Genomic DNA, 115,343 nt, shown 5'->3' on the forward strand with positions numbered 1-115,343 from the left:
TGGGGGTTATCCTAAAAGTGGCCACCTCTTTTTATCCAAAGTGGCCACATATTACGCTCCAAAGTGGTCATCTCATTTCGGTCAAAAGTGACCACTTGGCTTATTTTAAGGGGTTTTAAGCGTTATAAAGAGTGTTTTGAACTCCATGTATCGAGTTGAGGTCTAAAGTTGAAATCAAGTGCGTTAAATTGACTTAATTGGGCAAGCTTTATTCTTCTTGGATGTGTTGAATCTGGGACTTAGGTTCTGCAACCTTGGAGGTGATCTTATGCCCTTTTGCGAAGCAAAAGCATAGCGAGAGTATTGGATGTGGTATATGTTTTGGAAATCTATGGAAGATTTTTTGGTATGTGAGCATCAATCTGGATGCATCTAACGCAACTGCTCAAAGGGTATTCAAAAAGCTATGGTTTCTTTTGGGGTGGCCAGTTTGGAACGGAATATGGTGGCCACTTTTACCGAAATACACATTGCACCATCCAATGGATTTTTTTTCTGTACCCGAATTCTTGTTTCATGAATTAAATCAGAGATATAGGTGCTCTCTAAGGCTTTAAAAAACTCAACATTACTGCCATATTCATTAGCTAATTCCTTGAGTTTTTCTTTGCTTTCTAGGAACAAATACCAACACTCTTTTTTCTTTGAATGCCTGAAGTCAGTTCTAACCTCAACTTCGTCTTTTATGGGCATTAGAGACTTTGCAAAAAGTTTATCGAGAAATTCTGCAACAATGCCCTTAGCATTCCAAAATCTAATATCACCATCTTTACTATTCCAGTCGGGTTTAGGTACTACGAAAAGCGAGGAATGGAACCCAGTTATTTGAAGATATTCTTCCAAAAAATTTCGAATCTTTTCATCCTCAAAAGCATAGAAAGCTAGTAATACGAAATTGCTATGTATGGGTCTCGCATAGAATAATGGCCTAAACGCCCTGTTAACGCCCTTTTTTAAGTCATTATAAAACTTCTTTTGAGAACTATCAAAGTGCTCTTCAAGTCTATTGCTTATTCCTGAGTAGTAAGCGAAAACATATTCTGGTAGATGAACAAACACATCATCCTCTTTTCTCCAAAAGGAATCTTTTTTCTTCAACATAATTCCGCCAACAGAAAATAGATATTTAGCTTTTGCATCCGGATTAGCTACAATTTCAACGTCTTTGCCATGGCAGTTGTAATGAAGCTTATACGAAAAAGGTGGATTGTTTTCTCGCATAATTAGATCGCGAAAAATTAATACAAGGGCCTCTAGTAAGTTTGATTTTCCTGTTCCATTCTTTCCAATAGTAACTAAAATATCATTTGTATTCTCTTTAAGGTCAAGTTGAAAATCTTTTAAGTTTTTAAACTTTCCAATTTGCAAGTAATTAATTTTCATGATTTACTTTTTAGAGAAATTATACTTTCTGGAACTTCTTCATCTAGTTTTGTAAGATCCCAAGTTATTGTCTTTGCAACTTTGTGCTTAATTGCTTCATAAAAAGAGTCAATGTCTTTACTGTATTTAGATGTTTTCCACACTTCCCTTGCAGGTATTTGTGCGGAAGCTTGAGTTAAAACATCCTCTATATCCAGCTTTGACGTCTCTGTAACAGCTTTTTTCATAATAGTTTTTGCTTTTGATCGATCTTTATTCTCCAAAGTTCGATTGAATTCTAATTGGCTTTTTTCATCATAGATATTTTCCATAATCTTTTCCAACATCAAATTATTTTGATATTTAGTTAAATTGTCAGCTTCAAAAACATTTTGTAGTATTGATTTTTCAAGTTCCTCAAATGTTTCAATTGCCTCATTATATTGGTTTTGTATCTTGGTCACTGTACTTAGCAAGACGTGCGCTTGTTTTATAATCTCCTTCTGTTCAGCTAAATCCGGAACTTTCAAAACGATGCTTCTCAATTCTGCTTGAGTAATATTTTTCATTGATTCTTGCGATCCTGTTGCATAATTCTCAATTTGTTCTCTTCCCTGAGTACTCTGGAGGAATAGTAAAACAAACTGATCTAATACTTTAGTTCTGTCAAACGAAATACGAAGAATCTTGTCGCTTAGCATTATTTTTTTTGAAACCTTGCCAACTATAGCGCAGGCACCCACCAACTCTTTTGTGTTAGCGCGGGTTATTAAAAAGTCGCCGGAGTTAATAAATAATTCAGCATTGACCTTCTCTTTATCTATACAAGTCTTACTTTCATTTTCTTTATAGCCGTCAAAAGAAACTGAGCTAATTTTTGAAACACCAATTTCATCCTCGACTGGTGGTCTTTCCAAACAACGAAAACTTTTCCCTGATTTAATCTCTGTTATAACCGTTCCTAACGATACGGAATCTTCAGGATAAGTGACATTGTGAGCCATTCTCCAATTTGAAGTAAGCTCACCAGAAACTGCGCTTTCAAATATGGCCTTTTTAAAATCCTTGATAATTTCAGCAATAGGCTTATCATTAGAACCTTTCACTTTATTGCCAATCAATGCTGATTGAATGGCATTTTTCTGACTGTTCAAGATTGACGCATTTTCATCTATTTTGATTTTAAGATCTTCGACAATATTTCGCTGATTTGAAAGGGACACATAGGGAATTTCCAATCCAAAAAACAATTCAGAATTTACATGAGGTATTCCACCACCAGTTACATTACCATTTATAAATTCATATCTTGATTTAATAAAGTAGTATAAATATTCTGTATCGATCCCCACAGGAGTCAATTTCATTAAGGTTGATCCGATTATCCCATATCTGCTCTGCAATGCTAAACCACTTCTTGATCCGTCCCATACTACAAGTACATCGTTTTCTGTAGCAAGATTTCCTAATTCCTTGAATGTAAATTCATTATTATTTCCTGTTGTCAAGCTGTTTATGTCCAAATAGGGTACACTTTCGTCAAATGGTTTGCTTTTAAGCACAGCGGGCTTGACTCCTTTTTGACTGAGAGTCACGTGGCGAAGTGGTATTGTAAGAAATGTCTTGCTCATAGCGATTTCTTATTAGAATTAATGATTTTCTTTAATTTTTGTAAATCAGCCAATTGTTGCTTAAAATTCTCTATCAAATTTTCTACATAAACAGCAGGCTCTTCTAATTTTTTAGGCTGGTATAGTTTATTAAAAGACAAATCAAAATTTCTTTTTTTAATATCCTCTAATGAGTAACGCTCAAATTTTGCATTCGCATTTCTTTTGCTATATCCGTTAGGATCTTTTCCGTAACATTTAACAAAATCTTCGAAATGCTTTTCATATGTTAACGGCCTTGAAGATTTAGTCACATCTGGAAAGTCAGTTCTTGCATCATAAATCCAAGTTTGATTGGTAGCTTGTCCTTTTTGTAAAAAAACAACGCTAGCTTTTACTCCTGCAGCATAGGGAGCAAAAGTTCCTTTGGGTAGTCTTAAAATTGTATGTATGTTACAATTACCTTCTTCGATTAAAAACTGCCAGACCTCCCTAGCTTTAGTATCTACTAATGCACCATCTGGAAGAACAATAGCAGCCCTACCATTAGGTCTTAAGAGGTCGTAAATATGTTGTATAAAGTTTAATTGAATGTTAGTGGTCTCTACTGGAAAATTTCGTTGTTTTGGTGGCCCTGAGATTCCTCGTGTACCAAAAGGTGGGTTTGTTAAAATGCAATTAATCGTTTCTTTTTTGATTTCGGTATTATAAATAGAATCACCTAATGTCAGATTTGCTTGAACCCCATGCAAAAAAAGGTTCATCAGGGCTAACCTATAAGGTCTTACAACAAGTTCTTGCCCATAATATGATGTATTACGTACTTTATTCCAATTAGCTGGGGATAAGTTATTCTTTGCCCAATCAACGGCTACTGTAAGAAATCCGCCCGTACCACATGCGGTATCCCCGATGCGAAAATCTTCTTCATCGGAAGGATTTGGTTTCATTACATTAACAATAGCTTGGATTAACGGTCGGGGCGTAAAAAATTGACCCGCTCCTTTTTTACCTTCATTAGCAGTCTTTTCAAGTAAGCCTTCAAAAGCTTCACCTTGGACATCCTTATTTAGCTTTGTCCAACCCACGCTCTCAATACCGTCAATTATTTTTTTAAGACTATCAGGATTTTTTATTTTAGAAATTGGTTCTTGAAATATTTCTCCCAGGATTCCTTTTTCTTTTTTTAGTCGTTGTAATACAAATTCATAGTGATCCTTCAATTCGCTACCACTTTTCGGCAATAAAGTCTGCCATTGGCATGTTTTAGGTACGGTAATGCCATTTTCATCAGCCATTTTTAAAAATAGAAGGTATGTAAGTTGTTCGATATAGTCCACGTAATCAACACCATCATGTCTCAATATGTGACAATACGACCAAAGCTTAGCTGTAATATCCATGTAGTTATTTTATTGTGTTTAAATCTTTTCTAGTAGTTCCTTTTTTACGAATTTGTAAGCATCAGTGATCTTATAAGATAACCCAGGCCTTAAAAGACCAACCATATCTCCTAAGAAATCCTGATCTAATATTTTCTTTTCCATGTTTTCCAGAAATTCTTTCTGTGTTACGCTATTGTCCTCTTCGTTCATATAAAAGTTCCATGCTCCAATAATTGCATTTGGATCAACATTGCCTTGTTTCATTGCAAACCACATATCAAATAAATCTCTTCCTTTTCTTCTCTGATAGAGGGCACGCATCTTCGTGCCTAATAACTCTGCTAACTGATAAGATGGTATTAGAACCTCTCCAGTGTACCATTCGGATTCCATTACGTACTTTACTTCCTGGATGCCGTAAAAGGTATGATGTTCCCTGCAATTCACTTCAACTTTCAATCTTAGTGGTATCCCTCCTTCAGAGTCAAAGCGATATACCATTGTGTTATTATGTTGTTTCTGTTTTCGTATTGGTTTATCACCCAAAAAAGATAATACGTCGCGAAGCTTATCCATAACTGGTCCGAATGGTTCTGCTGTAATTTGTACTAAATCTATATCTTCAGAATACCTTGCAGCTGGTGATAGATACAGTTTGTGTAAAGCAGTCCCTCCCCGAAAAGCCAACCTTTCTTTTAAATACTGATCACCGTAGATTGCCATTAATGCCCGCTCAATCACTAGATCTTGTTCCACCTGAAAATCTTCCTGCCAGGGAGCTTTTTTACGCCACGCAGTTATATATGCTTGAGGAATCATAAATCAGTTTCTATATCTACATTTTGAACAACTTTCCAATCATTACCGGTAATCATCTCAGGCTTTTCTTTTTGTGGTCTTAATAGTACAGGAAAATAGTTCACCGTTTTTAAATAATCTTTTATAGGTTCGCTTAAATCTGGCATATTTAAGATCTCTTCAAGCAGAAAACCCAAACGTTGAACCGCAGTTATAGGAGAATACCGTTTCGCTAGGTCAAGCATTTTATTGGGATCAATGCTTTCACAAAGCTCTTCCAGCACTGTAGCCACCCTGTTGAGACCACCCGCCTGATCAAAATAATATACTAAGTCCAATGCAGTTAATTCCGGCGATGATACGTTCATATATCCAGTATCAACTTTTTTTTGAACTATATCAGCTCTGTCCCATTCCTTCTTTATATAGAAGTTTAATTTCAGGTTGTCGTTATTAATATTGCGCAAACTTGGCTTCATTGTGATCACTGAAAAAGTTTGTGGTTGCTGGTGTGCAGCTCCATAATAGGTGGCTGCATTTAACAATCCTACGTAATAATCTCTCTCTAAAAACTTCATCAAATCTGCGACAAAAAGCGATGGTGGGAGTATGCCTTTACTCCGATACTCGGGAGTAATAATGACATAGAATTCATTTCTTATTAAGGCAATTTCTTTCTTTTTCTTAAGTCGTTGTAATGCTTTTTTAATTGCCTCATCGGATTGTTCAAAGCGGCTTCGTACTTCAGGTAATGAAAAAGAATACTTTCCATTGGAACGTAGTTCACTTATAAAATCCTCTAAATAACCGTATTGGCCTATCATTTAAGTTTCTGTTTGATTAAAGGGACGATGTTTGTCCCCCTTTGCAGATATAAACTTAAAAAATATTCTGGTAATTACTAATTATTTAATCAATTTCTTATCTTTGCCTTGACATGGAAATGCAAAAGTTCTTAGACAAGATGTGAAAATTTTGAGCAGGCTAAAAGCTCAGATAATGCATAATGGTTCTTATTCGGCTTAATTTTAACCAATCGCGTCATTCGTGGCGCCAAGGTTTAAGCTAGAAATAAAGTAGTTGATATACAGTAGGTTACGAGCTATGTTCGATTCCCCTACGGGCTACGATAAGGGAAAGAGGTTCAAAAAGAACATCTTTCCCTTTTTTATTTTCATCTAACTTGCTGTTAATCAACAGTATTAAGTCCACTACTGTATTAGATTTAGGAGTTCGATAAATTTCTCCGTCGAACTGAAGTTTGTTAGGATACAGACAGCAGATAATTCTACGCTTATCAGCTACATTGGCATTAATATACAACTCGTCAAGCTTAGAAAGTTCTTTTAAAACTTTGTTTACCAGTTTTTCGATTCCCATCCTGACAAGTGGCTGAGCGGAAACACGGGCCATTTTAGCCTCTAAGCGGCGTATTTTATCTTCACAGTCAGCTTTTATGGCTCTATAGTCAGATGGATCAATATCACTACTTAAAAGTAATTCCCTCGCTTTGCTTACTTTAGCGTTTAAACTTTCAATATCAACTAGAATCGCTTTTTTATCGGTTAGGTCATTTTGAGTTCGAGATTTATAAACTTTGGTTATAACCAATTTTAACAATTCAGTAGCCGCAGGTTTAACTGTAACTTCCTTTAATTGCCTCAAAAAAAGATCGTTCGCATCCAAGGCATTAAAACGTGTACCGCATTCACTTATACAGTGGTAGTAGTAGTAATGTTTGTATTTGCCTTTCGATTTGCTGCCAGTTAACATGCGGTGGCATTGTGGGCAATGGATCAAGCCTCTAAGCGGCAGATGATCTAAAGAAACTTCCTTTAAAGCCTTCTTTCTTTTTCTCCCTTCCAGAACATCTTGAACATCGTAGAATAATGTTTCGGTAATTAACGCCTCATGCTGACCATCTACAATAGCAAGGTCTTCGTCTTTATGTTGGGGGATAGTTATTTTCCCACAGTAGACAGGATTTCTAATTAACCGCCAGAAATTCATACGAGGACATCTCAGCCCCTTTTGATTTGCCATTTTACGAATTTGATCAGCACCGTAATTATTTTTGACAATTTCTTTAAACACCCATTTCATTAGTCCAGCTTGCGGTTCGTGTGGTGCGATGTACTTTTTGCCGTCAGCAGTAATGAAATTTCTGTAACCGAGCGGAGCGGTAGACATCCAACGACCTTCTTTTTTCGCCCTGCGCATTCCGTTAAATGTATTTAATGCCCTACGGTCATTCTCTACTTCAGGAGCAGCGAGGTAAAATGCCAGCATCATCTTGTTTTCTGGTACAGATAAATCAAGCGGTTGTTCTACGGCCTGCGGTTCCACACCATATTTCCTTAGTATGGCAATCATGCCATAGGCATCTCCAGTATTCCTGCTAAACCGATCCCATTTTGTAAAAAGGATCAAACTACGTTTGCCTTTATATCTCTTAATATCGGCTAATAATTTGATCCACTCGGGGCGATTGAAAGTCTTAGCCGAATGATCTTCAAAAATTACTTTGTTGATTGCAATACAATTAATATCGCAATACTTCCTTAATCGTTCTTCCTGGTCACGCTGGGAATAGCCTTTGTCGGCCTGCTCATCCGTACTTACACGGATATACAAATCTGCTGTTTTCATATTTTACTATTTTCGGTATCAACTATCTGATTTACAGATAATTTAACTAAAAAATACAGCAATTCCAAGACTTTTTTTGCTTCTTCTCGATCCATCTTGATGCCGTTTTTAGCAAGCATTTCAATAGCAGTTTCAGGCTTAATCATTTCGAGGTTATAATGTTCTATTTCCATAGGCAGTCGTTCAATTGGTCTAAATGCCAAATCTCGTAGGACTATTTTAGAAGAAATCCCATTATAGGTCTATATTGGGAAAAGTTGGACAGGATTCTCATACTTTGATTAAAATGATGTAATTTGATATATGGATGAAATTATTATCAAGAAAGATCGGGATGAAGAAATTTGGAACAGAGATCTAATCCTTTTGATTCGGGATTCGTTAAAAGATGAATTTCCAAATATCTCAGTATTTAAAGGGAAAGTACTTAAAGATATTTTCCTGTACAATGACGATAAATTTGGCTACTCTCTACAATTGGGTTTTGTGGATCAGGACATCGTTATCTATGATCAGACAATGGATATATCAGATTTTAAGGCGGTAAAGAATATTTTTTTGCATAACATAAAAGATAACAGAGATACCTTAGTGATACCTAAAATTATTATAGAGCTTAAATATGATGGTATTACCTCACATGGGTTAATCACTTACTCAAATTATGCCGCCGATATAAAATCGATATTTCCACAATGCAAGTATTTTCTTGCCCTGAAATATCAAAAAGGTAGCTCTATTAACAAGCTATTTAGGCACGGAAGATTCTTTGATAAGATTATTTTTTTCAATGACCTAAAATCACCAGGCAAGTATTTTGAGGGGACTTTCGAGAGTGATTTAATTGCAAACGAGGATTTAAAAGCAAGATATGATGAGTTTATTGAAGAAATTAAAAAGGAGCTCAGAACAAAGAAGACCCACTTTGTGAAATAGGTAAGTGTTATTTAAACTACTATATTAGCAATATTAAGACTACTATATGACTGATTTTAAGGGAGAAAAACTCATAAAGGATTTAAAAACCAAAAAGGTTTATGATTATATCGACACCGAAAACAATATAAATCAAATATCTAGGGAACTATTTTTAGATAAGGATATTGAGGTACACTACCCCAGAGCTTTTGACGGTGGCGCGAAGTATAAAAAAATAAAAACCTTTAAATATGTAGGATTTAAAGGAAAGTTGCCAGTTGGTGTTTATAAGTCGGATAGTTATGGCTGGGGGTTCACTAAAAACCTTTATCCATTTGCGGACTATCTTGATAATTCTATTGACATCGAAGAAATTATAATTGAAAAAGGTGGGAAAGCCGAAATTGATTTGGTGAACAAAAAATTATATCTGAATGAGAAAACACTGGAAGTACTGTTAAACTCATTCAAAAGCATCTTTAAGAAAAATAAGGCAGAAGTGGATTTTGTTTTACATGTAAATCTACACCAAATTTTCCCGGCGACTAATCCTAAACCTAATCAAACATACTTACCTGATGCATTGGCAAATTCCTTAGCAGCTTGGGGTAATAGTATTGACGAGTTTTCAGATGCAGATAAAAATGCAATCACAGAATTGTTTGACAAATTATCTCTAGGCACGGACTTCTTAACGAAGGAGGCATTGGCAAAAACCAAAGAAATAGTTGACAATAAATACATCCAGGAAACGCTTAAAAAGTATAAAGAGTTGATGTCATTAAAAACTGACGGTGAATCTTTAGAGAAACAGTGGCAAGAATTTTTAAAAGAAAACAGTTGGATATTTTCGTCGATATTTGCTCAACCTGTTATTCTTTTTCAAAGAGAGGCTTATGTCGGAGGCAAAACAGTAGATAATCAAAATGGAAAATTTAACGATTTTTTAATTAAAAACAGCTTAAGTGACAACGTATCATTTCTTGAATTAAAAACGCACAAGACTAAACTTTTGGAAAAAACAGCATACAGAGGTACAGATGTTTTTAGCGTTACAAAAGAATTGTCTGGTTGCATTGCTCAAGTATTAAATCAACGAGATAATTTTCAAAAAGAATTTTATGCGACTAAAGCAAAAAGCAAGTCAAAGGGCAATTTTGAGACATTTAATTCAAAATGTGTAGTGTTAATTGGCTCCGTAAAAGACCTTTCTGAAGAACAGAAATATTCTTTTGAATTGTTTAGAAGCAATAGCAGAGATGTTGAAATTATAACCTTCGATGAATTACAGACCAAAATCGAGAGTTTGGAGGGTGTAAAATAAACTGTGTCAGAATAGTTAATTATTAACTTAGAGACACAGTTTATAAAATGAGAAAAGATGAGCAGCTCGATTATGAGCAAATGAAGCAAAAGGCCCTTGAGCAATTGCGTTCGGGCAAATCCTTGTACGGTAAGGACGGAGCTTTTGCTCCCTTACTAAAAAGTTTTTTAGACTCTGCATTAGAAGCGGAGCTTGAAAGCCATTTAGATTCTGAGGAACGCCTTTCAGGCAACCGTAAAAATGGGAAGACCAGTAAAGAAGTACGTACTTCCTCTGGTACCATTACCATAGACACTCCAAGAGATCGGAGCGCTACCTTTGAACCTGAGCTGATCCGCAAACGAGAGACGATTCTTGCAGAAAGCCTGGAAACTAAGATCATTGGCATGTATGGTCTTGGAATGAGCCTTAGGGATATTTCCAAGCACATCAAGGATATGTACGATACAGATATCAGTCACACGACTTTATCGGCCATTACAGACAAGATTATTCCAGAAGTAAAAGAATGGCAATCCCGACCATTGGAGGATCTCTACACCATCGTATGGCTGGATGCAATGCATTACAAAGTCAAGGAGGATCATCGAATGATCTCACATGCAGTTTACAATATTATTGGCATAGATCGCCACGGCTATAAGACGTTTTTAGGGATGTATGTTTCTCAAAATGAAGGCGCCAATTTTTGGCTATCTGTGCTCACTGATTTACAGAACAGGGGTGTAAAAGATATTCTGATTGCCTGCATTGACAACCTGAATGGCTTTCCAGCTGCTATAAATACGGTATTCCCTCAAACAGAGATTCAGACCTGTGTGGTACATCAAATCCGCAACAGTTTGAAATACGTAGCCTCTAAAGACCAGAAAGCATTTATGGCTGACCTGAAGCCTGTTTATAAAGCGGATACACTTGAACAGGCAGAACTTAGAATGGATGATCTGGAGGCTAAATGGGGTAAGAAATATGAAAAGGTGATTGAGTCCTGGAGGAATAATTGGCCAAAATTGACCAGCTACTTTCGATATGATGCTCCTATTCGAAGGTTGATTTATACCACCAATACCATTGAAGGATTTCACCGACAGGTTCGAAAGGTTACTAAAACCAAGGGAGCATTTACTTCTGATATGGCACTACTAAAATTAATCTATCTGGCTCATAATAACATCAGCCAAAAGTGGACAATGCCATTAAGTAATTGGGGTGTTACGGCACAAAAACTTGCCATTTGGTTTCCTGATCGGATGGTATTAGATTTGAACTAAAATGAACAAGGCAGTAACTCTAACGAATCACCGCCCTGACACAGTTTATTTTACATACCCAGAGTTTGCAAAAGGTTATGAGTAAAAAATAGAATTTCTCAGCTATTCTTATCAGGATCATCATAATCAATATCTCTATCTTCATCATCCCATTTATCATGGAGCTTATCCAGCGCATCCAGCATTTTTTCCGGCAGATCACTATTGCCACTGATCAGTTTCAAGGTATTAAAATCGATCCCGTCCGGCAGGTTGGTTTCCAATCCGCCTTTAAGCTTTTCAAATAATTCTTCTTCGGTATAGGCCTTACCCGTTTCAGGATTAGGTGGCATTCCAATTTGCTTTACCATTTTTACTACCTCTATAAAATCGGCATTGCTTCCGGTAAAGGTGAGTTTAGTTTTAGGTACTTCATCACCTGCAAGCAAGGAGGCTTCAAACTCATTTTCCAGATGATCTTTTAAAAGTTCCATAGCCCTGATTTTAGCAAAAGCATAATCAAAGCCAGTAGAAAAAGAACGGTCACTGTAAAAGAAAACCGGATCAATATCTATTGCCATATCTCGCTTCGTAAACCGATCGTCCACATTACGGACGAAATACTTGGTATCTAGGGAGTCCAAATCTTCTTTGTAATAATCGAACAGATGTTCGTTGCGGCGAAAGTAATCTTCAATCTCATCTACCTCATCAATCAGGTACTCTTTATCTTCCGCCGTATGGTGAGCGGGACGGAAAACCTCTGTATTGTAAACCTCGCACATAAAAATCATCCTGCCCATTACAACAGGTTTCACATACTTGAAAAAGTATATCTCTTCTGATCTCTTTTTGAATGGATGATCTGAAATATAGGCTTTGAGTTCCTCCAGATATACATCTATGATTTCGATCGAAATTTTTGCCCACTCGTCCGATTTTGGATAATCCAGCCGAATGTTTAGCAACTCCTCATCCATTCGGTTAATGAGTATCTGGCAATATGATTTCATTTCTTCTATAACTATATACAAACACTAAAATACCGAAAATAAATCAGTCATAACAAAATAGTGTTTTTACCACTAATAACATCCTGGGAGCATCTAGTAGCTGGTTTGACCTCTAAATTTGCTATATCAAAAAACTGCATTTTCAATAAGTACAATAACAGAAACAAAATATTAAGCTTATCCGAGTGGCTATATTTGTTGTTCAATCAGTTGAAATTCCTGATCAGAAAGAGACATTTTATAAATGCCTGTTTCTGGAAAGTTGGTTTTGCAGAGCTGAACTATTTTTTCTTCATGTTCCTTAGATATTTGAGCGCCTAAATAAAGGCTTGAAATAATATTGGGAGGGATTGAAAGCAGATTCTCTTCCCATTTTAAAAACACCAGCCTGATTTCACTTTCATATTCCCATTGGATTGATTTCGTTTTTAGCCACATAAGTAATGGCGAAGAATCATCCGATGATTCGAAAATGTAATTTTTACGCTTACTATCGTAGACTGCCTTAAGGAATAGGTATTTGGAAATATTGTTCGCTTTTGTTTGGCCTCCCAAATAGATGATCATCGCTTTTGTATCAAACTCAAAACAAACGCCAGAATGATCCTTAGCGTAATGCGACCACATCAGCATGTTATTTTTATGCTCACTGAAGCAGGTAATTTTCACATTGGGAAGTATTTTGGTTTGAACTTCCCGAACCTGAGTTTTCGAGAAATCTTTTACAAAGTTCAGGTAGATCTGCGATTTGGTAAAGCCTTTTGTATTGAGTAGGTATTTGTACTCACTATTGTTCAACACATTATAAATATACTCATCGGTAATCTTTACCAGCAATGGGTGGCAATCAAAAGGGTCATTAAATTTTAGTGGTGAATTAAAGTGAAGTTGGCTGTTCTCGAGTAAAAGGATGCCGTTTTCTGCCGAAGTATACTTGTACAGATAGTCAATCTCTGCTACGTGGTTAAGATCGTCGAATATAATCTGACTCGATGGTTTCATATACTTATTTTTTATAAAGGTAAAGGATCAGAAGCAGATAAACCGCTTACAGTTCGGCAAGACTTTTCATCCCCTTTCAATCCCAAGTTGGGATTGCCCGAAAATTTTACGCTCAATCTTTGGCATAAACAATAATTGCCATGAGAAAAAGATCAAAACCCATCAAGGAAAAAGCGCCAGATAAGCCCACCTATAAACTGCAACTTCCAAAGAAAAAAGTCCAACCAGAACGGCAGAAAATCCGGCAGCTTTTACGTTCCATGCTTCCGATGGAAGAAGAGCAAAGGCAACTCAAAGAAGAACAAAGTCTGTTCAGATAAATCCCCCACCCGATGATGAAATATTTAGTAGAAAATCGATTCCCTGAAGGAATTTTGGGCGCCGTTCTGTCTGCGTTTGAACGGAGCAAAGATGTATTTCCGTCTACGGAAACCTCTTTGCCTGCTCCCGCAGGAAATGAAGGCGCTGCGGAACTTGCCCCTTCTGGAAACAAAAAAAGATCAACGTAATGCCCAGGAGAAAATCTGCCGACCCTGAAAAAATACTGAGCCGTGTACTGAGGATCAGGTTAACCGATGCCGCATTTAAAAGGCTGGAAAAGATCAGTAAAAGCAGCGATTGTCATACTGTTGGTGAAGCCGCAAGAAAGATCCTGAGCAAAGAAAAGATAACCCTTTTCTACAAAGACATTAGCCTCAATTCCACAATGGAAGAGCTGGCATTGATCCGTAAAGAACTGCGGGCAATCGGCATCAACATCAACCAGATCACCAAAGCATTTCACAGCGACAAACGGGAAACCCCGCAAATGTTCCAGGTCACCAAAGTGACCATGCTTTATGAAAAGGTGGAAGCAAAAACGGACACTTTATTGATCCTGATCAACAAACTTGCAGAGAAATGGTTGCCAAGATCATAACCGGAAAAAGTTTTAGGGGCGCACTGCATTACAATGAAAACAAGGTGCTGGAAGGAAAGGCAGAGCTGATCCTTGCCAGTGGCTTTGCCGGAGACATTGAACGCATGAACTTTAATCAGAAGCTGCACCGCTTTGAAAACCTGCTCATGCTCAACCCCAAGGTAAAGACCAATACCCTGCACATCTCCTTAAATTTTGATGCCGCTGAAAAACTGACCGATGAAACCCTGCAAAAAATAGCGTTGACCTATATGGAAAAGATCGGTTTTGGTGACCAACCGTTTATCGCCTATCGGCATCATGACGCAGGTCATGATCACATCCATTTGGTGACTACCAACATCAAAGCCGATGGTGAGCGCATAGACCTGCATAATATTGGTGCCAACCAATCCGAGAAAGCCAGAAAGGAAATAGAGGCAGAATATAAACTCGTCAAGGCACAGGGCAAGGAGTACAAACCAGAGCCCGGGATTAAGGCAGTGGATATAGAAAAGGTATTATATGGAAAGCTGCCAACCAAACGGGCAGTCAGCAACACGGTTAACGCAGTCACCAAATCCTATAAATTTACCTCACTTGCTGAGCTGAATGCCGTGCTGAAACAGTTTAACGTAGTTGCCGACCGTGGAACCGAAGACAGCCAAATGTTCCAGAAGAAAGGATTAATCTATAGCTTTTTGGATGAAAAGGGCAACAAGATCGGAATACCCATCAAATCCAGTTCTCTTTATACCAAACCAACATTGCCTTGGCTGGAGAAGCAATTTCGAAAGCATGAACAAAACCGATTACAGTTCAAACCACAGTTGAAACGAACAATAGACACAGTACTATTGGCCAAGCCAGCAGATCAGTCGACCTTCATTGCATCATTAAAAGCCCAGGGGATTGCTGCAATTTTCAGGATCGGCGTAAATGGTCAGGCCTACGGAATTACCTTTGTGGACCATAAAAACAAGACCGTTTTCAACGGCAGCGACCTGGGTAAAGCCTACAGCGCCAAGGCGATTATAAGCAGCTTTAGTAAGCAGGATACTTTACAAAAGTCAAGAAGTTATTTACATAAGTCAATGGAAAAGACCCAAAAGTCAACGAAAATAATTGATACTGAAGAGTTAAAACGGAACGCCATAGAATTCTCATCAAGCAAACACACGTTACTGGATGCGCTGATGAAAGACCAATACGACCAGTCCGGCCAAGTCCCAAAGAAAAAGAAAAGAAAAAAACTCAGAATCTAAACCCTTTACTATGCAAACAGGAGAAAACATACAGGCATTGCGCAAGATCGCCGACTTTACAGGGCTGCTTAGCCTTGTCATACTTGCCATACATTTTTATATTTTTTGTTATGCTGCCTTTCAAAAATGGGCTTTAACGGCAGAACTCACAGATCACATACTGGAAAAGATCAGCCCGTTGGCCGTATTTAAAACGGAACTATTTTCTAAATCAGCAGCACTATTGTTATTGGTTATCTCTCTTATTGCAGCCAAAGGCAAAAAGGATGAGAGGATCAGGAGGCAAACCATAGCCACATACTTGATCACTGGGCTGATCCTATACAGCATCAGCCATTTCTTTTTAAACCTGCAAACTACACCAGAAACGATTGCCCTGCTATATATTGGCACCACAGGTTTTGGTTACCTGCTAATTTTAGCCGGAGGTAATTTACTGTCCCGTTTATTGCAGGTCAATTTAAGTGGCGACACGTTCAATAAAGACAATGAAACCTTTCCGCAGGAAGAACGGCTATTGGAAAACGAATACAGCATTAATTTACCTACAAAGTACTGGCTAAAGGGGAAGCTGAGAAATGGCTGGATTAATGTAATCAACCCCTTCAGAAGTACTTTGCTGTCCGGTTCTGCCGGAGCCGGGAAGACCTACTTTTATATCCGGCATGTGATCGATCAGCACCTAAAGAAGGGATTTTCCATGCTTTTATATGATTTCAAGTATAGCGATTTAACCACACTAGCCTACAATAAATTGTTAAAATATGCGAAGAACTTTAAGGTGAAACCTTCCTTTTGGGTCATCAATTTTGATGATATTATGCACCGCTGTAACCCCTTAGAACCACAGGGTATGACAGACATTACCGATGCCACTGAATCGGCCCGAACAATTATGCTTGGGCTAAATCGTGAGTGGTTGAAAAAACAAGGCGATTTTTTCGTGGAATCGGCAATCAGTTTTGTAACAGCACTCATCTGGTATTTAAAGAAGTATCAGGATGGCAAATATTGCACCTTACCACATACTATTGAATTGATGATGGTAGATTATAAGCGGCTTTTCACAGTATTAATTGATGAACCGGAAATACAGGCGCTGTTAAATCCATTTATTTCAGCCTGGGAAAAAGAAGAGTGGGGACAACTCGAGGGACAGATTGGTAGCGCAAAGATCAGTATGGCAAGACTGGTTTCACCAAAACTGTATTATGTGCTGAGCGGGAACGATTTTACGCTCGACATCAATAATCCTGATGATCCGAAAATTGTATGCTTGGGCAATAATCCGCAGAAATTGCAGACCTATGGTGCGGTGCTGTCGCTTTACGTAAGCCGTATTTTAAAACTGGTCAATCAAAAGGATAAGCTCAAATGCAGCCTGGTTTTTGACGAATACCCTACGCTGGTAGCGGATTTAGTGCCAACGATCACCACGGCCAGAAGCAATCTGGTCAGCTGTACCATTGGTATTCAGTCCATAGAACAGGTAAAAAAGGAATATGGTGCGGAACAGGCCAATATTATTGCCGGCATTTCCGGTAATATCATCAGCGGCCAGGTAAGCGGGGATAGCGCAAAGAAGTTATCGGAGACTTTTGGCAAGATCGTACAGGACAGGCAGAGCCTGAGCATCAACAGTAGTGATACCTCTTTAAGCAAATCAACACAACTGGATTCTGCAATTCCCGCCAGTAAAATTGCTTCACTTTCTTCTGGGCAATTTGTGGGAATGGTGGCTGATAACCCTGATCAGAAGATTGAACTCAAAATGTTTCATGCGGAAATTATCAATGATCATCAGGCGATTGCTCTCGAAGAGAAGACGTATGTAGATCTTCCCCAGATCAGAAAGGTGACAGAGGAAGATTTGCAGGAAAATTATATTCGGATTAAAGATGATATCCAGGATTTGCTTACAAGAGAGTTGGGCGTGCCGGACGCAGAGCCAGAGGTACTTGATGTTAAAGAACAGAAGAAGCTGGGAGGCAGGAAAATGTCGGTTAAGAACACGGTTTCAAGTGGGAAGGCTAAGGTGAATAAGGGAGAAAAACGGGCAATGTCTTTGTAATCTTATTTAGATCTTTTGGTTTTAGGGTTTTAATTTTTACCTTAGATTACGAGAGCGTTAATTTAGCGGAGCTAGTCACATGACCAGTTCCGCTTTTTTGTTTAACATATTTCTGGCAAGTATAGTTGTGGTAATATAGTTACCACTGACCACCATGTCTTATTGGCGGGTCACCTGCAAGATTGATAGATTTGAGATTAAAATTGTTAGTGCTGTCACTAATCTTCTGCATGGTTTTCTTTGAAGTCTTCCTGATCTCTGTTTTTGTCTCAATCAGCTGGTCTTCAAACTGATCTTTGCACGATTGCAATGAGGCGATACCTGCAATTACTAAAATTGATAAAATGATTTTTTTCATGGATTCATTAGTTTAAATATTATTCAGGTCGGTTGTTTAGGGATTATAATCAGGGAGACATTGCCCAATTTCGTTATCGGTTTCCTGTAATCCCAAGAGACACTAATTATGTTTCCCGAGTACAACCTACAGCGAAAATAAATTAAACTTTTCATTTCCAAAAGAACGGAATATCGTAAAAAGACAATATCAGAAACAGCCTTTACTAAGGACAAATGATTCTGCATGCTCTTTTTGCTAAAAATTTAATAGTGGGGAATTAAGGAAATATCTTTAATATTGACCTTTATTTTTCGTAAATTTAAAGGGATAGCAACAAGGAAAATGGGAACTGAAACCCTTCATGATGAGACCGATTTGCTGGGTAGAATTGCCCGGGGGGATCAGCGTGCCTTCAGTACTATCTATCAATCCTATTACGATAAGATCTATAAATTTTCATTCCGTTTGCTGCTCTCCGAAGAGTTATCCGAAGAAATAGTGCAGGAAACTATGTTGCTCATCTGGCAGGGTGGTGATAAGCTAAAAGAAATCAGAAACCTGGATGCTTATCTAAAGACTGTTGCCAAAAGGAAAGTAATTGCACTTTTTCGCCGTAAGGCCATTGAAGATCGTGCGGTCAAAGAATTAAAAGCGGCCTATTCTGATATGCACAATGAAACTGAAGAAGGTATCTTGCATAGGGAATCCCGTAAAATCCTCGATAAAGGCATCATGCTTTTGCCAAGTCAGCAACGGCTGGTATACCAGTTATGTTATCAGGATGGTCTGAAGTATGAGGAAGCCGCCGAAAAGCTCCATATTTCCCATGGCACTGTTCAAAGCCACATGAAACAAGCTTTGAAATTCTTACGGAACCATCTTTCCAATCATTCGGACATTGCAGCTCTTGTGATCGTATTCCGCTTGCTTTAATTTTTTTTTCAGTTCGACTACCTCGAAAGTCACAGGAGTTCTACTTACTATTAAGAGGATGTTAAATTCATGTGAAAAGCAACCTCCAATCCCATATAGAAATGAAAAACGAAAGAGCAGTTTTCCTCTACGAAAAATATATTAAGGATGACCTTAGCGCTGAAGAGCAGCTGGAATGGGATAACCTTGGTCTGGATTTGGATAATGATCAAGTGTTTCAGGAATGGATCGACAGTTTCTGGGACTGTAAAAATGAAGATGTGCCAGGAATGAATGCTGCTCATGTTTCCAATGTGGAAGAGTACATTCTTGCGCAACCTCAGCCTGAACTGAACTATGAAAAACCGTTTGTCAAAAAACTATGGCCTAGGATTGCAGTTGCCGCTTCGTTTTTGGCTGTTATTGGAACGGGGCTGTATTTCTATACTTCAAAGCCTGCAAATAAAATTGATCGCACTCTTGTACAGGCTAACGATATTGATCCTGCCAGCAATAAGGCTTATCTAACGCTTGCCAATGGAAAACGTATTGCGCTCACCGATGCAAGCAATGGCAACATTGCAAGTCAGTCCAATGTCCAGATTACCAAGACCGCTGATGGGCAACTGGTTTATACCATAGCCGAAAACAGATCAAACGTTAATGCTCCTCTGGAGTACAATACCATAGAAACGCCTAACGGCGGCAAGTATGACATCACGCTACCGGACGGAACTGCTGTTTCAATAAATGCGGCATCAACTTTAAAATTCCCGGTTTCTTTTGCTTCCCTAAAAGAGCGAAGGGTTCAACTTCAGGGCGAAGCTTATTTTCAGGTAGCGCATAACAAACAGGTACCATTCAGGGTGTCTTCACCTGGACAGACTGTAGAAGTGTTAGGTACACATTTTAATATCAATGCCTATGCAAATGAAGTGGTGGTCAAGACCACGCTATTAGAAGGCTCGGTAAAAATATTGCCTGATCATGCCAAAAATTTCAAAATACTGAAGCCTGGCGAGCAGGGAACCCTTCAGGATGATGTGGTAGAAGTCGTTAAAGCTGATACAGAACAGGCACTCGGCTGGAAGAATGGAGACTTTATTTTCAACGGGGAAGACTTAAAAGCGGTTATGCGTCAGGTGGCCAGATGGTATGATGTAGAGGTTGAGTATAAGGGAGAGGTAAATATTTCTGGTATTGTGAGTGCTTTCCCTAGAAATAAAAAGCTTTCACAGTTGCTTAAGGCACTGGAAGCCAGTCAGGGTGTACATTTCAAGATTGAAGGAAGGAGGGTTTTGGTTATGCCTTAAATAAAAAATAAGGTTGGCTGAAAGTAAACCGGAGGCGTTGGAAGCGCCCCCGATTAAATATTCAGCTAATCGGATAATGATGCGACTAAACACAATTTTCAACAACTAAACTGAACTAAACAAATGTATAAATTTTACTATACAATTGGATATGGTATAACTAGCCATGTCCGAAAGTCCATAACCAGTTTATGGCAAATTGCATGGAATCCAAATATTAGAAAATGGTTTATGAGGATAAATTTAACATGCTTAATATTATTGATGGCATTTTTGCAGATTACTTTGGCTGCAAATGCCCAGAAAATCTCTTTGTCTAAAAAGAATGCACCACTTACCGAGGTTTTTAAGGAGCTGAAGAAGCAGAGCGGTTACGGGTTTATGATCAACAAGGAGCGGATCAAAATAGCGAAACCTGTTACCATTACCGTGAATGGAGAGGAGCTGATAGATGTACTCGATAAATGTTTCAAAGATCAGCCTTTTACCTACAGGGTTGAAGATAAGATGATTATCGTGGTGGATAAAAGATCTGAACAAACTCAAATAGGTCTGCTTGATATCGATGTTAAAGGTCGAATACTGGATGAAAATGGAAAGCCTATGATGGGTGCTTCTGTAAGTATAAAAGGCACTAGCAGAAGAATTGCATCTGATGTCAATGGTGAATTTGCATTCAGCAAGGTAGATGAGAAGGCCGTTCTGGTTATTTCTTATGTCGGGTATGAAGTAAAAGAAGTTCTTGTGAAAATGGATTTAGGAAATATTAAGATGACAGTAACTACTGGTAAATTAGAAGAAGTAAATGTAGTTTCAACAGGTTATCAAACTTTGCCGAAAGAAAGAGCTACAGGCTCATTTTCATCTGTTGATAGTAAATTACTTCAACAACAAGTTACCACTAATATTATGGAACGACTGCCTGCGATTGCTAATGGGGTGATGATAGATAATGGTACATCTTCTGCAGGTCAATTTATGGTTCGAGGAATCAGTACACTGAAAGGTCCAAAAAACCCATTGATTATTCTGGATGATTTTCCTTACGAAGGAAATCTCAGCAATATCAATCCAGAAATGGTAGCATCCATCACTGTTCTAAAAGACGCTGCGGCTTCTAGCATTTGGGGCGCACGAGCTGCTAACGGTGTGGTTGTGATAACGACTAAAACAGGAAAGTTTAATCAACCCTTAAATGTAGAACTTACCGTCAATACGACCTTGACTGATAAGCCCGACCTCAGTTATCTTCGACAGATGACAAGTACAGATTTTATTGATGTCGAACAAGAACTTTTTACCCGTGGTTTCTACAACAGTGAAATTAATTCTCCTTCACACCCTGTTTTATCCCCTGTGGTAGATCTCCTTAACCAAGCGGCAAATGGAATTATTTCCAATCAAGAAGCACAAAGACTAATTGGAATACTTAGGCAGGTGGATGTAAGAGACCAGTACAAAAGATATATGTACACACCAGCTGTGAAGCAGCAATATGGTCTAAATCTCTCCGGTGGAAGTTCGCAACTATCCTGGATTTCCGGGTTTGGCTACGATAAAAATAGTGGAAATCTCTCAGAAGACTACGAAAGAACAAACTTTCGTCTTCAGAATACATGGAAGCCATCTGATAAAATTAGTTTTTCTGCAGGAGCATTCTATACAAAAATACAGAATCGCTCTGGACGTACTGGATATGGAGGAGTGAAAATGAACGGTAAATGGCAAATTCCTTATATTCAATTCGCTGATGAATCGGGTCAGTTGCTGAGTGTTTTTTCAACGTATAATCAGCGGTATAAAGAAAGTTTGAAGGGGAGCGGTTTGTTAGATTGGAATTACTATCCACTGACAGATTGGCAAAATTCGACCACCCAATCGAACAATACAGAACTGATTATGAACGCGTCTGTTCAGTACAAGATTGCGAAAGGACTTCAATCAGAATTCCGATATCAACACCAAAAAAGTAATCTTGAAAGCAATGCACTATTTGACAAAGAGAGCTACTATGCACGCAATTACATCAATAGTTTTGCTTATTATGATGCCTCAAACAATTTAAAATGGAGAATTCCAAAAGGAGGTATTTTAGATAAATCCACAACGGTGAATCAAGTGAATAATTTACGTGCGCAAATCAATTATACGTATTCTTCAACAAAGCACGAAATTTCAGCAATCGCTGGCGCTGAAACACGTGATACTCAAAATTCAAGCGATCAGAACCGTTTGTATGGGTACGATCCAGTTAGGCAGTCAGCCCTTAGTGTAGACTATGTTAACAAATATCCTAATTACGTTAGCGGAGCTATGGATTTTATCTCTAACCGCCAAAGCATGCAGGAAATCAATACAAAATTTGTTTCACTCTATTCAAATGCTGCATATACCTTTAATAAAAAATATACAGTATCTGGAAGTATCCGAAGAGACGCAAGCAATCTATTCGGATTGAAAACAAATGATCAATGGAATCCTTTCTGGTCAGGAGGCGTTTCATGGAAGCTCTCAGATGAAAATTTTTATTCATTGAGTTGGTTGCCAAACCTTAGATTACGAGCATCCTTTGGTTTTAATGGAAATATTGATCCGGCAATGGTTGCGGTGACGACAATTCTTTACGATCCGTCTCCTTCAACCTATACAGGGTCGGGAATGGCAAGAATTGATCAATATTACAATCCTAACCTTAGGTGGGAAACATCTCGCATGATCAATTTAGCACTGGATTTCTCTACAAAGAACAACAGAATTTCCGGTTCTTTAGACTTCTTTACGAAAAAAGGAAGTAATTTATTCGGTGCCGCACCGCTAGATTATACTACTGGAATTACGACGATGCTTTGGAATGTGGCTGGCATGAAAGGAAAGGGATTTGATTTTGAATTAAAAACAAGAAATATGATTGTAAATAGTTTTAGATGGGAAACAGTTTTAAATTTAAGCACTTACCGCGATGAGATAACGGATTATTATCTTTCTAATACTTTTGCATCAAATTTTATCAACGCCTCCGGCGCAATGGTTCCAATATCAGGAACACAAGGACTACCAGTATACTCTATATTTGCTTATCAATGGGCAGGTTTGGATCCGGTCGCAGGCAGTCCTCAGGGTTATCTTAATGGGGAGGTCAGTAATGATTATGCAGCAATTACTGGTTCTGAAAAAGGGATGGAAGACTTGCAGTATTTTGGGTCTGCACTGCCCACTACTTATGGTTCTATTATCAACACTTTCTCCTTAGGGCGGTTCTCTTTGAATTTTGCAATCAACTATAAGCTTGGCTATTGGTTCAGAAGAAATTCAATCAATTACACCGATCTTCTGTCCAGCCGCTTAGGGCACAGCGATTTTACTGACCGTTGGCAAAAACCAGGTGATGAAGTTTTTACTAACACACCTTCTTTGATTTACACCACCAATTCTTCCAGGGATGCTTTTTACAATGGATCTAGTGTTTTGGTGGAGAAGGGGGATCATGTGCGACTTCAATATCTTAACCTGGGATATGAACTGGCTAAAAATCAATGGATAAATCTACCTTTTCGGTCAATGAGGATTTACGGTGCGGTCAGTAATCTGGGGATACTGTGGATGGCCAACAAACAGAATTTAGATCCGGACTATAGCTGGGGCGCAAATTCACTGAAACCAGTTACCACTTATTCCTTAGGCTTTCATCTTAAATTTTAAAAAAGACAATATGAAAAATACTTACATCATCCTCATTATTGCAACGGTTCTTTTATGCAGTTGCAAAAAATTTCTCGACGAGAAATCAAATTCTAAATTAGCCACTCCGGAAACACTGGAAGATAACCAAGCATTACTTGACAGAAATTTCGTACTTGGCTTAAACACCGTAAGCGGACAAATATCAGCAGAAGATGTATATGTGTCCGAGGCTGACTTTAATAACATGTCTCAGGAGGCTGAGAAGCGCATTTACACTTGGCAACCTGATCATGTTTCGCTGACTGAAGGAAATGATTGGGAAAATACTTTTAGAAGAATAAATATCTTTAATACCGTACTTTTTAATCTTGAGAATTACCAGATACCGAATTCAGATAATGTAAAAGGGCAGGCATTGGTATTCCGAGCATCTGCCTATCTTGAAGCTGCGCAACTCTGGTGTTTGGCATATAATAAAAGATCAGCTTCGTCTGCATTAGGTCTTCCCTTAAGATTAGATCCAGATATGAATGTACCATCTGTACGATCAACACTGAAACAAACTTACGAACAAATCATTAGTGATTTGCAGGCTGCTTCAAATCTTTTGCCTGCAACTCAGATTTCCGTTATTAGACCTTCTAAGGTTACTGCACTAGGATTTCTATCTAGAGTATATCTGTACATGGGAGAATATGAAAAAGCTTTACAATATGGAAATGAGGCTCTTTCCATTTATTCACAGTTATTAGATTATAATGTATTGAATGGTAGTGCTACTTACCCCATAATAGCGATGAACAAAGAGATTCTACTTCCCACCTCTATGGCGTATTCTGCATTCCTTGGTTCCAATCAGGCTAAAATTGCTCCTGACTTTTATAATAGTTATGAAAATAATGATTTGCGGAAGGAGCTTTACTTTAGAAAAAATGCACAAGGGGAAATTCTGTTCAGAGGAAATTACACGGGTAGTTCAACCAGAAGTACAGCTCTTGCAACGGACGAGGTATATCTTTCGGTTGCTGAATCGTATGCAGAAACGAATGATCTTACCATGGCGATGCAAACACTTAATCAGTTACTTATCAAAAGATGGAGATCAGGTTTTTTTGTACCTTTTACTGCAACTACAAAAGAAGAAACTCTGCAAATAATTAAACGCGAACGCAGAAAAGAACTGCTCTTCCGTGGCATTCGCTGGGCAGATCTCAAAAGATATAACCGAGATGGTGCCAATCTGCACCTTACCCGAGTATTAAACGGAATCACCTATCAATTGCCACCAAATGACCTTAGATATGCAATAGCGATCCCTGAGGATATAATCAAAATGACAGGAATGCCTCAAAACAGAAGATGACCGAGAGAGCGCTTTCAGCTTTTTATTAAGATTAATAACATTTAAAATAAAAATCATGCACATGAAATTTTATAAGGCATACTTGTATCTTATTTTTTGCCTAATGGCAACAGTTATACACGCACAGGAGGCACCTTTAAAAACAGGTGATCCTATTCCTGAGAGTATTTGGACAGCACAAATCTCAGTGGTCAACCATCTGCAAAAGACATTAAATCTGTCTAGTTATAGGGATAAATTGATATTGTTGGATTTTTGGGCCACTTGGTGTAGTGGTTGCATTAAGAAGTTTCCGCATATGGAGGAGTTACAGAAAAAATTCGGGGACAAAATTAAGATATTAGCTATAACCGATCAGGATAGAACAACTATTGAAAATTTTTTTGCATCTACCAATGGACAGCGTTACAAAGGTGTTTTATCGGTTGTAGATGACAAGAGACTCCATGAAATGTTTCCTCATACCGCAATTCCTTTTATTGTTTGGATAAAAGACGGAAAAGTTCTTAATACCACAGACGGTGAACAGGTAACAGAACAAACCATTTCAGAGGTATTGGCTAATGAAAAATCTTCTTTGCAGACCGTAATTCAAATAAACAGAAAGCGTCCGCTGATGCTTTCTGAGAATTTTGAACTGGAAAAATCAAGTAGTATTGTGGCTTATACTCTCTTTGCCAAAGGAAGAATACGAGCCATTCCATTCGGTTCTGGATTTCATAGAGAGGGAGAAATCGTTTATGGACGACAGTTTACCAATTTTTCTCTAATGAATATTTACAGAGGTATTTCTTATGAATTATTTCGGCAATTAGGAGTTAAATTCTCGGATAAGCGCTTGTTAAACCTAACAAAAAATCCAGAAGCCATTGATTTCGATACCAAAACTGGTGGGAATTTTGAAAAGCTATATAGTATAGAATACATTCTCCCAAAAGAAGAAGCGAATAATCTGTACGCCAGAATGCTGAATTATGTAAATGAAAATTCTAACTACGTTGCTAATATCGAAGAGAAACTTGTTAAATGCCTTGTTTTAAGAAAAACTTCTAGTTTAGACAAGATTGCATCTAAAGGGGGCGAACCTATAGGGAATGTATTAAAAGCTCCTTTTACACTTCGAAATGTCAGTCTTGATTTTTTACTTTCTGCTTTAGAAGCTACTAACGATGTCACTGCATTACCATCAATAGATGAAACAGGATACATCGGAAAAGTGGATTTACAATTCTCGAACTTTCAAGATTTAAAAAGCATCCAAAAGGAACTTTTGGTATATGGCCTTGAATTAATTGAAGTTGAGAGGGAATTGCCGATGCTAGTCGTAAAGGAAAAATGATTTTGTAATAATCGGCACATGAAAAAAAGATGTTCCATAGGAACTACATCTTTGTTCTTAAATGCATTTAGCCAGAGGAGTTGCATTTGCAAGATAATTCTGTAATTCCTCGCAGAAAATGATTTTTAAAATGGAGTATCCGTGATGCTATCGACTGGATTAGCGAAAGACATACGCAGCAAGTAAGTAAATATAAATAAGTTAATAATAGTTAATGGTTAAAGGGGAAACTGCTGGATAGTAAGCCCCCTTTTTTAATCACACATTTCCTAATAAATTAATCTTAGGCTGACTTAAAAAGGTATGCTCTCGAAAAATTCTTAGTAATAAATTTTCATAAATAAACCCTTAATTCCCCACTCAGAGAATAAACCGTAACGAACTTGCTTTAAAATATGAAAGCATGAAAAATATTGATTTTGAAAAAGCAAGTTTTAAGGACTTCGAAAACATTGAGGGGATGGATCCCTATGGATGGGCAAAACTATGGGGTGAGTATGTAACTGACCGGAGCAAGAATGGACAGTTTAATTATCGGCAGGAAAATCTTTCCGGCTGTGGCCCTGAGATCGAGCTTAACCTGCCCAGTAATCCGCACCGCAATTTTGTGAGTTTGGTCTCTAATGACTATTTAGGCTTTACGCAACATCCCAAAGTAAAGGCTGCGGCAATCGCTGCAATTGAAAAATACGGTTCTGGCGCTGGAGCCTCTCCAGCAATTGGTGGACATTACCTCTTCCATCAGGAGATTGAGAACAAAATTGCCAAGTTCTTTAAAAGGGAAAGTGCGATTGTGTTCAGTACTGGGTACACGGCAAACAGCTCATCTTTGCAAGCATTGTTAAAAAAGGAAGACCTTGCGATACTGGATATGGCAGTGCATGCAAGCGTATACGAAGGCTGCTTGAACACGAATGTGAAGACTTTCCTCCACAATGATCTGGAAGCTTTGGAACGTATATTAAAGACTTCGAAAGATAATTACCGCACAAGAATGGTAATTATAGATGGTGTATATTCTCAGGATGGGGATTTGGCGCCATTAGATAAGATTATTCAACTGACCAAACACTACGGAGCATATATCGTAGTCGATGATGCCCATGGTACGGGTGTTGTTGGAGAAACTGGAAGAGGTGTTATCGAGTTGCATAACTTATACAAAGAGGTGGATATAATTACGGGAACATTCAGCAAGACATTTGCGCATGTTGGCGGTTATTTGGTTGCAAGTCCAGAACTCGTACGCTTTCTGAAGTTTCAGGCAAGGCAGCACATTTTTTCTGCAACACTATCTCCTGCATCTGCCTGTATATCCAAAGCTATTGATCTGGTGGATGAGGAACCGATATGGATGCACCGACTTTGGGACAATATAGAATATCTGAAAACGGGACTTGAATCTTTGGGGCTGGATACGGGAATAACACAGTCAGCGATAATTCCAGTAAAGATTGGAGACATTAGCCTAAATGCAAAGATATGTGGAATGTTGCTCGAAGCAGGTATTTATGCCAATCAAATTAACTATCCCGCAGTTTCGCGAAAAGATGCAAGGGTAAGAATGAGCGTAATGGCAACTCATACGCATACACAGCTTGACAAGGTATTGAATGCATGGGAATGGGTAATCAAGAAAACACATCTGGAAAAATAACGGTTTGACGAAAAGACGGCTAAATAAGATCAGGGATGCTGATGCGACAAAGAGGAAATTTTTGGACGCAATCAGTATGATTTTGATCGAACAGGGATTTAGCGCAATCAGGACAAACAACATTGCCAGGTTACTTGGAAAAGATAAGAATTTGATCCGCTACCACTTTGGAAGTTTAAATGGGCTTTTAAAAACCTATATACAGGATAAGGATTATTGGCGACCATTTTTCGAGCGCTTCCGTTTTTCGGATAACCCAGATGCCAAAGAGATCGAAGAGCTATTTATCGGATTGATGCAGGAAAACTTCAAGGTATTTTCTGCCAATGAGGAAATGCAGAAGATTATCCATTGGCAGATCTCTGAATCTAGCGCATTGATGAAAAGTATTTCTGATGAGCGTGAAGCTGAAGGAGATAAATTGTTGAAAATGGCAGTTCCCTATTTCAGAGAAAGTGGAGTAAACTTTAAAGCTATAATTGCTTTACTGTTGGGAGGAAGCTATTATATGGTACTGCAGCACAAGGCAATTAATGGCGTAGTCTGCGGTATTGATCTCAATAGCGAAAAAGATAAGACTGATGTATTGGTGGCAATAGGAAAAATAATAGAGTGGGCTTGGCAATATGCTGAGGAGAACGTTAACGATAAATTACAATCTACCGAAAAGATGAATTACGAATTTGAACACCTCGAAGAATTATCGGAAATCCTGCTTAAAGATCAAGGCGACAATACCACGTTGAACGAACTAGAAAAGGAACTTAAACGCTTGGAAAGGATATTACTAAAACAATTATTAGAACTTTCCAATGAAACGCAGATTAGTAATTTTTTGCAGATCAACCTATATCGAATGGGTGAAATATGTGATAACCATTTTAATCCCACTAGTGAGGGAAATTTAGTTGCACAGTCTATACTTAATCTGATGGATCACCTCACTTCACAAGTAGAACCCTTATTGCCCGCTACCTTGAGCCTTCCCAAGCTGTTCTGCAAACAACAATCTTTGGCATATAACGAAAAATGGCAGTTTTTGAAGAGCTGGCTCCAAAAAATAGGGATAGATGAACAGCTTTTACTAATCACTGGGATACCATTCAATCAGTTTACCTTTGACGGGAAAATGCGCTGGCACAATTATAAATACCTAAAAAAATACGAGAAGATATTTGAAGAAATTGGCGAAGAACTTCCTAAAGATAACTATGAGTTGATGCATTTGCTGATAGGTCTGGGTTTTAATCATGTCAGGTTTGAAAACTATTGCACCAAGATTTTTTCTGCCAAAATAGAAGGCCTTAGTGGATTAGAGGCAAAATCATTGCTAAAAATAGAGAGAACCAAGTTGTTTCAAGTTAACCTGTATACAAAAATGGTATTTGATCAAGATAGAAAGCCTGTTGATGAAGCATTGGCAAAATGGATAGATGCCACAATTAAGGGACTAAGTGAAAAGCCGCATGATATCCAGCTTAATCCATTGAAATTAAAAACTAGGCTAACAGCTATGCAATTGGCACTTTTTGAAAAGACTTTGTATACCCACGGATTTTACGATGAACCTAACCTAGATGTTTTTTCAGAAAAAATTGCCTGTAATTTTTCTACAAAGGGACAGGATGTGCTTTCTGCGCCAAGCGTAAAGTCAAAAATGTATACCAAGGATATATCGGCAATAAAACCATTGGAACCCATGGTGGCTGCGGTTCTGGAAGACCTCCGCAATTTTTTAATATAGTACAGTTATTAGTTTAGTATAGTTGGGGTCGGGCGGATTAATCTGTCCGGCCTTTTTTATGGGTCGATCAGATGTCCCATTTGGTTCGTTTCCAGAAATTCTACATACTCGTAGATCAGATGTTGGTTAAAACCAGGCAAGTTTAATAAGTAAGCTGTCCTATTCTGTAACAGGTCTGAAAAAGTATGGAAGCCTAATGTCTCAGTGACCATTTTAAGTTCATGGCTGAGCGGGCTGTTTGCGATAGGCAGCTTTAGGATGTCCCTAAGTTCGGATTGTTTCATTCGACGATTTGGTTTAGGCCTGCCATCCCAGCGCAGGCGTTTTCTAAAACGACATAGCGCGGGATACGTGCCATATCCGCTCTAGAGGTACCGCGAAGCACCTGAACACAAGATAAGCCGCACCCGCGCTAAAGCGCAGGCGAACAGCCTATTTTTCCTTGTGTTCTTTGTAAAAATTCGCGGTTTTCTAGAACAAGTCAAATAGCAGTCGCTATGTAATATTTTAACTAAAGGCAAATATAAGCATAAGGTTTAGAAATCGGTGTACATGTTTCATACATCCACTTTTTCCCTATGTGGTGAATTACGTCTTTTGGTCTAAGCCTGCCGAGTGAAAGTTATTGCCAGTTAACTGGCTAAGGCAGGTGTTATTTAAACTTAAGTTTTATGTTCCATAAATTTTATGATGCTTTTTACTCCCAGTTGTGCAGTTCACTATCTTCCTTTGCCGCTGGGCATTCTGATCCGGTAAAAGTCCTTTCTGCTGCAATGCTGGAAATTAGAAAGACTTTAGATGAGCTGCGTTCGAAGGTGCTTTCTGTTCCCTTTCCTTCTTTAGAGACCGAGATCTTGTTTTTTAAAATGGTGAAGCCGAAGTTTTATGCGTTGAAGATTTATCATTTCGAGTTGTATGGCCTATCGATGGGGATTCCTGTGGGAACGAAGGATGTGGTTTTGGCTTATTATGCACAGGAACTTTCGTTCATTGCACGTTTCTTTTCCATCCATGCGGCGGCTTACGATTATTACCGGACGGGAAGGACTGAGTTGGATCGCCTGTATTTTGTGCGTGGTGCTGAGGTTTCGCTGGTCTCAGTTCCAGAGATGCCGGAGATCGATCCACTGTATTCGACTTCAATGGATTACCTATTTGCAAAGTTTATCGCTTTTGAGGCTTTGCGGGCTCAGATTGTAGAGCGGATGGGTGTTTTGGATGGTTCTATTGTAGATGCTGAGGCGGTTCGGCCAGATCTGGGGATCAAATGGACGGGCAAGGTGGTTAACCTGGGCGAGCTGATCTATGGACTGTATTACACTGGTCAGCTGAATCATGGGAATGCGCAGCTGTCAGAGATTGTGGCTTTGTTTGAGCGCATGTTTATGGTGAAGATCAGGGATGTGCACCATACGTTCGGGGAGATCAGGGAACGTAAGGTAAGCAGCCCCTCTAAGTTTATCGATTCAATGGGCTTGGCGATACGGGATCGGGTTGATGAAGATCTAAAATATAAGCCGGGTAATCGTTGATTACAGGCTGTTTAGCCCGATGACCTTTCCCCATACGCACCCCTGTTGGGAAAGGAAAATCTAAGCTTGGCCAACCTTTGTTTCGCCGCCGGTAATGGAGTTGGCGGCTTAAAACAAAGGCTTATGTTATCAAATTTTAGCTGGTTAGCTTACGGAATTTTTATCCTCGTTTCCCTGCTCATTTATTATGCTGTAATCCTGCTGCTGTATTACAGGCAGGAGATGCGAACGTTCTTCAGGACTTTTCTTTCTTCGGTTCCTGACCGGGCCGGAACAGGTAAAAAAGAAGTAATACCAACCGCAGAGACCGAAGATCCAGGGTTGCTGGGTAAGGTGGCTTTGGAAGACGGACTTAGCAGCGTGAGTATGGAAGAGCTGGACTTTGGCAGTAATGACCAGATGCTTCAGGGTGACCTCGCCGACTGCATGGAAGAGCTGAATTATACTTTCTGTCTGGCAAAAGAAAAAAGCTGGGACGCTGCGAAGCTGACTACCTCGTTCATTGAAATTGCTGAATGCTACAGGGAAGTTTTCTCTTCTAAATTACGCAGTCAGTTGCTGGGACACATTTGCAAGGAATGCAGTGACAAACTGGAATGGAAATTAAGCCCGCAGGAACTGGAAGCGCTCTTTGCTAAAAAAGGTTCAGGAGCTGTTCCGTCGTCGGGTAAAATAATTGCAGTAGGTGCTGCGGTATTAGCTTTTTTTGCCCAGGCTGCCTATTCGCAGGATGGCAACCAAGGGATTGCCGAAGCAACGAACAAAGTAGCGGGTTACTTTGATACGGGAACTGACCTGATGTATGCCATCGGTGCAATTATGGGCTTGGTCGGTGCGGTGAAAGTTTATTCCAAATGGAATGCGGGGGAACCCGATACCGCTAAGGTGGCTACGGCATGGTTTGGTAGCTGTATTTTTTTGGTGGTAGTGGCAACGGTGCTTAAATCATTCTTTGGGATATGAGCAGCGTCTATCAGATCAATAAAGGTATTAACCGCCCAATTGAATTTCGTGGCCTGAAAGCGCAATATATCGGCTTTTTAGCGGGTGGCTTGGTTGCACTGCTGCTGATGTTTTCTTTGCTGTACATCCTTGGCGTAAACCTGTACATCTGTATTGCGCTGATTGGCAGTCTGGGGACTGCGCTTTTTACAACGGTGATCCGCATGAGCCATAAGTACGGGCAATATGGCCTGCTGAAAAAGAATGCGAAACGCAGTATTCCTGCCAGCCTGTCCAGCAGGAGCCGCAAATTATTCACCCACTTAAATTCTTCTGTATGGCAGCAAGTAAGGCAATAGATTTTTCCAGGGTGTTCCCGATCTATAAGGTAGAGCATAATTGCATTGTTTCGATGCAGGGAGATTTGACGGTGGTGTTTAAAATAGACCATGCGGATATTTTTACGCTGGGATCTGCTGAGTATGAGGCAGGGCATCATACCTGGGTAAAGGCGATAAAAACTTTGCCTTTTGGTACAGTACTGCATAAGCAGGATACTTTCTACAAAAAGCTGCATCGTGCCAATATGGATGCTTCGCAGAGCTTTTTAACGCTTGCAGGAGAGAACGCATTTGAGGGCAGGGCTTACCTGGATCATACCTGCTATTTGATGATTACCAAAAAGCCGGAGGACAGAAGAACGGCAACCAGCGGTTATTCGGGACTGATGCGCAAAAGTATTGCGCCCAGACAGACCACCAGTCCGGCTCTGTTCGCTGATTTTATGGAAAAGGTAGGTGCCTTTGAGCGCATACTCGCTGACAGCGGCCTAGTTTCATTACGCCAGCTGACCGATGATGAACTTGCCGGAACGACTGGTAAGGTCGGCATCATTGAATCTTATTGCTCACTTCTTGGAACGGGAGAAAGACCATTGTTAAGGGATGTGCATTTGAAGGATGAGATCAGAATCGGAGAAAACCATTGTCAGCTTTTTTCTCTGGCTGATGTGGAAGACCTGCCGTCATTTTGCGGCAGCAGGGTAAATTATGACAGGTACAGTACCGATAAGAGTAAGTTCAGTTTGGGTTTTGCGGCAAACTTAGGTTTATTGCTGGACTGTAACCACCAGTATAACCAGTTTCTATTTATTGGTGATCCGCAGAAAACGATCAAGGAACTGGAGGCTAAAAAGCTGCGCTTGCATTCCCTTTCGGCCTATTCCCGTGAAAATGCGGTAAGCCGCGATGCGGTGAATGATTTCCTGAACGAAGCGGTGGCAGCCGGACGGTTACCCATAAAGGCGCATTTCAATGTCATGGCCTGGACGAGTGATCAAGCGGAGCTACAGGAGATCCGCAACAAAGTCAGTTCTGCTATGGCGGGCATGGATGCGGTAGCCAGGCAGGAAACGGACGGAGCAGCTCAAATCTGGTGGGCGGGCATCCCAGGCAATGCCGCAGATTTTCCGGTCAATGATACTTTCGATACGTTCGTGGAACAGGCCAGTTGCTTTCTGAATATGGAAAGTAATGCAAAGTCTGATGGTACAGGCATCCGCTTTGGTGACCGGAATTTTGGCAGACCTGTGTATGTGGATCTTTTTGATGAGCCTATGAAAACGGGGCTGGTAACCAATCGAAACCTGTTTATCTGCGGGGGTAGTGGTGCGGGAAAATCAATGGCCTGTAACCACATGTTGCGTACGCTTTACGATGAAGGAACACATTGTGTGACCATTGACATTGGCGGCAGTTATAAGGGGCTTTGTGATCTGGTAGGTGGCTATTACTTTAGCTATACCGAAGAGAACCCGATTAGATTCAACCCTTTTTTTATTGGTACAGATGATGTGCTGGATATTGAAAAGAAAGAGAGTTTAAAAACCCTGCTTTTGGCGCTATGGAAACGGGACGGTGAGCATTTCAGCCGCTCGGAATATGTGGCGATCTCTGGTGCTATCACCCTGTACTATGAATATTTAGCAGAAAACCCATCTGTCTTTCCTGGCTTTAATTCCTTCTATGATTTTCTGATGCTGGAATATATGCAGGTGATGGAAAACGGCAAGGTCAAGGAAAAGGATTTTGATCTGGGTAACCTGCTGTATGTTTTGAACCCATACTATAAGGGCGGCGAGTTTGATTATCTGCTCAATGCTACCGAGAATTTAGACCTGCTGAACGAGCGCTTTATCGTTTTCGAGCTGGACAACATCCGTTCGCATGAGGTTTTGTTTCCCGTGGTTACGATCATCATCATGGAAATGTTCATTTCCAAAATGCGCAAGCTCAAAGGACAGCGCAAGATATTGGCAATCGATGAGGCATGGGTCGCCATTGCAAAGACTGGTATGAGCCATTTTATCAAATACCTTTTTAAGACAGTTCGTAAGTTCAATGGGATCGCTGCACTGATTACCCAAGAGGTGGACGATTTGATTTCCTCCCCTATCATTAAGGAGACGGTGATCAATTTATCAGATACCAAGATCCTGTTGGATATGCGCAAGTTCATGAACAAGTTTGATAAGCTGCAAGAAACGCTGGGTTTGTCCGATAAAGCCAAAGCGCTGCTTTTATCGGTCAACAAGGCCAATGAGAAAGGTAAAAACTATCGGGAGGTTTTTATCGATCAGGGCGGTCAGAAGCTGAGCGTATACCGTAACGAGCTGTCCGTTGCCGAGTATTTGGCTTATACGACTGAGGAAAGCGAAAAGCTTCGCGTCATGGAATATGCTGAAAAGTACGGCAGCATGGAAAAGGGAATTACCGTACTGGCAGAAGAGCTTCGCCAGAAGAAGGCTCAGTAAATTATTTTAATTCTGAAATTTTATGAAAAGAATAAAAGCAACATTATTTGGCTGCTTTGCAGCAATGCTGTTTTTCGTATCCTGCGAGAACAGCATTAAATCATCTATAGATGGCACCTATGCCAGTTATGAATCCGGTGAATACAGTATCTCCAAAGATACGCTGGTCATTATGCCTTGCGGCGATCAGGGAGACTACCAGGTAATTAGAAAATCCGCTTTCCAGACGGTAAGGAACCGGAAGCTTCAACCATCTGAGCGAAAGATCCGCGAGTATATGGGCAGGTTTGACGGGAAAACTAAAACGCTGATCATCGATGCCCAGGGTAAGAAAATCAGTTTCTTTCCTGGTAAAAACAGCTTGCTGCTGATGCAGCGGGAATATCATAAGGTTAAACCATAAAAGAGGGCAGCTTATGAGAGAATTTATAAATAGAGCAAAGGTATATTATGTAGTAATGCCACTCAGTTTGGTGGTACTGCTGGTAGCAATGCCCACCAAACAGGTTTCAGCGCAGATCGCTATTGCCGAAGTGATTAAAGCAGGCGTTAAAAAGGTGATCAAAGCCCTTGATCTGAAAGTGCAGCGTTTGCAGAACCAGACCATCTGGCTGCAAAATGCGCAAAAGGTATTGGAAAATACCTTGTCTAAATTGAAGCTGACAGAGATCGCCGACTGGACGACCCGTCAAAAGGAACTGTATGGTAAATACTTTGACGAGCTGGCAAGGATCAAATCTGCCATCGCCTTTTACCAGCGTATCAGGGACATTACCCAGCGGCAGGCCGATATTGTGGAAGAATACAGGCAGGCCAAAAGCCTGTTTGCCAAAGACAAACATTTCAGCCCGGATGAACTTGGCTTCATGGAAGATGTCTTTAAGGGGATTCTGGATGCCAGCCTGAAAAACATCGATCAGTTGTTGTTAGTCGTCAACTCGTTCAAGGTGCAGATGGATGATGCTAAACGGTTGGAAATCATAGAACAGGTAGCGGTGAAGATCGATCAGAATTATTTTGACTTGAAACAGTTCAATACCCGCCAGATCAAACTGAGCCTGTCCAGGGCGAAAGAAGCCGGTGATCTGAACATCATTAAAAAGCTGTATGGGATTGAGTAGGAAACTATGCAGAGTGGTAATGCTAGTTGCATTATCCCTCTGGGCTTTTTCAGGTTCTGCACAGACCTGGGGAGAGATTTTTAATCAGAAGAAAACGCAGAAAAAATACCTGTTACAGCAGATCGCCGCCTTGCAGATTTATATTGGCTATGCAAAGAAAGGCTATGATATTGTGGGCGGTGGCATCCATACAGTTAAGGATATAACTAATGGAGAGTTTAGTTTGCACCGGAATTTCTTTGCGTCGTTGGCTGCGGTAAACCCAGCTATTAAAAACAGCGCAGCGGTTGCCGAGATCATTAACGGCGGCTTGGGTATCATTTCCGTGCTGAAAAGCTGGAAAGCATCGGAGCTGAATGCAAATGATTGGGGGTACGTTTCATTGGTCAAGGCAAATCTTTTAGCGGAATGTGCCAGTGATCTGGAGCAATTGTTTTTGGTGATCACATCCGGTAAGCTGGAAATGAAAGACGACGAACGTTTGGGACGGCTCGAAAAACTTCGGCTGTCGATGCAGGATAAATATGATTTTGCACTTTCCTTTAGTACCGATTTGCAAATGCTGATCCGGCAAAAGAACAGGGAACAGGAATCCATTAACCAGATCAGGAGGTGGTATGAAATTGAGTAGGCTAATTGTTTTTTGCTTTGCCCTTCTAGTGTTATGTTCTGCAAGTCGTGTAAAAGCGCAGTCCGCCGAGGTACAGCAGTTAATTTTAAACGTTGAAAAACTGTCGCAGTTTAAAAATATCCTGAAGGATATGAAAGCGGGCTACCAGATTATCAGCAAGGGTTATAATGCCGTTCGTGACATATCCAAAGGCAATTTCTCCCTGCATGAAACTTTTCTTGATGGATTAATGGCAGTCAGCCCGGAAGTGAGAAGATACCATAAGATCGCAGGGATCATCAAAATGCAGAGCAACATCCTGTCCGAATATAAAGCCGCATTCAGCAGGTTTAAGTCCGGCGGGCAGTTTAACATTCAGGAAGTGGATTATATGGCCTCGATTTACTCGCAGCTCAACAAACAAAGCCTGCAAAATCTGGAAGCGCTGTTAATGGTGGTTACGGCCGGAGAACTGCGTATGTCCGATGATGATCGGCTGGCCACAATAGACCGGATTTTTGAAGATATGCAGGACAAGCTTTTGTTCCTGCGGCACTTTAATGCCCAGGGCATTGGTATTTCAAGGCAGCGGACAATGGAACAGAAAGAGGTTTCAGCCATGCAGGAACTGTTTAAGTCAAACCCTTAACCCATTATTATGAACAGATTTATTAAGGCCACATTATTTGTGGTCATGGCCATGCTTTTAACGTTCTCGCCAATATTTTCGTTTGCGCAAGGGCTGGCTGGTGAAATGAAAAGTATGCACCTGGTCTTGGATCAGGTGTATAAGGAAATGATACCGCTTTGCTCTAATCTGATTGGCGTAGGCCGTGGTCTGGCAGGTTTTGCTGCACTGTTTTATATTGCTTCCCGTGTCTGGAAGAACATTGCGCAAGCTGAAGCGGTGGACTTTTACCCGCTGTTACGCCCTTTTGCGCTCGGCTTAGCGATCTTGCTTTTTCCGGCAGTCATTGGCCTGATGAATGGCATCTTACAACCAACCGTTTCGGCAACCTCGGCAATGGTGAAAAACTCCGACCGGGCAATAGCGGTGTTGCTGAAGCAAAAAGAGAATGCCATTAAAAAGACCGACCAGTACCAGATGTATGTCGGCGCCGATGGTGAAGGTTCGAGTGACAAATGGTATAAATACACCCATCCCGAAGATCCGAACAGGCAGGATGAGGGGATGCTGGACAGGTTGGCGCATGGGATTGATTTTGCCATTGCAAAGGCCAGTTACAATTTCAGAAATTCCATCAAACAGTGGATGAGCGAGGTTTTGCAGGTGGTTTACGCGGCAGCTTCGCTGTGTATCAATACGATCAGGACATTCTATCTCATCATTTTAGCCATACTCGGCCCATTGGTATTTGCCTTTGCGGTATTCGACGGCTTTGAGCATACGTTAACGGTGTGGATTGCCCGCTATGTCAATATTTTCCTTTGGCTGCCCATTGCCAACATCTTTGGCAGCATCATCGGAAAAGTGCAGGAAAATATGCTTCGCTACGATATATCGCAGATTGGTCAGCAGGGTGACACCTTCTTTTCAAGTACCGATACGGCATATTTATGTTTTCTGATCATTGGCATCATCGGCTACTTTTCGGTGCCAACGGTTGCTAATTATATTGTACATGCAGGTGGCGGCAACTCGATTTTATCTAAAGTCAATTCGCTGGTTGTTGGCGGGGTGAGTACTTCGACCAAGATGGTATCAGGAGCAACTGGTATGGTCGTTGATGCAATGGGAAACGCCAACCGCAATTCAAAAGGAGGCAGCGCATCCGAGGGAAACGACTATTTCAAAAACAAACTTAAGAGCAACGATTAATCCATTAAGCCTATGTTTACACAACTCAAAAATATAGATACCGCATTCCGGCACATCAAGCTGTTCAGCTACCTGCTGATACTGGCCAATACTTTTACGATATGCTTTGGCCTGTACAAATGGTGCCAGCTGTCGGCTGAGAAGGACGGGAAAATCTACATCCTGTATAACGGTAAGGTATTACAGGCACTGGCTTCTGATAAGAAAGCCAATTTGCCTGTGCAGCTCCGTGACCACATCAAAACCTTTCACCAGTACTTTTTTAACCTGAGTCCCGATGACAAGGCCATTAAAGCCAGCGTTTCCAAATCGCTTTTCTTAGCTGATCTGTCAGCAAAAAAACAATATGATAATCTAGTGGAAAGCGGGTATTACAACAACCTGATCTCGGCCAGCATCTCCCAGGAAATCGAGGTGGACAGTACGGTGCTGAACATAGATGTTTATCCGTATTCCTTTACCACCTATGCTACCCAGCGGCTGGTTCGTTCCAGTAGTACCGCAGTTCGTAAGCTGGTTACTAAGGGACAAGTCCGGGACTTGAAAACCCAGACAGATGATAACCCGCACGGCTTTTTGATACAGAGCTGGGAAATTCTGGAAAACAGGGACGAACCTAAATCCTACGGCAATGAGACTCTTCCGCAGTAAAAAGCAGAGAATTTCTCCGTCTGCTGATGCACTGAGGGGAAAGCTGGCGAGCTACATCCTGCGCCAGCAATCAAGAATTGCCGGATGGCTCAATGAGCGGACAAAAACTTATTCCACCTTTCGGTGGATGGTGCTACTGATCCTGTTCTGCTTGGGCGTGGGTGGCATTTGCATTTATTTAATCATTATATCCATTTACAATTAATCCATATAGCTTATGAATACAACACATTCTCCCGCTTTTTTAAAGCGACGTAAATTCCTGATGGTACTGCCATTACTGATCCTGCCGTTCATGACAATGGCCTTCTGGTCATTAGGTGGTGGTTCTAAACCGCCTGCGGCAGAGGCCTCGGTCAGCAAAGGCTTAAACATGGTTCTGCCGGATGCAGATTTTAAGAATGAAAAACCCGTAGACAAAATGAGCTTATATAGCCAGGCACAAAAGGACTCGGCTGATCTGATCAAGCACGGTTTAACTACTGGCGAAAGCTCTGGAATTGCAGGTGCTGGCAGAGGTTTAAACCCTGATCCGAGCGAACTGGCAATTCAGGCAAAACTTGCGCAGATCAATGCACAGGTAAACGCAAAGCCGATTGCTCCTGCCTATGGCCCTGGTGGAACTAATACCCGTCCTACTCCTGATCCGGCCATGAGCGCAGATGTTGCGAAGCTGGAAGCCCTGATGAAAAATATGCAGGCTTCTTCCGGGGGTGATGATTCGGAAATGCACCAGCTCAATGCTATGATGGATAAAATACTTGCTATCCAAAATCCAGATCTGGTTAGGCAGCAGCATGTTAAATCTTCCAGTGGTGTGCCCGACACCTTGTTCAAAGCTATTCCCGCAGAAATCGCAGGAAATGTAAAGGCCGTTGAAGGTTCGGTGATCGAACTTCGTTTACTCGATACCATTGTACTGAACGGGCAACGCATCCCTAAAGGTCATTCCATATTTGGCCTTGCAATCTTTTCTAACCAGCGTATCAGTTTGGAGATCAAAAACATCCGTTTGGGCAACCAGATTATTCCGGTGAGTTTGACTGTTTTTGATAAACGGGACGGTATGATCGGACTCAATGCACCAGAGGCTTTGCTTGTTGATGCCGTAAATGGCGGAGCCGATGATGCCATCCGCAGTATGCAGTTATTAAGTATGGATCAGAGCATCGGGACACAGGTTGCGGGTGCTGGTCTGGAAGCTGCTAAAGGGCTATTCTCTAAAAAAGTCAAAAGAGTAAAGCAGAAATTGCCTGCGGGATATCCGGTACTGTTGCGCGATAACTCGAAGAAAAAGTGAGGTTCAGAAGGGACGATCTGGTCTCGACCGCTGAATTCCTAGTTGATGTAAAGATAGATGGTTATGAGTTTGTAAGCTATCCCAGGGATAGGGATATGTACACTGGAAACGAGATCTATGCTTTTGTTGAGCGAAGGAGTGCGGACAAACATGCCAGGGAGAATGGTGACTGGTATGTTGAACCTTTAGCGCCATTCCTTCGGAACATGATCGAAGCCCTTAAAGACAATAAACTTGTCGAGATCGTGGAAACCGGACACTATTATCATTTAAATAATCAAAAGAATATGAACGAAAACAATTTAGCATTCCTAAAGAACAAGCTCGAAAAGATGGATTTCCCAGTTGCGGTGCTTGATAAGCTTGAAAAGGAAATAGATGTAAAGGACCAGAAGACCGAAATCAAGATCGGTCATGAAATCAACCGTGGAAATGAAACTGTAAATTATGAGCTGAACTTTAAGCAATCCGATACCACCGATATGTACTTCTTTAATAGTTATAAGGCTACATTGAATACCGGAAACGAGGCTATTGATAAAAGTCAGGATTTCAGGATCAGGAACGGCAATAATGTTGGTGCAGATGAGGCTTTCAATTTGGTTGCGGGCAGAGCGGTGCAAAAGTCAATGGTCAATAGTGATGGCGATAACTATCTGGCATGGCTGAAAATCGATTTTTCTCAGAAAGATAACTATGGCAATAACAAGGTGGAACAGTTCCATGATCGCTATGGTTATAATCTGGAAAAGGCTTTGGATAAATTTCCGATTGCGGAGCTTGCCAAACCAGAGGAAAAAGCCGATTTGATGGCTTCAATGAAAGCTGGGAATTCTACAGCGGTAACGATGACGAAAGACGGAAAGGAAGCCGTGTTATTTATCGAGGCCAATCCACGCTTGCGCACCATTAATATTAAAGATGAAAAAGGGGTGTCTATTCGTCGTGACCAGCTGGAAATTAAAGACAAAAGCCAGAGCCAGAAGATAGTTGAAAACCAGGGGCAGGAAAAAGGCCAGAATAACAGAAAAAAGCAGGGTTTGTCCGTTTAGCGCCTAATTTATATCTTTAAAACGCAAATCAATATTAAATCACTATTTATTAATCATAAAAAACAATTAAAATACATGGAAAAATTCACGAAAGTAAAAGAACTGATAGCTGGTATTGAGGCTGATGTAGAAAAATTCAGTAATGCAGGCAATGGCGCAGCAGGTACAAGGGTTAGAAAAGCGATGCAGGATTTAAAAGTATTGGCTCAGGAAATCCGTACAGAAGTAACGGAAAAAAAGAACAGCAAATAGATAGATAACTGTTTTGGGAATATAGAACCCTGTTCAGAGATGAGCAGGGTTTTTTTATGACTTATACATTTAGTCAAATTGGCTCAAAGCCTTCTGCTCTATTTGGCTTCAAATATTTATTTTTGATAAAAAACTCACCTTACTATTTTGAACATGGATGAATTTGATGATTATGACGAGTCTGACCACCAGCAGGAAATAAGAGATTTTATTCTCAAATACAACAAATCTAGTCTGCTTAAATCGGTAGCCGCGTTACAGCTTTCTCCAATGAACCAAGGAAAAGATCTGAGAATGGAAACGCTTGTGAATGAAATTCTGTTTTTTGGAAAAACAGGTCTTGAAGACGTTCAACATGGAGCACTTGCGGATTTTTTCGCTCATAATCTTACAACGGATTACATGGAAGATCCGATTTCTTCACATTTTGCTGAGAACGTAGTTTATTTTAATGGCAATTATACCGTTTTGCCGGGTATAAATGCTGACATTTCAGATAAGTTGAAGGCTTTGTTAAGTTCAATATTTATGACCGAAAATGAACTTAGCATCGAGTTTAAAGCCAAAACTGATCATTTTGCATCACTCTTGCTTACCTGTAGTGGTTTGATAACTAGTACTGCCGGAATAAAGCCCTATACTCTTGCTGAGAATGAGGACGACAGTATATTTGTTCCCGAAGCGTCAGTCCTGGCACATTTTGCTGCTGCAGTGACGATTCAAAAGGTGGTATTGGAAAATATATGTCAGTCCTATGGTATACCGGTTGAAACTATCAATGATTTCCTGATACGCAGTACCGATATTACTGAAGAATATAACCCTTACGAGTCAATATATACGTCAAGGCCATTCTTTGAATTAGAGAATGAATTTATCTGTCTAACACCGGCTAACATCGGGTTTACATTATATAATAAGATCAGACACCTTGCAACGGAAATGAAGGAAGAAAGTGTTTTGCGAAGAACCTACCATCAATGGCAGAGCGACAAGATTGTCTCGTATGCAAAACAGGCAGGCTGGCAAATGGTAGGGATCAAGCTGCCAGAAAGCCAATTGAGCGATAGATTGATTGAACAGGTCTACCAGATTGATAGCAATAAGTTAGCTTATGTTTGTCTGGTAATGGGGTTTTCTTCCGAGATAAATCCGGACGATGACGCCCAGACTATCTATGACCGAATGGATATCGTGATTGACCATCTTAATTTGGCAAACAGTGGAAATACTAGAGTACTTTCGATAATGATTGGCGGTTCTTTTGATGATCAAATGATGCTGATGTGGAAAAAGCCGAAGAATGGAAACCACACGCTGGTCTTTAGTTTTAGTGATTTTGATATTGTTGCTCAGTCTGAGGAGCCTGAGCCGTTGATGTTTTGGAAGTTTGCTAAAGCACACAACCTTGCAGCCAGCCGTGCCGATATTGGTTTTGGATCAGATACAATTGATATGTTTGCCTTTTATAAAAATAATCATGGTTCACTTCTCCCTTCGGACGATGCGCCCGGATATATCGTTTATATGGGCGCCGGAACCAATTTCGTTAGGGAATTGGTGAGCTACAGGAATGAACATGCGGCAAAACGTAGTATAGATGACCGGCCAGTAGATGTCGTAGTGAGAAGGGCAAGGGCTTTTGCGCCATTATATAAACTAGAATATGAATCCCAGCATAATGCGATGCTGGTTGAGGTTTTCCGATTCCCCTTATGGGTAACCAATTATCAAGCAAAAAGCAGGTCTGATTATTCCAGAATCTCTGTTTATATCGAAGCTGTATCATTTTGGATGTTCAGGCTTTCAACGAAAATAGCAGAGTATCTAAACCCACTTCGGAGTATGCCAATTGAGTTTCGATTGTATTTAGACCCGAACCTACTTAGGAAATCAGATGTGAGCGATTATTTCAATCTTAAAGATTTTGAAGAAGAACTCGATTTCACAGTTGAGCAGCGGACTGTTGAACTGACGGTTCCTTTTGGTCTTTCTTCTCTTTTGTCCTCAGATGATAATTCGGGCGAAAGACTATTGATGAAGACGATACTTATGGGATTCAATGTTATCCTGAAAAAATCATCTTGCGATCAGATGCCAGAAGAATTTATCCGGGAAGTGATCATAGATGTGATGAGCCCTCCCCATGCGAAGATGATATTGTTTTCAGACAGTTCCAAAAATCCCTTGCTCGATAATAGGAACCTTCCCCCGCCAAGATATCTTATGGACACCGAACAGGAACTTATTCTGGATCATCTCGTTGAAATGCTCAATCCGAGTAGTCCTATACCTGAAAACATTGTTAATCCTAAGGACAAACATAAGCTTTGCATGGATCTGGTAGGTATGTTACTGACCAGGGTGGAAACAAAGTTAGCACAATTTAATACTCCAGATCTTTTGTCCTATCTGGTAGCATTGAACGAAAGGCTCATTTTTCAATCGGAATATAATTCGCTTTTGCTTCCTTCAAAAATTGCCTGTTACAGCAATTTTAAAGCAGAAGTCACTGATCTTAAAAAGAAGGATAAAAAACTTGTTCCGGCTTCGCTGGCAGTTCGCAGTGTCATTGAATTTATCGTAGCCAGCCCAAACTTTGAGGGACAACCGGTTAATCTTGATGACATCGATGAAGTCATTGCTCTGATGGACGAAGCAATAATGTGGGCTAATGTTGCAGATTCGATTACCTTGTTGGGAAACGATCCTGAAATAGGATTATTACCTTCTGGGCGAATTGGAATATGGGACAATTTCTATAAAGAGGTTATTGCTCCCTTTAATAATTCCAGAGCTGAAACCGAAGTTTTTTATTCGATCAATCCGGATCAAGGGATGGGTGAATTTGATGAAGGAGAGATATTTGTCAATAATGAGCAGACAGATGCAGCTTTCTTAGAGGAATGGGGTGCTTCATTTACTACGATTACAGCATTATATGGTAGTTTGCAGATGTTGGGTCTAGAACGTGGTGAATCGTTCATGAGCATGAAGCAAGATGAGTTTTTGGCAGAAATCCCTAAGCAGTTCCGAAAGAAAGTTAGTGAAGAAGAGCTTAAGTCAGCCATAAATTTATTAGTGTTAAGTCAGAGGAAATCAGTTAAAAAGGCTCCTGAGGGGTTTATTGCAAAAGACATATTACCCTGGAGATACAATAGAGCACTTAGCTTCGTAAGAAGACCACTTATCCGAATAATCTATCCTGGTGATGAGCAACCTACTTACCACTGGGGTTTCCGGCATGTGATGAGGTCATACATGAGCCTTACCTCATTAATATCTTCGAATAAACTCAGGGTTTTGGAACATGGGCCGATAGCTAGCAAAGTGATGAGCATATTTGTCAAACGGAATGGCCTTAAATATAGAAATGAAGTTTTCAATTGGTTGAGGAAATCAACAAAGCTCAGGCTTATTGAATATGAGGTTACGATTTGTGAAGATGGACATTTGATTGCGGATAAAAATTATGGCGATGTTGATGTTATGGCAATTGATGATCAACAGAAGGTGATCTATTCCATTGAATGCAAAAACACGGCATCGGCGAGAGTGATACATGAGATAAAAACTGAACTAGATAGCTATATAGGTCAGGATGGTAAAGGAGGACATATTCTAAAACACTTGAATAGGCATGACTGGTTAAATCAGAACAAACAGCAATTGATAAAATTTGTAGATCATCCGCAGGACTACAGAGTGGTGTCGTTTGTATTGAGTTCGAATGTGGTTCCTGTGGTTTATCTTGCAAGGAACAAGGCGGCACTGCCAATAGCCTCTTTCAGAGATATGGTCAGAAATGGGTTTCATGAGATTGTACCCGAATTTTAGAAGTAACAATGATTAACATTATTTTTTGCTAATGAGATCTACAAAAATTGATATTAAAGATGTTTGTACCATAGAGGACCTGTCTACGATCCTGGAAAAAAAGGCACTTTTGATGACACGCAATTGGGATATTACCGATGTGTTAGTAGCATACCGCAACCAGGCCATAACTGATGAGGAAAAGCAGTGGGCACAATGGGAACTGGAGTGCTTCCTTTTCACTATCCGTGGAAATTCTGTTTTCTCTTATTCGTATTCCACAGGGCAAAATGTTGGTGAGGTTAGGCAGTTTCCAGAGTTGGATACTTACCAACAGGATGCTTTTGCTTATTTAAAAAAGAGGGCTGCTGAAGCAAAAAATCCGCTTTTGGCTGCCCGTTATAATCATTTGCTTTGGAAAGCACCTAAAGGCGTTAAAAGCAAGACCCATGCTGAGGCCGCGGTTAAAGCTTATCTGGTGCTTATACAAGAATTTATTGATCTTTTTGACCAGGATTCTGATGGCGAAAATTATGCTCAGGTTTCTCAAAAGTTCGAAAATCTAATCGAGCTAGTCGCCGAGGTCAAGATTCATATACAAGAGTTGAAAGACTTGATTAATCGGGTGCTATATAATATTCAAAGTGTTCCTTTTTATGTCAAGCACTCCCTTCTGAAACATATGCTGGAAAGCAGCACTATATTTAAGCCAGTTGATTTTGAAAATGCACTGTCTGTATTTGAACTAGCATTAAGTGAAGAGAATGGTAAGTCGGATAGTTTTTTGTGGATACACAATTATTTTGATACCGCCATTGCGATTGCCAGAAAAACAGGCAGCGATATTAAAATATGGTTTAACCTTTTAGGTGATATGCATGCAAGTATAGCCAAGGCGGAAGTGAAACCTGATCGCATGTGGCTTAAGCTGAAAAGTTTTGCTTCTGCGGTAGAGGCTTATCAGAACGCTGGCAACAACTTCCGAAAGAAAGAAATAGAACAACTTATTTTTGAACTGAAGCCGCAAGTCCAACTTCCAACAGTTCGATTAAAGAAAAGTGAGCAGGAAATAGAGGCCTTCAATATTGTCAGCAGATACATCAAGAATGAATGTGAACAGCTATTGCAAGAACCTCCGGAAGTAATTTATGCCCATTTAATTAGTGGATGGTTTTTCCCATCAAAAGAAACAATTGCAAAGCAGACGGCAAAGGTGAAGTCAAGCCTTGACTTCTTTACTGTCATTCAGTTCGACAGGAACAAAAATATCCGTAACCAAAAGAACGATGTCAGTAAAAACAAGCAATTTTATGAGGGGTACCAAAGTTATCTGAGCCACATCACCTTACAATATCTTCACATGACTTTTATTCCAGGAATAAAGTCGGGGCGACTTACGTTTAAAAACTTCATTGCTTTTCTAGCTGAAAACACCTGGTTGGGAAAGCCATATCTTAAAACTGATCTGGGAGGTGATCAGTTGGAAATTAACTGGCTTACCTTAATCAGCCCGGCCATTTGTGATTATTTTATGCAGGTTCAAAGCTGGGCATTGAGCCAGGATTCTTCCTACACGCCTAACTTTATACTGTGTATTGACAGCTTGACTTTAAAGATGGAAGGTCTGTTCCGTAATTTTGCAGAACGGTTGAATGTTTCGACAACTATTGGTGGTAAAAAAGGAACTCAGGAAGCCTATGTCAATCATGTTTTGGATCACGAGATTATTCAGCAATATTTTGATGCTGACGATATTCAGTTCTTTAAGTATCTGTTTGCTAATGAAGGAGGAATGAATCTAAGGAATAATGTGGCGCATTGCTTTTATAATTTTTTAGACTATAATCTAGATAAAATGCACCTTTTGCTTGCAGCTTTGATAAGACTAGCAAAGTACGATGTGACTGAAGATATAGGTGGTTGCTCTAGCCCAAATTAACACTAATCATTTTATTATTAACACTGTCGGATGAAAAACACCACAAAATCAACTAGCGATCCTAGTAAAGGATCAGAAAATGAATTAACAAAAAAAGCATGGTTTTGGATTGCGGTTATTACGCTTCTTATTTTGGCATTCTCGCCCGCGCTGGTTTACATGAGCAAATTTAAGTCTGGTGGCCTTTCTAGCAAAAATATCGACTGGTCACAATTTGGCATCTATTTAAGTGGGACATTAAGTCCGGTAATTGCATTGACTGGTGCGATCCTTACCTTTACACTTGGATTTGTTTCTAATCGTCACAACCAGACTCTGCTAAAAAAGCAAGAGCGGGAGAAGAGACCGCTGATAAACGTAAGCTTTATGGATAAAGATACTTCGATCACCATCGCGCTCCATAACAAGGGACTAGGCCCGATGATAATTACCAAGTACCTTATTGAAAATGAAAAGACCAATCAGGAAAAATCTGGTGTTTTCGATTGGATCGAATCACTACCTTGCCAGTATGGAAATTATACTGGTAACCAAGATAATCTTGTTCTGAGGGAGGGAGAAAAACGCAATCTGCTGAGGCTGGAAGGTGAGCTTTCAGACGTTTCTTTTATAAATCACAGAGATAGGCTACGCAATCTATTGGGCGACCTCAGAATTAAGATCGCTTATAATGATATTTATGATACCGCTATGCCCGTTTACACCAAAAGTTTTTCCTGGTTTAAAAGGCATATTAATAATCCCCAAGCTCCGAAAAAGAATTAGTTCTCTACCTGTTTAGTGGCTCGGAAAACGCCTGAAAAATTGTTACGAATATTAATCAGAAGTTCATTACCTTCATCCAAACTTACAAAAATGCTGCGCAAATCTCAAATGTCCATTCTATCAAATACTTATAGTCTATGAACAGGTCTGTTTATTACAACTATGTGGATGAAAGATTGAATCTTTTGGCTTTGCGTATTATTGGCAGAGGTAAATTGAACATTCTTGACTTTCATCTGCATTCGGAAAATTTCTATCTGCATTTTTTCAATAAGCTGTATGGTTGGGAATTAGAGAACATGAATGCTATTCAACAGAATGTGGAAGCCATCGACCTTATTGATCATGCCAATAAGATTATTTTTCAGGTTTCGGCGACCTGTACCAAAGCGAAGGTTGAATCTTCATTATCAAAGGATATCCTTAGCAAGTACCGCGGATATAGCTTTAAATTTATTTCTATAGCAAAAGATGGTGCCGACTTAAGAAAGCAGGTTTTCAAAAATCCGCATAGTTTAGTGTTTAATCCCGCTCAGGATATTTATGACGTGAACTCCGTTTTAAATTTTGTTGTCGGTCTTGATATCGTTAGTCAGAAGGATATATATAGTTTCATAAAAGCAGAGTTAGGTACTGAGGTTGATATTAAGAAACTAGACTCTAACTTAGCGGCGATCATAAATATTCTTTCAAAGGAAGATTGGAATGACCTCAGTCAGCTTACCCAGATCAACAGTTTTGAAATAGAGAGAAAAATAACATTCAATAAACTGGCTCGTGCGAAACTGATTATCGACGATTATAAGATTCATTATGGACGGGTGGACAGCAAGTATGCTGAGTTTGATGCTTTCGGTAAGAACAAGAGTAATGCTGTTTTAAGTTCTATTCGGAAAGAATATATTCAGCAAAAAGGAGTTATTAATGATGATGATTTGTTTTTTGCAGTTATTGATAAAGTGGTCGCAAAGATCCAAGATAGTGCGAATTATGAGGAAATCCCAATAGACGAGTTAGAATTGAGTGTAAATATATTGGTAGTGGATACTTTCATCCGTTGCAAGATTTTTGAAAACCCTGAGAATTATAATTATGCTACTGCCTGATAACATACATCCCGAAAATACCGTATACTTCAATGGTGCGTATGTGTTGCAGGTGCTACAACAGAAGCCTCTACAGACCTATATAGAACTTTACCAAAACGTAAAATTGATTAAGAACATGGCCTATTCTATGTTTATACTATGTCTTGACTGGTTGTTTTTAATTAGCGCTGCACAGATCAATACGCAGGGAGAGGTGGAGCTATGTTCTTAAAGGAGCTCACTATAACCAGCGAACATAAGGTTCTCAGGGAATTGTATTTTCATAAGGGAATCAACCTGATTGTGGATGAAACCAATGAAGGTATCACTGGAAATAGCGTTGGTAAAACAACAGTTTTGAAGTTGATCGATTTTTGCCTGGGCGGTAACCCAAAACATATTTATCAGGATGGGGAGAATAAAAAGCAGGATTATAAACTGGTAAAGGATTTTTTGATTGATAATAAGGTTTTGGTGACCCTAGTGCTAACGACTGATCTTGATGACGAAAATGCAGAACAGATCGTGATACAGCGGAATTTTCTTGCAAGAAAGGAGATCATTCGGCGGATTAACAATGAAGACTATACCGAGACTGAGTTTGAATTAAAGCTGTTGGCTTTGCTTTTTCCCAACCAGACAATGGCTAAGCCGACCTTTCGGCAGGTTATCTCACACAATATCAGGTGGAGAGACGAGAGTATCAATAATACCCTTAAAACGCTGGACGGGTATACAACAGACGCCGAATATGAAACGCTTTACCTGTATCTGCTTGGTTGCGAATTTTCCCGTGGAAATACAAAACAGGAGATTCTTGCGAAGTTAAAACAGGAAGAAACCTATAAATCAAGACTTGAAAAAAATCAGACACGCACGGCATATGAAGCTACGCTCGGCCTGATCAATAATGACATTGAGGCGCTAAATATTAAGAAGTCCAATCTTAACATTAATGAAGACTTTGAATCAGACCTTCAAAACCTTAACCAGTTAAAGTATCAGATCAATAAGGCCAGCCAGGAAATAAGTAGGTTAAACATTAGAAGGGAACTTATTGAGGAAACTGAGGCGGAATTGAAAACAACAGCTTCAAGCATCGATCTTCAACAGCTCCGCTTGATTTATCAGCAGGCAAGTAACCAGATTGACAATTTACAAAAAACCTTTGAAGATTTGGTTGAGTACCATAACCAGATGATCAGTCAGAAAATTGATTTCATTTCCAAGGAACTTCCCGTAATCCAACAAGACATACAGCACAAGGAGGCAATGTTAAAGCGTTTGCTCGCGGATGAAAAGAAACTGGCGATTATTATTGCCAAAAGCGATTCGTTTGAAGAGTTAGAGGCGGTGATTATCCAGTTGAACGAGAAATTCCAAAAGAAGGGTGAATATGAGAACATCATCCAACTTCTAACAGAAGTCGAAAGTAATATCAAGGAGTATGACGGACAGCTTAAGGAGATTGATGATGAACTTTTTTCCGATTCCTTTGAGCAAACGGTTAAGGATCAGTTGCGAAAGTTCAATAAGTACTTTGCTGCGATTTCTAATGAACTATATGGAGAGCAATATGCTCTTAAATATGATATTGTCACCAATAAAAAAGGTCAGCGGTTATATAAGTTTAATGCCTTTAATACGAACCTGAGCTCGGGCAAAAAGCAAGGAGAAATTTCCTGCTTCGACATTGCTTATATTATGTTTGCGGATGCCGAAGGGTTGCCAACCTTGCATTTTCTTTTAAACGACAAAAAGGAACTTATGCATGATAACCAGTTGGTTAAAATTGCAGACTTCGTAAACCGTAATAATATTCAGTTTGTTGCTTCAATTTTGAAGGATAAGCTGCCGGACGAATTGAATAACGAAGATTATTTTGTGGTGAAACTTTCAGATTCAGACAAGCTGTTTAGGATCGAAAATTTTTAATAAAGCTTCAGATCGGTGTAAGTGTGCTGTTTAAATATATGCTTTTTCAGGAAAGTCTTTCATTTGGTATTCACCACCAACTAATTGCCAGCCTCTGTCAAAACACACATACCATATTTGTGAATCAATACGCCGGATGCCAGTGAAAAATTCTGGTCTAAAATCTCTTGGCATCCAGATCTTACTGGTGCGCTCATACCGATTCGGGTGTATAGGTTTGGGGTAAAGTTTCATTAGAATTTCATAGTTCCGCTGAATGATCTTAAAGATGGCCTTTTGGTTGGGATGTGGCTCGACCCTTTCGCGTATTGCCTTTTGCTTGTTAAAGGTGTTCCGGCAATAGTCATTACAATAAACCTGGTCTAGCCTACCATAAAGTTGTTTCTCACATTGCCTGCAATAGCGGATTTCTGTTGCTTCACTCATTGATTTTGGTTTTAAGTTTGGTTAGGTTAACAACGGATTTATCGCGTGAAAAGTTTTAGGATCGGGTAATTTTTTTTTAGGATCGCTTAGTCAAAAATTAAGATCAGGTAAGTGAAGATAATACCGGATAATCATCTGCTAGTGCTTCAACTTTGGGTTGTACTTAATCTTAAGCCCTATGAAAAATAATAACATTTTAGCTTCAGAAAACTTCTCTTGTGGTAACAAGCACTACTTTTTAGATTTCAGGATTGCAAAGAACAATAGCAATTATATCTGCATTACCCGTAGTGATTCGCAGCCTGACGGTACCTATACCAAACAGTGTGTGCGGGTTTTTGAAGAGGATTTTCACATACTTATCGGTTGCATGTCTTCGCTTTTCAGGAGTGCGGCATACCACGGTGAACAGGATGTTCGGGTTAAGGATTTGTACCGAACAAACAAGGATAGGCGTACTACTGGCATCAAAAGTTGGGAGCCTGAATTGCGCCCTCGTGAAAAAATGTTGGTGCATGGCAGGGAAGAGATGAGCAATGCGGAACTTTTAGCGATGTTGATCGGTTCGGGTACGCCCAATGAAACGGCAGTTGATCTAGCGGGGCGTATTTTGGATAGTGTTGGAGGTGATTTATTGAAGCTGTCAGATATGTCTCTGGATGACTTTTGTGGTTTTGCGGGGATGGGTGTTGCCAAGTCGAGTTCCATTCTGGCAGCGATGGAGCTTGCGAAACGTATGTACCCGATGTTGAATGTTTCTCCAGTTCGCAAAATGCGTGTTAGTGGCGGTGCTGTAATACGTCCGGCTTTAGGCTAGTTTTCTTTTTCGGAAAGGTGCTGCTGTGGTTCTTCTGTCGCGGTAGCCCCGTTTTTCAACCGGGTTTATTTTACTTCTGTTGTGTGTTTTGGGCGCTGTAGCTGCCCAGGCTGGAAATACCGGATCATCCATTTTGTGCGCTTCGCTCCACTTCATTTCTTCTCCCGCTTTTCCAGCCGCTCCCGCAAATGCATAAAATATGCACTTGCGGCTTCCCTTTGACCCTTTTAGAGACAAGTTTTAATGACGGAGAAAGAGGATGAGCTTTTTAAGAAAAAGGGCAAAAAAGGAAAGCGAAGGTTGATGGCGGCAGAAGGGGCGGCTCTTAATGGTTCTGCGAACCACCCTTCGGGACTTATTCCGCCCCATTTTCTGCCTAGCCATCCCTTCTGTTGCTTTCTTTTTTGTCCTTTTTTCTTTGGAAAAAAGCGCTGTTAGGACAGGGACAAGGAAGAAGAGTTAACAGATTTTTTAACCTTTTATTTTTCTTCATTATGAGCGTGCAAACCCAAAACCCTTTTTTTTCCATTTCAGAGATCAAAGTGAGCTATCAGCCTAAATTTAAAGCATCTGAGCGGCCACAGGTCACTACATCACAACACGCATATGACATCTTTTATGAGAACTGGAATCACGACATTATCGAGATGACCGAGCAGTGCTATATGCTTTTGCTGAACCGTTCCAATAGAGTAATTGGAATTAAAGAGGTGTCAAGCGGGGGAATGACTGGGACTGTAATTGATCCGAAACTGGTTTTTTCAGTGGCTTTAAAGAGCTTATGTACTGGGATTATCTTATGTCATAACCACCCCAGTGGAGGCCTGAAACCAAGTGAAGCCGATTTAATGCTAACCAGAAGATTGGTAGAGGTGGGTAAATTACTGGACTTGCAGTTGCTTGACCACATCATCCTGACCAAGCACTGCGGCTTCTATTCTTTTGCCGATGAAGGCATCATTTAAAATTCAAATCCTATTCACTTAATCTATCCTAATATGTGTTGTACAGAAAAAACCGAGGAAAAAGCTCTGTTTGAGCTAGCTAAAGCCCTGAAGCATTTTTATAATCTTGAAGATATGCAGATGAACCCAGGTGATTTGCACACGGCTAATGTAGCGGAGAAACTAGTAAGAAGCATCATTGAAGATAACGGCTATACGGCCAGTTACCTGAAAAAGCGGGGAACAAGGTTGTTTAAATTCCGCAGATAATTAATTGATTTTTTTACGGGGAGAAATCCCCTTTTTACATAAACCTATGTTTTCAAATTTAGATACAAATGGACTGATACTGATTTCAATTGGTCTGCTTATGCGTTACCTTATCGGAAGGCGAAAGTTTAACCGTAGGAATGTTGCTGGTATAGAAGTATTCTCCAGCTATTTAACAGCTGTAACTATCCGGTTATTTGAGCGGCTTTTTAATCTTTTTGGATTGTTGCTGATAGTTTTTGGAGCGATTACTGTGCTTATGAGATTATAACAATAGCTATTTTTAAACTTTCAAAGCCAGCAGATTTTTACCTGCTGGCTTTTCATTTTTAGATGTTGTCGGATAATTTTTCAAATTGATATTGAGCAAGTTAAAAACGGATTTCCTGAAATTGCAAAAGCACTTTAGGAAATCCTATTCTAATTCCTATATTTGCATTACGGTTCAAGCTAATGGATCATCTCCAATAGCAGCCAAAAGCATTAAATCGTCCTTGAAAGAGTTCAACATTTGTAACTCTTGGGCTACAAATCCCGCTTTACGATAAGTAGAGCGGGATTTTTGTTTTCAGAACAAGGTAAGCTGTTCTTTTTCTTCCTGACCCGTAAGTTCGAAATGCTTTACTACTTTGTAATTCCCTTGTGGCTGAAAGTCGATTTCATTAACGGATCTTTTAAGCAGCAGAATATTGGATGTGTTAAAGCTCGAACTGAATTTTCTTTTTTCCCATTCTGTCCAGGCCTGATTAAATTGTGCTTCAGTCATGCGTCTTGCAATGGTCAAATGTGGATCTGACAGATAGGTTGTTTTGAATATTTCGAATCCTTTTAGTACTGGTTTGAGTTTCAATCTCATGACCTTTACCATTTTGCTGAGCTTTTTATCATCTTCCATTTTAACATAGATGGTGTGAAAGGGATATTGTCCAAAACCATCGAGCATGATCTTTACTGGTGAAAAGGATCTGGCGAGTGAATCAAACCTCTTGATGAGGTAGTTCTCCATGTTCTGGTATTGTGCAAAATTCAGCAGGGTGCAATGTGGCTTTAATTGGGCTGTGTGAGTACAGCCATAGTTATCCCGGAATTCACACTTGATCTCAATCAGTTCTTTATTAATATTTTCATCCGGTGAAATGATGAGCAGATATTCATTGAGTTGGATTTTAGAATTTTATCTATGCGTGCCCTAGTCATTTTTTCTATAACTGTTCTGATCAACGGTTTCGCCTATCTTGTATAGGTTTTGGCTGACGATAAGCTTTTATTGCCAACGAACTGGAAAAAAGTCGAAGAGGCACACACAATCCTGCCGTTGATGAACAGTGGCAGTCGTCATTTTGCCCGCCTTCACTTATATAATTTTTTGCTGTAGTAAACTTTATTTTATATTTTAGGAGTATAAATAGAGCAATTTGAGGTTATTCAATTCTATATTATACTTTGGCATAGCGATTATTTTCATTCTAAAATCTTCATCTTCCTCTGCACAAGCTACCGTTAACATTGCTCAAACTATCGAGTTTAATATTAAAAAAGCCGACTCCCTCTTCAACGCGGAAGATTTTGTGCAAATGCGTTATTATGATTCGCTTTCCCTTAGTATGGCGCAAAAGGTAAACCAACCCGAATACTTAGGTAAAGTTTATTTTTTGCATGCAAAATATTTATCGGCTGTTCAAAAATTTACTGATGCCAACTTGTTTTATCAAAAAGCATTACAGACATATTACAAAAAGCAAAACAATGAAACTACTGCACTCATCTATAATGACTGGGGGTTTGCCTGCGGAGAAACAGGTGCCTTGGATGAGCAGGTTGAATATTATTTGCTGGCAATGAAGATTTATGAACAACGCAATCATTCTGTTGGTCTGGCGCAAACTATGAGTAATCTGTCAACCGCCTACTTTCAATTGGAACAAGATAAAAAAGCGTTTATCTATGCGTTTAAAGCTTTGCAAATAAGAGAGAAGTTAGGCGTACAAAGGGATTTGGCCATTTCTTACACCAATCTGGCCAACATGTATGCACAAAAAGACTCCATGACCCTGGCAAAGAAATATATAGATCTGGGCCTGGCGGCTGCCGAAAAAAGTGGCGATAAGCAAAGACTGGCACAGACATACATCACCAAATCCTTGTTGCTAAACAGGGAAAAAAAAATTCCTGAAGCTTTGGCTTTAGAGCGAAAGGCCATTTCGATTTACGAGGAAATGAAAAATTACGGTATAGCCGCTAACCGCTATATTGCTGCAGCTTTTTATAGTAATATGTTGGGCGACTCTGCCCATGCGCTTCAATATTTTAATAAATCTATTGCACTGGCATCGTCGCTCCAAAACAAAGTGGTGATGCGAAACGGGTACAATTATCTGTCCAATTTTTACTTAGAACATCAAAATTTCCAAGAAGCTTTCAAGCAGTATAAAAAATATATTTCGCTGAGGGATAGTATAACCAACAGTGAAACCAGCACTAAAATTGCAATGTTACAGGCCGGGTTTGATTTGGAGAAAAGAGATTTTGAAATAAACCGGTTACAGACACAGGAAAGAATAAGACAATTGGAAATTGAAAAGCAGAAAGCCATCATCAAAGGAAATAAGGCAGAGGCTGAGCGAAATCAGGATGAAATCAATTTACTCTTAAAAACAAAGGAATTGCAGGAGAAAAACCTGCTTAGGCAACAGGACGAACTGGAAAAACAAAAACTGCTGACCACCAATAACCAGCAAAAATTGCTGATTGCAGAAAAAGAAAAAATTATTCAGCAAAAGCAAATTAAAAGCCAAAGCCTCATACGAAATTTACTGCTGGGACTTACCGCATTGGCTGTACTATTAACAATTTTTGGGTTTAACCACTATAAGTTAAAAAAGAAAATAGAACAACAGGCTTCCATTATTGCTATGCGTAACAATATAAGTGAAAATCTGCATGACGATATCGGATCCTCCCTAAGCAATATCAGCCTGCTAAACCAACTGGCTCAAAACAATGCCGCCAATACAGCAAAGCTAGATGACTATCTGGTAAAAGCCGGAGAAGAAATACAGCACGTAAGCGAAAGCATCAACGATATAGTATGGAACATTAATCCCCGGTACGACAATATTGAAAATCTTTTAGTCCGTATGAGAAGATATGCCGCAGATATGATGGATGCTAAGAATATTGATTACCAAATCAACTTTTCAGAAGAGGTAAACCGGATTTCTCTGAATATGGATAGACGGCGACATTTTTACCTTTTCTATAAAGAAGCCATCAACAATCTGGTAAAACATGCAGGGGCACATAAAGTGCTTGTACAATTAGTGGTAAACAATAATAATGTAAAATTTGAAATCCAGGATGATGGCATTGGCTTTGATACTAAAAATCCTAACAACGGAAATGGTATGGCTACACTGCATAACAGGGCGGCAGCCTTAAATGGAGAAATGGAAATACTAAGTCAGCCAGGCAAAGGAACCCGTATAGATTTATTGTTTCCTGTTACCTGAAAAGGTAAGTTTATATTTCGTTAAGGTGTATTATCTTTATAGAATGGCTTATAACCTTTTCATATACGACGACAACGACCGGCTTCGACACACTTTAGAAGCACTGCTAACAGAGGCTTCTGGATTTGTAGTAAAGACTTCTTTCGGTAATTGCGATCATGCTATTGAACAGATCAGGGAAAACTACCCGGATTTAATCATTATGGATATTAATATGCCGGGCATGGGCGGCATTAACGGGGTAACCCTCATAAAGGAATTGTTCCCCGAAATCAAAATTGTGATGCACACTGTTTTTGAAGACGATGAAAAAATTTTCAATAGCCTTTGTGCCGGTGCCGATGGGTATTTGCTGAAAAGCACAAACCCCCTGAAGTTTGTGCAATCCCTTCATGAGTTAATGGAAGGCGGGGCCTCTATGAGCCCTTTTATAGCACAGAGGGTATTACACTTTTTCCGGGAAAGCAAAAAAGTAAACCATCAGTTCAGTCTTACTAAAAGAGAGCTGGAAGTGCTTACCTGGTTAGTAAAAGGACACTCTTACAAAATGATAGCAGGCGAGTGTAGTGTAACTATTGACACAGTAAAAAAACATCTCCAGAATATTTACCACAAGCTACATGTAAGCTGTGCCACCGAAGCTGTTGCCAAAGCCATAATGCACAAAATTATTCTCCTGGATTAAAAATAGCGGTATTACCCAAATGTGTAATTGCCTGGAAACAAAATAACTAGGAACTTTAGGTTCTAAACCTATTCTCCATGAAAGTACATACCGCATTTCCAGTTTTTATCGCTCTGCTTTTTGTTTTAACCCCAGGTTGTAAAAAAGGTAATAATCCTCAACCGAAAACAACTTTGCTTGCTAAAAGCATCACAAGTTCTCAAACTACCACTTATCAATATGATGCTAATAACAGAGCAATAAGGGCTGACGTTGTGTTCACAAACCCCGTAAATAACTATTCCGGCATTTACACTTATAACAATTCAGGGCAGGTAATGGAAGTGCTTTATGATGCAGCAGGAGATGATATTAAGAATGTATATTCCTATAACGGTAACGGGCAGATTTCTAAGATAGAAACCTATACCGTTTCGGCAGGATTGGCTACATTTAATAGCAAATCAGAGGGGGTTTATACCACTCCGGGTAAAATAAGCGTTTATGAGACACCATACGGCGGGACACCTTATTTGTATGTTGAATATTTCTTAGACGCCAAAGGAAATATTGCAAAACAGCAATCTTACGACCAGACAGGGGCAGTGATCGTTACCACAGAAAATTCGGATTTTGATAATAAACCTGCACCTTCACTTTCGATTCCGAAAACAGGATTTGCCCGAAATGTAAATAACTATGGAACGGTAACGGTAACACCTCCAGCCGGAAACCCAAGTACCAGCACCTATACTTACGAATATAACAACGATGGTTATCCTGTCAAACGAACAACCAATACAGGATCCATTATCACCTATGAATACATAAAAAAATAAAATCCAACATGAAAAAGTTATTTTCCATTACGATCATTCTGACGTTTTGCCAAATTATGGCAGCCGCGCAAACAATTGATCCCAAAAAAAAGGCCAAACAGGCGGCGGAGAACCGCGCAAACACCAAGGTTGAGAAAGGAATTGAGAAAGGATTGGACAAAGTAGAGGAAGGTATTGGCAAACTGTTTAAAAAGAAAGGAAAAAAGAATGGTGTGGAAGGAGATCAACGCACTGAAGAGGAAAATAACGGTAATGCTCGAAACACGCAATCTTCTCATATAAATAAAAAGGCATCAGACTTTGTAGCGGGAACTAACATATTGTTTCAGGATGATTTTTTGTTGGACCCTGAGGGCGACTTTCCTGCAAAATGGAATACCAACGGAAGTGGGGAAGTGGTAAAGATAAACGGGATAAATGGGAAGTGGCTTGAGGTGAAACATAGCAGTATCATAACCCCGGAAATAAAAGGAACACTCCCAAAAAATTATACCATAGAATTTGATTTGTTTTTGCAGCAACGCGGTTCACTGTCCATCCCAAGGATCGATTTTGGATTAACACCTGTTAAAGATATTCTTCGGGAAGATTTATACTACCGCGAAAAATTTTTTGTAACGATTGCAAGATACAACGAGGCTGATGCAAAAACAGTAGAATACGGCCTGAAAGATGTCATTGGTAATAAAAATGATTTCCCTTTAACTAGGTATGTGAACAAGGTATTACATATAAGCATGGCTGTTAATGATACCCGTATCAGAATTTATTTAGATGGCAATAAACTGATAGATCTGCCACGGGCTTTAACACCTGCCATACGATCTCATTTTTTCGTAAATAATGTTTATACCGTACCTGCTTCAGAGGTTGGGCTGCTCATCAGTAATGTGCAGATTGCAGCAGCAGAAACCGATAAGCGCAGTGCATTGGTAACACAGCTCATGGAAACAGGAAGTGCTACTACCAATGCCATTTTATTTGATGTAAATAAAGACATCATAAAACCTGCATCCTATGAAGTCATAGGAGAAATAGGAGAGGCTATGCAGCAAAATGCCCAATTGAAAATCCTCATCGTAGGGCATACCGACAGCGATGGAGATGCAGGAGCTAATAAAATGTTATCACAAAAAAGGGCCATGGCGGTAAAAAATCATATGATCAATAAATACAATATAGCTGCTTCCAGAATTCAGACAGAAGGAAAAGGAGAATCGCTGGCCGTAGCCTCTAATACTACTCCCGAAGGGAAAGCCAAAAACAGGAGGGTGGAATTTATAAAACTTTGACGCCATGAAAATCCAATTTCTCCTCATAGCTATTTTATTGATACTGGCGCCTGCTGTAAGATTACTAACGAAAGACGAACAATTTTTCAATCAGGTGCTTTCCTAATCCGAACGGCAAGAGCGGTTTGAAGGCGGTAAAGAAAGGTGACATTCTAAAATTATCAACAATAAAACCATCATCAACATACAGCTTACAAGTCGCAATGAATATGCTTATGATGGCTTCATGATCTTTAAAAATCAATTATATGCGAATAAAAAACGGTATCATTCTTTTCGGACTATTGATTTCATTTATGCCACTGAAGGCCCAGGTAGTTATAGCGCCGAACCCCTCTTATACCAACCCCGCACACCGGCCTTTTTTTGACGTACTGTTAGATACGAATGAGTTTCTCGATGAGCCTTCGCCCGAACCACCCTCGGTAAATGAAATTTGTTTTGATAAGAGAATAAAAATAAAGGTAACGTCCAACAAAGGGCCTGTAGAAACGTGTATGTTTATAAATACGAAAATAGGGTTGGTGGGTTATTCCGAATTAAAATTAAATAATGCTGGAATTTGCGATATACTAACCGGACTACCTGATTTCAAGTTCAATATTCTTGGTCTGAAAGGCGATTTGTTTAACTATTCGAACCGTATGCAAAAGGGCAGATTGGTACACACTAAACTTCGGTATAAAAATGCAAGACGCGTGGATGAGCACAGCGCTGCCGAAAATGGTATTTTATATAAAAAAGACGACAGCCGGGAGTTTTTGGGAGGCAAAATAAAAGCCTGGTTGTACCAATATGAAAACGGGCAAACACAATATTACGTGTTTGGAAAAACCCTGCCCAATAAACTGGTCATGCAGCCCTTAAAATATTTGGGTTTATTTGGAGTTGGTTACCAATATGCAGAAGAAGGCTTGTTTATTATTATGGCCATAGAAAAAGATGGTTATGAATCTTCTATTATGGAAATGGAAAATGTTCCCACTTGTTTTAACCATACCATATTCAAATTTATGGAAGAGCAATCGTATACAATTCAAAATGAAAAAATAGAAAGACAGCAAACCGCATTGGATGAACTAAAAACCCGTTCACAAAGTCCCTGCCTGGGACTTAAACAACAAAAAATTGATTTTAAAAAACAAGCGTTGCAAAAAAACAAAGCAAAATATGACCAGGTAAAACAAAACCCGAGAGCCACTCAATACCAGCGAGACCAGGCTGAAGGAAATCTGCAAGTAAACTTTGAAGATGCCATTGATGAAGAAATGCTGAAAACAAAAATTAAAATATGCGATTTAGAAACCAGGATCGCTAATCAAAACCGGGCACAAGGTGATGGATCGTTGGAAAGCCTTCTGCAATGTCAAAGAGATTTTCTGAGAAAGCAACAAAATCTGAAAGAAAGAATAAAAGGCATAGATAACCAATATCCTAACCAATACCACAAGCAACGAAATGAAAAAATGAAGTTATTTATAAGGGAATCGTCAATACAACGGCCATGCAAGTGATCTTATCGCTATTCATCCGTATCAATAGCATATTGGTCTTTCCGGGTTCGGGGAACATGGCGACCGTGTAGATGTCTTGCAGACTTTTAAAATACTTGTGCATTTTATTTGCGGCTATCGAAAATATGGTTCTGGAACTACTCCTGCAATTGTTATCTCTCCCTTTAAAACCGGTTGCAGACCTCATTCTTCACTTATCAACTAAACGACGATGATAGTTGATTTGTCCTAAGTGATAGGCTAAATGCATGGCCAAATGGTGTTTCTCCCGGATAGGTTCCCATTAGCTGTTCTTCGGAGATTTGATCAAAGGTTTGGCCTATCATAACGATCGTATTCTCTAGCTGCGCTACCAGTTCCTTTCGTGGAACGTTCTTTAAAGCGAATTCTGCTTGGCGATTTCTCAGGTAGAACTTTAAGTCCGCAACGTTGTTATTATATAAGTAAAAGAGGTTAAGGAATCGACTCAGGACGAGGATACGAACCGTGAAGAAAATCAGCGTATCAATGAGGAAGGTAATGAATTATTGCAGCGAAACTGTAATTGTATATCATAGTTTAATAATAGCGACGGGATTAAAAAAAGCGAGGGAATATTTTCAAAATCACCCGGAAGCAAAGAAACGCGTGAAGGCAAAAAAGAGTTAAAAAAAGCCCCAATAGATTACTAATCTTTTGGGGCTAATATTGAATTGTTACTTCATAATTTCGGCAAGTTTATCGTTTAAACTTTCACCGCGTAAATTGTTAGCAATGATTTTACCATCCGGTCCCACTAAAATGCTCGCCGGAACTGCTCTTACACCATAAAGCCGACCTACCTCGTTGTTCCACCCCTTTAAGTCGGATACGTGAAGCCAATTCAGTCCATCTTGTTTAATAGCCTGTAGCCAAAGTGCTTTTTCGTTGTCTAATGATACCGATAAAATTTCAAAACCTTTACTTTTATACGTTTCATACTGTTTCACCAAGTTTGGGTTTTCAGCACGACAAGGTCCACACCAGCTTGCCCAAAACTCAACGAGTACGGTTTTCCCTTTTAAATCTCCCAGGGAGATTGGTTTTCCATTTACGTCATTTTGGGTAAACACTGGAGCCATGGCTCCGACCTTAGTAATATTTACCGAATTTATCCTTTGCTCAATTTCTTTGCCGATATCATTCGCTTTTAATGAGGGGTTAAGGGCATCAAAAATAGGCTTAATTTCTGCTACGTTTACTTTTGAGCCGGCGCCTTCAGAAAGTGCCACAACAGCAAAGTAGGAGTTTGGAAAATCCTTGGCAAACTTGATCATCTTCGCATTCCGATCCGCAATCTTTTTCAGGTAACGGGCGTTCACGTCGGCTACAATAAGCGAATCCTTTTTTTCGTCTTCCGATAGGCTATTAAACTCCTCATTTACTGCCTTGGTCAAATCCATTATTGTGCCCCCTATGAGGTTGTTGTAAGCAATATATTCGTCATTGATTTTCGACCCTGTAATGGTGGCATTAATCAAGGAGTCTTTAGCGTTGAGCACCATCTTATCGGCCGAGAAATAAAGATATATGACATCTTTCTCTACATAAATGGAATAACCTTTGCCTTTTCCACTTCGGCCAATAGCCATTCTGGCATAAGAAATTCCCGACATATCTCCGGAGAATTTAAAGTTGCCATTTACAATGGCTACAGAGTCCTGATGGCTTTCACCCGCATTTGTATATTCCAAATAAGCCATGGCTGGGGCGTTAAGCGTCCCAACTTTGCCTGTAATACTAAAGGTATTGTTTTTGCCCTGTGCAAATGCCATGATTGGCATTGCCAGGACGATCCAAATTAATGTTCTTTTCATGTGTGTTTTATGATTTTTTAATTATTTAACCACTTGGTCAATTACTTCTCCTTGAATGCCCGTAACGCTTTGAAGGATATTTCCATCTTTACCCACGCTTACATCTAAAGTTAACAAAGCACCGTCGTAGCCTGCGGTAAGCCGTGTGCCATCGTTGCTCAGCTTAAGCATGGTTACCTTTTTGCCATTATAAGTTGCGGTCAAGGCAACTAGGTCCTCATTCACAGGATTGTACCTGTAAATTTTATCGTTCGAAGTAAAGTAGAAAACGTTTACCACAGATTTCTGCCATTTTGTGTCGGCATTCACCAATGTACTGCCTTTGAAAACGCGTTTATAGATAGGGCTAATGGTTCTTGTCTGGTAATTGTCTAACGCCATTCGGAAGCTTAATTCTTGAATAGTGCCACTGCCTTCTTTAAAAAATGCATAGTTTGTACCTGATGCAGGTTTCATATAAAGGATGGTTGACGAGCCAACATTTTTTGGATCAAATGAATTCGTTTGCACAATTGAGTTATCAACAGCATAGTCGCTGCCCCTAAATTCTCCTTGAGATTCGAAAGAGACAAACGCCTTGTGTTTGTCGTCAAAACCAAAGTAATAGGATGAATAATTACCTTGGTTGTCGCTCCCAATAATCATCGAATAATGGGGTGTCAAAGTATAATCGCCGTCCGAATAGTTAGAAAACTTCCCGTAATCGGGCGCAAATGGTGCGGTCGACAAAACACCACGATAAAGTTTGCCATTAATCGTGCCATGGGCAACAATCCCCTGGTCTTGAATACCTTCAATACGTCCGACTTGAATAGTTTGCGGGGGGGTAAAAAACTGACTGGTAAACAGCCTGCGATGCAGTAGGGTAGCTCCGTCTAAAATTGGACTTTCTTTCGCAGGGTCGTTACACAACACCCAAATTTCTTCTCTGTTGTTGGGTTGGTAGGGAAGTGGTTTTGCATAATATAGCTGAACGGGATTATTGGGCAAAATTTGTCCATTTAAGCCGTTATAAATATCGGAAATTACCGACCGGTCGGGTCTGATGAACGATAGTTTAGTCACACCTTTATCTACACTTAATACTATGGTACCCTGGGTAAACTGAGTAGTTCCTGCAATTTTAAACGGAATGGTATACCTTAACCCATTTCGCTTGTCGGTAACTTGGAGTTTAACACCTCTGTTTCCTGTACCCAAATTATACAGCATTTTTAACGGGTAACCCGTATAGGTAACGCTACGTAGTTCTTCTTGTATATCGATAATCCATTCAAAAGAAAGATCTTTAACTGGATCAGCATCTGGAAAACTAATTTTAGGCTGAATGATTAACGAATCGCCTACTATTGCATTAATGGTCGTGTCCTTTAAAAGCCCAATTATTGGCTCAGAAGGAGGATGATAATCGTAGTTGCCAAGATCTTTTTTACAAGCAGCAAAAAGTAGGATGGCAACAGCTATTAATAAAAAATTTTTCATGTTCTAATTTTTTCTATTCAATTACATTTTGATTTGATTTCCATTTTCATCAAGGAAAACATATTCGTTAGCTGCAGGGAAATATTTGATATGAAACTTTTTGGTCGGCGCATTGGTATTGTAAAAATCATAGTCGCCACTTCCATCGGTTCTCAACTTTACTTCGTAACCGCTATCTGCGTGTTGGGCCACCCACGTTAAAGGATAGGTTACAAAAACACGAAGGTTTTCGATATAATAAAGTGTTCTGGGAATTTCCATGAATGCGTCTGGTTTAGACATATCTGCCAATGCTACCGGACCGTTTACAATCAGAAATAGCTGATGCTTTGTACGACTATAGTTTCTCAATTGCCCCCAATACATCCACCAAGAAGGCTGTTCTAATCTGTTCGAAAAGATAATTGATTTTGTTCTTTTAGCTTCGGGTAAGTTGCTGTTAAAATCTTCCCCTCCATCAACTTTCACAGCCAAATTCACCGATTTTTCAACCAATGCTGGGTCTGTGTTTTTAAGGATAATCGGAACACGTACGGTGCCCGAATCTTTTGGCATTACGTAATATTCTTTTAAAGGCTCAAAATGAACGCCACTAATAGCGGTGCTTGTTTTTGAAACTACAGACATAGCGAATTTACGGTCACGGTTTTCTCTTGTCCCCGATATTTTTACATTTATCCAAACGGTGTCTTTCTCAATATTTGGTTTTGTAGAAAAAGAATAGGTAAGGGTATCTGAGTTAGGGTAGTCAAGGTAAATGTTGTCCTCGGCATTGTAAGTGAACTCGGTCTCTTTCTTGCAACTAAAGCAAATAACCGCTGCAAGGAATAATAGTATGATATGTTTTTTCATCCTTTTATCGTTTTATAATGGATCATCGGTTAATTAGTTCTATAAGCAAGTTCATCATCCGGAATTGGAGATACAAAAATGGCATCTGTGCCAGGTATAATCTGCGTTGGAGAAACCCTGATAGCATGATGCAAGCGTTTCAGCATAAAAAAGTACTGACTTTCTCCGTAAAACTCCTTGCGTGCATCCGCTATTAAATAGTTTATTAAAGTTGCTTTATCGGTTGCTACCACATTTGTGGGTATCCCCCTTTTTTGCCTGAAAGTATTAAAGTATGCTACAGCTGCTGTCGGGTTTGTATCGTAACTGGCTTCGGCAGCGATATAGTACATTTCACCTAGCTTAATGGCAGGAGCCACTAAAGGATGAAGGTTGATAATAGGTGTAGGATTGCTTCGGTATTTTTGAAGAAATGAGCGCTCAGCACCACCTGTGGTTAAGGTTCCTTTTACAAACCATTGTGAAAAACGCCAGTCGTACGCCCCTGCACCATTCTTTTCGAAAATATCATTCACTTTGTCGCTGGTAGCTACCAAAGTTGGATTCGAATTTGTGAAAAGACTAGTCAGGCGTTTGTCTTGTGTTGGGATACTCCACGAAGAAATAATCTCCGGATAAAAGATGCGGTCTTTTTTCGTCAGGTCTGTCGCAACGAAATCAGCTTCTTTTGTCCACGGAAACTTAGCCGAATTAATAACCTCCAATGCATTGGCTAAGCTATTTGGCATATCGTTTTTATACAGATAAATACGAGCCAGTTCGGCACAGGTTGAATAGTAATTCATGTGCGTGCGTCTATTTTGCATAAAGAGCTCTTTATTGTCCAACTCTGTTGTGCCAATCGCTGTAGGATAACCTACTACATAGCTGTTGTCGAGGATGGGATCACTTTCTTTCAAGAGCGCTTTTGCTTCTGTTAAATCAGCGATGGCTTTATCCAGCACCTCGGTAACCGTACTAAATGGTGTACTGGTAATTTTTACTTCCGTTACGTAAGGAATAGCTTTTGCCGTTGGGTTGCTTTTGTAAGATGGTGCGTAAATTCGCAACATATCAAAATGCAAATAGGCACGTAAGGCTAAAGTTTCGCCTTTAATCAGTTCATAATTAGCTGCTGTAAATATAGCTCGCTTTGCATCAATAGCAGCCAAGATATAGTTGCAGTTTACGATGGCTTGATATGCCGTTGTCCATACCCTGTCGTTTCTGAAGATATAATTAGGGTCTTTGTAGTTAAAACTTGCAATTTTTTGATAAGAGATGTCTGTAAAGTCAAAGTTTTGAGACCTGACTTCTAAATCGCCGAATGTTAGGTGTTCGCCGTATAGATAGCCTGAAGCACACAGCGTATAAACGCCGTTTAGGGCTTCTTTAAAACCGTCTTCGGTACTAAATAGGACATTCTTATCAATTTGCGATTCTGGTTGCACATCCAGAAATTTCTTGCAGGATGTGGTGCCTATCACTGCCAAAATAATTAGATAATATATTTTTTTCATCCGTATAAATTTGTTTTCAATGGTGATGAAGCTATCATGATTTATTCATTCCACTGTGTGATTTTGAAAAAGCATGATGGTTTCATCTTCTGTTAAATTAAAAAGTAGCTTGAAGTGAAAACATCACAGTTCTAGCAAATGGATAGTTGATACCTCTTTCAATTTGAACACTTGAGCTTTTAAAGATATCGTTAGCCGTAAGTGATGCTCTTAAAGCTTGCATCGCAAGTTTTTTAGCAAGTGTCTTTTTAAAGTCGTACGAGACATACACTGATCTTAATTCTAACACATTGTCTTTTTGAATAAACCGCGAGGTAGCTCTGGTCTGATTAAGGTCGGCGACGTTTTTATAAAATGCTACATCGCCAGGTTTTTGCCAACGCTCCGAGAAAACACGACGATCAACATTGAAACGCGGATCGGCATTTTCTACACGGTCTACCAGTGTTTGGTTGTACATATCACCACCAAATCTGTAGAAAAAGCTAAAACTTAATAGAAACTGCTTGTAGGTGATGTTACCCCCAAAGTTTCCCTCTAATGTTGCTGTCGCATCACCAACTGGCTGCGTATCTTTGATATCATAGTCATAAGTTAATGAACCATCACGTTTAACGTAAATTTCTTTACCGTTTTCTGGGTCAATGCCCAATGATTTAACGGCATAGAAGGTATTTAATGATTGTCCTTCGTTATACCTCAATAAAGGTCGGCCGCCAGCTTTATTGTCGTCGTTAGACTGGAAATCATCAATGCTTTGGTTATAAGCTTTTAACGAGTTGCCAATTTTCACAATCGTATTGGTGTTATGCGACATATTAGTCGTTAAATTAACATTCCAATTGGTAGCTCGCACTGCGTTGTAGGTTGCGTAAAGCTCATATCCTTCGTTGGCCATATCTCCTAAGTTTTCTTTATAAGTAGTAAAACCGGTTGATGGTGCAACGTTGATATCAATCAGCAAACCCTTCGTCAGTTTATGGTAGTAGTGGGGTGTCAATAATAATCTGTCCTTAAATAAACCTAACTCTAGACCCAAATCGTAGTTGGTGGTTTTTTGCCATTCCAGGTTTTCGTTTCCATAACCTTGTACCAAGGCACCTAAACCAGTAGTATACCAGTTTGAAGTTTGATAGGCATAGATAGACTTAGATAAAAAAGGAGGGAACGAAACAGATCCGGTTAAGCCCATACTCCCTGTTAATCTGGCACGGCTCACAACTGGCTGCAGCGGTTCCATAAATTTCTCTCTATGGATATTCCATCCCAAGCCTAAAGCATAAAATGGGGCAAATCTGTTAGCCGCACCAAACGCTGATGAACCGTCTAAGCGGAAAGATGCATCTAAGAGATACCTGTCCTTGAATGAATAGTTACCCGAAAAGAAATTGCCAATGGATCTGTTTTTAGTTACATTACCTGCGGGGGCGCCATTTTCTGTGTAAGTACGGGCAAAGCCGATATTGGTAAAACGATCATTGGAGAAACCTCTTGCCTGTACTGCTTTAAAATCAGAACGACCCGAAATAATATTTGTTCCCAGTACTAAATTAAAAAAGTGGTCTTTAACCTGTTTGTTGTAAGCTAGGGTCATGTTTCCATCCAAAGAAAGCCCATCGCTCGTCGAGTAATCATAACTTCCACGGTTTTGGATTTCCGAAGTCGGTCCGTCGAAAAAGCTGTTGCTCAGTGGCGATACAAATCTATCAGCAGTGGCCTTCATTTTGTTCAAATTCACTTGCCCTCTCAATCTCAAAGAAGGGGTAATTCTCCAATCGGCTGATAGGTTATCGATAAACTCAAAGTACTCGTCCTTATTAAAGTTTGCTAAACTGGCCTCATACAAAGGATTGTAAACAGCAACGGTCTTGAATTGGTCGGGTCCAGATTTCATGGTATTAACCTGCCAATTGGCAATTTCCCTAATCAATTTTCCGCTAGCGTCAGTCATAGGATAATACGGGTTCATGTACACATATTGTGAGAAATCGCCGAAATTAGACTGCGCTGCATTTACCTGGGTGATCATGATCTCATTTCTAATGAGTAACTTACGGGTTGGATTGTAATTGAAGCTCATGCCGCCACTTATTTGATCCCTGCCTGAACCTTTCATCACACCGGGACGTGTTTGATATCTTACGTCGACCCCATACCTGAAAGTGGAATCGCCTCCTTGGGCGTAAATTGATTGCTTTTGTCCATATGTGTTTCTGAGGGGCTGCGATAACCAATAGGTATTTACACCACTTGCCACGCTTCTCAATTTACTATAATACTGCGCATCAAGTTCATCAGGAGTGCCTACATTTGTGTTACTTGGGTTAGAACTGTAAAGCCCAGCCATTTTTTCATACTGTAGCTTTTCTGTAGCGTTTAGCACATGATAATCGGATAGGTCTGGAGCTGTAAATACAAATTCTGAGTTGTACGCGAACTGTAATTTACCTGGTACAGGTGCTTTGGTCGTGATCACGAGTACGCCGTTAGCCGCTCTGGAGCCATATACTGCAGTAGCCGCGGCATCTTTCAATAAGGTGATGGACTCTATTCGGTTAATATCCAAATCGGTTACTTTCTGTAAGCTCACCTCAAACCCGTCCATTATAAATGCAGGTAAATTGTAACTACTCGAAAGATTGTTGCGGTCTAGCACATTATCGCCAATCGAAGGTAATGCTGTTGCTCCGCGCACATTAATTTGTGGTAGTGCATTCGGGTCTGCTCCCAGAAGATTATTTTCCAATATTTTGAAAGACGGATCGAACGATTGGATACTTTTTAAGATGTTCTGGGAGTTTACTTTTTTAAGATCCTCGCCTTTAATAGTAATTGCCGTGCCCGTATAACTGTCTTTTTTAATGGTCTGATAGCCGGTAATGACTACATCATTCATGGTTTTCACTTCCATTTCCATGGTAACCGAAAGGAATTTTTCATCTGCCACCTTCACTTCCTTACTCTTGTAACCAATATAAGTGAAGACCAAAATATCATCTTTATTGGCGGTAATTTTAAAATCACCATTGCTATTGGTTTGCGTTCTGTTGCTGATTTTATCTTTCTGATAGATGTTTACGCCAGGAATCCCCGCTTTAGAACTAGCATCCAATACTTTTCCCTGCAGTTCAAGCACTGAAATAGCGACCGGCAAGCTTTTAACAGGCTCTTCGTGCTGAAGCACAACAGTATTGTTAATAATGGTGTAGGTGAGCTGTTGATTTTTAAGAATTTGCTCTAAAGCCTGGTTAATATTTGCTCCTTTTAAGTTAACAGATACCTTTTTCTGTGAAACTTTGGCTTCTGCAGAATAAAAGAAAAGATAGCCAGATTGTTTATTGACTTCCTTAAAGACAGTCTGCAAATCGGCATTACGCACTGATAAGGTAATGGATTGTGAATAGCTGGCGGCCGATAAATGCATCGTGCCAATGAGCAATAAAATAGCGATTAGCTTCATCACTATAAAAAATTTGTACTTCACCGCCCGTATTGAACATACGTAGTGGTAAAGAAAAGTTAATTTCATACTTTTGATTTAAGATGGGTGAATAATAGCAGCAGACGGTGCAATGTAAGCTGCTGACCTTTTTTGGCCGGGAGTGCTAGTACACTTCCGGTTTTTTTTGGATCATGGTTTTTATTTACTAAAAATCTTGTGGAGTAGTCATCTTCTCATAATGGTTTGGTTTAGGTGGTTTGTTTTAGGTTAATTGTTAATTGTCTTCCGATGAAACTATGATTTTCCTTCCTTTGCTTTTGAAATGAACATTATTCAGTTCTAGGATGGCGAAAACTTCCGACAGTTTGCTGGTTCTTGAAATCTCTCCATAGAATTTCTGATCGGTTATGTTTCCTTGATAGCTGATCTCCACGTCATACCAACGTGATACCTGTCGCATGATGCTTTGAACGTCATCCCCTTTGAAAGAGAACAGGTTGTCTTTCCAAGCGGTTTCCTGCGCTATGTCTACCGCTTTTTTTTGTATAGCTAAGTTTGAGCTGTTTAAATAAGCCTGCTCACCTGGTTTAATTAGGAGGGCGTCTTTTGCGGTCTCAACTTTCACGGAGCCTTCTAACAGGGTAGTTTTAATTCCGTCTTCATCTTCATAGCTATTGATGTTGAAATGCGTGCCCAACACGGTTATTTTTTGGTTTCGGCAACTCACAATAAATGGCATTTCTTTATTTTTTGTTACTTCGAAATAACCTTCACCAGTAATTTCGACTTGCCTTTCTTTACCCTTGAAAATGGTCGGATACCTTAAACTAGAAGCAGCATTTAGCCACACATTGGATCCATCCGGCAGCACTACGTGATACTTTCCACCGTTTGGTATGGTTATCGTATTGTAGGTAACTACATCGGAAGAGAAGGTAGGGTTTGTTTTATATTCAATCTCACCGGCGTCATTTTTTGTGATGGTAAGTCCGTCCAATTGCACAATGGCACCATTTGTTGCAGTATCCAATAAAATCTCGGTGCCATCACCCAACTTTAAAATTGCTTTATCCGATCCTGCCGCAAAATCATTTGTTTTGCTAACCCGCTGATAGGGTTTTTGGCTAATCGTTAAATAGATGCTAATGGATAAAATCAGTAAAACACTTGCCGCAGCAAAATACTTAACCCAGGGACGCAGCGAAAAGCTTTCGTTCGAACGATTGATCTCCTGATCAATCGCTGATTTAAGTTCCGTGTTAAGCGTTTCGTACATTTCCTGGTCATGCGAAGCAAAAAAGCTCTCTTTCTCTTCAAATACAGCATAATATTTTTCTAGAAAAGCAATTTCATCAGCAGTTGCTGTACCTAGTCTATATCTTTCTAAGGCGATGCGCAGGTAATCTTTTTCCTTTTTTTCCATTATTCAATGATTGAAATTGGTCTTAATTCCCTAATCAATAAGGAACGCTATAAAGTAAAGAGTTTAAAAAAAGACAATGCGCCCACGCGAATGGAAAAAAATATTTTCAATTAGGGTGTCGTCATTGCGAGCATAGCGAAGCAATGACGGAAAACACGCAAATTTACCGCAGGGAAGAAAGGTAATAGCCCACCACAAAGAAAGTGAACAACGAAGCCCTCAACGTAGCCAAAGAGCGGCCCAGTAAATTGCGAACTGTTTTTGGTGATATTCCCAGCGCTTCAGCAATTTCTTGACTGCTCATGTCTTGCTCAAAACGCATTTTGAAGATTTGTTGTTGTTGAGGTGGAAGCGTAGCAACCAATTGAGCAAAGCTCTCAACAAATTCCTTATAGAGGAGGTGTTGGTCGGCGTGAATTGGGTCTTGTTCTTCATGAGCGGCGTCAGCGTTCGAAACAAATTTATTCGATTGTTCAAAATGTTTAAAAACACCGTTTCGGGCTGCAACGAATAAGTAGCTCTTTATTTGTTTAATGGGAGATTTAGTGCGTCTTTGCCATAATTGCACAAAAACTTCCTGGGCAATATCCTTAGCATCATCTACACTTTCAACACGTTTGTAGGCAGCATCAAACACCATTTTCCAATGCCTGTTGTAAAGCAGGTCAAATGCCGTCCTATTTCCATTGGCTAATTCATTAAGTAACTCAGAATCCTCTGCCTCGTGAAGATTTTCCACTGCCATTCTCATATCTTCAAAGCTAAAAATAATTCGCTTAACATATTCTTAGTGTTCTGATAACACTAAGACGTGAATGTACGGATTATTAGCGAATTGAGGTAGCTTTCTCTAAAAAGCTGATAATAACAGGCGTAGGCAAACCTAAAGCCACAGCTCTGCTGTATCTAGCAATAGTAATACCAAGCAGGTTCCCATGGATATCTACAATCGGGGCGCCGCATTGTGTGGGAAGAATAATAGCATCATGCACAAAAACAGCAGGAAAGCCATCGCGACGGGTCGAATTTCCACCAGCAAATTTATCAACCGGATGGTTGGAAGGTACAAAAGCCCGATCTATTAAGGGAATTTGTTGCTCATGTTGCTTTCCTGCACTTCTCCACACCACTTGTACCTGCTCTCCGGCCCAAAACTTGGCAAGTGTTGGCGTAAAATCACTGGCCTGATGCAAAATAATACCATTGATACTTAAAATGGAATCACCTGCTTTGATCCCCGCCCGGGCCGCCGGAGTTCCTGGCTTAATGACCGAGACTGTGGCAGGTGTAGACTTATATAACACTGCGATACCAAGATAGGGGATGCTGCTAGATTTGGGTAGGGTGATGTTTGTGCCCCCAACGATGCTATGTTCTTGTTTTCCATCGTGAAATAATGAAGTTACGAAGGTGCCGATATTGGGGATTACCGATTGGCCAGCCTCAATCTTAAAACCACCCTGCTGCTTTTCAACAGACTTAAGTAATACTAAATCATTTTCTGGATCTCTATATACAACTTCAATTTTAGATCCTTTGCTATTAACCATTGTTAAAGAACCAGTGAGTAAACTACTTTTCCCAATCATCCATTGTGATTTTTTCCCCCTGGCGTCTTTAAAATTGAGCAAAGTTGCCTCTGCAGTTGTTTTTTTATCATCTACCATCGACTGAACCAAAACTACGTTATTGGCCAATTTGGAGTGTTTAAGAAATGATCTGCTTAATGATGGGCTCGCTATAGCACCTGCATTTACCGTCAAACTGTCTGCAGCTGGGTACACAGCATAATTTTTTTCTTCATGAAGTGCCGTCCAATATTTTCGGAATACATCAATCGGTACTTCGAAGTTCATGGTTTCGGACACATCGATAGCACTGTGGATCCCAATCACTTTTCCGTCGATATCAAATAATGGTCCGCCCGAATCACCCGGCTCCATTTTGCAACTTGATTGGATAAACCCATATTGATTTTTGGGGTCAACAATTTGTCCAAATCTGATAGTAGGAAGCTCTTGGTTCAGTTTTTCGGGATAAGAGATACTGATGCATGGTGCCGTTTGAATTAAGTTGCTCGAGTTACCTAATTCGGCGAAGGGGAAAGGCCCATTTTCCATCAATTGTAACATTCCAACATCTGGAATGCCGCGACTCTCTGCGAGGTCAATTCTTCCCAAAGCCTTTGCCATAGCGGTTCGCCCATCCGGGAAAAATACTTTATAAGTTTGCCCCGGCGAAACCGTGTGTGCTGCGGTAAGGATTACTCCATCTTTGGTAACCACTACACCACTAAACTGTGCAGAATTGCGTTCATTCTTCGTTACATCGAAACCCCATAAACGTACACTTGCAGGATAAACTTTCTTAATTGCCTCAATTGTCTTTTGCTGAAGCTCTTTGGATGCAGGCTGTGCGAAAACAGAAGAACTTAATGCTAAGCTCAAGAACCACACTGTTATTTGCCGTAAGTTCAAGTTATTCATTTAGTATTTTTTGCAACCGCAATTTTAAAGCACTCTACTGCCAAAATATGGCAACCATGTTTCCTGGGTACTTCATTAAAAATAAAATAAGGCCCGATGGGCTATTTCAATAGTTTTTAACTCCTATAGATAGAAATAAAATGTAAAAAACAATGAGAAGCAAGATCAATCTTTATGAAAGCTTAGATTACCTCATTTCATCGAACCGAACAGGAACCAGAAAGCAGCTTGCCCTGAAGTTTGGTGTGAGCGAACGAACAATCAGTAGATACATAGAAATGATGAACGAGAATGGCGCAGCGGTAAAGTACAATCGCCATAAGCGTAGCTTCTGCTATGAAAAACCTGGTAGATTTGTTGTGTTATTGGAATTTCGGTCTAAGGTTTAATTTAGATTTAAAGCGCTAATTTACTAAATATTTTAGTATTTTGCAATGCCAATTAAAAACATTAACGATATGAGAAAGCTAATATTAGGACTTGCCATTACGCTGGATGGATACATTGAAGGATCGAATGGGGAATATGACTGGTGCTTTACCGACCAGGATTATGGACTGAACGATTTTTTTAAACGCATAGACGCCATGTTCATAGGTCGTAAAAGCTATGAAATTGCACAACAGTATGCGGAAAATAATAATGGAGAAAGCATACCTGGCATGCCCCCGCTTAAAGAATACGTCTTTTCTACAACTTTGAAAACCGTGAAGGATGGCTCGGTATTAATTTCAGAAGATAGCATGGCAGCGGCAAGGCGGATTAAATCCCAGCCTGGTAAAGATATCTGGCTCTATGGGGGAGCATCTCTTACTGAGGCAATGATGAACGAAGGGTTGGTCGACGAATTATGGTTGTCTGTACACCCAATCCTCCTTGGTAATGGAAAGTTGTTATTCCATCAACAGGATCAACGAGTTAAATTAACACTCCTCGAAAGTAAAACCTACGAAACTGGATTAGTTTCATTGCGCTATCGCATCGAAAATAAATAATTTAGATAAAAACAGGTGTCAGTTGTCCTTTTTGTAAAAAGGCAGCCTGGTATGCTTTCAATTTCTTATCACTTTTATCCAGTTCCGTTACGAGGTAGTCGATCTCATTAAGTTTCGCTACCCTCGTTTTAAGGGAAGTATTTAATCGCTCTGCATAACAAAGAATAGCCGATCTTTGGGCAGCGTTTAGCATTGCCTTTTTTAATTGGCTAATTGCTAATTCACTATCAGTTAAGCCGTTTTTAGGATGTAGTCCATTTGCTTCTACTATACATAAGTCGGCCTTGATTTCAGTAATTTGGTTAATCACATGCCCACCAAAAGTAATCTTGGCGTCTTTAGAAAATAGCCCCCCAATTAACACCACTTCTAGGTTTTGAAACTTAGTTAGTTCAACAGCTACAAGTGGACTAATGGTGAAAAAAGTTGCAACTAGCGTTTCTGGAAGTTGTTTTACTAGTTCAATTGCAATATCACCACCCCCAATTAAGATGACCATCTCATCTTGGATAAGGGGAACTATCTTTTTGGCAATATTTATTTTAGCCTCTTTAACACAAATAGTTAATAACATAAGTACCTCATTTTCTACTTACAAGACAGTAAAAACGTGTGACTTACTTATTCACCTTTAAAAAATAACGGTTCTCAATTCGCAAATGGAAGTCGTAAATTGAGAACCGACTGTTTACAGCGTGCTATTTGGCCGAAGGCCTGGTTTCATTAGGGTGAGATGCATTTGGAGGTGACGATGAACTTAACAGCCAAGGTATAGTAGCTAAGCCTGCCAAAGCAAGGGATTCGGCAAGCAAGTAACTTCTTTCGGTAGCTGGCCCAGCAACCCTATTCCCTAATGAACGCCAAGCGTAGCTTGGCAGTAAACCACGTAATCCAAATTCGGCATAATAACCCCTTGTTTCCATTAAGAATGCTGCGAGGCCCCTGCCCGGTAATCTGCTATAATTCGCTAAATAAGCTAACTGAGGGTAATTTACAAAATCAGCGGCATGTTGCATCTCATGGCTTACCACATTTGCATAAGTGCTGCCGATAGGGTTTGCAACAACATCTACTGTGGGATTAAAAACTGGTCTTTGCAGACCAAGCTTACCCAGCCAGCCAGTTTCTGGAACTAAAGTTAGGCCCCCTCTAGTTACCCCATTTGCCCCTCCCAAAGATCCATTAGGAACCGTAGAGGGAGTTGGCATAGCTGCCCGGCCTTCTGAAACTGCCGGCGATAATAATCCGAATCCACGAAATACTACCCCTATTGTACCACCCGCCACATAATCAGTGGCAATTGTTCCAGGCGAAACTGGATCTACATATTCAGGGAACATACTATTAAATCCATGCCTTCCGATTCCTCCCGAAACAGCACTTGAAGTGCCATATAATACAAAGGTTTGTGTAGCCGTTAATGTGGTAGCTGCAGCCCCCGTTCCAGTGGCAAATATGCCAGTACCTCCGGCGGCTAAAACTAGCTCACCTCCAACTATTGCTGCACCGCCAATAATGGCTCCACCAAAGGTATTGGCTAATGGCCTCCAAATACCTGCGGCGCCCTCGTACCTGTCGGGATGTTCTGTAGCATCATAAACACTATAACCTGCACCCAGCAGTGCACCACCAATAACGAACGCGGCAACGATAAATGGGATAATAGCGCCATTCGGGTCTATGTTGTTGATAGGGTCTTGGGCAGCATAGCCGTAAAGCGATGATGAGTCTGCGTATCCCTTTGGATCAATTGATAGAAATAAGCCATTAACCGGGTTCATTAATCTTCTTTTTGAAAGATATAAACCTGATAGGGCTAAATAGTGCTGACCCCCATATATCGGTTCTATACCCAATGCCGAATTGGTAATCGTTACCCCAGTTGCGTTAAATAGAGTAGGAGCTCCAAACGATTGATAACGATAGGTTTCAACTAAGTTTCCAGTCACATCTGCTACGCCGATTAAATTATAGCGGCTATCGAACAAGGTATAATGCGTGCCCAATGCAGTATGATAAGCGATTGGCACACCAGTGCCTGGATGAAGAGTGATTTGCCTTTGCGCTGTTCCATTTTCATTTATCTGCTCCACAAATCCACCTAAATAATGATATGATTTTACAGGCTGCCCAGCTTCTTTCACCTCACTTGGCCTACCAAAAGCATCATAAGTAAATTCAGTAATTGTATTAACACCCGATTTAATTGTGACTATTCTGCCTAATGTATCAGCTACATAGCTAAATGAACCGTCGGATTTTAAAGTGCCATCTGGATGATGCGTATAAGGACTCGTACCATCATGTTGAATTCTATGTCCGGATAGGTACATGTAGTTTTTATCTGGAACACCTGTTTCTGTACGTTTCGTCCGGGCATCTGCAGAATTGTAGGAGAAGTTTTCAGTGTGAGGTGCTACTGCTGCTGCCAGCATAACAGCATTGATAGCGGCATTATGTTCAGCCTGCGTAACCGCGTTTGAGATCGCAACATTAAACGAATCTTTGGTAGCTACGAGCCGATACTTATTGTCAAATTCAAAATAGCTGATTTTAGAATTTTGACCCAGTAATGCTTCCACTTTTTTAAGCCCAGCCATGTTGTAACGATATTTAACAACTTCGTTGATGGTACTACTTGTCATCGCTATATTGGTAAGCCTTTTACGCTCATCGTAAGTGTTTGATACAGATAGCCCACCTTGGTAAATAGCTTCGCCAAAGGCATTTGGACCACTTATTTTAAAGGAAGCAATTAAACTGTTACCGCTTCCCAATACTCCATTAGTTGTTTCTTCAATGCTGGTAAGGATGCCATTTAGGTTATGGGATAATTTTTCTGTTCGTCCATCGGGCCATGATTTTTCAACAGTACCCAAGGCATCGTCGTACTTACAGGCCATGGTTATCCCAAGGGTTGTTTCCGATAAAAGACGGCCAATGCTATCATATTTTCTAGCTACAGTTGCTGTGCCAGCTTTTGCATCAAGCACGTTATTTAAGCCGTCATACCTAAATTCATGCGTGGCTACTGGAGTTAATGGTGCCGGTGATACAGTGTTTTCGATCTTTGAAACTCTATTTGCAAGATCATAGGTGTAAGCAAACTCCGCCCCACTAACCATTTGTTCTTTAATGATTTGATTGTTGGCACTGTACTCTTTACGACTCGAAAAGCCATTTGGGTAATTGATCTGGATGTTTCTGCCAACGGAATCATAGTGATAGGTAGATACCTCGGCAGTTGGATCGGTAAAACTTACCATGCGCGACATGCTGTCGAATGTCCATTCTTGTACAATAGTTAAACCCCCATCGTCTTTTACCTCCCTGATTTTATCGTTGAAAGAATTAAAAGTATTGGTTAAAACCATACCCAAATAATCGGTTTGCCGCACTAATAAGTTCCTGTCATCATATTCAGAAACTACATTAGCACCATCTGGCTCAATGAGTTGAGTTCTTCTATTCCTTGTATCGTATTTAAACTGTTTAGTTACTATCGAAACACTTCCATTAGGCTCTAGATGATGACTGTCAGTTTTAATTAGATTTCCAGCCTTGTCAAAAGTGTTGTGTTGCGCATTTCCTTCGGCATCTGTGGTAACCGTTGGTCGGCCTACGCCATCATAGCTGGTGGTTGTCACGCCACCTCTGTTATTAATCGATTTAACTATTCTATCTAAGGGGTCATAGAAATGAGTGGTAGTTGAATTAGTGAATACTAAAGGGTCATTGGTAAAGATTTTTACAGTTTCCGTAATCCTTCTATTTTTTTCATCATAGGTATATGATTTAAAGGATAGCTGCCGGATCGTTCCATTACCATCATCGCCTATCGTTTCTTCACTTTCCAGTAAATCATTCTTTAACCATTTGTTCTTAATTTCTGTGCCATTTGGCAGGGTAATTTTACTAATCCTATTAAATGCATCATACGCATAATGGGTGGTAAGTCCAAAAGGATTTGTTTCTTGGACCAATTTCCCTAAACGATTATAGACCTTCTCTGAAATGATTTTTTGATGATCAACGCCTATAACCTCCTCGGATAGTGATAAGCCTCTTTCATCAAATGTTTTCCTTATTTTGCTTCCATCAGGATTTAAGGTCTCAATCGGAAATCCTCTGTAATCGTTGCAAATATGCAATACCTTTGCTTCGCCAGTATTATCGCTTAGCATTACTTTGGTAAGGTGACCTAAAACATCTCTTTCAAATTTGTCTACGATAAAGTTGCCAGTAATTACAGCATCGCTAAATGCTCCTTTTGGTTTCTCAGATGCGATTACTTTTTTATCGGTATCGTAATGCAGAATTGTTTCGGCGGCAGTTCCATTTACTAATCCCTGGATTTCTTTTTCAATCAAACCTAGTGCATTGTAAATTTGCTTGGTCGAATTGCCATTGCCATCTATCGTTTCGGTAAGAAAACCATTAACGTCGTATTTATATTGATGTTCAATATTTAAATTAGCGACATCAGATAGACACTTAATTAATCTACTTTTCTCATTGCCAACAGTGCCGTATTTATTTTCATTCTGTGTGCCATCTGCTAAAATGGTCGTCAGCATTTGCCCTTTGCTATTGTAAGTAAAAGTTGTTTTGGCTACTTGGATCGTTCCATCAGGTAAAGTCGCATCAGGCTGAATCACTTCTAAAAGTTTACCCTTCACATCATATTTATAGGTGGTGACTTCATTTGTCTCATTTTTTTCTTCAATCAGTTGTTGATAATTGGGGTCGTATTTCCCTTTCCAAATTATTCTACTGGGCGATGGAAAACCCGAAGCAGCGGTAATTTCTTTTTGAAGTAGGTTACCCCTCATTCGAGGATCAGGATTGCCAAAATCAAAAATGTTTATTTCATCGCCACCATTAGGGCTCGTTGTTTTGGTAAGATTACCCTGCTCATCAAATTCGTACAGCCAGGCCACTACCCGAAACGATTTATCTTTATTTAAACGGTAGCGTCTATCTAATAGATCGCCGCGATAATTAAAAGTGTAAGTTTCTAAACCAAAATCGGGATTCATAACTTCTACCCGTAGCGCAGGAATATTGATGAAAACAGCATCAGCGGGCACATATTGCAATTGGGTGTATTGAAATTGGTATAGGAAGCCGCCATATAATTGTTCGGTTACCCGTGCATAGCTCATTGATGCAGGATCTTGCTCGTAGGTGTTTTCAACGTAGATATTCCCTTTGCCATCTTCAATACGGAGAATGTTATGGCGTAATTCGGGCATAGCCCAGGGTTGTTCATAGTGATAAATGCGTGTGATACCCGTCGGATGGTCTGTGATTGGCGGTGATTCTACATGCGTTAACTGCATGGTTTGCTCATCGTGTTCATAAAGGAATTTTCGACCGGAATTATCCACAACAGCAACGAGTAGTCCACATACATCATATTCCAACTGAAAGAAACGATCGTCATCATCTCTAACTTCCACTAATTTATCTTCAGCACCGTAGGTGAATCTTAATTGATTACCGTGCTGATCCATCATCCAGATTAACGGGATACGTTCGGCATCAAGCCAGCCACCCGGGCGTTCAAAATGTAAGACAACACCCCCTTTCTGATTTATATCATAGGCTTGTACCAATCCGGTAATACGGTCTAATTTTTCAAATACACCCCTCGGTGGATCGAAATCAAGACCATTGAATTTAAAAATATCTTCGTGCAAGTTACGCCATACGGCAATGTCGCCAGTGCTTAATTCTCGTACAAATAAATTAAAGTTGTGATCCCAGTTCCAGCCCAATGGCCCCATAGTTGCAGCCCCACTTTTATATAAGCGGGTAAAACTGAGAGGCAGGATCGTATTAGGGATAGTTAAATCTGTTTCTTCTAAATAAAAAGCCCCGGTAAAAATATCTACCGGATCGCCGGCATTGGTAGATTGTTGCGGTTGCTCGCCGCCTCGGGTAGGATGCGGATCGCCAGCTGGTGGTCCTGTGGGTTCTTCGGTAGGGGGTGGATTAACAATTTCTGACTCATTTTTGGCACCTACTGTTGAAGGTTGGGGTGGCGCACCTTGTTTATCTCCACCATCACCGCCAGCCGGAACCGAATTAGTTTCAACGGGAGGTGGCGTTGTGGTTGTTACCGGCGGGGCGGCTGTTTGTGCTGCACATTCCTGCTCTGCATTCTGCCATGCGTTGGGAGAACTATTCGTCCTGCCCATGTCTGGATTAGCGCTCTTAAATGCATTATAAAATGATATGGCATCGCAAGCATTTAATGCTGTATATTGGGATCCACCTGAATAGGGCACCGCCTCACCCGAAGCATTTGTTCCATAATTAAATGAATTCGCTCCATCGGGAACAGATATGTTATATGGTCCTGGCATTTTAGTTTAATTTATCGCAATAACAATTGCTTTATCTCCATTCCACACCACATCGCCATCATTCATATTTATTTCGGGAGTATGAGACAAGCAAGCCCTTGCTTGGGTTAAAAAATTTGAAATTTCTTCTTTGATTTTTTGAGCTTCGGTAGTGGTAAATACCCTACCAAGAATAGCGGTAATTTCAGCCGGATTTTGTATGTCAGTTATGAACCTTTCAACCAGCAATAATTCTTCCTGGTTTGTTTTTAAATTTATTCGGGAGTGTATTTCAAATGAATCTTTAATCCATTCATTTTTAGTTACCACTACTTTGATGGGCAGCTGTTCGTCTTCAATTTCCACTATGTCATATACTTTGGCCAAGTTTGAAGTGTCGCCCTCATCGGTTATTTTTTTTAAATTGATTGATAGCGCTTTTAATTCTTCACAAGCTAGCTGATCACGTGCAATGTTTAAAACAAAGGGTTCTTCATTCGCTAAGGTTACTTTCCAAACACTGGAAGTGTGGCCTTCTTTAATATTCCATAGCTCGCATTTAGCTGTGTTAGCATACTTTTCCAGGTATCTTTTAGCCGCTAAAGTTGATTGAGCAAAGCTTAATACACCACATTGAAAAGCATTTTGTTTAAGCATGATCCACTCTTCAGTTTGCAGCGCATTGTCTTCATATTCAAGCAGGTGTGAATGGGTGTTCCAGATAGAACACCCATGCTTTAATAAACCGCGACTAATTATACCATGAAATGGGGTACTTACTTCCTGGCGAATCTTGCCTTCAGCTGAGATGGCAAACCGTAATTTATCAGGTCCGAAAAAATAGTTGAATTCCATGGCGTTTTTTTTACTTTTTATTTTTTGATACTTTAATAGCTACGCTTTGCGATGCCTCTTTTCTGCCTTCCATCGCTTTAAGCTGTGACGCTGTAAACCATTTTAATCTAGGATTTGGTAAAGTCTGATTGGCTGCGGTAAGGGAAACCCGAAGTTCTTTAACTTCCTCGTCATTGAGGTCAAATACATCTTTTTGCATTTGGATAGGCATTTCCAATAAGCTCGAAAGACTCGCGGTAGTTGTAATTGAAGCGATTTTTGCTTTCAGTTTTTCCGGTAAATGTTTGACATTGTCAATTGTCAAATCACTACTTGTATCTTTAAGTGAGGTAGCTAACATTTTACCAACAAATTGTGTTTCCAAAATGCTTACAGTGTTTTTGTCATAACGTCGGCTAACGTCATTTCCGCTTTTTACAAACTCACGAGCCATTGTTTTGCCCATATTGTTAGCTTCGGTAATGGTCATCTTTTCACCAATCATTCTTTCTGAAGTACCCTTTCTTCCAACAACCTGTTTATATGGTTTTTCCCATGCTACAAATGGCAAGTCAATCTCGTTGCTTTCGCAGCAGCAAAGATCCCTGGCGGTTAAAAATAGACTCTCTTCATAACCTGTAATGGTTTGTTTAGGGTTTATTTTTTTCAGGTAGATTGTTAATGTGACAGATAGGGTGCCCGGATAAATCTTGTTGCTTCCGAAATGATCAATAAAGCAAGCAGAAACTCTGCCCCACAGTACAAGGTGATTTGAATCTATCTCTTTTATCTTATATTCTTCTACACCGGGAATGTCGGGGTTTGAAACTCCCATTCCATTTAAATTAGCTGAAGCAACATTATAACCGCCACTTTTATTCACGTCTATTTCCCAGCCCGAAGGAGGGGTATAGCTTACAGAATCCTCTTTAATACTAATGCGAGAATTGTCATCATTGTTATAATCTAAAGAATCGCCTGAGGCACCGTTAAAATTTGAAGTAATATTTAAGGTAAGCGAATCTGTTGTTTCTCTTTCATCTTCATAGGCCAGAATGGGAACTTTGGCAATATGACCTGTTTCTAAATAAGCTTCTACGCATATATCCGCTACCTCTTTAGGGCGCATTACTACAAAAAAGAATTCCTGGATACCTTCTATGTTACGAGGACCGTTTACGAAAGTACGTTCCGTCTCTATGGTATGGGGTCGAGGTAGTACAAAGAATACCGCACGATTGGTGCCCATGTGATAGCTATCTAATTGATGATACAGCTGGGAAATCTGTGTGGTGTGCGATTGGGTTTCTCGCGATTCTTGCGATTGGTCGGTGGTACGGATGCTATTTGCTTCTGTTTGACTAATGTCTTTTGTACCCCATTCGCCTGAGCGGCTTACATTGAAGCCGCCACCAGTACCTGCATATGAACCTTCTGCCCCGAAACTAAAACCGTGGTCTACATCTAGTACTTCATGTGAATTTAAGGTAGACGAGCCTTTGCCAACGCTTAGGTTTTTAAGTGAACGCGACATTACCTCGCCTGTTTCGGTAGCAATCTCATATAATTCTCTTTTCTTTGGTTCAAAATCAGAGAAGTACGGATATTGACTTAAGGGTGTATCCTTCTTTTTGGGAGCTACAGCCACTTCAAGAATTGCTCCATAGCATGGGTAGTAGTCCATAATGGTGTCTTTTAATACTTCACCATTTTCTTTCCAAAAATTGTCGAAACCACCTCTGTGTAAGCCAACTTCATCGGGACCGGCTTGGTACCCGGTAATAGAACACGCAATTTTAAGATAGGTGATGAGCATCCCTTCAGTAGTCTGATATTCTTCTTCAGGCTGATATTGAAAAATGGCTATCGAAGAATTCCATCTTTTCGGGCGACGCGTATCGCAGATTTTTGGGTCGATCATATCCTTGCTTACGCATATACGTTTCCAAGGAATGTCGGTTGGAAGATTTAATTTAAAGTTTGACATAGGGTTTAAATTTTAAAATGTGAACTAAATTATTTTTATACTCCTGGAGAACGTATGCGTTGAGATTGGAAATGATAATCGAATTTACAGCGGATTATTTCCTAAAGAAAGGTGTGCTCGACGGTTTTTAACACCGTTAAACGACGGTAAATTAATGGGTTGATGAACGGAGGGACCCGACTAGGAATGCTGGGTGTTCTTGCTATACACTAGCTATAATTAACAGGAAGTTGATAGGGGGTTGACAGGGGCTTGATAGGGAGTATATGGGGATAAGGCCCTATCTACTCCCTATGAAGATCCTATCAATATATAATAGAATTAGTATGAATTGTAGCGAGATTATACCTATATTGTCTTAAAAAGGTAATGGCAACAATTAAGAATGGTATAAATGGAGGTTTTAGCGGCAAGGCTGGCACGGTAATAGGCTACGCATTAAATGGTCAATGGGTAATGAGAGGGCTTAATAAGCATCCGCGCCCTAAACCGTCTAAAGCGGAGCAACTCAATCGGTTAAAGTTCTCCATCTCTCAAGAGTGGTTGAAACCTTTGATAGACTTTGTCCGGATAGGTTTTAGGGGATATCAGCCAACTTTTCAAGGTTTTGTAGCGGCTAAATCTTACAACCATAAAAATGCGCTGCAATGCGATGAAAATGGAGATTTTTTTATCAATCCCGAGTTGGCCTTGGTAAGTTTTGGCACGCAGACACTTCCGCTTACCGCAAGTGTTTCATGTACCGATAAGCAAGAGGTCATATTTAGCTGGAGTTTGGAAAACACCTTTGAGTATTCTGATTTTGCAATGGTGTTGCTGTATAACGTTAAAGATAAAAAAGTAAAAATGGATACCGCTATTGCCAAAAGGAAAACAGGCAGTGCATCACTTCAATTAAGTGAAGTGTATAAGGGTCAAGAATTCCATGCCTATTTGGCTTTTGTAGCTGATGATCAGTCGAGTAGAACTAACAGCATGTACCTAGGAAAGCTCATGATAAATTAATTGCTTGATTTTTTATTAGTATTCCTGTGGCGCATCGTCCTCGTAAACGGGTCCATACATATTGGGCACTTTATTTCCAGTAGCGCGTAAGTACACAATCAGCTCACCACGATGGTGATAGGTATGATTAAATAGAAATCCTCGTAATACGTTTGCTCTGGGCATTGGCCCAAGTACTACTTTATCGCCGACGGTCATTTTCCAGTCGGTTTGTAGATTTTCTTCCGTAAGCGATTCAAAAGCTTTTCTGGCTAATTCAACATTACTTTCAAAAAGAGCAAGGGTAGCTTTAATGTCGTTGGTGCTACCTCGTTCGAGTTGATCGCTTGACATATCGTAAACATCCATGGTAAAAGCACCCACATACCAGTAGTAAATGGTTGCAATGTGTTGGGCAAGCTCACCCATGTTCCACGAAATTGGTGAAGGTTTATAGCCAAGGTCCTTTTCGGGGATGGCCTGTAAAAGTTTGCGGGTGCTTTTAACTTCGTTCTCGAATTCCTGTATCAGATATTGTAACATGACTGTATTTATTTAATGAAACCAGACATTAAAACACGGGAGCGGGGCAATATGTTTACAGAAATATATCCCTATGGCTACAATACCAAGCCTTTTTATATTTATTATTAATTTATTTTAAATTTTGCTTTGAAATGCAAAGTACTTTTGGTTAACTTTGTCTTACAAAGCACTTTTGGTTTTAACGAAATTTAATTATTCATTATCATGACACATCAAGAAAATTTAGGAATACGGTCAATTAACAGACCTTTAGTAATTAGACATCTGCTAATCGGAGCAGCCTTTGGCTTAACGGTTATGGCGATATTTTTATCGGGAGTAAAAAACCCAAATCCGGCATGGGGCGAATTGTGGTATATTAGACCGCTTGTGGTGACTACGCTGGCAGCTGCCGGTGGAGCGTTGTTTTTTTATTTCATGGACTTCGTATTGGGATTCCAAGGCGGTTGGAGCAAGATTGTTGCCGTAGTAATTGGCTTAATAGGTTTTGTTGTGGCTTTCTGGCTCGGTTCTGTGTTCGGATTGGCAGGCACACTTTGGAATTAGTAGGTAAATATTTTAACATAAATTTTAAATATAGTACAATGAAAAACGAACTGCTCGCCCACATGAACGACCCAAAACAGCTTGAAAGAATGTACCGCACTAATAAAGTTTCTTTCAGACGGGAGTTTAATTTGTTGTATCCGGGGCTCAAAGGAGATGCAATTGCTGATGCCTGGCATGAAAGGCTAAATTATGAAAGTGACGAGATTAACTGGGGAAGCGGTAAAGATTTATTGTTTGTCATTGTGGCTTCATTGATAGCAGGTTTAATCGCAAAGTTGCCCGTTATTTTTGATATCAATGAAGACTTTTTTTATCCGAGAAATATCGGTTTTATCGTTTTTCCCTTCCTAACAGCTTATTTTGCATGGAAAAACAAACTATCAACTGGTAAAATTGCCGTAATAGTAGGGGCAACGCTGGCAGGAGTGCTGTTCATCAATTTCTTTCCAGATGTTAAAAGCGATGTCCTGATATTATCATGCATCCATTTGGGATTATTTTTATGGTCAATTTTAGGCTTTTCATTTGTTGGGAGCAAAGAGAACAATGAAGAAAAACGTGTTGGCTTTTTAAAATATAACGGCGACTTAGTGGTGATGACTGGTCTAATTGCCATAGCAGGAGGCATAATGACGGCTATAACCCTTGGTCTTTTTTCGCTGATCGGACTTAATATTGAAGAATTCTATTTTCAAAATATTGTAGTTTTTGGTGCTGCGGCGGCACCTATTGTTGCAACCTATCTTACGCAAACCAATCCGCAATTGGTTGGTAAAGTTTCACCAGTTATTGCCAAATTGTTCGGCCCCTTAGTTTTAGTCATGTTACTGGTTTATCTGATTGCCATAGTTTATTCGGGCAAAAACCCTTATAATGATCGGGAGTTTCTGCTCATTTTCAATGCCTTGCTGATCGGCGTAATGGCTATTATTTTCTTTTCGGTAGCAGAAACAGTCAACACCACCAAGAGTTCTATGCAATTATGGGTGCTGTTTTTGTTGTCTATTTTAACCATTTTAGTAAATGGCGTTGCATTTTCTGCGATCGTATTTAGAATTTCCGAATATGGAATTACACCAAATAGAGCCGCCGTTGTAGGAAGCAATTTCTTAATCCTGATAAATCTGCTGTTGGTAGCCGCAAAACTTTTCAAAGTGTTGAAAAATGGAGAAGATATTGCCAGTGTAAAGAAAACTATCGCCTATTATTTGCCAATTTATGTGGTGTGGACGATCATTGTGACCTTTATATTTCCTTTAATTTTTGGCTTTAAATAGGAGTTTTCTCCACCCGGAGGGTCTTTTGTTACCGTTATTGCAAGGTATTCCGTCATTGCAAGGTATCCCGTCATTGCGAGGAGCGTAGCGACGAAGCAATCTCACGGCTAGATTGCTTCGTCGCTACGCTCCTCGCAATGACGCCTTCGTACCTCGCAATGATGCTCTCTTACCTCGCAATGACGCCTTCTTACCTCATCACGAAGACACCTGCTACCAGAAGTCGCTCTTCAAATATTAATAAATGTAATTATAACGTTTATTAAAAATTTGCTACTTTTATTTTACGCCATCATTAAAATTGGCGGATAAGTGCCATGATCAACTACAAGCAAAGCCTAACGACCTTACTTTTTGCCATTTTCACCTTGCCTGTGCTCGGGCAGCAGAAAGATATGATTGTGGTTAATGCTTCCAAGCCTGTAGCTGCGATTTCATCTACCATGTGGGGTGTCTTTTTTGAAGACATCAATATGGGGGCCGATGGCGGTATTTATGCTGAATTGGTTAAAAACCGTTCATTCGAATTTTCGAAACCCCTCATGGGCTGGTCCATGAAAGGTAAAAGGACAAAGGAAGGCGACGTATTGGTCTTAAACCGACAAGATAAAAACACAGCTAATCCCCGCTTTTTAAGGGTCAATTTACATCAGGGAAGCAGTCGGGAGCTTGGAATAGCTAATGAAGGGTTTAAAGGAATGGGAATTAAGAAAGAGCTTACCTACGAATTCTCCCTCATGTTCAGGCATCAAACTAAAGGAACAACTTTATTTATAGAACTTGTTAACGAAGCTAATAAGCCCATTGGCAGCGGCCAATTAAAACTTGAAGGTGAAGCGAACAAATGGCATAAACAATCAGTAACTTTTAAAGCAACTGAAGCCGCTGCCAAAGCAAAACTTAATATTTGGTTTGAAGGAACCGGGTTTTTAGACTTGGATATGATTTCCTTATTTCCCAGTGATACATGGAAAGGAAGGAGAGGTGGCATGCGTAAAGATATGATCCAGATGCTGGCAGATATGAAACCTGGTTTTATCCGTTTCCCTGGCGGCTGTATTGTTGAAGGAATGGATTTGGCAAACAGGTATCAATGGAAAAAAACATTAGGGCCGCTAGAAGAACGCCAGCTTATTATGAATCGTTGGAACGTAGAATTTGCACATCGCCCTGCGCCAGATTATTTTCAAACGTTCGGACTTGGATTTTTTGAATACTTCCAATTGGCTGAAGACTTGGGCGCGGAACCGGTTCCGATTTTAAACTGTGGGATGGCCTGTCAGTTTAATACAGCCGAGCTTGTACCGCTGGAACAACTAGATCCCTATGTGCAAGACGCATTAGATTTGATTGAGTTTGCCAATGGCGATGCATCAACGCAGTGGGGTAAGATAAGAATAGCTATGGGACATCCGGCGCCTTTCAAGCTAAAATATCTGGGTGTAGGAAACGAAAATTGGGGTCCGCAATACATTGAGCGGGCGAAAGTCTTCCAGCAGGCGATCAAAGCGAAGTATCCAGACATCAAACTCATTTATAGTTCTGGTACCAATCCGGAATCTGATCGGTTCCATTACCTGGATACGGCACTTCGCAAGATGAAAGCAGATGTGATTGATGAACATTATTATATGCCGCCTGAATGGTTTTTGAAAAATGCTGGTCGCTACGACAATTACGATAGAAATGGCGCTAAAATTTTTGCTGGTGAGTATGCTGCGCATGTAGACGGAAAAATTGTAGGCAGTAACCGTAATTTGTGGGAGGCTGCCATTGCCGAAGCTGCATTTATGACGGGGCTGGAGCGAAATGCAGGCGTGGTAGACATGGCTTCTTATGCGCCACTTTTTGCCCATGCCGAAGGTTGGCAGTGGGCGCCTGATTTGATTTGGTTAGATAACTTAAACATTTACGGTACGCCAAGCTATTATGTGCAGAAAATGTTCTCCACGCATAAGGGAACCCAGGTCATACAGGCACTCATCAATCAAAAAGTAGTTGCAGGAGCAGACCAATTATATGTTTCGGCGGTAAGAGATGAAGCTAAAAAAGAATTAATCGTTAAAATGGTTAATACCGCTGCAAATTCCAGAACTAAACAAATAAGTTTTCAAGGCGTAAAGTTAGCTAAAGTAGCTTCATTGCTAACGATGAGCGCTAACCTAACGGATAAAAACTCTTTGGATGACCCGTCGCTCATTACCCCGAAAGCAGCAAGTTTAAAACTGAAGGGCCAAACTGCCACTGTTCAATTACCTGCCAACTCATTTCTACTGCTTAAAGTTCCTTACCAGTAAGCCAAAAAGGGCTACCCATTTATTTTATTAGTTTCCCCCCTATTTTATGTGGAAATGTCCCTCATAGAGAAGCAAAATATGTGCGTTCTTTAGGTTGCCAATTATAATACCAGGAACATGAGGTTTAAATATACTAACAACGATCCTTAGCATAGGACGAAGAATTTTGATCGAGATCGAGATCGATTGCTTAAAACTCAAGAGAAATTAATTAGTCAACCTGACAATTTAAACTTAAACTATGCTAAACTATTACTTAACTTTTAACAATTATAAATGGAGGGTTTTTAATAGCCTCCTTATTTTATTTTTTGCAATGTTGATTGCAGCACCCCAGGTGGTTTATGGCCAGTCCAAAACCATTACAGGGAAAGTAACCGATGCTGGTAATGGCATTCCACTCGTTGGAGCTGCTGTAAAAGTACAGGGCAGTGGAAACGGAACGAGTACCGATAGCCAGGGAGCATTCAGCTTGCAGGTGGCCAATAACTCGGTGTTGGTTATTACTTATATTGGTTACGATCCGCAGACTGTTTCCGTAGGAGATCGTTCTAATATCCAAATTAAACTGGTAGAAAACAGTAAAACCCTCAACGAAGTAACAGTTGTGGTGGGTTACGGTTCCATGAAGAAAAAAGACCTTACTGGGGCAATTACGCAAATTCGGCCAGATAAAATAGCTGATCAAAATCCGAATACCGTACAAGATATTTTACGTGGAACCCCAGGTCTAAGTGTCGGTTTTGATGCTTCCGCTAAGGGCGGTGGCTCCATTCAAATTCGCGGGATCCGTTCTGTTTACAGTGCGGGTGGCCACAATGATCCATTAATTATTTTAGATGGGACAATCTTTTATGGCGAATTTTCAGAGATCAACCCAGACGACATTGAACAGATCGATGTCTTGAAGGATGCCTCGGCTTCAGCAGTTTATGGAGCAAAATCTGCCAATGGCGTATTAATTGTAACAACTAAAAGAGGAAAGATCGGTAAACCAAAAATTAACTTTACCTCGAATTTTGGGATGGTAGAGAAGGCGGCAGACCGTGAAGTTTTTGATGGGGCAGGATATATGCAGTACCGGAAAGATTGGTATACAGCCCCTTCTTATGGGTTAAATGCGGCTACAGGCAACTACGAGCCTTATCAATCTACTTTCAAAACCCAACCTGGTTATTACGAGGAGCCTACTGATGCGAATTTAGCCAAATATGGAATTACATTGGCACAATGGAAGGCTTATACCAACAATCCCGCTGTAACAACTGATAACGAAATTTGGGCAAAGCGTTTACTGTTACAAAGCACAGTCTTAACCAACTATCTTGGTGGGCAAACATTCGATTGGTATAATCATTCGTTTCAAAAAGGTGTTAATCAAGATTACAACATTAGTGCTTCGGGAGCTACCGACCAAATGAATTATTATATGTCGGTAGGGTACTTATCGAACAAAGGCGTTGCGGTAGGCAATGAATATAGTGCAATTCGAGGTAATTTAAAGTTGGAAGGTAAGATTACCAAATGGTTGGAATTGGGAGCCAATGTGAACTTCCAGAACCGTACCGATGGTGATTTAGCAGTAGATTGGAGCAGACAAATCTTAAACAACTCTCCATTTGCTAATTATAGGGATGCTGCAGGAAATTTGGCAGTACATCCGATGGGAGATAACATGGTGAATAATTATGGTTATAACTACGATTTTAACCGTGGTTACCTGGATTTAGACAAAGGATTTACCGTATTGAATACCATTTTTAATGCCAAAATAAAATTACCACTAGGCATTAATTATTCATTTAACGGTTCACCGCGTTTCCAGTTTTTCCATGATCGGTATTGGGAGTCCGCCAGTCACCCAGACTGGAAAGGAACAAACGGCTTGGTTAACCGTGAGCAGGCTAAACGTTTAGATTGGTCGTTCAATAATACCCTAAGTTGGGAGCGTGAGTTTGCTAAAAAACACCGTGTAAATATTACCCTGGTACAGGAAGCAGAGAAAAGACAATATTGGCAAGATCGGATCGAAGCCCGTAACATCCTGCCAAGTGATGCATTGGGATATCACGAGACGTTGTTTGGGGATAAAAACTTAAGTCGTTTTGATTCAGATGATGTCAAAGAAACTGCTGATGGGATGCTTGCCCGTTTGTTCTATTCCTATAATGATCGATATATGCTGACTACATCGGTGCGTCGCGACGGTTACTCTGGATTTGGAGCATTAAATCCAAGAGCGACCTTCTTTTCTGCAGCGGCAGCCTGGACATTTACGAATGAAAGTTTCTTCAAATGGAAGGCTATGAGTAATGGTAAACTAAGAGTTTCGTGGGGACAAAATGGAAACAGACAATTAGCTAACCCGTACCTTGCTTTGGCTAATCTTGGGCTTGGGGGAGGAGCCACAGCTGGTTATATAGACAATAGCGGGAACCTCATTCAGTATAAGTATTTATTAATGGATCGTCTGGCGAATCCTGCACTTACCTGGGAAAAAACGGAGGCCTTTAATGCTGGTTTAGATTTTGGTTTTCTGGATAACCGGATTACTGGGGCATTCGACTATTACATCACACCAACGGTGGATATGATTATGTTAAGGTCTTTAGTAGATTTTACTGGATTTGGTAGCATCAATACCAATCTGGGAAAAGTAGAAAACAGAGGTTTTGAACTTTCCGTTAACTCGCAAAATATCAGAAATAAAAACTTTTCATGGAATACCACTTTTGGCATTTCTAAGTATAAAAATACCATCCAACACTTGTATTATGTATATGATAATGTAGTTGATGCAAATGGAAATGTGACTTCAACCAAGGAGAGGGACGATGTTGGGAACGGATGGTTTATTGGTCAGCCAATTGGTGCTATTTGGAATTACCGCGTAACTGGAATTTGGCAGACAAATGAGGTAGCAGAGGCCGCCAAGTATGGTCAGCGCCCGGGAGATCCGAAAGTGGCTAACTATTACACGGCTGATGATAACAACGGCGTTCCGGTTTATAATGACAATGATAAAGAGTTTTTAGGACAGACCAATCCTCCCATCATGTGGTCGCTACGCAACGACTTTACTTACAAAAACTTTAACTTCTCTTTTAATATGTATTCATATATGGGTCATAAAAGTTTAAGCGGTGCTTATTTGAACCAGGACAACGGTACATCTTTAGTAACCAACTTGGCCAACACCTGGCAAAAGGAATATTGGACGGTGAATAACCCTACCAACAATTTCGCACGTCTTGATGCCAGGGGCCCTTCGGGAGTTTCTGCTCCGGGTATGCTCTACGATCGTTCATTTATCCGTTTAGAGAATGTGACATTGGGTTATGTAGTACCAAATAGTATTACCAGTAAAATAGGGATTGATAAGCTAAAAGTATACAGTTCTGTTCGGAATGTTGCCGTATGGCAAAAAGATAAAAACTGGCAATATTGGGACATAGAAACAGGAGCTTTAGCACCTAGAATATACACATTTGGATTAAACGTAAATTTTTAAAGCAACAGCGATGAAAAGGAATAATTATAAACTAATCAAAAGAATATCGACTGCACTTTTAATATTTGCAGGCGTTACTACAACATTTTCAGGTTGTAAGAAATCGTTTTTGGAAGCAGAGCCACTGTCATTCTTCGAGCCAGGAGAAACATTTAGCACAAAAAGCGGCCTGGATGCAGCCATGGCAATTGCAGATCGTCACCTCCGTTCTTATTGGACCTTCTCTGGTTACACAGATTTAAGCCTTCCGATCAGTACCGAATATATGTTTTCGGATGTGAGTGTTGCCTCTAAAACGGATGATGGAAATATCTTTATTGATATCGCCACGCGACTTACTCCAACAGATATGCCAGAAAGATTAACGTATTTCTGGGGAGAAACGTACAATGGCATTAAGTACGCCAATACGATATTGAACTTTATAGATGCGGTAGAAGGTCTAGACGAAGCCACAAAAAATCAATACAAAGGACGAGCACTTTTCCACCGCTCGTGGCGCTATATGGCACTAACCTTTCAATTTAAAGATGTGCCTTTGATTACAAAGATTACCAAGGTAGTGAAGACAGGCTTCCGTAGTACGAAGCGAGAAGCGATATTGAAAAAAATTACTGAGGACATGGAACAGGCGGTGCAGTGGGTGCCGGATCAAAAAGACATGAGCTTAAAAGGCCTGGTAAACAAAGGCGCTTGTAGGCAGTTGCTGATAAAATGTTACCTGGCTACTGGACAGTACGATAAAGCAATTGCACAGGCTGATTTGTTGATCACTGGATCTGGTTATTCATTAGCCATGAACAACTTCGGTAGCTTTATTAATCCTTATCCAAATACTTTGCCTATTACCCGTAACGTGATATGGGATTTACACCGACCAGAGAATAAATCTGTGGGAGCCAATACAGAAGCTATTATGATTATGCCAAACCGTAACGGAACTGAAATGGCTATTAAAATGAATACCATGCGTAACTGGCTTCCATTTATGGACAACATTGGTTTAGCAACGCCAGATGCGAAACAAGGCATCAGATTTTTACCGGCATCCAATGCAAGTTATCGAGCTAATTTAGATTATGTGCACGCTATTGGAAGGGGTATTGCACATATTCGCCCTACTCATTTTGCACAAAGAGGTTTGTGGTATGTGAATGGGGTTAATGATGCCGGAGATTTACGCCATAATAGTGCGGTAGGTAACTGGATGGAGATGGAGGATCTTAAATACAATGATCCAAGCAGCACCTTTTTTGGACAGAATGTACGTTTGAGAAATGCTTCGGGTGGACTTCTCGTGGCTGATACCATTCGTCAATATTTTGCTTGGCCTCATTATAAATATTATATCGAAGATCCAATCGAGTCGTTAAATCCGAATGAGGTAAACCACCGTGGTGGCGCTGGAGATTTGTATCTTTATCGTTTGGCAGAAACCTATTTACTCCGCGCCGAGGCTAAATTTTACAAAGGTGATATTGCTGGTGCAACTGCCGATGTAAATAAAGTAAGAGAACGTGCTAAATGTACACAGCTGTACACCGCAGTAAATCTGGGCGATATCATGAATGAACGCGCTCGTGAACTGAACATGGAGGAATGGCGCTTTACGGAGTTAAGCCGGGTGTCATACTCTTTGGCACTAAGCGGTAAGGCTGATGAATGGGGCAATGTTTACACCGTAGAAAATTTAGCGAAGAACAGTTACTGGTACCAACGTATTCAGCATTATAGTGATTTCTATAATAAAGGGAAGGTGCAGGTAAGAGGTCGTTCTTACACCATGGCTCCGCATAATATCAGCTGGCCAATTCCTAATAACACCATCCGACTTAATGCAGGGTTTCCTCTTTGGCAAAATGAAGGTTATTCTGGCCATAATCCCGCTACCTTAAGATGGGAGACTTGGCAAGAGGCCGTTGCCGATGAAGATGTAACCAATTAGTTTATACCTCGCAAAAACCCTGGCAATTGTGCTAGGGTTTTTTTGTTCAACGCTGATAAACCCTTACATAATCTACTTCAAATCTATTAGGAAATTTCGTGTCTTGAAGTTCACCACCATTCATACCACCCATGGCCAGGTTTAACAACATGTAATGAGGTTGTTTAAAAGGATGTGTGTTACTGCCATCTTTGTTCACCAAGCGATCCATTGGTACGCTGAGCAGTAATTCATCATCTACAAATAAATCAATACTTTGCTCAGTCCAATCCATTCTCCAAATATGGAATTGTGAGGCCCACTCTTTACCGCCAAAAGCTGGAATTGTTTTGGTTACACTAAACCATTCTGCATGATATTTTTTAGCAGTACCAATGGCCACATTCGCCAGCATTTTGCCTGCATAATATTCCATGATATCAATTTCGCCATTCGACGGCCATTCGCCTGCATTGCCCAGGGTCCACCATGCGGGCCATAGGCCTGCACTTACGTCTATTTTACCACGCATTACAAAGCGACCGTACTGCCAGCTATGCATACCCCTGGTATTAATGCTAGAAGAGGTGTGGGTAATGGTTTCGCGACTGCTTTTCCAGTCTTTCGCCTCTTTGCGATACCTGGGGTTTGGTTTAGTTTCTTGCCGTCCTTCTATAATAAGCATCCCGTTTTCACACCAGGCATTATCTGGTTGATACCATTGTTGTTCCTGATTACGAACAAAGCCTTGTTCATGCCTCCAGTTATTGACATTGGGTTTTCCATCTTCATTAAATTCATCTGCCCACACCAGTTTATACCCGTCTTTTTGGTAAAGCAGTTTTGGATCTTCTTTTTGGGCAAAAACAGCTGTTGCCCACGCAGCATTTATTGCTAATAAAGAACAAAGATATTTGACATTCATAGTTTAGTTTTTAGGTAATAAACTGATGGTATAACTGTAACTGTATTTTTTATCGAGCAATAAATATTCCCGATGCGGATACGCACCCCAGCTATCATCACCACCCAACCCGCGTTGTTTAAGATCTATCGACAAGAACACCTGATTCCGTGGAGGCAGATCGGTAGGATGCTGCTGCTTTTTAGTTAGGCCCGGGTCTAGATCTTCTGTACTATGGTTAATAGCCGTAAAGGCAATAGGCTGCATTCCATCAACTTTAATTCCTTTGCCTGTTTCATCACTTAACGTAAACCATCTTACATCGGTTTTATTGCCACTTTCTTGCGGCCGGATGTAACCTTTGTAGAATTGATTCTCTACTTTATCCTCATACGTGCCAATAAAGGTTCCAAAATTGCGGTCTATATAGTTTTCGTGTGGGCCACGGCCATAATAGTTTAAAGTGTTGTATGATTTTGGTAAGGTAGTACGCATGCCAAACCGGGGTAGTTCAGGCAGTTCTCGTCCCGTCATATCTAAAGTAGCCGTTAATTTGATAGCGCCATCGTTTTGCAACAGGTAACTCACTTGATAGGGAACATCGATACTGGTTAGTTGCCAAATAACCTCAATGAGTAGTCCATCCTTATTTTGTTCGCCCACAGTTACGCTTTTAAGTTGTTTTTGCTGATGTGCCGCACGCCAAACGCCAAGGCGGGAGGGCATTTGATTGCCAAAGTCGTTGTCTGTAGGTGCTCTCCAGAAGTAAGGTTCTGGAAAATTATTAAATGAGCTGTTTCCATTGGTATATCGGGTAAATTTTGCCGATTTCAAATCGAACTCACCCGTTACATTTCCAGCACTAAAGCTTATTTTCTTGTCGTCTTTGCTAATGCTTAATTTGCTTGCAATTGTTGTTGGCTCTTTTGCAAAGTAATCTCCTGCATATTTAAACTGTTCTTTCGCAATTTCGGTGCCAAGTGGGAGCATTTCATCGTCTTTCCTGGTATAGGCATACACATTGAGTAGGTATTCTGTACCGGCAGCCGATTTATATTTCGGTAAGATTAAAGTGAATGTTTTGGTGTGATGAGGAGCCAGTTGAACATCAAAGTTGCCTTCATTTACTTTTTCACCGTTTTTTAACAGCTCCCAAGTAAATTTATACTCACTTAAGTTGGTGAAATCGAAGCTATTCTCAATGTCGATAAGCCCTTTGTTTAAGTCTTTTGCACTGAAAATTATCTGCTGGTAGATCTTTTTTACTTCATAGGCACCCGGATCTGGTGTGCGATCGGAACTAACAATGCCATCGGCAACTCCATTTTCATCATGTTGCAGGTAAAATCCCCCTAAATCGCCGCCATAAGCCCAAAATACCTTTCCATTTCCATCAACGGTTTTAATTCCTTGGTCTACCCAATCCCAAATAAAACCGCCCTGCATATTTTTACTTTTTCGCATAATATCAAAGTATGTTTTGAAATTCCCATTGCTATTGCCCATTGCATGGGAATATTCGCACATAATATAAGGACGGGTTTTAGTGGTGTCGGCTGCATATCGTTTCATATTTCCAATGCTTGGATACATAGGCGCAACAATGTCGGTATTCCAATCTTCGCCAGCCTGCTCAAATTGAACTAGTCTAGTATGATCCCTGTTTTTTATCCATTTATAGTTGTCGTGGAAAACCGGGCCATTGCCACATTCATTGCCGAGCGACCAGATAATAACCGATGCATGGTTTTTATCGCGCTCAACCATACGAACTGTGCGGTCTACCTGCGCAGCGGCCCATTCTGGAAGATAAGCAGGATGTTTGCTTTTATCAAACCATGCCTGAAACTCGGCACCCATCCCATGCGTCTCAATATTGGCCTCATCAACTAAATATAGTCCATACTGATCACATAATTTATACCAAAGCGGGTCATTGGGATAGTGAGAAAGCCTAACCGAGTTAATGTTTAATGCTTTCATCAATTTAATGTCTTTTAGCATCAATTCTTTTGTTGTAGTATGGCCAGTAACATCATCATGTTCATGTCTGTTAACGCCATGTACTGAAATGGCCATTCCGTTAACTAATAGTCGGGCGTTTTTAATCTCTACTTTACGAAAGCCAACTTTTGAGGCGGAAATTCCGGTAATGTTTCCGTTCCCATCGCGAAGGGTAATTACACAATCATATAGATTTGGTTTTTCGGCACTCCATTTTAGCGGGTTTTTGATCGTTGCTTTAAAGCTGACCGTTTGGATACTATCGGCAGTACTTTCAAAATCTTGCTGTTTTTGGTAGATATGTTTACCTGCTTTATCGAGTAGTGTTATGGCTAGGCTGCCTTTTTTAACGGTATTGCCATTAAACTTACGCAAATCAATGTCGGCGCTAAAAAGTCCATCAATATATTTTGTATCAAGATCTGCTTTGATGAAGTAATCCCAAATGGTAAGCTTTGGCATGGCCGTTAAATATACATCCCGTTCGATACCGCTTAAGCGCCAAAAATCCTGGTCTTCTAAATAGCTGCCGTCATGCCAGCGGAAAACCTGAACAGCCAGCAAGTTTTGACCTTTTTTAAGGTGTTTGGTAACGTTAAACTCTGCGGGTGTTTTTGATGCTTTGGTTATGCCCACTTTATAGCCATTCACATAAATAAATGCACATCCAGAAATAGATCCGAAATGCAGCAGTATTTCTTTTTCATCCCAATTATCGGGCACTGTAAAAGTTTTTCGATAAGTTCCCACAGGGTTGTTTGGCCCTATAAAAGGTGGATTCTTGGGGTGAGGGTAGGTAATATTGGTATAAATCGGAATTCCGAACCCATTCAGTTCCCAATTAGCGGGTACGCTAAGGTTTGCCCAGCCCGAATCGTCGAGCGTGGTTTTGTAGAAGTCGGTTCTGCGGTCCATGTATCGGTCGACATAATTAAATTTCCAGGTTCCATTTAGTGATTTGTAGTTTGGGGAGCTGGAATAATCATCGTTTAAGGCATCCTGTGCTTTGTTAAAAAGCATAAAGGAAACACGAGGTTTTTCTTTACAGGCATCAACTAGCTGTGGGTTTTCCCAATCGTTTTGTTGCGCTTTTATGGGCAGCATATTGAATAGGATAAGTAAAACAAGTAGTAAAAAAATTTTCATAGTTAATGATTTGATTGCAGCCAGGTTAACACTTGGATAGGGGTAGGGAGTTTGGTTGCTTTACCTTCTCCATCTACCTGTTCTACTTGCTGAACAAACAGGTCGAGCCGGCGCTTTTTCTTCCAAAGTAATACGTCATAGTTTGGTTCCCAGTCTCCAACACTTTCGCTGGTGAGATCGCTGATGACCCAAGTTGGTTTTTCGATGTTTTTAGCGGTAATAATTGATACTTTATTTGTTCTTTCTATATCTCTAAATATCAATGCTACTGCGGTGCTTTTCTTGTTTTTCCAAGTAACAAGCTGAGGTCGGGAAATCGGGATTTGTTTAGTGCCCATGCCGTTTAAAGTAAAGGGTGTTTTTCTGAAATTCAAATTCAGCACTGTCCATGTATCATTTAAATGGTATACTATATGATACTGCGGAACTATAGATTGCGGATCACGCCAGTACCCTGCTATAAAGGGATTACCTAAATCATCAGCATACATAGCCGTTTGGTTGATGAGTTCACGCTGTTGCGGGATTTTGAAGGCATACTCTGCATTCGCTTCGTTGATTGGTAATTGATAGGGCTCACTGTTGGATTTTTTCCAAGTTACTCCACCATCTTCAGATTTCGCATAACAGAGATCATGATTGCTGGCAACATCTGGACTTTCTCGCCATACCCAGGAAATGTGAATAGTCCCTTTTTGGTCAACTGCAGCTTGCCAGTAAGCATTGCGTTTTCCCTCACCATCAATTAAATTATCTTGCACCCGACTCCAAACACCTTTGTAAGAATCATAACGATTGATAACCAGATCGCCATTGCCCGATCCACCGTCGCGGTACAGAAATAAAATATCGCCATTAGCCAGTGCGTAAAATTCTGGGTAACTTACACGTTCTTCTTTTGCACCTACCATTTGTGTTCGAGATCCTAAGGTTAATGAGCCTGGAGCAATTGACTGGGCATAATTGAGTTTATTGTTATGCTGGCCCCATGCAATATGAAGGTAGCCTTTGCCATCTATGATAATACTGATAGATTTGTGAGCATCGGTAGCGTCGGCTTTATATTGCGTTCTAGATACGATCCAGTTTTCGCTATTGATTTGCCTCTTAGCTAGCACAACATATTGATCGGCGTCGTAATAACTGGTAAACTGGGTGTTTTGATAGGTTACCAATGCATTTTTCCTAAAGATAACCGTATTGACGGCGTTATTAGCCCAACCATTTGTAGCAACGGTTGTTATTTTAGCGGGCAGTTGCGCGTTGGCGGTGACCATTAAAAATAGCAGGGCTAAAAGACAACCTATCATTCTGCTAAACATCCTGAAATTATTTAAGTGTTAAAGTAATAACTGCGTGCGGAGGTAAGTTCACCAATAGCTGATCTTTCTCTTTTTTAGCGCCGTTAAACTTGCTTATTTTTACTTTGTCTGGATCCATAAAAGTATTATGATCATTTACTGCATTAGCAGTGAGGATAGTGCCTGTAGAGCTTGTCCATTTAAATGCCGATAAGTCGGTATTAACAGCTATGGTTTTATGCGCATCAAGGTTAACGAAGGAGATATGAATCACTCCGCTGCTGTCGATAGAAGCAGAGGCATTTACGGCTTTGATCTTTTTCCCGTCTAATTCATAATCGGGTGAAGTAAAGCTTAAATTTAATTGTTTGGCGTCGTGGTGAACCTTATACATATCGAATACATGATAAGTAGGCGTTAAAAGCATTTTGTCTTTTTCGGTAAGGATGAGGGCTTGGAGCACGTTGATGGTTTGCGCTAAGTTGGCCATTTTAACCCTGCTAGCGTGATTGTTAAAAATGTTTAAGGTTGTACCGGCTATCAATGCATCACGCAAACTGTTTTGCTGGTATAGAAATCCAGGATTGGTGCCCGGTTCTACATCTGTCCAAACTCCCCATTCATCAACCACTAATGCGATTCTTTTTTGGGGATCATATTTGTCCATTATTGCTTCGTGTTTTGATACGATCTCTTCCATTCTAAGGCAATTTTTCATGGTATTAAAATATTGCGATTCATCGAAGTTGGTGGCCGACCCTTTTTTACCCCAGTTGCCGGTTGGTAGGGTATAATAATGTAGGGTTAATCCCCACATATCTCCACGAATATTCTTCATGCAGGTTTCTGTCCAATTATAATCTTCGGCATTGGCTCCACTAGCTATTTTTTTCAGTGGAGCCCCCGTATAATTACGCGCATAGGTTGCATACCTTTTATATAGGTCTGAATAATACTGAGCGGTCATGTTGCCCCCACAGCCCCAGCTTTCATTTCCAACACCCCAAAAGGAGACTTTCCATGGTTTTTCTCTTCCGTTTTGTTTGCGTAAATCAGCCATTGGGCTTACGCCATCGAAATTTAAGTATTCTACCCATTTTGCCATTTCTTCAACGGTGCCGCTGCCTACGTTGCCCGCAATATAGGGCTCACATGCTAACATTTCGCAAAGCGCTAAAAACTCATGGGTCCCGAAGCTATTATCTTCTGTAACCCCGCCCCAGTTGGTATTCACCATTTTTGGTCTCAAAGGACTTGGGCCAATGCCATCTCTCCAATGGTACTCATCGGCAAAACACCCGCCAGGCCATCTTAGATTAGGGATCTTTATTTTTTTAAGCGCATCGACTACGTCGAGTCTGATGCGTCCTTTGTTAGGAATGGCCGAATTCTTGTCGACCCAAAAGCCATCATAAATACATCTTCCTAAATGTTCGGCAAAATGCCCATAAATATGCTTGCTAATCACCACCCCTGTTTCCTTTTCCACTTTTACGCTTAGCTCAGATTGGGCTGATGCGAAAAACGCATGTAAGAGCAATAAACTGCTAAAAACTACTATCTTCTTCATTTTCATTTATCTAAATATCGATACATTTCGCTCCCTGCAAGTAAGAAAGCACCTACGCCAAATCCGGCAGTTGAGTTGGCATTTACCACTTGACCTGGAATTGCTTTTTCGCCAATGGGTTGCACATAGCCAATACGCCCATCAGCTTGTAGCGCTTGTTCGCTAAGGTATTTCCATCCTTTTAATGCGGTTGGCAGGTACACTTTCTCTTTTAACAAGCCGTTGTTGATGCCCCATAATAAACCATAAGTAAAAAAAGCAGTTCCGCTAGTTTCTTTTCCCGGAGCCTGTAGCGGATCTAACATGCTCCGCGTCCAATAGCCGGCTGCTTGTTGACTTTTTAAAATAGCCTTGGCCATGGCCTTGTATCTATGCTCATATAGTTTGCGATGCGGATCACTGCTTGGCAAGTCCTTCAATACTTTCGCAAGTCCGGCAAATACCCATCCGTCTCCTCTTGCCCAAAAGTCTTTGACCCCATTTGCAGTTTTATGTTTGGGGAAGATATATTTGGCATCCCGGTAATAGAGATGCTCTTTTTGATCATACATCACACTATCGGCATAAAGAAAATACGTATGTAATTTCTCTAGATATAATTTGTTGCCTGTTAGTTTATACATTTTAGTCATTACTGGCATTACCATGTACAGGCCATCTGCCCACCACCAATAATCTTTTGCAGGCGTGCTCATTTGGTGTTCCATAACTTCTTTTGCTCTTGCAATTTTATAGGCTTCTGGAGCAAGGTGATATAGATCTATATAAGTTTGAAAGCAAATCTGCCAATCTCCAAATAGTACATGCTCATCGTTTTCGCCATAGCTATATTTCCAAGTTGCCTTGTTTGCAGATTTGGCACCCATCCACTTATTATGAACTGCCCATTTCTCTGAATAGCCTCTATACGTTTCATTTTTAGTAAGCTGATAAGCTTCCATGTTGCCTGTATGATAGGCTGCAATGTCCCAAAATGACCAGACCTCGGGCTTGTGTTGCTGCTGCCAATAGCTATTCGCTTTGTTTATCGCTGCCAATACATCGTCTTTGGTTTGCGCTGCCAGGCTTAAACTGGCAAAGAATAGGATGAACAAGAAGACCTTTTTCATTATTTTGCAACTTTTATGGGTTTGATGCCTTTGTGTGTTGGAATTACTAATTTAATGCTTCCGTCGGAATTAAATTCAAGCTTATCAATGCATACTTCCCGGTTATAGCCTGCAGCTCTGCCCATTTTTATGCCGTTTGGATAACTGAAACGATGGTAAACAATATACCATTCATCTTTTCCTGGAATTTGAATAACCGAATGATGACCCGTGCCAAAGATTCCTATTTCCCTATTTTTGGCTAACACCAAGTTGTTGGCGGGTACATTTATTGGTCCTAGTGGGGAACTAGATGTTCCGTAGCGAACCTGATAGTCTTCGCTTCTGGTATCGTTCTCAGACCATAAGAAATAATATGTTCCCTTGCGATAAAATACGTGTGTGCCTTCATTATAGGAAGGTGTGGGAGTGAGGATTTTTATTTGAGTGGTATCTATGGAGGTCATATCTGGGTTAAGTTTCACGCCAGCCATATAACCGTTACCCCAGTAAAGGTAATCGTTTCCTGTTTTTGGGTCGTTAAAAACAGCAGGGTCAATTTGTTGGCCTTTAGTTATTCCCAGGGGGAATGAGCTTATCAAGGGTTTGCCACTATCAACAAACGGACCGGTTGGGTTATCACCAACAGCCACTCCAATTTTTTGTGCTGCGGTGAAATAGTAAAAATATTTGTAAGTACCATTGATCTTTTTTTCGATGATGGTAGGAGCCCAAGCATTTTTCTGAGCCCAACTCACATCTTTAGGCAGATCTAAAATCACTCCTTCATCTTTCCAATTAATTAAATCAATTGAAGAAAAGGCTTTGAACGAGGTGCCCGACCAGCCTGTAAAGCCGTCACTTGTTGGATAGATATAAAATTTTCCCGTCTTCTTCGCATATATAATTTCAGGATCGGCATATAAGCCGCCTAGTAAAGGATTTCGAGCTTGCTGTGCAGTTGACTCTAAGTTTTTCGGCGCCTTCCATTTGTGCGCCAGGGTATTCGCCTCTTTTTGAGTAATGGGTAGTACCGTGCCATGACGTGGGTGGAAATCCATCGACACCTGATGGTCTGCGACGGTAAAATTTTCTAGGTCATTTGTGGTCGTAAATTGATATTTTCCCTTGATATACACATCGTACATCAAAACCCAGGTATCAGATTGGTTAAGTTTAAAAGTGCCAGCTCCTTCTACGGCTTCGTTGGTTTGTTGAAGATATTGAGGATTAACCATGGTGTATCCACCGGTAAGTTTACTTGAAACTGCTTTTTTGATCCCTGGTTTTTGATCTTCAGTTTTAAAAAATAGGTGGTACTTCCCATTTTTAAACACAATATCACCATCTATGCAGGCCGAATTGTCGGGACTAAAAAATAACTGCTGGGGAGTCGTCTCCAGGTCTGTAAAATCTTTATTAGCATAGGCATAATATATTTTATCGGGATCTTTTCCGAAGCGCATAGACCAGTAGACCATATATTTTCCGGCAGCAGGGTCATAAATGGTTTGCGGTGCCCAAACCCGGTTTACATGCGCCATTTCGGGAAATCTTTGCGGGATATTTATTGTTTGGGAAGTCCAATTAACAAGGTCTATAGATTTTAACAATACCATTCCAAAATTTGGTCCCCAACCGTTTTCCGCAACTTTCATATCAGTAACAACCATATAAAATGTTTTTCCATCATGACTTCTTAAGATATGTGGATCACGAACGCCACCAGTTGAACTTATTTTTTTTGGATCAATAACGGGGTTATTTTGGTTTAGCGCCCGATAAGTAAAGCCATCCTTACTCAATGCGAAACGGATGGACTCTTCACCTAGACCATTTCCGGCAAAATAGACAAATAAATACGCGCTTAACTTTTCATTTTTTGCCGTCTTTTGGCAAAACGCTTGGAGCTGAACACCTAGCAATATCAGTACTAACCAGTCTTTTATCTTGGATCTTCCTATCGTCATGTTTATTCTTTTTGCGTTTTAATTCGGATGATCGTAAATGAATAGGCTGCTAATTGTAGGTCGAATTTTTCAGAAACAACCTGATCAGCGTATAGGGGTTCTACGTTTTTGTCGGCCGCATTACCCGTTAGCGTGGTTTTAACGGCCTTAACACTTGTAGGGAGAATACCGTTAAGGTCTATTTTTGAATTGACTGCAATGGGAAGTAGGTTTACCAATTTCACAATTAGATCTTTTGTGAAGGGGTCGACCACAAAGGAATGGGCAATTCTATTTTTTACGGCATTCTGATTACTGGAAACAGTTATAGATGCGTCAATGTAGGTGGTTCCAGCATTTTGCCCATATAGTTTTTGAACCTGATAGCCAGTGGTGGGTTTGACCTCACTATTGTTAAAGTAAATTAAATTAGGGTTCCATTGGGTATGCCCTTCTTTGGCTAACATTGGTGCGTAAGAAGACATATGCACGATATCTCCATTACGTTCCAAAGCGGTTAGATAAAGCGCTTCACAAAGCGCAGTTTCTATGTTATTTGGACGGCCGGGTAAAAAGGCGGCGTACTCACCCAGATATACTTTTGATTTTGACCGATCATAGCGGTCATAATAGTCTTGGTTGTGAATAAACCAACCTGTATTTTGGTAATAATGTTCGTCAACCATTGGTACTTCAAGCTGATCGGCAAGTTTCCATCCTGCAACATAATCGGAGCCTTCGGAAAAGGGACCTACTGTACCTATAATGGTAATTTCTGGGTGTTTTTTTCTAACGGCGTTAAAGATCAGTGTGAATCTCTCTTTGAAAATATCACTTATAAGATCTTCATTGCCAATGCCAATATATTTAAGATTGAAGGGTTTAGGATGTCCAGCTTCCGCTCTTTTTTTACCCCACGGTGTATTTACACCACCATTGGCCCATTCTATCAAATCAAAAATATCTTGGATATAAGCGCCCATTTCTTCCATTGGTATGCCGCCTTGCTGCCCTGCGCCACCGGTAGCCGAATTTTGGCAGGGAACTCCGGCAGCTAGCACAGGCAGGGGCGCAGCCCCTATATCTTCACAAAACTGAAAATATTCGAAATACCCTAGTCCGGCAGTTTGGTGATAACCCCATAAGTTCCGTTGTGGAACGCGGCTTTCGAGTGGTCCGATGGTGTTTTTCCAACGATAGATGTTATGAATGCCATCTCCATGAGCTACACAGCCACCCGGAAACCTCACAAAACGAGGATTAATGGCCGCAACAGTTTGTGCCAGGTCTGCTCTCAAGCCGTTCTTGCGGTCTTTGAAGGTGTTTGTTGGAAATAAAGAAATCATATCCATTGCAAGCGTTCCATTCCCCATTGGGGTAAGCTCTAAGCTTGCGTTGTTGGCATTGTCGTTTGGCAGTAAACTGGCGTTGACTTGTTTCCAGTTGGTATGGCCGAGTTTTAAAATAGCTTGCGCCAAGATCTTTCCGTCATTTGCCACCAAACGAGCGGAGATGCGATTTACCTTACCTGCCAATGTCTTTGTAAAAAGTGAAAGATTGTACTTTTCTCCTTTTTTTAGCGTAATTCCATCAAAACCCTGGTTTGAAAGCGTAGTTTCACCTTGTTTAACCGTTAAAACGGCGTAATGAGGGTTGTTTACATGGAGCGGGTTTACGGAATCAACAGTAAATGAAGTTTGATCGCCCTTGATTAACCAGGAGTGTTTGCTTGTCCAGGTTTTATCGTACCCTTCCTTGTCGCTAAGTGCATATTCGAAGTCGCGGTTTTGGATCAGTTCGGCGTATAACCCACCATCTGCCGCATAATTGATGTCTTCGAAAAACACGCCGACTAACATATCGCTAATTTGCTTTGTGCGGTTGGGGTGCAAAGTGATGGTTGTGTTTACCTCTTTTAAATTAGCAAAACGGTGTGGATCTTGTGCTGTAGACTCATTATTTAGCTGGTCTTGATATTGTTTATGTTCGTAGGCTTTAATTAGGTCATCAACCGTGTGCCAGGCAACTCGATGAACCTGGCCATTTACAGGTGAACCAGCAATATGGATGCTTACAGTGGGATCGATAAATTGAGAACGAGTAATTGCGGTTGCATCGCTATAGGTTTTAAGATCTTTGCTGCGAAGCTGCAGGTATTTCTCGTTACTTGAAGCAAAAGAGACGGTATATTCCCCCGTTTTTCGATTGTGAGCAAGAACCGGGTTCAGCAAGTTTGTTGCATTAATGATCTTCGGGTAATGCTGCGGTTTCCAATTGATCAGGTCGCGGGATGTTGTGATTGCGAAAGAATTGTCACGATCGTTAACACTCCAGATGCAATGCCAATCACCATCCGGACTTTTTAATAAAAAGGGTTTGTACATTCGTTTTTCGGCTCCCCATCTTCCATAATCGGATTTTAGAAATCCATATTCATTTCCTATCATAAACCAGGTAGAGCGATTATTGCTCCATGCAAAATGCAATCCGTTTCTATGGCCGTTTTTTGTCGTAGTGTAGGAAAAAAGATAAACTGAATCAGGTTTTATGGAAGCTAACACCGTCTGCTGATCGAATAACAGGAAGAGAAGCCAAATCCCTACAAATAGTCTTTTCATTAAATAAGTTTCGTTTTTCAGGTTTGGAATTTGTTGCTAGATACAAAAGAGGTTTTTTTTAATTTAAACCAAGGGGGATAAATCATGCAAATTAGAGGGATAAACTATTTTATTGTCGGATTACCCTATGCTTATTAGCTAAATTGCCTCGATATTTCTTGATATAATCAGATGGTCTTATTCCAAATAATTTACTGAATTGTTCTCTAAAATACCTTACGTCATTAAATCCGCAAAGCAATGCGGTCTGATTTACATTGTAATCCGAACTGACCATTAATTGGGCGGCTTTCCGCAGTCTAATATATCTTATAAACTCGTTAGTGCTTTTTCCGGAAATGGATTTTACTTTTCGATACAAGAGAGAAGGTGAAGTGGCAAGTTCCTCCGCCAATGTTTTTACATTGAAATCAGCGTCGTCTAAATGTTGCTCGGTAATAGCGATACATTTTTCTAAGAATTCCTTGTATTCATTGGAAACCTTAAAATCTTCAGACTTCAAAGTAATTTCGTTAAAAAAGTATTTTTGTAAGGTGTTTCGGCTTTTTAAGAGATTCGCCACACGGGCTAATAAAATGTCCTTGTCAAATGGTTTGGTAATAAAATCATCCGCACCTTGTTCAATCCCTTTCAATTTAATTTCAGACGACGAGCTCGACGTGAGTAGAATTACCGGGATGTGGCTCAATTCTGGGTTCGACTTCACTTTCATACAAAGGTCAACACCACTTACCTCTTTCATAATCACATCCGTGATAATAATATCTGGCACATGCTTTTTAGCTGTTTCGTATCCTTGGCTTCCATCTTCGGCCTCGTAAATTAAGTAATCTGTTTTGAATATTTGTTTAACATAATTTCTGATCTCCTCATTATCCTCAACAATCAAGATAGCTTTTTTCTCAGTCGTTGCATCGAGATCAGGGGCTATCTGGGGCTTATCTTCCGCTTGCGTTATTTCTGTTAAAGCATCGATATAGATGTCTTCTTCAATAAGTTCCGGGATAAACCTTGCATGGTTTTGCTGCTCATGCAAAATATGGCCTGTATAGTGCTCACTTCCTTTTAATAAAGTTACTTTAAAATCGGTGCCCGATCCAACTGTGCTATCGTAACTCACATTTCCACCGTGGCTTTCTATGAATTTTTTGACTAAAAATAACCCAATCCCAAAACCAGTAGCCGAGTTTTGGTTTGAGTTTTGATAAAATCTCTCAAAGATCTTAGCACCAGTGCCTTCAGCAATGCCGGGTCCACTATCTATAACGTGTAGATCAATACTTTGTGCTCCCTCCTCAATTTTTAAAGTAATTGTGCCGCTATCTGGTGTGAATTTAAATGCATTAGCAATTAAGTTAAATAAAACGATTTCTATTTTCTCACGATCTGCATAGATGTTTAATGTTTTTTGGACGCATTGAAAGTTGAAATTTATATTTTTTGCTCTTGCCTGTTGGCTAAAACACACATAAATTTCTTTGCAAAAAGGGATAAGGTCAAATTTGGAGATTTTTAAACGTTCAACTTCTGATTTTCTGAACAGTAATAGTTGGTCTACTAGACTGAGCAATCTTCGCGCATTTCGATAAACGATAATCAGATCTTTCGAATCAACGTGGCTGTTTCTGCTGTTGATAAATTCTTTAATTGGGTTAATGATAAGTGTTAAAGGTGTTCGAAACTCATGCGAAATATGTGTAAAGAATGACAACTTATTTTCACTGAATTCTTGTTCTTGCTTGACCTTTAAATGGGCGAGGTCTATTTGATATTTTAAATAAGATTGGCGCTTTTGGTAAGCTATAAAGAGATATACCGTCGCCAAACCTAATGCAGCATAAAACGAATATGCCCACCAGCTACGGTACCAGGGGGGTAAAACTTTCACCGTGATGAGTTTTTCGTTATTCATCCATTGTCCTTCTGTGTTGGTAGATTTGATACGCAAATGATAGGTTCCTTCCGACAATTTAGTATAGGCTGCCGTTCTAAGTTTATCAGCGTAATTCCAACCTTTATCCCATCCCTGCATATAGTAGGCATAAGAAATCTTACCTGGTGCTGTGAAGTCTAACGCCGCAAAGTCGAAAGCCACTACAGCCTCATCAAATGGAATTTCCAATGCTTCGATTTGGTCGCCCTTAGTTTTGGTGATATAAGGGTCGGATGACGAGATGGCTTGATTATTTATTCTTAAACCTGTAATTAAAATGGGTGGAACGTTTTTACTTGCGCGGATGCTATCAGGATGAAAAATATTAAAACCTTTAAGTCCTCCGAACACCAGTTCGCCCGATTTCAATTTTAGTCCGGCATTATCCAGGAATTGGTTGCTCTGCAAGCCATCATCCTGATAAAAGTTAAGAAAAGTTTGCCTGGTAGGATTAAATTTAGACAAGCCACTAAAAGTACTGATCCATAGGCTTCCAGCATTGTCCTCCACAATACTTAAGATGGAGTTGTTGCATAAACCATTCAACGTTGAAAACCTTTTTTCTATCTTGCCTTCCTCTCTATTGAATAATATCAATCCACCCCCTTCAGAACCAATCCAAAAATTCCCTTTCTTATCTTCATAAATTACCCGAACCGGCTTTCCGATCTCATAATAAATATGTTTTTTAGCCTTCTTATCTATCTTAACCAACGCATGCGCATTACCTCCCCATAGCGTTTTATATTGGTCTTCTCTTATGGCTATCAAGTCCATTGCCAAGTTTTGATCGAATACTTCGAAACGGTTAAGTTTACGGTTTAAGTAATACAATCTTCCCTGAGAGAAAGTGGTAGCCCATAAAGTTTTATCTTGGTCCTCAAGAATTTGCCATATGTCTGTATTCTCTAGGCCTGTTGCCTGGTTAACGCATCGAAAATGTTCGAATGTTTGATCAGATCTATTAAATTTATTAATTCCGCCGCCAAAAGTTGCGACCCAAATGTTGCCCAAATAATCTTGTTTAATGTTGCTGACGAGGTTATTACTTAATGATTGGTTGTTTCCCGCCTGAAGTTTCAAATTGGTGAACTTTTTTCTTTTGCGGTCCCAGATGCTAATTCCCCCGCCATCGGTTCCGATCCATAGTTTACCATCAGCCTCTTCTAGAAATGAGGACGCGAAATTGTTGACTAATCCGTTTGGGTTTAAGGGGTCATGCGAGATGGTTTTAAAACTAGCGCCTCTTGAGGCAATCATTTTTATTCCCCCTTTTAAGGTGCCAATCCATTTACGACCTTCATTATCTTCATAAATTGCTTGAACTGGTTCGCTGTTCAGGTAATTTTTTACTCCACCTGTAGAAAGATGAACTACTTTTCCCTGTTTAGGATTTAGGATCATTACACCGGTTTCTTTAGTGCCAATCCATAGCTGTTGCTGTTTGTCAAAGCAGAGGGTTTGCACATAGGCCGCTCTTAAACCGTTAGTTGTTGTTTGATATGGTAAGGATATGCTGTTAGTGGAAATTTGATATTTGAATAATCCCTTAGTGGTTCCCAACCAGATATTTCCCTCTTTATCTGTTTCTATGCATGAAGCAGCCCGGATGGTTTGATTAATGAGCCGTAATTTCTTAGTCTTCATGTCGTAAACGCATAAACCAATTGGATCTATAAAAAGCCAGATTTGTTGACGATCTCCGATTTTGATAGCAGTTACATTATAATCAACTAGTGCTTTCCCATTTTGGTTAATAGGGATTTGCATAGCTGTGGGACTATTTTTGCTGCGAACCATTAAGCCCATTCCGTTGGTGCCTATTAACACGTCTCCATTGGGGGCGGTTTCAATTACATTTACGGGACCGCTTATTTTTTCTCTTTTTCCGGTGAGCTTATGGATCACATAGGCAGGGCTGAATTGGGAAGTAAGATTGTTGAAAATTCCAATCCCCTGCCCGGTACCAACCCACAAGTTATGTTGTTGATCTTCATTGATGGTATAAATATAATTGTGAGGTAGAGACGTGGTATCGCCCAGTTGGTTTCGGAATACTTTAAACTCGTAACCATCATAACGATTTAAACCGTCGTGTGTGCCGATCCACATAAAGCCTTTGCGATCTTTAAAAACACATCTAACCGAGTTATTCGAAAGTCCTTTTTCAATTCCTATTGAAACAATAGATGGATATTCGATTGCCTGTAAATTGGGAACGAAAAAAAGGGTGAGAAGAAAATAAAGAAAAATACCTCTCTTACCTTTAAGCGTCATAGTTCGTGATTTATATTTGGTTTGAATGTGCAGTATAGGCTAGGCCTCTAGCTCAAATATAATAATTCTTTTAATAAATGTTGAATTAACGTTTATTAAAAAAGGTTGCTATATCAGTATTGATAAAACCATAAGAATGTGTAACATTTCCATAAAATCGTCATCGATCCATCAGCATTGGGGCTTAGTTTGAAAGACGATGATTTGATGGTTCGTGCTTCGCAATGACGCTATTCTCAGATGTTCGATATAAAACGAAACGTTCGATATCGGGCATTTTTTATTTCACTTTATTTTTCAATTAATTAAATATCAGATGATTAAGTATGGCATTGGTCTTGTATACCAAGATCGTCACACCAAAGGTTTAAACTTAGAGGATGATGTGATTAAAAGAAGACTACATGGATACACCGATTGAAGAAAAAATTATTAAGCAACAGAAAAGGCGAAGCGTATTTATTATTTGTGCCGTTGTGATAGTCATTATGGCTACGGCTTGGTTTATCCGCTACTATTTTAAACCCACATTAACCAGTGCAGATTTTACGAGTGCAAGAGTAGCCACAGGCATGATAGAAAATACCATTAATGCAACGGGTGAGGTATTGCCGGAATTTGAGGAAATCATCGCCAGCCCAATTAACGCCTCTATTAAGAATGTACTAATTGATGCTGGCAATAAGGTAAGCATGGGTCAATCTATACTGACCTTAGATAAATCCACTACTCAAACGGACTATGAGAAGTTTCGGTTCCAAATAGAATCCAAGGAAAACGAAATTCGTAAGTTAAAACTCGATCTTGAAAAAAGCTTTTTTGATATAAAATCTAACAACGCTATTAAACAGCTTCGTATTAGCAATCTAAAAGATGCTGTTTCTTCTGCAAAGCGACTACTTAGCGCTGGTGGAGGTACGAAAGAGGATGTTGAGCGCGCCCAGCTTGATTTAAAAGTTGCAGAACTAGAGAAATTACAATTAGAGAATGAAATCAAAAGCAAACAGCAAACTATGAAAATTGAAATCAGGGAAGCTGAGATTGCCTTGGCTATTCAGGGCAACGATTTAAGAGCCCTTAAAAGAAAGCTTGATTTGGCGGAGGTAGTAGCGACCCGTGCAGGGGTAATTACCTGGGTAAACAAAAACATAGGGGCCAGCATTAGAGAAGGGGAAGCGTTGGTTAGAATAGCAGATTTGAGCGGATTTAAAATTGCAGGGAGTATATCTGACAACATGTTGGAACAGGTTAATAACCACATGGATGCCATTATTAGGGTTGGAGATAAATTACTTAGAGGAGTAATAGTGAACATTTCTCCTGCTGTAAACAATGGTGTCATTTCCTTCGACATTCAGTTAAGCGACAAAAGTAACACCGCATTAAGACCTAATCAAAAAGTAGATGTATTCTTGATTACCGATACTCGAAATGACGTTTTACGTGTGTCAAATGGAGCCGCTTTTAACGGGTCGAACTTACAGGAAGTATTCGTGATTAAAAACGGTATTGCCGAACGTAGAACTGTAAAAACAGGGCTCAGCAACTTCGATTATGTTGAAATATTAAGTGGATTAAAAGAAGGCGAGGAGGTCATTACTTCAGATATGAGCGCTTATAAAAACGTTAAGAAAATTACCATTGGATATTAACGATATGAGAAAACGAATTTTTATGTTGATGATGACAATAGTGATATGCCGAAGCGCTGTTGCTATACCAGCAGATACAATAACTTTATCATTAAAAGAGGTCGTAGCGATGGCAAAAACAAATTCTATTGCAGCAAAGCAGGCAATTACCACCAAGGAAACTAAATATTGGGAATGGCGTACTTTCAGGGCAAATTACCAACCGCAATTGTCGTTGCAAGGCATTTTACCAGGTTATACTAAAACCTATACACAAGTACAACAACCTAATGGAACTATTTTATTTCAACCAGTGCACAACGATAACTCATCACTTACCCTTAATTTTAGTCAGAGTATTGCCGCTACTGGGGGCACGATTTATGGTACAACACAACTGCAAAGGTTTGATGATTTTGACCGGAATAACGTTTTATACAATGGTATTCCCTATGGAATTGGCTACACCCAACCCTTATTGCAGTTTAATAGTTTGAAATGGGACAAAAAGATTGAGCCGTTAAAATTTGATGAAAGTAAACAGGCATTTATTGAGACGCAGGAAAAAATTGCGGTCACTGTAACTGAGTATTTCTTCGATCTATTGCTTGCTCAAGTAAACCTTTCTATTGCCGAAACTAATTTCGGCAATACTCAAGGTATTTTAACGATTGCCGAAACTAAATTTGAGCTCGGCAAAATCTCTAAAAATGAAATTTTGCAGCTGCAGCTGGAAGTTTTAAATGCTAAGAAAGCAGTGGGTACCGCAAATAGAGATGTAGAAATTGCGACGCTAAATTTACGTAGCTATGCCGGTATTAGTGG

Annotated in this window: 88 protein-coding genes (1 of these 88 running past the window's edge); 53 read left to right on the forward strand and 35 right to left on the reverse strand. The window is 40.1% G+C overall.

All coding sequences use genetic code 11. The features are described 5' to 3' along the window. Positions 1-396: 396 nt before the first annotated feature. The 7 genes from BM207_RS14460 to BM207_RS19135 form a co-directional block, all read right to left on the reverse strand. Positions 397-1,383 (reverse strand): AAA family ATPase, encoded by a 987-nt coding sequence (locus tag BM207_RS14460; RefSeq protein ID WP_090995744.1) that lies wholly within the window; start codon positions 1,381-1,383, stop codon positions 397-399. After that, positions 1,380-2,993 carry a restriction endonuclease subunit S gene (locus BM207_RS14465; protein ID WP_090995747.1) on the reverse strand — a complete coding sequence of 538 codons (1,614 nt, stop codon included), beginning with the start codon at positions 2,991-2,993 and terminating at the stop codon, positions 1,380-1,382. The genes BM207_RS14460 and BM207_RS14465 overlap by 4 nt, the downstream gene beginning before the upstream one ends. Beyond that, positions 2,990-4,375, reverse strand: coding sequence for a class I SAM-dependent DNA methyltransferase (locus tag BM207_RS14470; protein WP_090995750.1), 1,386 nt, complete (start codon positions 4,373-4,375; stop codon positions 2,990-2,992). The genes BM207_RS14465 and BM207_RS14470 overlap by 4 nt, the downstream gene beginning before the upstream one ends. Positions 4,376-4,393: 18 nt before the next feature. Continuing rightward, positions 4,394-5,176 carry a nucleotidyl transferase AbiEii/AbiGii toxin family protein gene (locus BM207_RS14475; protein WP_090995753.1) on the reverse strand — a complete coding sequence of 261 codons (783 nt, stop codon included), beginning with the start codon at positions 5,174-5,176 and terminating at the stop codon, positions 4,394-4,396. After that, complete coding sequence (locus BM207_RS14480; protein WP_090995756.1) at positions 5,173-5,979, reverse strand: type IV toxin-antitoxin system AbiEi family antitoxin domain-containing protein; 807 nt, start codon at positions 5,977-5,979, stop codon at positions 5,173-5,175. The genes BM207_RS14475 and BM207_RS14480 overlap by 4 nt, the downstream gene beginning before the upstream one ends. Positions 5,980-6,250: 271 nt before the next feature. After that, positions 6,251-7,804: a recombinase family protein gene (locus BM207_RS14485; RefSeq protein ID WP_090995759.1), complete on the reverse strand. Its 1,554-nt coding sequence runs from the start codon at positions 7,802-7,804 to the stop codon at positions 6,251-6,253. Then, on the reverse strand, positions 7,801-7,977 hold the full coding sequence (locus BM207_RS19135) for a hypothetical protein (RefSeq protein WP_177217132.1): 177 nt from the start codon (positions 7,975-7,977) through the stop codon (positions 7,801-7,803). The genes BM207_RS14485 and BM207_RS19135 overlap by 4 nt, the downstream gene beginning before the upstream one ends. 130 nt (positions 7,978-8,107) lie before the next feature. Here BM207_RS19135 and BM207_RS14490 point away from each other — a divergent pair, with 130 nt between their 5' ends. Genes BM207_RS14490 through BM207_RS14500 form a run of 3 tightly spaced genes read left to right on the forward strand, consistent with a single transcriptional unit; the run spans position 8,108 to position 11,317 of the window. After that, on the forward strand, positions 8,108-8,740 hold the full coding sequence (locus BM207_RS14490; RefSeq protein WP_090995762.1) for a hypothetical protein: 633 nt from the start codon (positions 8,108-8,110) through the stop codon (positions 8,738-8,740). A 46-nt stretch (positions 8,741-8,786) separates the two neighbouring features. Next, positions 8,787-10,046 carry a Shedu immune nuclease family protein gene (locus tag BM207_RS14495; RefSeq protein ID WP_090995766.1) on the forward strand — a complete coding sequence of 420 codons (1,260 nt, stop codon included), beginning with the start codon at positions 8,787-8,789 and terminating at the stop codon, positions 10,044-10,046. A gap of 47 nt (positions 10,047-10,093) precedes the next feature. After that, positions 10,094-11,317: an IS256 family transposase gene (locus BM207_RS14500; RefSeq protein WP_090995769.1), complete on the forward strand. Its 1,224-nt coding sequence runs from the start codon at positions 10,094-10,096 to the stop codon at positions 11,315-11,317. A 98-nt stretch (positions 11,318-11,415) separates the two neighbouring features. Here the strand turns inward: BM207_RS14500 and BM207_RS14505 are convergent, their stop codons facing one another. After that, positions 11,416-12,309, reverse strand: coding sequence for an RteC domain-containing protein (locus BM207_RS14505; protein WP_090995772.1), 894 nt, complete (start codon positions 12,307-12,309; stop codon positions 11,416-11,418). Positions 12,310-12,498: 189 nt separating this feature from the next. Next, positions 12,499-13,311 (reverse strand): DUF2971 domain-containing protein, encoded by an 813-nt coding sequence (locus tag BM207_RS14510; protein ID WP_090995775.1) that lies wholly within the window; start codon positions 13,309-13,311, stop codon positions 12,499-12,501. 140 nt (positions 13,312-13,451) lie between these two features. Here BM207_RS14510 and BM207_RS14515 point away from each other — a divergent pair, with 140 nt between their 5' ends. From BM207_RS14515 to mobC, 5 genes are read left to right on the forward strand one after another with little or no spacing between them, the layout of a single operon-like run. Continuing rightward, the gene (locus tag BM207_RS14515) at positions 13,452-13,631 is read left to right on the forward strand and encodes a hypothetical protein (RefSeq protein WP_090995778.1); all 180 of its coding nucleotides are present in this window, start codon (positions 13,452-13,454) and stop codon (positions 13,629-13,631) included. A gap of 12 nt (positions 13,632-13,643) precedes the next feature. Next, positions 13,644-13,820, forward strand: coding sequence for a hypothetical protein (locus BM207_RS19140; RefSeq protein WP_177217133.1), 177 nt, complete (start codon positions 13,644-13,646; stop codon positions 13,818-13,820). Further along, positions 13,820-14,230 carry a plasmid mobilization protein gene (locus tag BM207_RS14520; protein ID WP_090995782.1) on the forward strand — a complete coding sequence of 137 codons (411 nt, stop codon included), beginning with the start codon at positions 13,820-13,822 and terminating at the stop codon, positions 14,228-14,230. Before BM207_RS19140 ends, BM207_RS14520 begins: the two co-directional genes overlap by 1 nt. Then, complete coding sequence (locus BM207_RS14525; protein ID WP_090995785.1) at positions 14,212-15,474, forward strand: relaxase/mobilization nuclease domain-containing protein; 1,263 nt, start codon at positions 14,212-14,214, stop codon at positions 15,472-15,474. The genes BM207_RS14520 and BM207_RS14525 overlap by 19 nt, the downstream gene beginning before the upstream one ends. Before the next feature lie 10 nt (positions 15,475-15,484). After that, a complete protein-coding gene (gene mobC / locus BM207_RS14530) occupies positions 15,485-17,545 on the forward strand; it encodes a conjugal transfer protein MobC (protein WP_090995790.1) in 2,061 nt (686 codons plus the stop codon). A gap of 139 nt (positions 17,546-17,684) precedes the next feature. Here mobC and BM207_RS14535 read toward each other — a convergent pair whose 3' ends face one another. Beyond that, positions 17,685-17,903 (reverse strand): hypothetical protein, encoded by a 219-nt coding sequence (locus tag BM207_RS14535; protein ID WP_090995792.1) that lies wholly within the window; start codon positions 17,901-17,903, stop codon positions 17,685-17,687. A gap of 324 nt (positions 17,904-18,227) precedes the next feature. Between BM207_RS14535 and BM207_RS14540 the strand changes: the two genes are divergently transcribed. The 7 genes from BM207_RS14540 to BM207_RS14570 all read left to right on the forward strand — a co-directional run bounded on the left by BM207_RS14540 (position 18,228) and on the right by BM207_RS14570 (position 29,894). Then, a complete protein-coding gene (locus BM207_RS14540; protein WP_090995796.1) occupies positions 18,228-18,818 on the forward strand; it encodes an RNA polymerase sigma factor in 591 nt (196 codons plus the stop codon). 101 nt (positions 18,819-18,919) lie between these two features. After that, a complete protein-coding gene (locus BM207_RS14545) occupies positions 18,920-20,110 on the forward strand; it encodes a FecR family protein (RefSeq protein WP_090995800.1) in 1,191 nt (396 codons plus the stop codon). A 231-nt stretch (positions 20,111-20,341) separates the two neighbouring features. Further along, positions 20,342-23,809, forward strand: coding sequence for a SusC/RagA family TonB-linked outer membrane protein (locus tag BM207_RS14550; RefSeq protein ID WP_177217134.1), 3,468 nt, complete (start codon positions 20,342-20,344; stop codon positions 23,807-23,809). A gap of 10 nt (positions 23,810-23,819) precedes the next feature. Then, complete coding sequence (locus BM207_RS14555) at positions 23,820-25,154, forward strand: RagB/SusD family nutrient uptake outer membrane protein (RefSeq protein WP_090995806.1); 1,335 nt, start codon at positions 23,820-23,822, stop codon at positions 25,152-25,154. Positions 25,155-25,257: 103 nt separating this feature from the next. Next, positions 25,258-26,493, forward strand: coding sequence for a TlpA family protein disulfide reductase (locus tag BM207_RS14560; RefSeq protein WP_177217135.1), 1,236 nt, complete (start codon positions 25,258-25,260; stop codon positions 26,491-26,493). Positions 26,494-26,896: 403 nt separating this feature from the next. Continuing rightward, positions 26,897-28,150 carry an aminotransferase class I/II-fold pyridoxal phosphate-dependent enzyme gene (locus tag BM207_RS14565; RefSeq protein WP_090995812.1) on the forward strand — a complete coding sequence of 418 codons (1,254 nt, stop codon included), beginning with the start codon at positions 26,897-26,899 and terminating at the stop codon, positions 28,148-28,150. 76 nt (positions 28,151-28,226) lie between these two features. Beyond that, positions 28,227-29,894 carry a TetR/AcrR family transcriptional regulator gene (locus BM207_RS14570; protein ID WP_090995815.1) on the forward strand — a complete coding sequence of 556 codons (1,668 nt, stop codon included), beginning with the start codon at positions 28,227-28,229 and terminating at the stop codon, positions 29,892-29,894. Between the two features lie 56 nt (positions 29,895-29,950). On the opposite strand, the gene BM207_RS19025 is transcribed toward BM207_RS14570, so the two are convergent. Next, positions 29,951-30,178: a hypothetical protein gene (locus tag BM207_RS19025; RefSeq protein ID WP_143095964.1), complete on the reverse strand. Its 228-nt coding sequence runs from the start codon at positions 30,176-30,178 to the stop codon at positions 29,951-29,953. Between the two features lie 387 nt (positions 30,179-30,565). Between BM207_RS19025 and BM207_RS14575 the strand changes: the two genes are divergently transcribed. The 19 genes from BM207_RS14575 (at position 30,566) to BM207_RS14665 (ending at position 51,549) form a co-directional block, all read left to right on the forward strand. Then, positions 30,566-31,426, forward strand: a complete 861-nt coding sequence (locus BM207_RS14575; RefSeq protein ID WP_090995819.1) for an RteC domain-containing protein — start codon at positions 30,566-30,568, stop codon at positions 31,424-31,426. Positions 31,427-32,098: 672 nt separating this feature from the next. Then, positions 32,099-32,389: a DUF4134 domain-containing protein gene (locus BM207_RS14580; protein ID WP_090996269.1), complete on the forward strand. Its 291-nt coding sequence runs from the start codon at positions 32,099-32,101 to the stop codon at positions 32,387-32,389. Next, positions 32,386-32,727, forward strand: a complete 342-nt coding sequence (locus BM207_RS14585) for a DUF4133 domain-containing protein (RefSeq protein WP_090995822.1) — start codon at positions 32,386-32,388, stop codon at positions 32,725-32,727. Before BM207_RS14580 ends, BM207_RS14585 begins: the two co-directional genes overlap by 4 nt. Beyond that, positions 32,706-35,180 carry a TraG family conjugative transposon ATPase gene (locus BM207_RS14590; protein ID WP_090995825.1) on the forward strand — a complete coding sequence of 825 codons (2,475 nt, stop codon included), beginning with the start codon at positions 32,706-32,708 and terminating at the stop codon, positions 35,178-35,180. Before BM207_RS14585 ends, BM207_RS14590 begins: the two co-directional genes overlap by 22 nt. Positions 35,181-35,202: 22 nt before the next feature. Next, positions 35,203-35,583, forward strand: coding sequence for a hypothetical protein (locus tag BM207_RS14595; RefSeq protein WP_090995828.1), 381 nt, complete (start codon positions 35,203-35,205; stop codon positions 35,581-35,583). A gap of 13 nt (positions 35,584-35,596) precedes the next feature. Then, positions 35,597-36,301: a conjugal transfer protein TraI gene (locus BM207_RS14600; RefSeq protein WP_245768124.1), complete on the forward strand. Its 705-nt coding sequence runs from the start codon at positions 35,597-35,599 to the stop codon at positions 36,299-36,301. Between the two features lie 19 nt (positions 36,302-36,320). Next, the gene (locus BM207_RS14605) at positions 36,321-36,932 is read left to right on the forward strand and encodes a hypothetical protein (protein ID WP_143095965.1); all 612 of its coding nucleotides are present in this window, start codon (positions 36,321-36,323) and stop codon (positions 36,930-36,932) included. Then, positions 36,919-37,560 (forward strand): hypothetical protein, encoded by a 642-nt coding sequence (locus BM207_RS14610; protein ID WP_090995838.1) that lies wholly within the window; start codon positions 36,919-36,921, stop codon positions 37,558-37,560. The genes BM207_RS14605 and BM207_RS14610 overlap by 14 nt, the downstream gene beginning before the upstream one ends. Positions 37,561-37,569: 9 nt before the next feature. Further along, a complete protein-coding gene (traJ, locus tag BM207_RS14615; protein ID WP_090995841.1) occupies positions 37,570-38,751 on the forward strand; it encodes a conjugative transposon protein TraJ in 1,182 nt (393 codons plus the stop codon). 12 nt (positions 38,752-38,763) lie between these two features. Beyond that, positions 38,764-39,402: a conjugative transposon protein TraK gene (gene traK, locus BM207_RS14620; protein ID WP_090995848.1), complete on the forward strand. Its 639-nt coding sequence runs from the start codon at positions 38,764-38,766 to the stop codon at positions 39,400-39,402. 265 nt (positions 39,403-39,667) lie between these two features. Next, positions 39,668-40,702: a conjugative transposon protein TraM gene (gene traM, locus BM207_RS14625; protein ID WP_245768125.1), complete on the forward strand. Its 1,035-nt coding sequence runs from the start codon at positions 39,668-39,670 to the stop codon at positions 40,700-40,702. Beyond that, positions 40,699-41,754 (forward strand): hypothetical protein, encoded by a 1,056-nt coding sequence (locus BM207_RS14630; protein WP_143095966.1) that lies wholly within the window; start codon positions 40,699-40,701, stop codon positions 41,752-41,754. The genes traM and BM207_RS14630 overlap by 4 nt, the downstream gene beginning before the upstream one ends. A 75-nt stretch (positions 41,755-41,829) precedes the next feature. After that, complete coding sequence (locus BM207_RS14635; protein ID WP_008240331.1) at positions 41,830-42,006, forward strand: hypothetical protein; 177 nt, start codon at positions 41,830-41,832, stop codon at positions 42,004-42,006. Between the two features lie 153 nt (positions 42,007-42,159). Further along, positions 42,160-45,843, forward strand: coding sequence for a hypothetical protein (locus BM207_RS14640; RefSeq protein WP_090995855.1), 3,684 nt, complete (start codon positions 42,160-42,162; stop codon positions 45,841-45,843). A 31-nt stretch (positions 45,844-45,874) separates the two neighbouring features. Continuing rightward, positions 45,875-47,761 (forward strand): DUF4209 domain-containing protein, encoded by a 1,887-nt coding sequence (locus tag BM207_RS14645; RefSeq protein ID WP_090995858.1) that lies wholly within the window; start codon positions 45,875-45,877, stop codon positions 47,759-47,761. A 30-nt stretch (positions 47,762-47,791) separates the two neighbouring features. Beyond that, entirely contained in the window at positions 47,792-48,526 is a 735-nt protein-coding gene (locus tag BM207_RS14650; RefSeq protein WP_090995861.1) for a hypothetical protein, read from the forward strand. Positions 48,527-48,663: 137 nt separating this feature from the next. Next, on the forward strand, positions 48,664-49,632 hold the full coding sequence (locus BM207_RS14655; RefSeq protein WP_090995864.1) for an ABC-three component system protein: 969 nt from the start codon (positions 48,664-48,666) through the stop codon (positions 49,630-49,632). Next, positions 49,619-49,846, forward strand: a complete 228-nt coding sequence (locus BM207_RS14660) for an ABC-three component system middle component 6 (protein ID WP_090995867.1) — start codon at positions 49,619-49,621, stop codon at positions 49,844-49,846. The genes BM207_RS14655 and BM207_RS14660 overlap by 14 nt, the downstream gene beginning before the upstream one ends. 41 nt (positions 49,847-49,887) lie before the next feature. Continuing rightward, positions 49,888-51,549, forward strand: a complete 1,662-nt coding sequence (locus BM207_RS14665; protein ID WP_218155060.1) for a DUF2326 domain-containing protein — start codon at positions 49,888-49,890, stop codon at positions 51,547-51,549. Positions 51,550-51,579: 30 nt separating this feature from the next. Here the strand turns inward: BM207_RS14665 and BM207_RS14670 are convergent, their stop codons facing one another. Then, positions 51,580-51,975 (reverse strand): hypothetical protein, encoded by a 396-nt coding sequence (locus tag BM207_RS14670; protein ID WP_090995873.1) that lies wholly within the window; start codon positions 51,973-51,975, stop codon positions 51,580-51,582. Between the two features lie 178 nt (positions 51,976-52,153). Here BM207_RS14670 and BM207_RS14675 point away from each other — a divergent pair, with 178 nt between their 5' ends. Next, positions 52,154-52,792 (forward strand): UPF0758 domain-containing protein, encoded by a 639-nt coding sequence (locus BM207_RS14675; protein ID WP_090995876.1) that lies wholly within the window; start codon positions 52,154-52,156, stop codon positions 52,790-52,792. Here the strand turns inward: BM207_RS14675 and BM207_RS14680 are convergent. Continuing rightward, positions 52,784-53,029, reverse strand: a complete 246-nt coding sequence (locus tag BM207_RS14680) for a hypothetical protein (RefSeq protein ID WP_090995878.1) — start codon at positions 53,027-53,029, stop codon at positions 52,784-52,786. The two genes, BM207_RS14675 and BM207_RS14680, sit on opposite strands and share 9 nt — an antisense overlap. A 257-nt stretch (positions 53,030-53,286) precedes the next feature. On the opposite strand from BM207_RS14680, the gene BM207_RS14685 reads away from it, so the two are divergent. The 3 genes from BM207_RS14685 to BM207_RS14695 are packed head-to-tail and all read left to right on the forward strand — an operon-like array spanning position 53,287 to position 54,277. Continuing rightward, positions 53,287-53,757 (forward strand): JAB domain-containing protein, encoded by a 471-nt coding sequence (locus tag BM207_RS14685; RefSeq protein WP_245768126.1) that lies wholly within the window; start codon positions 53,287-53,289, stop codon positions 53,755-53,757. 33 nt (positions 53,758-53,790) lie between these two features. Continuing rightward, positions 53,791-54,006: a hypothetical protein gene (locus tag BM207_RS14690; protein WP_090995883.1), complete on the forward strand. Its 216-nt coding sequence runs from the start codon at positions 53,791-53,793 to the stop codon at positions 54,004-54,006. Between the two features lie 46 nt (positions 54,007-54,052). Then, positions 54,053-54,277, forward strand: coding sequence for a hypothetical protein (locus tag BM207_RS14695; protein WP_090995885.1), 225 nt, complete (start codon positions 54,053-54,055; stop codon positions 54,275-54,277). 297 nt (positions 54,278-54,574) lie between these two features. On the opposite strand, the gene BM207_RS14700 is transcribed toward BM207_RS14695, so the two are convergent. Then, positions 54,575-55,171, reverse strand: a complete 597-nt coding sequence (locus tag BM207_RS14700; RefSeq protein WP_090995888.1) for a 2'-5' RNA ligase family protein — start codon at positions 55,169-55,171, stop codon at positions 54,575-54,577. Between the two features lie 250 nt (positions 55,172-55,421). On the opposite strand from BM207_RS14700, the gene BM207_RS14705 reads away from it, so the two are divergent. The 5 genes from BM207_RS14705 to BM207_RS14725 all read left to right on the forward strand — a co-directional run bounded on the left by BM207_RS14705 (position 55,422) and on the right by BM207_RS14725 (position 61,824). Further along, positions 55,422-57,515, forward strand: coding sequence for an ATP-binding protein (locus BM207_RS14705; protein WP_090995891.1), 2,094 nt, complete (start codon positions 55,422-55,424; stop codon positions 57,513-57,515). 43 nt (positions 57,516-57,558) lie between these two features. Beyond that, the gene (locus BM207_RS14710) at positions 57,559-58,200 is read left to right on the forward strand and encodes a response regulator (protein WP_090995894.1); all 642 of its coding nucleotides are present in this window, start codon (positions 57,559-57,561) and stop codon (positions 58,198-58,200) included. A 77-nt stretch (positions 58,201-58,277) separates the two neighbouring features. Next, positions 58,278-59,018: a hypothetical protein gene (locus BM207_RS14715; RefSeq protein ID WP_090995897.1), complete on the forward strand. Its 741-nt coding sequence runs from the start codon at positions 58,278-58,280 to the stop codon at positions 59,016-59,018. A gap of 8 nt (positions 59,019-59,026) precedes the next feature. Then, positions 59,027-60,310, forward strand: a complete 1,284-nt coding sequence (locus BM207_RS14720) for an OmpA family protein (RefSeq protein WP_090995900.1) — start codon at positions 59,027-59,029, stop codon at positions 60,308-60,310. A gap of 248 nt (positions 60,311-60,558) precedes the next feature. After that, a complete protein-coding gene (locus BM207_RS14725; protein WP_090995904.1) occupies positions 60,559-61,824 on the forward strand; it encodes a hypothetical protein in 1,266 nt (421 codons plus the stop codon). A 695-nt stretch (positions 61,825-62,519) separates the two neighbouring features. On the opposite strand, the gene BM207_RS14730 is transcribed toward BM207_RS14725, so the two are convergent. The 8 genes from BM207_RS14730 to BM207_RS14765 all read right to left on the reverse strand — a co-directional run bounded on the left by BM207_RS14730 (position 62,520) and on the right by BM207_RS14765 (position 74,843). After that, a complete protein-coding gene (locus tag BM207_RS14730; RefSeq protein ID WP_090995908.1) occupies positions 62,520-63,659 on the reverse strand; it encodes a TlpA disulfide reductase family protein in 1,140 nt (379 codons plus the stop codon). A 21-nt stretch (positions 63,660-63,680) separates the two neighbouring features. After that, a complete protein-coding gene (locus BM207_RS14735) occupies positions 63,681-65,141 on the reverse strand; it encodes a PKD-like family lipoprotein (protein ID WP_090995910.1) in 1,461 nt (486 codons plus the stop codon). Positions 65,142-65,162: 21 nt separating this feature from the next. Then, entirely contained in the window at positions 65,163-65,993 is an 831-nt protein-coding gene (locus BM207_RS14740; RefSeq protein ID WP_090995913.1) for a DUF4843 domain-containing protein, read from the reverse strand. A gap of 29 nt (positions 65,994-66,022) precedes the next feature. Then, the gene (locus BM207_RS14745) at positions 66,023-67,492 is read right to left on the reverse strand and encodes a RagB/SusD family nutrient uptake outer membrane protein (protein ID WP_090995916.1); all 1,470 of its coding nucleotides are present in this window, start codon (positions 67,490-67,492) and stop codon (positions 66,023-66,025) included. Between the two features lie 97 nt (positions 67,493-67,589). Then, positions 67,590-71,021, reverse strand: coding sequence for a SusC/RagA family TonB-linked outer membrane protein (locus BM207_RS14750; RefSeq protein ID WP_090995919.1), 3,432 nt, complete (start codon positions 71,019-71,021; stop codon positions 67,590-67,592). Between the two features lie 187 nt (positions 71,022-71,208). Beyond that, on the reverse strand, positions 71,209-72,357 hold the full coding sequence (locus BM207_RS14755; RefSeq protein WP_090995923.1) for a FecR family protein: 1,149 nt from the start codon (positions 72,355-72,357) through the stop codon (positions 71,209-71,211). Between the two features lie 163 nt (positions 72,358-72,520). Then, a complete protein-coding gene (locus BM207_RS14760) occupies positions 72,521-73,108 on the reverse strand; it encodes an RNA polymerase sigma factor (protein WP_245768127.1) in 588 nt (195 codons plus the stop codon). Between the two features lie 76 nt (positions 73,109-73,184). After that, positions 73,185-74,843 (reverse strand): S1C family serine protease, encoded by a 1,659-nt coding sequence (locus BM207_RS14765; RefSeq protein ID WP_090995926.1) that lies wholly within the window; start codon positions 74,841-74,843, stop codon positions 73,185-73,187. A gap of 152 nt (positions 74,844-74,995) precedes the next feature. Between BM207_RS14765 and BM207_RS14770 the strand changes: the two genes are divergently transcribed. Together BM207_RS14770 and BM207_RS14775 are read left to right on the forward strand one after the other, a co-directional pair. Further along, on the forward strand, positions 74,996-75,232 hold the full coding sequence (locus BM207_RS14770) for an HTH domain-containing protein (RefSeq protein ID WP_090995930.1): 237 nt from the start codon (positions 74,996-74,998) through the stop codon (positions 75,230-75,232). 69 nt (positions 75,233-75,301) lie between these two features. After that, on the forward strand, positions 75,302-75,838 hold the full coding sequence (locus BM207_RS14775) for a dihydrofolate reductase family protein (protein ID WP_090996278.1): 537 nt from the start codon (positions 75,302-75,304) through the stop codon (positions 75,836-75,838). Between the two features lies 1 nt (position 75,839). Here BM207_RS14775 and BM207_RS14780 read toward each other — a convergent pair whose 3' ends face one another. The 4 genes from BM207_RS14780 to BM207_RS14795 form a co-directional block, all read right to left on the reverse strand. Further along, positions 75,840-76,412, reverse strand: coding sequence for a DeoR/GlpR family DNA-binding transcription regulator (locus BM207_RS14780; RefSeq protein ID WP_090995933.1), 573 nt, complete (start codon positions 76,410-76,412; stop codon positions 75,840-75,842). Positions 76,413-76,536: 124 nt separating this feature from the next. Continuing rightward, a complete protein-coding gene (locus BM207_RS14785; protein WP_090995936.1) occupies positions 76,537-82,209 on the reverse strand; it encodes a DUF6531 domain-containing protein in 5,673 nt (1,890 codons plus the stop codon). Between the two features lie 6 nt (positions 82,210-82,215). After that, the gene (locus BM207_RS14790) at positions 82,216-83,043 is read right to left on the reverse strand and encodes a hypothetical protein (protein ID WP_090995939.1); all 828 of its coding nucleotides are present in this window, start codon (positions 83,041-83,043) and stop codon (positions 82,216-82,218) included. 10 nt (positions 83,044-83,053) lie between these two features. Beyond that, on the reverse strand, positions 83,054-85,009 hold the full coding sequence (locus tag BM207_RS14795; protein ID WP_090995942.1) for a hypothetical protein: 1,956 nt from the start codon (positions 85,007-85,009) through the stop codon (positions 83,054-83,056). Positions 85,010-85,378: 369 nt separating this feature from the next. On the opposite strand from BM207_RS14795, the gene BM207_RS14800 reads away from it, so the two are divergent. After that, a complete protein-coding gene (locus BM207_RS14800) occupies positions 85,379-86,014 on the forward strand; it encodes a DUF6266 family protein (protein ID WP_090995945.1) in 636 nt (211 codons plus the stop codon). 15 nt (positions 86,015-86,029) lie between these two features. Here the strand turns inward: BM207_RS14800 and BM207_RS14805 are convergent, their stop codons facing one another. After that, entirely contained in the window at positions 86,030-86,536 is a 507-nt protein-coding gene (locus BM207_RS14805) for a DinB family protein (protein WP_090995949.1), read from the reverse strand. Between the two features lie 207 nt (positions 86,537-86,743). Here BM207_RS14805 and BM207_RS14810 point away from each other — a divergent pair, with 207 nt between their 5' ends. The 5 genes from BM207_RS14810 to BM207_RS14830 all read left to right on the forward strand — a co-directional run bounded on the left by BM207_RS14810 (position 86,744) and on the right by BM207_RS14830 (position 96,118). Beyond that, the gene (locus BM207_RS14810) at positions 86,744-87,085 is read left to right on the forward strand and encodes a hypothetical protein (RefSeq protein ID WP_090995952.1); all 342 of its coding nucleotides are present in this window, start codon (positions 86,744-86,746) and stop codon (positions 87,083-87,085) included. Between the two features lie 38 nt (positions 87,086-87,123). Beyond that, entirely contained in the window at positions 87,124-88,365 is a 1,242-nt protein-coding gene (locus tag BM207_RS14815; RefSeq protein WP_090995956.1) for a DUF4153 domain-containing protein, read from the forward strand. Between the two features lie 317 nt (positions 88,366-88,682). Next, complete coding sequence (locus BM207_RS14820) at positions 88,683-90,662, forward strand: alpha-L-arabinofuranosidase C-terminal domain-containing protein (protein WP_245768128.1); 1,980 nt, start codon at positions 88,683-88,685, stop codon at positions 90,660-90,662. A gap of 241 nt (positions 90,663-90,903) precedes the next feature. Beyond that, positions 90,904-94,173: a SusC/RagA family TonB-linked outer membrane protein gene (locus BM207_RS14825; RefSeq protein WP_090995958.1), complete on the forward strand. Its 3,270-nt coding sequence runs from the start codon at positions 90,904-90,906 to the stop codon at positions 94,171-94,173. A 10-nt stretch (positions 94,174-94,183) separates the two neighbouring features. Next, positions 94,184-96,118, forward strand: a complete 1,935-nt coding sequence (locus tag BM207_RS14830; protein ID WP_090995961.1) for a RagB/SusD family nutrient uptake outer membrane protein — start codon at positions 94,184-94,186, stop codon at positions 96,116-96,118. A gap of 46 nt (positions 96,119-96,164) precedes the next feature. Here BM207_RS14830 and BM207_RS14835 read toward each other — a convergent pair whose 3' ends face one another. The 8 genes from BM207_RS14835 to BM207_RS14870 form a co-directional block, all read right to left on the reverse strand. Continuing rightward, the gene (locus BM207_RS14835) at positions 96,165-97,022 is read right to left on the reverse strand and encodes a glycoside hydrolase family 16 protein (protein ID WP_090995965.1); all 858 of its coding nucleotides are present in this window, start codon (positions 97,020-97,022) and stop codon (positions 96,165-96,167) included. A 3-nt stretch (positions 97,023-97,025) separates the two neighbouring features. After that, a complete protein-coding gene (locus tag BM207_RS14840; protein ID WP_218155061.1) occupies positions 97,026-100,151 on the reverse strand; it encodes a beta-galactosidase, LacZ type in 3,126 nt (1,041 codons plus the stop codon). A 2-nt stretch (positions 100,152-100,153) separates the two neighbouring features. Further along, positions 100,154-101,473, reverse strand: a complete 1,320-nt coding sequence (locus BM207_RS14845) for a BNR repeat-containing protein (protein ID WP_090995968.1) — start codon at positions 101,471-101,473, stop codon at positions 100,154-100,156. A gap of 7 nt (positions 101,474-101,480) precedes the next feature. Then, positions 101,481-103,022, reverse strand: coding sequence for an alpha-N-arabinofuranosidase (locus tag BM207_RS14850; protein ID WP_090996286.1), 1,542 nt, complete (start codon positions 103,020-103,022; stop codon positions 101,481-101,483). Positions 103,023-103,024: 2 nt separating this feature from the next. After that, on the reverse strand, positions 103,025-104,131 hold the full coding sequence (locus BM207_RS14855) for a glycoside hydrolase family 88/105 protein (RefSeq protein ID WP_090995971.1): 1,107 nt from the start codon (positions 104,129-104,131) through the stop codon (positions 103,025-103,027). Further along, positions 104,131-106,080, reverse strand: coding sequence for a glycoside hydrolase family 43 protein (locus BM207_RS14860; protein ID WP_090995974.1), 1,950 nt, complete (start codon positions 106,078-106,080; stop codon positions 104,131-104,133). Before BM207_RS14860 ends, BM207_RS14855 begins: the two co-directional genes overlap by 1 nt. Before the next feature lie 2 nt (positions 106,081-106,082). Further along, complete coding sequence (locus tag BM207_RS14865) at positions 106,083-108,677, reverse strand: alpha-L-arabinofuranosidase C-terminal domain-containing protein (protein WP_090995977.1); 2,595 nt, start codon at positions 108,675-108,677, stop codon at positions 106,083-106,085. A gap of 109 nt (positions 108,678-108,786) precedes the next feature. After that, positions 108,787-112,887, reverse strand: coding sequence for a hybrid sensor histidine kinase/response regulator transcription factor (locus BM207_RS14870; protein WP_090995981.1), 4,101 nt, complete (start codon positions 112,885-112,887; stop codon positions 108,787-108,789). A gap of 404 nt (positions 112,888-113,291) precedes the next feature. On the opposite strand from BM207_RS14870, the gene BM207_RS14875 reads away from it, so the two are divergent. Both BM207_RS14875 and BM207_RS14880 read left to right on the forward strand, forming a co-directional pair. Further along, positions 113,292-114,539, forward strand: a complete 1,248-nt coding sequence (locus BM207_RS14875) for an efflux RND transporter periplasmic adaptor subunit (RefSeq protein ID WP_090995984.1) — start codon at positions 113,292-113,294, stop codon at positions 114,537-114,539. Positions 114,540-114,543: 4 nt separating this feature from the next. Further along, on the forward strand, positions 114,544-115,343 hold the 5' portion of the coding sequence (locus tag BM207_RS14880) for a TolC family protein (RefSeq protein ID WP_090995987.1). The gene runs 661 nt beyond the window's last position; the window shows 800 of its 1,461 coding nt (coding positions 1-800); the start codon lies at positions 114,544-114,546; the stop codon falls past the right edge of the window.

The organism is Pedobacter insulae (assembly GCF_900113525.1).
In the GTDB taxonomy this organism is placed as follows: domain Bacteria; phylum Bacteroidota; class Bacteroidia; order Sphingobacteriales; family Sphingobacteriaceae; genus Pedobacter; species Pedobacter insulae.

Bases quoted from the DNA above. Each gene is read 5' to 3' on its own strand.
- BM207_RS14460 (WP_090995744.1), bottom strand. From the start codon at position 1,383: ATGAAAATTAATTACTTGCAAATTGGAAAGTTTAAAAACTTAAAAGAT.
- BM207_RS14465 (WP_090995747.1), bottom strand. From the start codon at position 2,993: ATGAGCAAGACATTTCTTACAATACCACTTCGCCACGTGACTCTCAGT.
- BM207_RS14470 (WP_090995750.1), bottom strand. From the start codon at position 4,375: ATGGATATTACAGCTAAGCTTTGGTCGTATTGTCACATATTGAGACAT.
- BM207_RS14475 (WP_090995753.1), bottom strand. From the start codon at position 5,176: ATGATTCCTCAAGCATATATAACTGCGTGGCGTAAAAAAGCTCCCTGG.
- BM207_RS14480 (WP_090995756.1), bottom strand. From the start codon at position 5,979: ATGATAGGCCAATACGGTTATTTAGAGGATTTTATAAGTGAACTACGT.
- BM207_RS14485 (WP_090995759.1), bottom strand. From the start codon at position 7,804: ATGAAAACAGCAGATTTGTATATCCGTGTAAGTACGGATGAGCAGGCC.
- BM207_RS19135 (WP_177217132.1), bottom strand. From the start codon at position 7,977: ATGGAAATAGAACATTATAACCTCGAAATGATTAAGCCTGAAACTGCT.
- BM207_RS14490 (WP_090995762.1), top strand. From the start codon at position 8,108: ATGGATGAAATTATTATCAAGAAAGATCGGGATGAAGAAATTTGGAAC.
- BM207_RS14495 (WP_090995766.1), top strand. From the start codon at position 8,787: ATGACTGATTTTAAGGGAGAAAAACTCATAAAGGATTTAAAAACCAAA.
- BM207_RS14500 (WP_090995769.1), top strand. From the start codon at position 10,094: ATGAGAAAAGATGAGCAGCTCGATTATGAGCAAATGAAGCAAAAGGCC.
- BM207_RS14505 (WP_090995772.1), bottom strand. From the start codon at position 12,309: ATGAAATCATATTGCCAGATACTCATTAACCGAATGGATGAGGAGTTG.
- BM207_RS14510 (WP_090995775.1), bottom strand. From the start codon at position 13,311: ATGAAACCATCGAGTCAGATTATATTCGACGATCTTAACCACGTAGCA.
- BM207_RS14515 (WP_090995778.1), top strand. From the start codon at position 13,452: ATGAGAAAAAGATCAAAACCCATCAAGGAAAAAGCGCCAGATAAGCCC.
- BM207_RS19140 (WP_177217133.1), top strand. From the start codon at position 13,644: ATGATGAAATATTTAGTAGAAAATCGATTCCCTGAAGGAATTTTGGGC.
- BM207_RS14520 (WP_090995782.1), top strand. From the start codon at position 13,820: ATGCCCAGGAGAAAATCTGCCGACCCTGAAAAAATACTGAGCCGTGTA.
- BM207_RS14525 (WP_090995785.1), top strand. From the start codon at position 14,212: ATGGTTGCCAAGATCATAACCGGAAAAAGTTTTAGGGGCGCACTGCAT.
- mobC (WP_090995790.1), top strand. From the start codon at position 15,485: ATGCAAACAGGAGAAAACATACAGGCATTGCGCAAGATCGCCGACTTT.
- BM207_RS14535 (WP_090995792.1), bottom strand. From the start codon at position 17,903: ATGAAAAAAATCATTTTATCAATTTTAGTAATTGCAGGTATCGCCTCA.
- BM207_RS14540 (WP_090995796.1), top strand. From the start codon at position 18,228: ATGGGAACTGAAACCCTTCATGATGAGACCGATTTGCTGGGTAGAATT.
- BM207_RS14545 (WP_090995800.1), top strand. From the start codon at position 18,920: ATGAAAAACGAAAGAGCAGTTTTCCTCTACGAAAAATATATTAAGGAT.
- BM207_RS14550 (WP_177217134.1), top strand. From the start codon at position 20,342: ATGAGGATAAATTTAACATGCTTAATATTATTGATGGCATTTTTGCAG.
- BM207_RS14555 (WP_090995806.1), top strand. From the start codon at position 23,820: ATGAAAAATACTTACATCATCCTCATTATTGCAACGGTTCTTTTATGC.
- BM207_RS14560 (WP_177217135.1), top strand. From the start codon at position 25,258: ATGGCAACAGTTATACACGCACAGGAGGCACCTTTAAAAACAGGTGAT.
- BM207_RS14565 (WP_090995812.1), top strand. From the start codon at position 26,897: ATGAAAAATATTGATTTTGAAAAAGCAAGTTTTAAGGACTTCGAAAAC.
- BM207_RS14570 (WP_090995815.1), top strand. From the start codon at position 28,227: ATGATTTTGATCGAACAGGGATTTAGCGCAATCAGGACAAACAACATT.
- BM207_RS19025 (WP_143095964.1), bottom strand. From the start codon at position 30,178: ATGAAACAATCCGAACTTAGGGACATCCTAAAGCTGCCTATCGCAAAC.
- BM207_RS14575 (WP_090995819.1), top strand. From the start codon at position 30,566: ATGTTCCATAAATTTTATGATGCTTTTTACTCCCAGTTGTGCAGTTCA.
- BM207_RS14585 (WP_090995822.1), top strand. From the start codon at position 32,386: ATGAGCAGCGTCTATCAGATCAATAAAGGTATTAACCGCCCAATTGAA.
- BM207_RS14590 (WP_090995825.1), top strand. From the start codon at position 32,706: ATGGCAGCAAGTAAGGCAATAGATTTTTCCAGGGTGTTCCCGATCTAT.
- BM207_RS14595 (WP_090995828.1), top strand. From the start codon at position 35,203: ATGAAAAGAATAAAAGCAACATTATTTGGCTGCTTTGCAGCAATGCTG.
- BM207_RS14600 (WP_245768124.1), top strand. From the start codon at position 35,597: ATGAGAGAATTTATAAATAGAGCAAAGGTATATTATGTAGTAATGCCA.
- BM207_RS14605 (WP_143095965.1), top strand. From the start codon at position 36,321: ATGCTAGTTGCATTATCCCTCTGGGCTTTTTCAGGTTCTGCACAGACC.
- BM207_RS14610 (WP_090995838.1), top strand. From the start codon at position 36,919: ATGAAATTGAGTAGGCTAATTGTTTTTTGCTTTGCCCTTCTAGTGTTA.
- traJ (WP_090995841.1), top strand. From the start codon at position 37,570: ATGAACAGATTTATTAAGGCCACATTATTTGTGGTCATGGCCATGCTT.
- traK (WP_090995848.1), top strand. From the start codon at position 38,764: ATGTTTACACAACTCAAAAATATAGATACCGCATTCCGGCACATCAAG.
- traM (WP_245768125.1), top strand. From the start codon at position 39,668: ATGGTACTGCCATTACTGATCCTGCCGTTCATGACAATGGCCTTCTGG.
- BM207_RS14635 (WP_008240331.1), top strand. From the start codon at position 41,830: ATGGAAAAATTCACGAAAGTAAAAGAACTGATAGCTGGTATTGAGGCT.
- BM207_RS14640 (WP_090995855.1), top strand. From the start codon at position 42,160: ATGGATGAATTTGATGATTATGACGAGTCTGACCACCAGCAGGAAATA.
- BM207_RS14645 (WP_090995858.1), top strand. From the start codon at position 45,875: ATGAGATCTACAAAAATTGATATTAAAGATGTTTGTACCATAGAGGAC.
- BM207_RS14650 (WP_090995861.1), top strand. From the start codon at position 47,792: ATGAAAAACACCACAAAATCAACTAGCGATCCTAGTAAAGGATCAGAA.
- BM207_RS14655 (WP_090995864.1), top strand. From the start codon at position 48,664: ATGAACAGGTCTGTTTATTACAACTATGTGGATGAAAGATTGAATCTT.
- BM207_RS14660 (WP_090995867.1), top strand. From the start codon at position 49,619: ATGCTACTGCCTGATAACATACATCCCGAAAATACCGTATACTTCAAT.
- BM207_RS14670 (WP_090995873.1), bottom strand. From the start codon at position 51,975: ATGAGTGAAGCAACAGAAATCCGCTATTGCAGGCAATGTGAGAAACAA.
- BM207_RS14675 (WP_090995876.1), top strand. From the start codon at position 52,154: ATGAAAAATAATAACATTTTAGCTTCAGAAAACTTCTCTTGTGGTAAC.
- BM207_RS14685 (WP_245768126.1), top strand. From the start codon at position 53,287: ATGAGCGTGCAAACCCAAAACCCTTTTTTTTCCATTTCAGAGATCAAA.
- BM207_RS14690 (WP_090995883.1), top strand. From the start codon at position 53,791: ATGTGTTGTACAGAAAAAACCGAGGAAAAAGCTCTGTTTGAGCTAGCT.
- BM207_RS14695 (WP_090995885.1), top strand. From the start codon at position 54,053: ATGTTTTCAAATTTAGATACAAATGGACTGATACTGATTTCAATTGGT.
- BM207_RS14710 (WP_090995894.1), top strand. From the start codon at position 57,559: ATGGCTTATAACCTTTTCATATACGACGACAACGACCGGCTTCGACAC.
- BM207_RS14715 (WP_090995897.1), top strand. From the start codon at position 58,278: ATGAAAGTACATACCGCATTTCCAGTTTTTATCGCTCTGCTTTTTGTT.
- BM207_RS14720 (WP_090995900.1), top strand. From the start codon at position 59,027: ATGAAAAAGTTATTTTCCATTACGATCATTCTGACGTTTTGCCAAATT.
- BM207_RS14725 (WP_090995904.1), top strand. From the start codon at position 60,559: ATGCGAATAAAAAACGGTATCATTCTTTTCGGACTATTGATTTCATTT.
- BM207_RS14730 (WP_090995908.1), bottom strand. From the start codon at position 63,659: ATGAAAAGAACATTAATTTGGATCGTCCTGGCAATGCCAATCATGGCA.
- BM207_RS14735 (WP_090995910.1), bottom strand. From the start codon at position 65,141: ATGAAAAATTTTTTATTAATAGCTGTTGCCATCCTACTTTTTGCTGCT.
- BM207_RS14740 (WP_090995913.1), bottom strand. From the start codon at position 65,993: ATGAAAAAACATATCATACTATTATTCCTTGCAGCGGTTATTTGCTTT.
- BM207_RS14745 (WP_090995916.1), bottom strand. From the start codon at position 67,492: ATGAAAAAAATATATTATCTAATTATTTTGGCAGTGATAGGCACCACA.
- BM207_RS14750 (WP_090995919.1), bottom strand. From the start codon at position 71,021: ATGAAATTAACTTTTCTTTACCACTACGTATGTTCAATACGGGCGGTG.
- BM207_RS14755 (WP_090995923.1), bottom strand. From the start codon at position 72,357: ATGGAAAAAAAGGAAAAAGATTACCTGCGCATCGCCTTAGAAAGATAT.
- BM207_RS14760 (WP_245768127.1), bottom strand. From the start codon at position 73,108: ATGAGAATGGCAGTGGAAAATCTTCACGAGGCAGAGGATTCTGAGTTA.
- BM207_RS14765 (WP_090995926.1), bottom strand. From the start codon at position 74,843: ATGAATAACTTGAACTTACGGCAAATAACAGTGTGGTTCTTGAGCTTA.
- BM207_RS14770 (WP_090995930.1), top strand. From the start codon at position 74,996: ATGAGAAGCAAGATCAATCTTTATGAAAGCTTAGATTACCTCATTTCA.
- BM207_RS14775 (WP_090996278.1), top strand. From the start codon at position 75,302: ATGAGAAAGCTAATATTAGGACTTGCCATTACGCTGGATGGATACATT.
- BM207_RS14780 (WP_090995933.1), bottom strand. From the start codon at position 76,412: ATGTTATTAACTATTTGTGTTAAAGAGGCTAAAATAAATATTGCCAAA.
- BM207_RS14785 (WP_090995936.1), bottom strand. From the start codon at position 82,209: ATGCCAGGACCATATAACATATCTGTTCCCGATGGAGCGAATTCATTT.
- BM207_RS14790 (WP_090995939.1), bottom strand. From the start codon at position 83,043: ATGGAATTCAACTATTTTTTCGGACCTGATAAATTACGGTTTGCCATC.
- BM207_RS14795 (WP_090995942.1), bottom strand. From the start codon at position 85,009: ATGTCAAACTTTAAATTAAATCTTCCAACCGACATTCCTTGGAAACGT.
- BM207_RS14800 (WP_090995945.1), top strand. From the start codon at position 85,379: ATGGCAACAATTAAGAATGGTATAAATGGAGGTTTTAGCGGCAAGGCT.
- BM207_RS14805 (WP_090995949.1), bottom strand. From the start codon at position 86,536: ATGTTACAATATCTGATACAGGAATTCGAGAACGAAGTTAAAAGCACC.
- BM207_RS14810 (WP_090995952.1), top strand. From the start codon at position 86,744: ATGACACATCAAGAAAATTTAGGAATACGGTCAATTAACAGACCTTTA.
- BM207_RS14815 (WP_090995956.1), top strand. From the start codon at position 87,124: ATGAAAAACGAACTGCTCGCCCACATGAACGACCCAAAACAGCTTGAA.
- BM207_RS14820 (WP_245768128.1), top strand. From the start codon at position 88,683: ATGATCAACTACAAGCAAAGCCTAACGACCTTACTTTTTGCCATTTTC.
- BM207_RS14825 (WP_090995958.1), top strand. From the start codon at position 90,904: ATGCTAAACTATTACTTAACTTTTAACAATTATAAATGGAGGGTTTTT.
- BM207_RS14830 (WP_090995961.1), top strand. From the start codon at position 94,184: ATGAAAAGGAATAATTATAAACTAATCAAAAGAATATCGACTGCACTT.
- BM207_RS14835 (WP_090995965.1), bottom strand. From the start codon at position 97,022: ATGAATGTCAAATATCTTTGTTCTTTATTAGCAATAAATGCTGCGTGG.
- BM207_RS14840 (WP_218155061.1), bottom strand. From the start codon at position 100,151: ATGAAAATTTTTTTACTACTTGTTTTACTTATCCTATTCAATATGCTG.
- BM207_RS14845 (WP_090995968.1), bottom strand. From the start codon at position 101,473: ATGTTTAGCAGAATGATAGGTTGTCTTTTAGCCCTGCTATTTTTAATG.
- BM207_RS14850 (WP_090996286.1), bottom strand. From the start codon at position 103,022: ATGAAGAAGATAGTAGTTTTTAGCAGTTTATTGCTCTTACATGCGTTT.
- BM207_RS14855 (WP_090995971.1), bottom strand. From the start codon at position 104,131: ATGAAAAAGGTCTTCTTGTTCATCCTATTCTTTGCCAGTTTAAGCCTG.
- BM207_RS14860 (WP_090995974.1), bottom strand. From the start codon at position 106,080: ATGACGATAGGAAGATCCAAGATAAAAGACTGGTTAGTACTGATATTG.
- BM207_RS14865 (WP_090995977.1), bottom strand. From the start codon at position 108,677: ATGAAAAGACTATTTGTAGGGATTTGGCTTCTCTTCCTGTTATTCGAT.
- BM207_RS14870 (WP_090995981.1), bottom strand. From the start codon at position 112,887: ATGACGCTTAAAGGTAAGAGAGGTATTTTTCTTTATTTTCTTCTCACC.
- BM207_RS14875 (WP_090995984.1), top strand. From the start codon at position 113,292: ATGGATACACCGATTGAAGAAAAAATTATTAAGCAACAGAAAAGGCGA.